Origin of the sequence: Streptomyces rubellus, from assembly GCF_036323805.1 — a bacterium.
Taxonomy (GTDB): domain Bacteria; phylum Actinomycetota; class Actinomycetes; order Streptomycetales; family Streptomycetaceae; genus Streptomyces.
The window spans coordinates 1-115,343 of the sequence record NZ_JAZDCX010000012.1 but is presented as its reverse complement, the minus strand read 5'-3'; the positions used below and the strand labels follow the sequence as shown (position 1 = coordinate 115,343).

The window sequence follows — 115,343 nt, the reverse complement described above, 5'->3', positions numbered from 1 at the left end:
GGGCACGGTGACGATCACCGGCGGCTCGCCGAGCTTGCGGCGCAGGGTCATCACGGTGACCCGCACCACGTTGGTGAAGGGATCGGCGTTCTCGTCCCAGGCCTTCTCCAGCAGCTGCTCGGCCGAGACCACCCGCCCCTCACTGCGCATCAGCACCTCCAGCACCGCGAACTCCTTGGGTGCCAGCTGAACCTGCCGGCCGTCCCGGAACACCTCCCGGCGCCCCGGGTCCAGCCTGATCCCGGCCCGCTCCAGCACCGGCGGCAGGGCGGCGGTGCTGCGGCGGCCGAGCGCCCGCACCCGGGCGATCAGTTCGCGGAAGGCGAACGGCTTGGGCAGGTAGTCGTCCGCGCCCAGTTCCAGGCCCTCCACCCGGTCGCTGACGTCACCGGACGCGGTGAGCATCAGCACCCGGGTGGGCAGGCCCAGCTCGACGATCCGGCGGCAGACGTCGTCGCCGTGGACCAGGGGCAGGTCGCGGTCGAGGACCACCACGTCGTAGTCGTTGACCTCGACGCGCTCCAGGGCCGCGGCGCCGTCGTACACCACGTCCACCGCCAGGGCCTCCCGGCGCAGGCCGGTGGCCACGGCGTCGGCGAGCAGCTGCTCGTCCTCGACGACGAGTACGCGCACTGGGGGTGTCCTTCCCTTCGGGGCCCGCGGTCGTCCGGGGGCCGGGTGGTGCCGGGCTGCCTCCATCCTGCCCCCGGCCTCCGTAAACGGGTGGTAAAGCGGTCGGCGGGACGAGCCCGGCGGGGCGAGAGGGAACGGGAGGGGAACGGGGAGCGAAGCGGAGGGTGCGGCGGGGGCACGGGCAGGTCCGTCGCGGTCGTCCGCGGAAATTCCGTCCCGTCTGAGGTTTCTCTGAGGTTTCAGATGGGGAAGACGACACCACACCCGCGATCACGCCCTGTAGACGGCAGGTCACGACCCCATCCCTCGGTTCTCTCGGTTCCCCCGCCTCCCCCGAGGCTCCCCTCCGAAGCACCGAAGGGGTCGGGCGACCGTTCCGGGACCACACCGTGATCGCCCCACCCTCGGCACACCCCCGTGCCAACGACCATGACGAGGGGGCGCACCATGGACGCGTTCACCGCAGGCATTCTGCAGCGCATACGGACCACCGAGTCCGATCTGCTCCGCGCTCGCGAGTCGGGCGACGACTTCCTGGCGGACGTCGAGCAGGCCGAGCTCGAGGACCTGCGCCGTCTGGCCGCCGAGTACGGAGTGGAAGTGGAGGCGGGCGCCGCCGGCGTCTGCTCCTGATCCTGACTGATCTGTCGTTCACCCGACGGCGCCCCGGGAGGATCCCGGGGCGCCGTCGTGCGCGCCGCCCGGCCTGGGCGGCGCGCTTCAGTCGTGCCAGGCCCCCAGTTCCTCCAGCAGCGGCTGCAGGACGGTGAAGACCCCGGGCGAGGCGGCCACCGTCAGGTCGTAGTCCGGCGGGAGGCCGGGCCGGCCGCCGGTGAGCGCGCCTCCCTCACGGGCGACCAGGGCGCCCGCGGCGGCGTCCCAGGGGTGCAGTCCGCGCTCGAAGAAGCCGTCCAGCCGGCCTGCCCCGACGTCGCACAGGTCGATGGCCGCCGAGCCGGACCGGCGGATGTCGCGGACCTTCGGCAGCAGGGCGCGGGCCACCTCCGCCTGGGCGGTGCGGACCTCGGTGACGTAGTTGAAGCCGGTGCCGATCAGCGCCTGGTCCAGCGGCGGCGAGGGGCGGCAGCGCACCGGCTCCCCGTTCCGCCGGGCGCCCTCCCCCAGCACCGCGTGGTACGTCTCGCCGCGCGGCGGGATCGCCACCACGCCGACGACGGTCTCGCCCTCGTGCTCGGCGGCGATGGAGACGGACCAGCCGGGCAGCCCGTAGAGGTAGTTCACGGTGCCGTCGATCGGGTCGATGATCCAGCGCACCCCGCTGCTGCCCTCGCTGGACGCCCCCTCCTCGCCCAGGAAGCCGTCGTCGGGGCGGTGCTCGGCCAGATAGCCGGTGATCAGCTTCTCGGAGGCGACGTCCATCTCGGTGACGACGTCGATGGGGCTGCTCTTGGTGGCGGCCACCCCCAGGTCGGCGGGGCGGCCCTCCAGCAGCAGCGCCCCCGCCCGGCGGGCGGCCTCCAGTGCGAGGTCGAGCAGTTCGGTCCTGAGCCGGTCGGTCACGTCTCTCCTCGGTTCTCCCGGGTCTCTCCCGGGTCCTGCCGGACGGTGTGGGGTGTGCGTGGTCAGGCGTACGGGCTGTCGGCGCCCGCCGCGGCGGGCCGTTCGGTCCGGCCCGGGCAGCAACCCGCCGGGCACACGTCGTGGCTGGGCCCCAGCGCGCCCAGCGCGCGGCGCTCGGGGTGTCCGCCGCGCTCGGCGGCGGCGCGCTCCAGCACCAGCTCCCGCACGGCCGCGGCGAACCGAGGGTCCGCGCCGACCGTGGCGGACCGCGCCACCGGCAGGCCCAGCTCCTCCGCCTTCGCCCTCGCCTCGGTGTCCAGGTCGTAGATGACCTCCATGTGGTCCGAGACGAACCCGACGGGGACCATCACCGCCCCGGGCACCCCGCGGCCGTGCAGGTCCGCCAGGTGGTCGCAGATGTCCGGCTCCAGCCAGGGGACGTGCGGGGCGCCGCTGCGGGACTGGTAGACCAGCTCCCAGGGGCGGTCGACGCCGGTCTCCGCGCGCACCGCGTCGGCGATCACCCGCGCCACGTCCAGGTGCTGGGCCACGTACGCGCCGCCGGCGGGGCCGGAGGTCTCGGCCTGGGCGGTGGGGACGGAGTGGGTGGTGAAGACCAGGTGCGCCCCGTCGCGGACCCCGGCGGGCAGTTCGGCGAGCGCGGCCAGCACCCCGTCCGTCACGGGCCGGACGAAGCCGGGGTGGTTGAAGTAGTGCCGCAGCTTGTCCACCCGCGGCCGCGCTAGCCCCTCCCGGTCCAGGGCTGCGAGCGCGTCGGCGAGGTTCTCCCGGTACTGGCGGCAGCCGGAGTACGAGGCGTAGGCGCTGGTGGCCAGCGTCAGGACACGGCGCCGGCCGTCCTTCACCATCTGGCGCAGGGTGTCGGTCAGATACGGCGCCCAGTTGCGGTTGCCCCAGTAGACGGGCAGGTCCAGGCCGTGCGCGGCGAAGTCCTCGCGCAGGGCGGCGAGCAGCTCGCGGTTCTGGGCATTGATCGGGCTGACCCCGCCGAAGAGGTGGTAGTGCTGCCCCACCTCCGCCAGACGCTCCCGCGGGATCCCCCGGCCACGGGTGACGTTCTCCAGGAACGGGATCACGTCCTCGGGGCCCTCCGGGCCTCCGAAGGAGAGCAGCAGCAGGGCGTCGTAGGGACGGGCGTCAAGAACATCGGACATGCTCCCGATCCTGCCATCCGGATCCGGCCGTCTCCCCCGTGACCCGCTGCGCGCCGGTATCCGTCCGGCGGCGGCCGTGAGTATGATCGCCCCCCACCGGCCGGGCCGGCCGGTGGCAGCGGGTCCCCGGTCCGGTGCCGGCGGACCGCGGGGAGGTGGGATGGTGGGGACGACCGCGCGCACGGCCCGCCGGGGCCGCGGCCTCGCGCCGCCGGCCTGGTGCAACTGGGCGGGCACCGCCGAGGCCCGGCCGCTGCGGACCGTCGCTCCCGCCACCACCGGGGCGCTGGCCGAGGCGGTGCGCCGGGCCGCCGAGGACGGGCTGCGGGTCAAGGCCGCCGGGACCGGTCACTCGTTCACGGCCGCGGCCGTCACCGACGGGGTGCTGGTACGGCCCGACCGCCTCACCGGCATACGCCGGATCGACCGTGCGGCGGGGACGGTGACCGCCGCCGCCGGGACCACCCTGCGCCGCCTCAACCGGGAACTGGCCGCCGCGGGGCTGTCGCTGGCCAACATGGGCGACATCATGGAGCAGACCGTCTCCGGCGCGGTCTCCACCGGCACCCACGGCACCGGCCGCGGCTCCGGCTCGCTCGCCGCCCAGCTCCGCGCCCTGGAACTGGTCCTCGCCGACGGCTCGGTGCTGCGCTGCTCGCCGGAGGAGAACGCCGACGTGTTCGCCGCGGCCCGGATCGGGCTGGGGGCGCTGGGGGTGATCAGCGAGGTCACCCTCGCCGTGGAGCCGCTGTTCCTGCTGACCGCCCGTGAGGAGCCGATGCGCCTCGGCGCGGTGCTGGCGGACTTCGAGCACCTGGTGCGCGACAACGAGCACTTCGAGTTCTACTGGTTCCCGCACACCGACCGCTGCGCCACCAAGCGCAACAACCGCAGCCGCGGTCCGGCCGCCCCGCTGCCGCCGGTCGCAGGCTGGCTGACGGACGAGTTCCTCTCCAACGGGGCCTTCCAGGCCGCCTGTTCGCTGGGGCGGGCCGTGCCGGCGGCCGTCCCGGGCATCGCCCGGATCGCCGGGCGGGCGCTGGGGGCCCGTACGTACACCGACATCCCCTACAAGGTGTTCACCTCCCCGCGCCGGGTGCGCTTCGTGGAGATGGAGTACGCCCTGCCGCGCGCGGCCGCGCCGGCGGCGCTGCGCGAGCTCGCGGACCTGGTGGAGCGCTCGGGCCTGCGGGTGGGTTTCCCCGTGGAGGTACGGGTCACGCCCGCCGACGACATCACGCTCTCCACGGCGTCGGGCCGCGAGACCGCCTACATCGCGGTGCACCAGTACCGGGGCGTCCCGTACGAGGGGTACTTCACGGCGGCCGAGCGGATCATGACCGCCCACGGGGGGCGACCGCACTGGGGGAAGCTGCACAGCCGCGACGCGGAGTACCTGGCGGGCGTCTACCCCCGCTTCGGGGAGTTCACCGCGCTGCGCGACCGGCTGGATCCCACCCGGGTGTTCGGCAACGACTACCTGCGGCGCGTGCTGGGGGGCTGACGGCCCGGCACACAGGGTCCGGCCGCGCCGCCGATCCGGCCGCCGTCACCCTGCGTCCGCGTCCGTCCCCCTCCCGGGGCGGTCGTACATATCTTCCCGGCAGCCTCCCGGCGGCCCCGCCGTCCCCGCCGCGCCGTCCTCGCCGGGCACTCCGGAGGACGGGCGGCGGTTCCGTTCCGGTGGATTCCGTGCGGATCCGGGCCCGTACCGCCCGGTCCCGGAGGTCCGCGTGGTTTTCAACTCACCGCGGCTGTGAGAACTTGGGCGGCGTGCCGATCCCCCGGCATGGCCCCAATGGAGTAGTGTGACGAGCCCTGGCCCTGGTCCCGGTCGGCCAGTATCACGCAGGGTGACCGAAGTGGTCGCTCTGGGTGGGAAACAGTCAACCGTGCCACAGCGGCGGATCGGGGTGCGGGCCCGACACGCCGGGCAAGTCGGCAAGGTTGTGGCAGGCTGCACCCGGGCACGCCACACTCGTCTAGCGGGAGCAGCGACGCACGTGACGTCGGCAGGCACCACCCGGGAGGTTCCCATGCCCGAACTGCGTGTCGTGGCCGTCAGCAACGACGGCACACGGCTGGTGCTCAAGGCTGCCGACAGCACGGAGTACACACTTCCGATCGACGAGCGGCTGCGCGCCGCCGTCCGGAACGACCGTGCCCGGCTGGGGCAGATCGAGATCGAGGTCGAGAGCCATCTGCGGCCGCGGGACATCCAGGCCCGGATAAGGGCCGGCGCCTCCGCCGAGGAGGTCGCCCAGCTCGCGGGCATTCCCGTGGACCGCGTACGCCGGTTCGAGGGGCCGGTGCTGGCCGAGCGCGCCTTCATGGCCGAGCGGGCCCGCAAGACACCGGTCCGCCGCCCCGGCGAGAGCGCCGGTCCCCAGCTCGGCGAGATCGTCTCCGAGCGGCTGACGCTGCGCGGCGCCGACAAGGACACGGTGCGGTGGGACTCCTGGCGGCGGGACGACGGCACCTGGGAGGTGCTGCTCGTCTACCGGGTGGCCGGCGAACCGCACTCCGCGAGCTGGACGTACGACCCGCCGCGGCGGCTGGTGCAGGCCGTGGACGACGAGGCGCGGACGCTCATCGGGGAGAGCGACGACACCCCCGAGCCGAGCTTCCCGTTCGTGCCGCGCATCGCCCGGCTGCCGCGCGACCGCTTCGACCGCGCCGACCGGGGCGAGGCCGAGGAGGGCGCCGCGTCCGGACCGCCGGAGACCGCCGGCCAGGACGGCGAGCGGGACTCCCTGACCAGTCTGCTGGAGGCGGTGCCCAGCTTCCGGGGCGACCTCGTCGTGGCGGACCAGCCCGCCGCGGTGGACGGCGAGCCCGAGGAGGCGGCCGAGGAGGCGGAGCCGGTGGAGCCCCCCGCGCCCGCGGCGAGCGCGGGAAGCGCGTACGCCGATGTGCTGATGCCCCGGTCGGTCGCCGGTCACCGCGACCGCCTCACGGGCAACACCGACCGCCAGGCCGAGGCGGACGGCGTCCGCCCGGGGCGCCGGGCGGCGGTCCCCAGCTGGGACGAGATCGTCTTCGGTACGCGCCGCAAGAAGCAGGGCGAGTGAGCACCGCGGCGTGAGCCGCGCCGGGCCGGCCGCGCGGGGGTGTCATGCCCGCGCGGCCGGCTCCGGCACCCGTGTCCCGTGTGCCTCGTGGCGCCTCAGCCCGGCTCGGGGCCCGTGGCCACCGGGCGGGAGGGGTCGGCGCACCAGTGCGACCAGGACCCCACGTACAGCGCCGCGTCGATGCCCGCGACCGCCAGCGCGAGGATCTCGTGGGCCGCGGAGACGCCCGAACCGCAGTAGACCCCGGTCTCGGTGCCGGGTGTCACCCCCAGGGCGGCGAACCGGGCGGCCAGTTCGGCGGGCGGACGCAGGGTGCCGTCGGCGCCGGCGTTCTCGGTGGTGGGCGCCGAGACCGCGCCCGGGATGTGGCCGGCCACCGGGTCGATCGGCTCGGTCTCGCCCCGGTAGCGCTCGGCCGCGCGGGCGTCCAGCAGCACCCCGGAGCGGGCCAGGGCCGCGGCACCGTCGGCGTCGAGCACCGGGAGCGCCCCGGGCCGGGGGGTGAAGTCGCCCTCGGGCGGGTCGGGGACCTGGCGGGTCAGCGGGCCCTCCCAGGCCGCCAGACCGCCGTCCAGCACCCGTACGTCACCGTGCCCCGCCCAGCGCAGCAGCCACCAGGCACGGGCCGCGGCCCAGCCGTGGCCGCCGTCGTGGACCACCACCGGGCGGTCGTGGCGGACCCCGGCCCGGCGCATCGCCGCCCCGAAGTCCGCCGGATCGGGGAGCGGGTGACGGCCCGTCCCCTCCCCCGCCGCTCCGGCCAGTTCGGTGTCGAGGTCGACGTACACGGCGCCCGGCAGATGGCCCGCCTCGTACGCCGGGCGCCCGAGCCGGACGCCCTGCTGCCAGCGGACATCGAGCAGTACGGGCGGGGTAGACGTTCCGGTGAGTTCCCGCGCGAGTTGGGTAGGGGAGACGATGACTGCCATGGCCGTATCCTCGCGCGGTCCCGCCCTGTTGTCCTCTCCCGCCCCGGCGCGGCGAGGGAGCGGGTGAGAGCATGAGCACCGACAGTGCGGGGACGGTCACGAGTGACCGCATCGACGACGGTCCCGAGGAGAGAAGTGAAGAGATGACGCAGGCAGCGACCCGGCACGCGCCGGGGGTTCCCAGCTGGGTGAGTCTGCTGGTCCGCGACTCGGAGGCGAGCCGGGAGTTCTACCACGAGTTGTTCGGCTGGGAGTACCGGCCGGGGCCCGGGGAGGCCGGGCAGCACTTCCGCGCCGTGCTCGACGGACGCCAGGTCGCGTGCCTCACCCGCATGCGGCCCGGGGTGCACCGGCTCGCCGGCTGGCTGCCGTACCTGACGGCCGACGACGCCGACACGGCGGCCGAACTGGCCCGGATGTGCGGCGGGACGGTCGGGGTGGGACCGCTGGGCACCGAGGGGATGGGACGGGTGGCGGTCGCGGCGGACCCGGGCGGGGCCGCGTTCGGCATCTGGCAGTCGGAGGAGCGTCCCGGGGCGTACATGGACGGCGGGCCGGGCACCGTGGTGTGGCACGAGCTGATCACTCCTCGCACGTCGCTGGTGGAGAAGTTCTACGAGACGGTCTTCGGTCTGGAGGCCGATGCGGTGCGGGAGCCGCTGAGCCCCGTGGACCCCGCGGATTCCGGGGATTCCGGGGATTCCGTGAGCGATGCCGGGGGCCGGGAGGAGACCGACTACCTCACCATGTCCGCGCGCGGCAGGATCGTCGGGGGCATACACGGCGTCGGGGCGGCGCTGCCGCGCGACCGCGGCTCGCACTGGCTGATGTACGTCGAGGTCGCGGACACCGACGCGGCGGTGCGCCGGGTGACCGAGCTGGGTGGCCGGGTGCTGCGGCCGCCGCGGGACACGCCGCGCGGGCGGGTGGCGCGGGTCGCCGACCGCGAGGGCGCGCCCTTCGCGGTGATCACGGACCGGTGACGGGCGGCGGGCCGCGGGGCCCGTCGTCCGCGTACCGGCGCCCGCCCGGACGTCCTACGTCCGGGCGGGCGCCGGGGTGTCCGTGCCGCCGTCCACGGGCAGCACGTCCGGGGACAGCGCGCCCGCCCCGGCCGTCGCCGCGGTGAGCCGGCGCCGGTGGTGGCGCCGGCACAGCACCTCGTAGCCGACGTCCTCCCCCTGCGCGCCCCCGGGCCCCGCCACGTCCCCGACGACGACCTGGGCACCCTCGACGACCATCTTCCCGCCGACCGTGCGGGCGTTGTGCGTGGCCCGCGCGCCGCACCAGCACAGCGCCTCGACCTGGAGCGACTCGATCCGGTCGGCCAGCTCGATCAGCCGCCGGGAGCCGGGGAAGAGGTGGGTCCTGAAGTCCGTCATGATGCCGAAGGCGAAGACGTCGATGCCCAGGTCGTCGACGACCCGGGCGAGTTGGTCCACCTGTTCGGGCGCCAGGAACTGCGCCTCGTCCGCGATGACGTAGTCGGTGCGGCCGCCCGCCGTCAGATGCCGTACCAGATGGGCGTGGAAGTCGAAGCCCTCGCCCGCCTCGACGGCCTCGGTGACCAGGCCCAGCCGGGAGGAGAGCCGTCCCCGCCCCGCCCGGTCGTCGCGGGTGAAGATCATCCCCGACAGACCGCGCGCCGAGCGGTTGTGCTGGATCTGGAGGGCGAGGGTGGACTTCCCGCAGTCCATCGTTCCGGCGAAGAAGACCAGTTCGGGCATGGGTGGTTCGAAGACCTTTCGGCGGGCGGACGGGGGCGGGCAGGAGGACCCGGGCGGGCGCGGCGGCCGGCACCGGATCAGGTGCGGACCTCCAGCAGGGGGACGAACTGCTCGGCGGGCGTCATGGAACCGTGCATGCCGATCAGTTCGGACTCCTTCGGCTCGGTCCCGGTGGCGACGACCGCGACCGGGTCGCTCATCGCGACCACCACGTCGCCGATCCGGGCGCGCACCCGGTCGTCCACCCGCGGGCCGAACCAGCCCAGTTCGACCGCCTCGTCCCGGGCGGCCACCCAGGCCCGCTCCCCCAGGACCTCGCGCCACACGGCCAGGACGTCGCCGGCCGCGCCCGGCACGGCGTACAGGTGGCGGGCCCGGCCCTCGCCGCCGAGCCGCGCCACGCCCGCGCGCAGCTCCCAGTCCTCGTCGAAGTCGTAGCGGGCCTCCGGATCCCGGGGGATGTCCACCATGCCGTGGTCGGCGGTGACGTAGAGGACCGAGCGCGGCGGCAGTTGCTCGGCCAGCCGCCGGGCGAGCCGGTCCACGTACCTCAGCTGGTCGCGCCAGTCCTCGGAGTCCACCCCGTGGCGGTGGCCGCTGCCGTCGAGTTCGGCGTAGTACGTGTAGACCAGGGTGCGGTCGGCCGCGCCCAGCCGGTCGGCGGCGAAGTCCATTCGCTCCTCGGCCGAGAGCCTGCCGTGGAAGGTGCCGCCGGAGAGCGCGACCCGCGTGAGCGGGGTGTGCTCGAAGTGCGGCGCGGTGACCTGGCAGACGGCGATCCCGGCGGCGTCGGCGAGCTGGAAGACGGTGGGGTACGGCTGCCAGGCGTGCGGATCCGTCCACGGCTGCCAGCGCAGCTGGTTCATCAGCCCGCCGGTCGCCGGGTCGAGCACGGTGTACCCGGGCAGTCCGTGGGCGCCGGGGACCTGCCCGGTGCCGACGGAGGCCAGCGAGGTGGCGGTGGTGGACGGGAAGCCCGCGGTGACCGGCTCCCCGGTGCCGCCCCGGGAGGTGGACAGCAGCGAGTTCAGGAAGGGCGCCTCGCCGGGATGGGCGGCCAGCAGGTCCCAGCCCAGGCCGTCCACCAGGAACACACAGGCCCGGTCGGCGGGTTTCAGACCGAGCCCGGAGGTCATCCCGGGCACGCCCAGTCCGGCGGCGACGGCGGGCAGCAGGTCGGCCAGCGAGGCCTCGCCGTAGCGCGGCACGGGCGCGCCGCGCGGATCCAGCGGGGCCGCCTCGTACGGGACTTCGCCCGGGGTTCCGGATGCCGCCGGTTCCTGCGGAGCCGGGCCGTGCGGGACGGACCGGGCCATCAGCGTGCGCCGGTCGCCGTCGCGGCAGCGGCGGTGGTCGTCGCCGCGGCGGCCGCGATGGCCTCGGAGAGGGCCTGGGCGAAGGCGAGCGTCTGGCGGACGGTGTCCGGGCCGTCGCCGGTCTCGCTGACCCGCAGCGACAGGTCGTCGGCGGTGAGCGAGCCCGTGTAGCCGTGGTCCGCCTCGCAGTTGGGGTCCCCGCAGTTGGCGGGCTCCATGTCCACCCGGGAGACGGCCCCCCAGCCGATGGTCAGGACGACCTCGCGGGGCAGCGTGCCGGGCGTGTAGGACTCCGGATCGGCCACCACCCGGCTGAGGACGACCGAGGAGATCCGCTCCAGCTTCACCGACTCGGTGGAGGTCGTGGCGTACGGCGACGGGGAGGTGCCGTCGGCGGGCTGCTCGTCGGTGTGGCTGACGATGAAGCGGGTGCCGGTGAGCACCAGCACCGTGACATGGCGGCGGACCTCGTTGGAGTCGAACGTGGTCTCCTGGTGGACCACGTACGAGGACACCGGCTCACCGCCCACGGCGGACTCGACCGCCTCGGCCACCAGAGCCGGGTAGTAGCCGCTGCGCTCGATCGCCGCGCGCAGCCCCTTGGTCGTCGTACCGGTCTTCGCCATGCGGACCATCCTACGGGGACCGGGCGGTCAGTACGCGGGCAGGCGGCGGGGGCCCTGGTCGGACCAGGCGGGATAGCCGGTGCCGAGGGCGGCGGGCGCGTCGGCGACCCGGACGGCCGCGTCCAGGACGGCCAGGCCCGAGGCGGCGACGACCACCGGTTCCAGGTCGACGGAGACGATCCCGGGGTGCTCGTCCACCAGCCGGGACACCCGCAGCAGCAGCTCCTCCAGGGCGGCGGTGTCCACCGGCTGGGCCCCGCGCCAGCCGAACAGCACCGGCGCGGAGCGGATGGCGCGCACCAGTTCCGCGGCGTCCCGGTCGGTGGCGGGGACGAGCCGGTGGGCGGTGTCGCCCAGCAGTTCGGAGGGTGGTCCGGCGAGCCCGAAGGAGAGCACCGCGCCGATGGCCGGGTCCACGGTGGCCTGGACGACGGTGTCCACCCCGCGCCGGGCCATGGCCTGGACCACGGGGCGCAGTTCGGCGGGGCTGCCGAGCTGCCCGGTCAGCTCGTCCCAGGCGTGCCGCAGGCCGGTCTCGTCGGCGATGTCCAGCCGTACGCCGCCCAGGTCGGCGCGGTGGCGCAGATGCGGGGCGGTGGTCTTCAGCGCCACGGGGTAGCCGAGCCGCCGCGCGGCCGCCGCGGCGGCGTCCGCGTCGGGGGCGGGCAGGGCGGGCCGTACCGCGATGCCGTAGTGCCGCAGCAGTTCGGCCGCCTCCTCGCGGGTCAGCGGTGTGCTGCGGTGCGTCTCGCGGTCCCGCTCGGGGCGGCGGTCCAGGGCGCGGTCCAGTACGGCGGAGGCGGCCGGCTCGTCGATGTCCTCGTACTCGGGGACCCGGCCCGGCGCGGCGGCCTCGCGCCGCCACCGGGCGTAGCGGACGGCCTCCGCCAGGGCGCCCACGGCGCGTTCGGGGGCGGGGTAGGCGGGCAGGCCGTGCTCGGCCAGGGCGGCGTCCAGCCCCTCGATGGCCAGATGGACCACGGCCACCGGCTTGGCGGGGCCGCCGGGGGCGGCGCCGTCGGAGGTCTCGGGGGTCTCGGAGGCCCCGGCGGGGGCGTCGGCGGGCGAGCCGGCCTCGTGCAGTGCCGCGGCCAGCTCGGCCGCCCCCCAGTCCTCCTCGGCCCCCTCCACCCGGGGGATCGCGGCGACCACGACGGCGTCGGTGGCCGGATCGGCGAGCGCGGCGCGCAGCGCGGCGCGGAAGTCCCCGGGGGCGGCCTCGGTGGTCAGGCCGGTGGCGAGCCGCGGACGCAGCCCCCGGGCCAGACAGGCGTCGTAGGTGAGCAGGCACAGCGACTCGGCGTTGCCGAGGATGCCCACCCGCGGGCCCGCGGGCAGCGGCTGGGCGGCCAGCAGCACGCCGGTGTCGATGAGTTCGGTGACGGTGTCGACGCGGATCACCCCGGCCTGCCGCAGCAGCGAGGAGACCGTGGCGTCGGGGGTGCGTCCGGCGGGCACGGCGTGGCCGGGCGGCGGGACGCTGGCGCTGTGCCGGGCGCCCTTGACCACGACGATCGGCTTGCGGGCGGCGGTGCGCCGGGCCAGCCTGTTGAACTTCCGGGGGTTGCCGAAGGACTCCAGGTACATCAGGACGACGTCGGTGTCCGGGTCGTCGTCCCAGTACTGGAGCACGTCGTTGCCGGAGACGTCGGCGCGGTTCCCGGCGGAGACGAAGGTGGAGACGCCCACCAGCCCCCGGCCGCGGCGGTGCAGGGCGTCCAGCACGGCGATGCCGATGGCCCCGGACTGGGTGAACAGCCCGATGCGCCCGGGCTCGGGGGTCCGCGGCGACAGGGTGGTGTTGAGCCGGATCCCGGGGGCGGTGTTGATCACCCCGAAGGCGTTGGGGCCGATGATGCGCATGCCGTACGAGCGTGCCTGCCGGACCAGCTCGCGCTGCTCCTCGCGGCCGAAGTCCGCGGAGAGGACGACCAGGCCCCGCACCCCCCGCGCGCCGCACTCGGCGACGACCCCGGGCACCTCCTCGGCGGGCACCGCGACGACGGCCAGGTCGACGGGCTCGGGGATCTCGTGCACGAAGCGGTGCGCGGGCACCGAGCCGATCTCGGCCGTCTGGGGCAGGAAGGCGCGGTTGACGGCGTAGACGCGGCCGGTGAAGCCCGCCGCGCGCAGGCTCGCCAGGACGGTGCGCCCGGCACCGCGGGAGATGCGGCTGACCCCGATGACGGCGACCGAGGCGGGGGACAGCAGCCGCTGCACGGAGCGGGCCTCGGCGCGCTGCTCGCGGGCCCGCATGACCGCCAGGGACTGCTCGGTCGGCGTGATGCCGAAGGTGAGGTGGACCGTGCCGTCCTCGAAGGTGCGCTTCTGGGCGTAGCCCGCGTCCGTGAAGACCTTGACCATCTTCACGTTGGCGGGCAGCACCTCGGCGACGAAGCGGCGCACCCCGCGCTCCCGGGCGCAGGCGGCGATGTGCTCCAGGAGGGCGGAGCCCACGCCGCGGCCCTGGTGGTCGTCGCGGACCAGGAAGGCGACCTCGGCCTCGTCGGCGGGCAGCGAGGCGGGACGGCCCAGGTGGTCGATGCGGTCGTAGCGGACGGTGGCGATGAACTCGCCGCCGACGACGGCGGCCAGTCCGACCCGGTCGACGTGGTCGTGGTGGGTGAAGCGGCGTACGTCGCGGTCGGAGAGGTGGGGATAGGGGGCGAAGAAGCGGTAGTACTTCGACTGGTCGGAGACCTGCTCGTAGAACCTGACCAGACGGTCGGCGTCCTCGGGGGTGATGGGCCGGATCCGGGCCGTGCCGCCGTCGCGCAGCACCACGTCGGCCTCCCAGTGGGCGGGGTAGGCAGGCTCCTCGGTCGGCGTCCGCATGGGGCCAGCCTAGTCACTCGTGCCCCGGGCGTTCCGGTCCGCGGTGGCGGTACGGGTCCGCCGTACGGGCCGGCGGCGGCGTTGCGGCGGCGGCCGGCTGTGCGAAGCTGATCCGGACAGCTGCTCCCCACCGAAGGGCGACCACCATGGCCGAGCGCCGTGTCACCGTCGGCTGGGCCGAGGGCCTGCACGCCCGCCCCGCCGCGATCTTCGTACGCGCCGCCGCCTCCGCCGGCGTCCCCGTCACCGTGGCCAGGCCCGGCGGTGAGCCGGTCAGCGCCGTGTCGATGCTCGCGGTGCTGGGCCTGGGCGCGCGGGGCGGTGACGAGATCGTGCTGGCCTCCGGATCCGGTGACGGTGACGGTCACGACGACGGGGACGCCGAGGCGGCCCTGGACCGGCTGGCGAGACTGGTTTCCGAGGGGCTCGGGGAACTTCCCGAAACCGTCTGAGTCCGGTCCGGAGACATCGGCACGCGAAGGCGGTTGAGTTACCCACTCCACCGCCTTCCGGTACACCCGGGAGAATCGGACAGGAATTCTCCGGCCTGTTTCCCCGGCGTATACGAATCCTGTTACGAATTATCGCCGCCCGTGTTTACGGTGTGTTTCGTCTTTCTCACGGCACCTTTCTGGCGGGACCGGCGCACGGCCACCGGCCGCTGTTCGCGGCGGAGGGCGACCGAGCGCTCCACATGCGCGGCCGCCAGCGCCCGCGCCCGTTCCGCGTCGCCGCGGGCCACCGCGTCGACGACGGCGCCGTGCTCCCGCCAGACGGCGGTCGCCCGCAGCGGGGGCTCCGCGGCGTACACCCAGGCGATCTTGCGGCGGAGCTGGGTGAGCAGAGTGGCCAGGGTGGGGCTGCCGGATGCCTGGGCCAGCGTCTCGTGGTACCAGTCCCCCAGCGCCCGCAGGTCGGACAACTGCCCGCGCTCGGCCCGCTGCTGGCCCAGCCGGACCAGCCCGCGCAGCACCCTCAGCTGCGCCTCGGTGCGCCGCTGGGCCGCACGGGCGGTGCCCAGCGGCTCCAGCAGGGCGCGGAGGTCCAGCAGGTCGGCGGCCTCCTGCTCGGTGGGCTCGGCGACGCAGGCGCCCGCGTGCCGCCGGGTGGTCACGAAGCCCTCGGACTCCAGGGTGCGCAGCGCCTCGCGCACCGGGACCCGCGAGACGCCGTAGCGTCTGGCGAGCAGTTCCTCGGTGAGCCGCGCCCCGGGCGGAAAAGCACCGGAGACGATGTCGTCGCGGACCGCAGTGCACACCATGTGCGCCGAAATGCGCATGGGCCGACCTCCGCCGTCGTCTCCGCGTTCGCGATGTTCCGCAGAGTCGAACTGTATTCCACCGGAACGGAATTTCCGATGCCCGGTGGAAAACAGGCGTAAAAGATGCGGCGGGGCGGAGCGGATCAGACGCCGATGCCCTTGGAGCGCAGGTAGGCGATCGGGTCGATGTCCGAGCCGTAGTCGGCGCCGGTGCGCGCCTCGAAGTGCAGGTGCGGGCCGGTGGAGTTGCCGGTGCTGCCGGACAGGCCGATCCGGTCCCCGGCGCCGACCGACTGCCCCGGCGCGACGCCCAGCGAGGACAGGTGCGCGTACTGGGTGTAGCGGCCGTCCTTGTGGCGGATGACGACCTGGTTGCCGTACGCGCCGCCCCAGCCGGCCGTCACCACGGTGCCCGGGCCGACGGAGCGGATGGCGGTGCCGGTGGGGACGGGGAAGTCGATGCCGCTGTGGCTGCCGGAGGACCAGGCGGTGCCGGACGCCTTGTAGGGGGTGGTGGTGCGCGCGCCCTCGTACGGGGCCGTGTAGCCGCTCGCCGCGCGCCGCTGGGCGGTGCGGTCGGCACTGCGGTCCGCCGCACGCTCCTTCGCGGCGCGCTCCTTCGCGGCCGCCCGGGTGGCCGAAGCGTCCTCGGCGGACCCGGCGGCCCCGGCACGCTCGCGGGAGGCGTCGGCCGCGCGCCGCTGGGCCTCGGCCTGGGCCCTGACGTCGTCGGCGATCGTGTCGCCGACGGCCACTGCCTGGACGTAGCCCAGGGCGTAGGTCCTGGGCGTCCCGTCGGACGCGGCGGCGGCGGGGGTGGCGAGGGTGCCGACCACGCCGGTGGCGGCGAGGGCGGCGGCCCCCGCGAGGCCGGCGCCGGTGCGCACGGCGCGGGCGGAGAGCGGGGCTCCGCCGGTGAGCCTCCCGGTCAGACCGGTGATCCGCTCGGTGAGCCTGTCGGTGAACTGCCCGGTGGCACGGTTGAACGCCATGGACGGCGTGCTCCTTTCCTTCCTTGTCGCCTACCGGGTTAGCTGACGGGTTCGGAGCAGGAAGGTCTCCTACGGGCGCGTGGCCCGATTCACCCCGGTGGGGCACCTCGCACGCGGTCGGCGCGGAGGGTGGGTCCCCGGCTCCCCCTGGCGGGGGACTCGGCGAGTGCTGACCGTCGGCCGCGGTCGCGGACGCTTCTGACGGGCAGCGGAAACGACGCTAAACAGACAAGTTTGAGCGAACAAGCAAATCAGTGGCTTTGTCACGCATGACACACGCCGCTTACGCCATAAGGGGTCAAAACAGACACGCCGAGGGCCCCTTGTGTGGCAACCACACAAGGGGCCCCCGGCAGACGTCCCGAGATGTCCCGTCCGTCGCGGTGCCGCCGGTCACTGGTCCGTGACGACGGTCACCTCCCCGACCCCCAGCTCGCGCACCGGCTCGGCGATCTGTGCGGCGTCCCCCACCAGCACGGTCACCAGACGGTCCGCGGGGAAGGCGGCGACCACCGCCGCCGTGGCCTCCACGGTGCCCGTCTCGGCGAGCCGGGCGTACAGCCGCGCCTGGTAGTCGTCGGGAAGGTGCTGTTCCACCTGGTCGGCGAGGGTGCCCGCGACGGCCGCCGCCGTCTCGTAGCGCAGCGGGGCCACTCCCACCAGGTTCTGCACGGCGGTGTCCCGCTCCTCGTCGGTGAGCCCCTCCTCCGCCAGGGTGCGCAGCACCTGCCAGAGGTCGGCCAGCGCGGGCCCGGTCACATCGGTGGCCACCGAGCCGCTGACGGCCAGCAGGGAGGCGCCCGTACCGCCGGGGGCCGAGCGCAGCACCTGGGCGAAGGCCCGCACCCCGTAGGTGTAGCCCTTCTCCTCGCGCAGCACCCGGTCCAGGCGGGAGGTCAGGGTGCCGCCCAGGCAGTACGTGCCGAGCACCTGCGCGGGCCAGACGCTGTCGTGCCGGTCGGGGCCGGTCCGGCCGATGAGCAGCTGGGTCTGCACCGCGCCGGGGCGGTCCACGATCACCACCCGGCCGGTGTCGTCCGCGGTGATCGGCGGCATCGGCCGGGGCTCGGCGGCGGTGCCGGTCCAGGCGCCGAGAGTGTCGGCGAGGGCGGCGTCCAGGTCCACCCCGGTGAAGTCGCCGACCACCACGGCGGTGGCGGTCGAGGGCCGTACGTGCGCCTCGTAGAAGGCGCGCACCGCCGCGGCGTCGATGCCCTCGATGGTCTCCTGGGAGCCCTGGCGGGGCCGGGAGAGCCGGGAGTCCTCCGGGAACAGCTCCTTCGACAGGGCGATGGCCGCCCGGCGGGCGGGGTTGGCCAGCTCGTGCGGGATCTCGTCCAGCCGGTTGCGCACCAGCCGCTCGACCTCGCCGGCGGGGAAGGCGGGGGCGCGCAGCGCGTCGGCGAGCAGGCCGAGCGCCCTGGTCAGCCGGGAGGCCGGGACCTCCAGCGAGACCCGCACCCCGGGGTGGTCGGCGTGCGCGTCCAAGGTGGCCCCGCAGCGCTCCAGCTCGGCGGCGAACTCCTCGGCGCTGTGCTTGTCGGTGCCCTCGCTCAGCGCCCGGGCCATGATCGCGGCGACCCCCTCCCGGTCCCGGGGCTCGGCGTCCAGCGGGGCCGGCAGGTTGACCTCGACCGCGACGACCTTCTGGCCGGGCCGGTGGCAGCGCAGCACGGTCAGGCCGTTGGACAGCTCGCCGCGCTCGGGGGCGGGGAACGCCCAGGGCCTGGGCTGCCCGCCGGCGGGCTGGGGGTGGAAGTCCATCGACACGCCGTTCCCGGACTGCTCCGGGGAGGCGCCGGCGGACCGGGCGGACTGGGCGGTGGCGTCGCTCACTGAGCGGTCTCCTCGTCGGTGGCGGTGTCGGCGGAGGCGGTACCGGCGGCGGACGCGTCGGCGGCGGTACCGGAGACGGTGGCACCGTCGGCGACCTCCGCCGCGGTGTCGGGCGCGGTCGCCCCGACGGGCTCGTAGACCAGCACCGCGCGGTTGTCGGGACGCAGCCGGGCGGCGGCCACCTGGCGCACCTCCTCGGCGGTGACCCGCAGCACCCGCTCCACCGCGGTCAGGGCGAGCTGGGGGTCGCCGAACAGCACGGCGTACCGGCACAGCTCGTCGGCGCGGCCGCCGACCGTGGCCAGCCGGTCCAGCCATTCGCGCTCCAGCAGCGCCTGGGCCCGCTCCATCTCCTCGGGGGTGGGGCCCTCGGCGACGAACCGGGCCAGCTCCTCGTCCACGGCCCGCTCGATGTCGGCGGCCTCGGCACCGCCGGAGAACTTGACGTCCAGCCAGCCCATCGAGGGGGCGCCCGACAGCCGCAGCATGCCGAAGCCCGCGGTGACGGCGGTGCGGTCCCGGCGGACCAGCCGGTTGTGGAGGCGGGAGGACTCGCCCCCGCCGAGCACGGTCAGCGCCAGGTCGGCGGCGTCCGCCTCACGGGTGCCGTCGTGCGGCAGCCGGTAGGCGGCCATCAGCGCCGGGGCGGGCACCTCCTCGCGCACGACCTGCCGGAGCTCCTCGCCGACGACGTCCGGCAGGGTGCCGTCGCGCGGCGGCCGCTTGGCGTCGTGGGAGGGGATGGAGCCGAAGTACTTCTCGATCCAGGCGAGGGTGCGCTCCGGGTCGATGTCGCCGACGACCGCCAGTACGGCGTTGTTCGGCGCGTAGTAGGTGCGGAAGAAGTCCCGGGCGTCCGCCAGGGACGCGGCGTCCAGGTCGGCCATGGAGCCGATCGGGGTGTGGTGGTACGGGTGGCCCTCGGGGTAGACCATCGCCGTCAGCTTCTCGAAGGCCGTGCCGTAGGGCACGTTGTCGTACCGCTGGCGGCGCTCGTTCTTCACCACGTCGCGCTGGTTCTCCATGGACTCCTCGTCCAGGGCGGCCAGCAGCGAGCCCATCCGGTCGGCCTCCAGCCACAGGGCCAGCTCGAGCTGGTGGGCGGGCATCGTCTCGAAGTAGTTGGTGCGCTCGAAGCTGGTGGTGCCGTTGAGCGAGCCGCCCGCGCCCTGCACCAGCTCGAAGTGGCCGTTCCCCGTCACCTGGGCCGAGCCCTGGAACATCAGGTGCTCGAAGAGGTGCGCCAGACCGGTGCGGCCGGGCACCTCGTGGCGGGAACCGACGTCGTACCAGAGGCACACCGCGGCGACCGGCGTCTGGTGGTCCTCGGAGAGCACCACGCGCAGGCCGTTGGTCAGCCGGTGCTCGGTCGCCGTCAGACCGCCGGCGGTGGGCGGGGGCGTGGCCGTGTGACCCATGGGCAGGGAGTCCCTTCGATCGCGGACAGCGTTCTCGCAACGCGTGTGTGGTCACTGTATGCAAGCGGCCCGACAAAGCGCGAAGTTCCCGTACGGTTCGGGGCGGGGATCCGGCTGTCACAGCCGAGGTCCACAATGGTCAGCGTCCGCTCCCCGGCCGCCGGGGCACCGGCAGGTCCCCACGAGCACCGGCGAGCGCCGGCAAGCACGAACGAGCACCAGCAAGTACCGACAGGCACCGAGAAGTACCGAGAAGGAGTCGCAGCCGCGATGGCCCGCCGCAGTACGAAGACCCCGCCGCCCGGGGGAGACTTCGAGGAGCGCATCCTCGACATCGACGTCGTCGACGAGATGCAGGGCTCCTTCCTGGAGTACGCCTACTCGGTCATCTACTCGCGCGCCCTGCCCGACGCGCGGGACGGCCTGAAGCCGGTGCACCGGCGGATCCTCTACCAGATGCACGAGATGGGCCTGCGCCCCGAGCGCGGCTACGTCAAGTGCGCGCGGGTCGTCGGCGAGGTGATGGGCAAGCTGCACCCGCACGGCGACAGCGCCATCTACGACGCGCTGGTCCGCATGGCGCAGCCGTTCTCGATGCGGCTGCCGCTGGTGGACGGACACGGCAACTTCGGCTCGCTGGGCAACGACGACCCGCCCGCGGCGATGCGGTACACCGAGTGCCGGTCCGCCCCGGCCGCCGGGCTGATGGCCGAGTCGATCGACGAGGACACCGTCGACTTCGCCCCCAACTACGACGGCAGCGAGAACGAACCCGTCGTGCTGCCGTCCGCCTATCCGAACCTCCTGGTCAACGGCGCCTCGGGGATCGCGGTCGGGATGGCCACCAACATGCCGCCGCACAACCTGGGCGAGGTGGTCGCCGCCGCCCGGCACCTGATCAGGCACCCCGGCGCGGACCTGGAGACGCTGATGCGCTTCGTGCCGGGCCCGGATCTGCCCACCGGCGGCCAGATCGTCGGGCTGGGCGGCATCCGGGACGCGTACGCCAGGGGCCGCGGCACCTTCAAGATCCGCGCCACGGTCTCCGTGGAGAACGTGACCGCGCGGCGCAAGGGCCTGGTCGTCACCGAACTGCCCTTCACCGTCGGTCCGGAGAAGGTCATCGCCAAGATCAAGGACCTGGTCAACGGCAAGAAGATCCAGGGCATCGCCGACGTCAAGGACCTCACCGACCGCGAGCACGGGCTGCGGCTGGTCGTCGAGATCAAGAACGGCTTCAACCCCGAGGCCGTGCTGGAGCAGCTCTACAGGCTCACCCCGATGGAGGAGTCCTTCGGCATCAACAACGTGGCCCTGGTCGACGGCCAGCCGCTGACGCTGGGTCTGAAGGAGCTGCTGGAGGTCTACGTCGACCACCGCTTCGAGGTGGTGCGGCGGCGCAGCGAGTTCCGGCGCCGCAAGCGGCGGGACCGGCTGCACCTGGTCGAGGGCCTGCTGGTGGCGCTGCTCGACATCGACGAGGTCATCAGGCTCATCCGGTCCAGCGAGAACGCCGCGCAGGCCAAGGAGGCGCTGATCGCCCGGTTCGGCCTGTCCGAGGTCCAGACCCAGTACATCCTCGACACCCCGCTGCGCCGGCTGACCAGGTTCGACCGGCTGGAGCTGGAGGCCGAGCGCGACCGGCTGAAGACCGAGATCGAGGAGCTCACCCACATCCTGGAGTCCGACGCCGCCCTGCGGAAGCTGGTCTCCTCGGAACTGGCCGCGGTCGCCAAGAAGTACGGCACCCCGCGCCGCACCCGGCTGCTGGCCTCCGCGGAGGCTCCCGCGGCGGCCGTCCCGCTCCAGGTCGCCGATGACCCGTGCCGGGTGCTGCTGTCCTCCACCGGCCTGCTGGCCCGCACCGCGAACGGCGACACGGCCCTCGACGTCGGCGGCCGGCGCCGCAAGCACGACGTGATCGTCTCGGCCGTCCCCGCCACGGCCCGGGGCGAGGTGGGGGCGGTGACCTCGGCCGGGCGGCTGCTGCGGCTGTCGGTGATCGACCTTCCCCAGCTGCCGGAGAACTCCCCGCCGAACCTGGCGGGCGGCGCGCGCTTCACGGAGTTCCTGTCCCTGCGGGAGGGCGAGGAACTGCTGTGCCTGACCACTCTGGACGAGTCCTCCCCCGGTCTGGCGCTCGGCACCGAGCAGGGCGTGGTCAAACGGGTGGTGCCGGACTACCCCGCCAACAAGGACGAGCTGGAGGTCATCGGCCTGCGGGAGGGCGACCGCGTCGTCGGCGCGGTGGAGTTGCGCACCGGCGACGAGGACCTGGTCTTCGTCACCGACGAGGCGCAGTTGCTGCGCTTCCCCGCCGGACAGGTGCGGCCGCAGGGCCGCCCGGCGGGCGGGGTGGCGGGCGTCAAGCTGGGCCAGGGCGCGAAGGTGATCTCCTTCACCGCCGTCGACCCGGCGGCCGACGCGGTGGTGTTCACGGTGGCGAGTTCGCGCGGCGCGCTGGTCGACACGCCGACCGCCAAGCTGACGCCGTTCGACCAGTATCCGCGCAAGGGCCGGGCGACGGGCGGGGTGCGCTGCCAGCGCTTCCTCAAGGGCGAGGACCATCTGGTGTTCGCCTGGGCCGGTGCAGCCCCGGCCCGCGCGGCGGACGCCAAGGGCGCGCCGGTCGAGCTGCCGGAGCCCGACCCGCGCCGTGACGGCTCGGGCACCCCGCTGGCCAAGCCGGTCACGGTGGTCGCCGGGCCGGTGTGACGGACGCGGCCCCGGTCCCCGGTCCGGGGACGGAACCCTGAGCCGGCCCCGGGCGGGCCGGCTCAGGGCCGTACGTAGCGCAGGACGCCCCACATGCTGTCCGGGCCCGCCTGGCCGGCGGAGCCGGCCGCCGCGCAGGCCGCCAGCTCCCCGCGCACGGCTCCGGCGTCGATACCGGAGCCGATCAGCACCAGCCGTGTCGTACGCGGCTCGTCGCGCTCCCACGGCCGAGGGCTGAAGCGCAGGAAGCGGCCGACGGTGTGCACCTCGAACTTCTGCCGGTGGCCCGGTACCCCGAAGTACACGAAGCCCTTGATCCGGTACAGACCGTCCGGCCTGCCGTCGAGGAACGCCATGAACCGGCGCGGGTCCACCGGCTCCCCGGCGGTGAACTCCACGCTCTGGTAGGCGGTGTGCGGGTGCCCGGCGTGCCCGCCGTCCTCCGCCGCGCGGAGTTCGGCCCGCAGGTCCTCGAAGGACAGCTGCCGTACGGCCGTCGTCTCCGCCGGTTCCGGGCTCCGGTCGAAGAGCAGCTCCGGGTCGATCCGGCCGTGCGAGGCGCGGACCACCGGGGCGCCCCGGGCCAGCCGCCGCAGCTCCGTCTCCAGTCCGGACAGCCCGGCCTCGCCGACGCGGTCGGCCTTGTTGAGCACCACCAGGTCGGCCATGGCCACATGCCGTCCGATCTCGGGGTGCCGGGCCCGGACGGCCTCGAACTCGGCGGCGTCGACGACCTCGACGAGTCCGCCGTAGACGATGTCCTCGTTCCCGCTCGACAGGATCATCCGGATCAGTGTCTCCGGCTCGGCCAGTCCGCTGGCCTCCACCACGATCACGTCGATGCCCGCCGCGGGACGGGCCAGCCTCTCCAGCATCTCGTCCAGATCGGCGGTGTCGACGGCGCAGCACAGGCAGCCGTTGCCCAGGGAGACCATCGAGTCGACCTGTCCGGCCACCGCCATGGCGTCGATCTCGATGCTGCCGAAGTCGTTGACGATCACACCGATCCGGCTGCCTCCGCTGTGCGAGAGGAGGTGGTTGAGCAGCGTCGTCTTCCCCGACCCCAGGAAACCGGCCAGCACCACGACCGGGATCCGCTTCCTGACCAAGCTCACGCCTCCATCGTGCCGGGTGTGCGATCGGCAGCCGTACCGGGACGGCTGCCGATCGTAGCCGACGCCCCGGACCCGCCCGGGACCCGGGCCGTCCGGGACCGGAGAGCTAGGCTCGGTGGTGTGAGTACCTGCTCGGCCGCCTCCCGGGCACTGTCCGAACCGCTCGCGGCCACCGCCGCGACGGCCCGGACCTGGCTGTTCGTCGAGCAGCCCGGTCCGTGGGGTGCCAGGGCCGTCACCCAGAGCCACCTCGATCCGGCACTCGGCCGCGCCCTGGAACGGGCCGCCGCCGGCACCGGGGTGCGCGTCGCCCTGATCCGTCGCCCGGGCCGCCACCCGGACCGTCACCGCCCCGCCCGCCGCCGGGTCTACCTCGCCCACACCCTTCCCGGGCGCTCCTGGGTGCGCACCGCCGTGCTGGACGGCCCGGAGCCGCTGCGGGACCTCGACGCGGGCGCCATGACCGCCCTCGGCGCGGGGGAGCACGGCGGCCGGTGGGAGCCGTACGGTGGTGACCCGCTGGCCCTGGTGTGCACCAACGGCAGGCGCGACCGCTGCTGCGCCCTGCTGGGCCGCCCCCTGGCCACCGAACTGGCCGCCGACGGCACCGCCGAGGTGTGGGAGACCACCCACCTCGGCGGCCACCGCTTCTCCCCCACCCTGCTGGTGCTGCCCCACGGCTACGCGTACGGCCGGCTGGCGGGCCATGCCGTCAAGGGCCTCCTGGACGAGCTGCGCCGCGGCCGGGTCGTCACCGACGGCTGCCGCGGCCGCTCGGCCTGGGACCGCCCGGGGCAGGCCGCCGAGCTGGCGGTACGGGCGCTGACGGGCGAGAGGGGCGCCGACGCCCTGACGGTCACCGGTACCGAGGGCGCCGCTCCCGAGTGGCGCGTCACGGTGAGCGGGCCCGCCGGCCGGGGCTGGCGCGCCACCGTCGTCGCGGACACCGCCGTACCCCCGCTGCCCGCCAGTTGCGGGGGTGCGCCCGAGCCGCTGCCCAGGATGACGGTCGCCGCGGTCGTCCCGCGGTGAGCCGTGCCCGGGCCGCTCCCGGTACCGCCGCTCACCGTGCTCCCGCACCCGTCAGCGCCAGGACCTCCGCCCGGGCGTGTCCGGTCGCGTCCACCTGCCCCGGGGAGAGCCGGCTGCCCAGCCAGCCCGCCAGGAAACCGAGCGGGACCGAGACCGGTGCCGGGTTGCTCAGCGGGAAGAGGGCGAAGTCGCGTTCCGGGAGCAGGGCCTGCGGGCCGCCGGAGACGGCCGGGGAGAGCAGCGTCAGGAGGACGACCGACGCCAGACCGCCGTAGAGCGTCCACAGGGCGCCGCGGGCGGTGAAGCGGCGCCAGAAGAGGCTGTACAGCAGCACCGGCAGATGGGCGGAGGCGGCGACCGCGAAGGCCGTTCCGGCGAGGAGGAGGGCGTCCGGGGCGCCGGCGGGGAGCACCAGCGCGACGGCCGCCGCCACCACGGCCACCGCCGCTCTCCGGACGGCCGCGGCGTCGCTCCGGGGCGGCCGGTCCCGGTCCCGGTGCCGGACGGCGGGACCGCGCAGGTCGTGGACGGCCGACACCGCGGCGGCGAGCAGCGCTCCCGCGGCCGCCGCCGAGGCGGTGACGAGAACGGCCGCCGCGACCGCCGCCACCACCGGCCCGGACGGCAGGGTGCCTGTCCCCGGGGCCGCCCCGCCCGCACCGGCGGCGGCGCGTACCGCCTCCGGTGCGGCGGCTCCCGGCCCGAGCACGACCGCCGCCGGCACCAGGAGGCCGGTCAGTCCGGCCGCCCACACCACGGAGTGCCGCGCCGCACGGGCCGTGGGAACGGTACGGAGGCGGGCCAGGACATGCGGCAGCCCGGCGGTGCCCAGGACGAGCGCCAGGGTGAGGCCGGCCAGGTCCAGCCGGGCGGCCCAGCCCTGTCCCGCGCCGGGCACCGGGGAGCCGGGGGCCGGGCCGGAGCCGCCGGGCCCGGCCTCGGCGAGCAGGGCGGCCGGGTCGGCGCCGTGCCCCAGCAGCACCGGTGAGACGAGCGCGAGGGCGCCCGCTGTCAGCAGGACGGCCGCGGCCAGCTGGAGCCGGGTGACCGCGCGCATGCCGCCCTGCAGGACGCAGAGTGCCGCGAGCGCGCCGGCCGCGGCGACGGCGCAGCCGCGGACCACGGCCCCGTCGGCACCGGTGCCGGACGGCAGGAGCGCCGCCAGAGAGCCCGCGGCGGCCAGCTGGGCGGCCAGGTAGAGGACCGAGACGGCGACGGAGGAGATCCCCGCGGCGATCCGGACCGGTCGCCGCCGTGTGCGGACGGTGAGCACGTCGGCGAGGGTGCGGCGGCCGCGGTTGCGGACGAGCTCGGCGATCAGGAGGACGACCGGCCAGGCGGCGAGGAGGGCCGCGCAGTGGAGCATCCCGTCATGGCCGCGGAGGGCGACCGGTCCGGCCGCGCCGAGAAGGACGGCGGCGGGCAGCTGGGCACCGACGAGGGCGAGGCCGTTCCGCCCTGCCGGCAGCGGCCGGCCGCCGGTCACCGGAGCGGCCCCTCGCGGTCTCCCCGTCCGCCGGCCGCCGCGCGGGCCGGCTGCGGGGTCCGCTCCGCCGCGCGGAGCAGCTCCTCGGTCTGCCAGCGCAGCTCCAGCGCCGTCCCGTCCCGGTACAGCCGCGCGTGGCGGGCGTACGCCCCGGCCGGCACCAGGACGGCGGCGAACTGGACGAGCCAGGCCAGCACCCCCACCGTGAGCGGTCCGCCGTCCAGCGGGCGGGCCATCAGCCCGGGCGCGGTGACGGCGGTGGCCGCGTAGGCCAGGTGCAGGGGGAGGAAGGCCGCGGCGGTGGCCAGGACGGAGCGGCGGTGGCGGCGGCGCAGCTCCCGGAAGGGAGCGCCGCGGTGGACGGCGAGCCAGGCGGCGGCGTGTGCGTCCGGCCCGGTGCCGGGCCGCTCCCCGGCGGGCGGGGCGGCGGGGGGCGCGGGCTCGTACCGCTCACCCCAGCCGGAGGCGAGGGCGTCGTACCAGGGGTCGTCGATCCGCATGCCCCAGGATGGGCCGAGCGGCGGGGGCCCGCGGGAGCCGATCCGGAAGTCTTCACCCTTTCAGGGGTCGTCCGGCCCGGGAGTCTCATGGACTCCGCTCCCCCGGGGGAGCGGAGTCCATGAGGCGGGGCGCGTACCGAGCTCGCGTCCCGGAGGTGTGCGCCGTCGGCTCAGATGTCGATCCGGGAGCGGTCCATCGTCGCCGCCGAGGTGGAGATGAACTCCTTGCGCGGCGCGACCTCGTTGCCCATCAGCAGGTCGAAGGTCCGCTCGGCGGTCTCCAGGTCGCTGATGTTGATGCGCCGCAGGGTGCGGTGGCGCGGATCCATCGTCGTCTCCGCGAGCTGGTCGGCGTCCATCTCGCCCAGTCCCTTGTAGCGCTGGATGGAGTCCTTGAAGCGGACCCCCCTGCTCTGCAGGTCCAGGAGGGTCTGGCGCAGTTCGCTGTCGGAGTACGTGTAGATGTACTTCTCCTGCCCCCGCCTGGGGTTGACCAGCTCGACCCGGTGCAGCGGCGGCACCGCCGAGAAGACCCGGCCCTGTTCGACCATCGGCCGCATGTAGCGCTGGAAGAGCGTCAGCAGCAGGCAGCGGATGTGCGCGCCGTCGACGTCGGCGTCGGCCAGGAAGATCACCTTGCCGTAGCGCGCCTGGTCGATGTCGAAGGTCCGGCCGGACCCGGCCCCTATGACCTGGATGATCGCACCGCACTCGGCGTTCTTCAGCATGTCCGAGACGGAGGACTTCTGGACGTTGAGGATCTTGCCGCGGATCGGCAGCAGCGCCTGGAACTCCGAGTTGCGGGCGAGCTTGGCGGTGCCCAGGGCCGAGTCGCCCTCGACGATGAACAGCTCGCTGCGCTCCACGTCGTCGCTGCGGCAGTCGGCCAGCTTGGCCGGGAGCGCGGAGGACTCCAGCGCGGTCTTGCGGCGCTGCGCCTCCTTGTGCTGGCGGGCGGCGATACGGGTGCGGGCCGCGGCGACGGCCTTCTCCAGCACCGCGCGGGCCTGCTGCTTGGCGTCACGCCTGGTGGAGGTCAGGAACGCCTTGAGCTCCCTGGAGACCACCTGGGCGACGATCCGGGAGGCCGCCGAGGTGCCCAGCACCTCCTTGGTCTGCCCCTCGAACTGGGGCTCGGCCAGCCGTACGGTCACCACCGCCGTCAGGCCCTCCAGGGCGTCGTCCTTGACGATGTCGTCCTCGGCGACGCGCAGCAGCTTGGTGGCGCGCAGCACCTCGTTCACGGTGCGGGTGACCGCCCGTTCGAAGCCGGCGACGTGGGTGCCGCCCTTGGGGGTGGCGATGATGTTGACGAACGACCTGACCGTGCTGTCGTACCCCGTCCCCCACCGCAGCGCGACGTCCACACCCAGCTCGCGGGTGACCTCGGTGGGGATCATGTGGCCGCGGTCGTCCAGGACCGGGACGGTCTCCTTGAAGGCGCCCTGGCCGGTCAGCCGCAGCACGTCGCAGATCGGCCGGTCCTGGGCGAGGAACTCGCAGAACTCGCTGATGCCCCCGTCGTAGTGGAAGACCTCCTCCGCGGGCGGCGCGCCGTCGGTGCCGCGCTCGTCGCGGACGACGATGGTCAGGCCGGGCACCAGGAAGGCGGTCTGGCGGGCGCGGGCGTACAGGTTCTCCAGGGAGAGCCGGGCGTCCTTGAGGAAGATCTGCCGGTCGGCCCAGTACCGCACCCGGGTGCCGGTCCGGGTCCTGGGAAGCTTCTTCCCCTTGCGCAGACCGCTCGCCGGGTCGAAGGGGGCGTCGGGGCCGGACTCGGTGAAGATGCCCGGGACACCGCGCCGGAAGCTGATGGCGTGGGTGCGCCCGTCGCGGTCGACCTCGACGTCGAGGCGGGCGGACAGGGCGTTGACGACGGAGGCTCCGACACCGTGCAGACCGCCCGAGGCGGCGTACGAGCCGCCTCCGAACTTGCCGCCGGCGTGCAGCTTGGTCATCACGACCTCGACACCCGACAGCCCCGTCTTGGGCTCGACGTCGACGGGGATGCCGCGGCCGTTGTCCCGCACCTCGACCGAGCCGTCCTCGTGGAGGACCACCTCGATGTGGTCGCAGTGGCCCCCGAGTGCCTCGTCGACGGAGTTGTCGATGATCTCCCAGAGGCAGTGCATCAGACCGCGGCTGTCGGTGGAGCCGATGTACATGCCGGGCCGCTTGCGCACCGCCTCCAGCCCTTCGAGGACGAGCAGGTGCCGCGCGGTGTAGTTGGAACCGTCACGGTCCGCTCCCGTCAGCAGGGCGGTGGACGGCATGGGTGTTCCCCTGCCGGAGGCCAGGGGAGTCTCGGCGGTCACGCGGTTCGCTCCTCGCTGAATTTCGCTGGGGATGGCTCTGTCTTGCCGGTCAGAGGGTACCGAGGCCCAGGAGAGCCCAGGTGACACCACCCAGGAGACGCCCAGGAGACCCCCGGGAGAGACGTTATGCTAACTCAGTATCGACCAGGTGTTCGATGAACAGCCCTGGTGACGTGTACATCACGTTCCCTTCCGGGCATGAACCCTCTAGGCTCCGGGCACGTCCTCAGGAACAGACCGGGAGACCGGCGCCGGAGGAGACAACCGAACAGACAACATGACGGCAAAGATCAAAAAATCTCTGTAAACGGCTCATTCGCCGCCATCCCGGCAACAGTCAGCCACCTCACAGAGAGATTTTCCGAGGAAAAGCCACGAGCGGGAACGTTTTCGGCCTGGTTGGATGTTGACCCTGGTACGACAGCTCGTCGAGCTAGAGAAGAGGCGACGTGACTACTGTTCTGACCCCCGCGAGCCCGCTGACGGCCGCTGACCGCTGTGACCGCTGCGGCGCCCAGGCATACCTGCGCGTAGTGCTGCTCAGCGGTGGAGAGCTGCTGTTCTGCGCCCACCACGGCCGCAAGTTCGAGCCGGAACTGAAGAAGATCGCCGCGGAGATACAGGATGAGACGGAGCGGCTCACCGCCACTCCCGCGACCGCGGGCGAAAGCGAGCGCTGACGGCTCATCCGCCGATCCGGCGGCATCCGCGTCTTCATCCATCCGACGAGCCTCGGCCGGTCCAGGGCCGGTCGCGACGGGCGGCCACTCCAGACGGGGTGGCCGCCCGTTCCCGTCTCCGGGGGCGGGGCCGGCCACCCGCCCCGTCCAGCGTGGAGCACACGGCCGGTTTCCGCATCCGGAGGCCTCCCCGTGGGGAGCCCGTCCCGCGGCGCGCACACGACGGCGGGCGGGGTGGTGCGGGCTTGTCCGCCCGCACCACCCCGCCCGCCGTCACACGATCCCGGTCCGGGCCCCGGCTCAGTCCAGGTAGTCTCGCAGCACCTGCGAGCGGGACGGGTGGCGCAGCTTCGACATCGTCTTGGACTCGATCTGCCGGATCCGCTCCCTGGTCACGCCATAGACCTTGCCGATCTCGTCCAGGGTCTTGGGCTGGCCGTCGGTGAGACCGAAGCGCATGGAGACCACACCCGCCTCACGCTCACTGAGCGTGTCGAGCACCGAGTGGAGCTGCTCCTGCAGCAGGGTGAAGCTGACCGCGTCGGCCGGGACGACCGCCTCGGAGTCCTCGATGAGGTCACCGAACTCGCTGTCGCCGTCCTCGCCGAGCGGAGTGTGCAGGGAGATCGGCTCGCGGCCGTACTTCTGCACCTCGACGACCTTCTCCGGGGTCATGTCGAGTTCCTTGGCCAGCTCCTCCGGGGTGGGCTCGCGGCCCAGGTCCTGAAGCATCTGGCGCTGGACACGCGCGAGCTTGTTGATCACCTCGACCATGTGCACCGGGATGCGGATGGTGCGGGCCTGGTCGGCCATGGCCCGGGTGATGGCCTGGCGGATCCACCAGGTCGCGTACGTCGAGAACTTGTAACCCTTGGTGTAGTCGAACTTCTCGACGGCGCGGATCAGGCCCAGATTGCCCTCCTGGATCAGGTCCAGGAAGAGCATGCCGCGACCGGTGTAGCGCTTGGCCAGGGAGACCACCAGACGGAGGTTGGCCTCCAGCAGGTGGTTCTTGGCGCGGCGGCCGTCCTCGGCGATGATCTCCAGCTCGCGCTTGAGTTTGGGAGCGAGCTTGTCGCTGTTGGCGAGTTTGTCCTCGGCGAAGAGGCCGGCCTCGATGCGCTTGGCCAGTTCGACCTCCTGCTCGGCGTTGAGCAGGGGGACCTTGCCGATCTGCTTGAGGTAGTCCTTGACCGGGTCGGCGGTGGCACCCGCGGCGGCGACCTGCTGGGCCGGGGCGTCGTCCTCGTCCTCGTCGGACAGGACGAAGCCCTCACTCTCGCCCTTGGGCTCGACCACGGGATCGTCGGCCGCCTTGCCGCCCTTGACCAGGGGCTCCTCGAGAACCTCCTCGCCGCCCTCGACCAGCTCGTCCGCCGTCTTCTTGGCGGTGGTCTTCTTGGCCGCCGTCTTCTTGGCCGCCGTCTTCTTGGCGGCGGCCTTCTTGGCGGTGGCCTTCTTGGCCGCCGTCTTCCTGGCGGGTTTCGCCGGAGCCTCTTCCACGGGCTCCTCCGCGTCCTCCGCCGGGCTCTCCGCGGTGGCGGCGACCTTCCTGACGGTGGTCTTCTTCGCGGCAACCGTCTTGGTGGCGGTGGTGCGCTTGGCGGGGGACTTCGCCGCGACGCTCTTGCGGGTGCGCTTGGGCGCCTCGGCGGCGCTCACCATCAGCGTCACCCCCTCCTCGTCGAGGATCTGGTTGAGGCTGCGCAGGACGTTCTTCCACTGGGTCGGCGGAATCTGGTCAGCCTCGAAGGCCCGACGCACATCGTCGCCGGCGATCTGCCCCTCGGCCTTTCCCCGCTCAATGAGCGCCATCACGGACGCGGACTCGGCGATCTCCGCGGGGAGCGTACGGGATGTGCTGGCCGACACGAACAACCTCTCGGAACGATGGAAACGGCTTCGGCCCCGCCCACGAAGGATCCGGAACCTGCAAACCCCGGTGGGGATGACCGGTGGCTCGGGTGGAGCGATGGAGAAACTACAACGCCGGACACGGCGTCTTTACTCCCCCGGTGGCTGCCACCTCTAGAGTCATCGCGCTGCCACGCGAAGCGTTACGCCTGATTCGAGTGTCCCGAGTCACAGGACATATCCGACCGGTCCCCTCTTTCCCGGCATACCTCCGGGGCATGCGCCCCGGACGCCGGTGCGGCGGGGCACGGATCACGAGGCGGGTACGGGCGTCGCCGGGACCCGCCCGGTGCGGGCCCCGGCGACGCTCCGCGGTGCGGCCGGCGGCGGGGGTCAGTGCTCGCGCGGGGCCGGCACCACATGGTCGGAGGAGCCGCCCTGCTGCGGGGCCGCCGGGGTGTCGGACGGCACGGCGGAACCGGGGGCGGGGGCGGACAGTTCGGAGGAGACCGCGAGCAGCTGGCGCACCGCGCCCTCGGCGACGGCGGCCTCGCCGGACGCGACGGCGTCGGCGATCCTCCGGTGATGTGCCACCGACGCCTCGGTGGGACGCTCGCAGCCCGCCGCCGGAGCCCCGGAGACCCGGAGAGCGGCCCCGACGATGCCGGAGAGGTGTTCCAGCATCCGGTTGCCCGCCGCCTGCAGAAGCAGGGCGTGGAACTCGGCGTCCGCCCGCGAGAAGGTCAGGGCGTCCCCCTGGGCGAGTGTGTGCCCCATGATTCCGACCATGTCGGCAAGACGCTGCTGAGTCTCGTCACCGCCGCGGTCGGCCGCGAGCCGGGCGGCGAGCGGCTCGATGGCCCAGCGCAGCTCGCACAGTTCACGGCGCTGGTTCTCGCGCTGCGGGCCGAAGGCGCGCCACTCGATGATGTCGGGGTCGAGGAGGTTCCAGTCGCTGACCGGACGGACCCGCGTACCGACATTGGGACGGGCGCTGACCAGCCCCTTGGCCTCGAGGACCCGGAGGGACTCGCGGACGACGGTGCGGGAGACCTCGAAGCGCTGGCCGATCTCCTCGGGGACGAGTGGGCGGTCGGCCCCGATGTCGCCGGAGGCGATCATCTGGCCCAGCTGCTGTACGAGCTGCCCGTGCAGACCGCGCCCCCGGTTCCCGGCGGCACGGCGGCCGGCCGCCCTGGCCATGTCCGCCTCCCCGCTGTCCCAGGCGGGAACACTGGTGGCGCGGGGCGCGCCGGTCGACTCGGCGTGGGCGCGGCGGTCCGGCTCGCCCGGGCCGGCCGGGCCGGAGTCGGCGGAGCGGGCCGAGGTCATCGTGGTGTGCGCAAGGGTAGTCACGCATCCTTTGTCGGCGGTACTCCGGACGGCCTTGAGGGCTTTGCTGAAAAGCACACGAAAGGGTGATCAGCGACCTCTGCATAATTGACGCCTTATCGGAAGGAAAGAATCTCTCGCTCGGATGTGCGCCGCGTCCCCACGCGCGATGGCGGCCCGGCGGCGGGGCCACGGCGCGGGCCCGGGAGGCTCCCGCGCCCGGCCGTCCGCCCGCGCTTTCCTCCGGCGCTCCCCCTCAGATCTCCGGGCGCAGCATGGGAGGGTTGAGCAGTGTCGCCCCGCCCGCGCGGAACAGTTGTGCGGGCCGCCCGCCCTGACGTGTCGTCGTACCACCCGTCGGCACCAGGAAACCCGGGGTGCCGGTGACCTTGCGGTGGAAGTTCCGCGGATCGAGCACGACGCCCCACACCGCCTCGTAGACCCGCCGCAGCTCGCCCACCGTGAACTCCGGCGGACAGAAGGCGGTGGCGAGCGAGGAGTACTCGATCTTCGACCGGGCCCGCTCCACCCCGTCCGCGAGGATCCGGGTGTGGTCGAAGGCGAGCGGGTCGGACCGTTCACCGTCCGGGACCAGCAGGGTGTCCACCGGTGCCCAGCGGACGCTGTGCGCGTCGCCGCCCGCCGTGGGAGTGGGCAGGTCGGGGGCGAGTACCAGGTGGGCGACACTGACCACCCGCATCCGCGGATCCCGTTCCGGGGCCCCGTAGGTCGCGAGCTGTTCGAGATGGGCACCCGCGTGCGGACTGTCCGGGCCCTGGACGCGCAACCCGGTCTCCTCGGTGAGCTCCCGGGCGGCGGCGGCCTCAAGTCCCTCGTCGACGCGCACGAAACCGCCGGGCAGCGCCCACCTGCCCTGGTGCGGCGGCTCGCCCCGGCGGACCACCAGCGCGCACAACGCGTGCCTGCGCACGGTGAGCACGACCAGATCGACGGTGACGGCGAAGGGCGGGAAGGCCGACGGGTCGTAGGGCATGACGCGATCATAGTCGTCTGCCTGACGATAAACAGGGTCGTGTGCGGCTCCGTCCTCACCCGCGGACCACCGGGGCACCGAGGTCGCGTTCGGCCCGCTGCCGCCGCAGGCACTCGCGCAGTGGTTCGGGGTCGATCCCGCTGCCGCAGGCACTGTGCAGCAACCGTGCGAAGAGGTACTCCGGATCGGTTTCCAGCGCCCGGCCCAGCGCCACACGCGCTCCCGTTTGGTCGCCGCCGGACCAGGCGACCCACCCCGCCAGGGTGAGCGGGGCCGCGGCGTGCTCCGCGTAGGCGCCGACACACCGCCGGGCCAGCGCCCGCCACAGCCTGAGCGCGGGCGCCGCGTCCTCGCCCTCCATCCACTCCGCCGCCCAGTCCCGGGTGACCCTGTCCTGGAGTCCGAGGATCAGGGCGGCGGCCTCCTCGTGGGAGAGGAGACCGTCGTCCCGGGCGTCGGCACGGGCCTCCCCCACTCCCCGGCCCCCCGCGGGCACGGACCGGTAGCGGTCCAGCAGCCGGCGGGCGAGCGCGATCGTCTCGGTGCGCACGGCCCGCCGGTCCGCGTCACCGAGCAGCCGGGGCACCAGAGCGGTGCCCGCGAGGTCGAGGGCCTGCTCCTGCGGCTCCGCGACCGGCGGGCCGAGCGGTGCCAGTCTGGCCGTCAGTTCCTTCAGGGAGCCCGCCACCCGCACCCCGGCGTAGGCGGCGGCCGCGGCGATGACCGGAGTCCCGCGGGATTCCAGCGGGGTGCCCTCGTCCGGGCAGCAGCGGGAGTCGGGGCAGCAGTAGGACCAGTACCGGCCGCCGGACACGCACAACGCCTCGTACACGGGCATGTCCAGCGCCCCGCAGGCGGTCCGCAGCAGCTGGGCGAGCGGCCTGAGCCGCTCCATCACGGCCCGCCCGCCGCCGTCGACCGGATCCTGGCACAAGAAGAGGAGAACCCCGTCGGGAGTGCCGCCGCGCGCGGCGGCACTCCCGCGCAGGCAGTCGGCGAGCTGCCCGGCGGTTTCGGCCCATGCCTCCTCCCCGGCGGGGATGCCCGCCCGGAGCCTGCCCCCGAAACGTCCGCCCGGGCCGTGGAGGCCGACCAGGACGATGGAGTCGTCGGGGTGGTAACCGAGCAGGTAGGGAAGGGATTCGACCAGTTCGGCCGGGCCGCGCAGGGTGACGCGGGTGGCGGCGGACGACTGCGGGGCTGATTCGCTGTGCTGTGTCATGCCCCGACAGTGGCCCCGACGGGCAACGCTTCGCATCCCGTTTGTCCACAGGTGCTCCCTTTATTCATATTCATCATATGAGTGCTGGATCATCCACAGCCCGTTCGCCCTGTGTCGGTGCGATCGGGTTGCATGGAGGCATGAGCGAGGAGAACCTGCGCGCCGCCGCCGACACCGTCCTGTCCCGCCTCACCGGTGACACCACCGGTGAGGCACGGCTGCGCACCGATCAGTGGCGGGCCGTCGAAGCCCTGGTGGTGCGGCGCCGGCGGACCCTGGTGGTGCAGCGCACCGGTTGGGGAAAGTCGGCGGTGTACTTCGTCGCGACCGCCCTGCTGCGCGAGCGCGGCAGTGGACCGACCGTGATCGTCTCTCCCCTGCTGGCGCTGATGCGCAACCAGATCGAGGCCGCAGAGCGGGCCGGCATCCGCGCCCGCACGATCAACTCGGCGAACACCGAGGAGTGGGAGACGGTCCACGGCGAGGTGGCCGCGGGCGAGGTCGACGTACTGCTGGTGAGCCCCGAACGTCTCAACCACCCGGACTTCCGCGACCAGGTGCTGCCGGAACTGGCCGCCACGACCGGGCTGCTGGTGGTCGACGAGGCGCACTGCATCTCCGACTGGGGCCATGACTTCCGGCCCGACTACCGGCGGCTGCGCACGATGATTGCCGAACTGCCGCCGGGCGTCCCGGTGCTCGCCACCACCGCGACGGCCAACGCCCGGGTCGCGGCCGACGTGGCCGAGCAACTGGGCACCGGCGGGGAGTCGGCGGACGCCCTCGTACTGCGCGGCCCGCTGGAGCGGGACAGCCTCCGGCTGGGTGTGCTGCGCCTGCCGGACGCGGCGCACCGGCTGGCCTGGCTCGACAGCCATCTCGGAGAGCTGCCGGGCTCCGGGATCGTCTACACGCTGACGGTGTCGGCCGCCGAGGAGGTGGCGGCCTTCCTGCGGCAGCGCGGTCACACGGTCTCCTCCTACACCGGGAGGACCGAGAACGCCGACCGGGAGGCGGCCGAGGCGGATCTGCTCGCCAACCGGGTGAAGGCCCTGGTGGCCACCTCCGCGCTGGGCATGGGATTCGACAAGCCGGATCTCGGCTTCGTCGTCCACCTCGGCTCGCCCTCCTCCCCCATCGCCTACTACCAGCAGGTGGGACGGGCCGGGCGCGGTGTGGAGCACGCCGAGGTGCTGCTGCTGCCGGGCCCGGAGGACGAGGCGATCTGGCGTTACTTCGCCTCCCTGGCCTTTCCTCCCGAGGAACAGGTGCGCCGCACGCTGGAGGTGCTGGCGGCGGCCGGCCGGCCGCTGTCGCTGCCCGCTCTGGAACCGCTGGTGGAACTGCGCCGATCGCGGCTGGAGACGATGCTCAAGGTACTCGACGTGGACGGCGCGGTGCGGCGGGTGCGCGGCGGCTGGACGGCCACCGGCGTGCCGTGGTCCTACGACGCCGAGCGGTACGCCCGGGTGGCGCGGCAGCGCCAGGACGAGCAGCGGGCGATGCGGGAGTACGTCACCGTTCCCGGGTGCCGGATGGAGTTCCTGCGGCGGCTGCTGGACGACGAGGCGGCGGCACCCTGCGGTCGCTGCGACAACTGCGCGGGCCCCCGCTTCGGCACCGAGGTCGATCCGGCCTCGCTGGAGGCCGCACGGGGCACCCTGGGGCGCCCGGGGGTGGAGGTGGAGCCCCGCAGGATGTGGCCGACGGGCCTGTCCGCGGTCGGGCTGGATCTCAAGGGCCGTATTCCGCCCGGGGAACAGGCCGCGCCGGGCAGGGCACTCGGGCGGCTCTCGGACATCGGCTGGGGCAACCGGCTGCGCCCCCTGCTGAGTCCGCAGTCGGCGGACGGGCCGGTGCCGGACGACGTGGCCGACGCCGTGGTCTCGGTGCTCGCCGACTGGGCGAGGGGGCCCGGCGGCTGGGCCTCCGGCCAGGCGGAGGCCCCGGCCCGGCCGGCGGGAGTGGTCACGATCGACTCACGGACCCGGCCACGGCTGATCCACTCGCTCGGGGAGCGGATCGCGGCGATCGGCCGGATACCGCTGCTGGGCACCGTGGAGTACACCGGCGAGGAGGTGGACACCCGCGTCCCGCGCAGCAACAGCGCCCAGCGGCTCAGGGCGCTGCAGGGGGCGCTGACCGTTCCCGGGCCGCTGGCGGAGGCGGTCGCCGCCGCCAGCGGCCCGGTGCTGCTGGTGGACGACTTCACCGACACCGGCTGGACCCTGGCCGTGGCCGCTCGGCTGCTGCGGCGGGCAGGCGCGGCGGGAGTGCTGCCGCTGGTCCTCGCGGTACAGGGATGAGACGCGGAAACGGGCTTCCCGGTCGCCGGAAGCGGTGCAGCTGTGCGGGAAGTGATCCAGGAGACCGGATGTTCCATTGCCGCGGCCGTCCGCACCGGTGAGAATCGGTCGCAGACCCGGACGAGGAACGAAGGGAGAGACCATGGCCTTGACCTTCGGCTTCGCCTCACCGCACACCGACTCCCCACCCCGGCTGGGCCGCGTCCTCGAGCCCGCCGAGTGGGCCGCCGCCGGAATTCCCCTGCTGCGCAATCCCCGTGAGGTGGTCACCGGTCTGCACACCCGTCACCGGCCCGGACCGACCACCACCGTGGTCGCGGTGCTGGGGCCGGACGAACGGCTCGTCGCAAGCGCCTCGTTCACCCGGTCCGGCTCCCGGTCCGACGGCTGGGAATGCCGCAACGTCCTGCTGTCCCAGCTGCGCAGGATCATCCCGCACGACCTGCGCCGCCGCAGGCCGGTACGCACCGCCGTCCTGCTGTGTTCCCGGGAGAGCGGATCCGGCTGGACCGAGGAGGACGGCGCGTGGATGTGGGGGCTGCGTGACGCCTGCATGCTGCACGGCCTGCGGTGCGGGGCGTACATGACGCTGACCCGGGCCGGATGGCAGGTACTCGGCGAGGAGCGCTGCGGCCGGCGCCCGGCCGTCGTTCCCGCCGGGCGGAACGGACGGCCGGAAGGCGGTGCACACGGGCGGACGAGCCGGACGGCGGTCCGCTGACCCGCCGGACGCGCGGCGCCCCGGGGCGGGGAAGGGCCACTTCCCGAAGCGGGGCGCCCGGGCCGGATCAGAGCCGGGTCAGAGAAGGCTGCGCAGGCGCCGCGGATCACCACAGACGACCAGGCGCGACCCCGTCCTGGCGAGGGCGGCGGGCAGTGCCTCGGCGGCCTGTTCGTCCGTGCCTCCGTTGACGGCGAGGACGACGACCGCGCGGCGGCGGGTGCGACCGGCGGCCGACGCGCAGGCGTAGAAGACGTCCTCGCCGTCGGCATGCTGGCGCCAGTAGGCGTCCTCGCCGAAGGACATCTCGTGCTGGGCCCACGGATGCGGGTCACCGGTGGTGAACACCAGGACGTCGCCGGGGGGGCAGCCCTCGTCCAGCAGTCCGTCCACCACCCCGTCGGCCGTCTCGACCGCGGTCGTGTCCGTGGCCTCGACGAGCTGGATCTGCGGTGCCGTCCCGGCCTCCGCCGCTCGCGGTGCCTTCCTCGCGCCCGCACCGGGCTGCGGGGGGACCGCGGCGCGCACCGGCGCGGGACGGCCGGGGACGCTCCGGCCGCGGTCCGCCCGCGGTGGTGCGGGCCGGGGGCCGGGCCGGGGACCGGGGATGGAGGGGCGGGGGGGCTGGGGGGTCCGGGCGGTGCCCGCCGGGTTGCGGGGGCCGGGGACGTTCGGGTGGATCGTGGGCTCCTCGGAGCTGTGCGGCATGGGGTGTTGTCTATCAAACGCCGGTGCGGAACGATCCGGCGGGTTCGGAGAAAAGTGCGATTCAGACGGCCGTACCCCGGTTCAGAAGAGACCGATCTGCTCGGTTCGTTCCGTACGTGTCCGTTTCAGATGCCGCCAGCGCGGCAGGGCGTCCAGGTACGACCACGACAGCCGGTGGTGCGGGGTGGGTCCCAGTTCCGCCAGGGCGGCGCGGTGGACGGGCGAGGGATAGCCGGCGTTGCGGTCGAAGGCGAAGGCCGCGCACTCGTCGCCCAGCCGTGCCATGAGGGCGTCGCGGCGCACCTTGGCGATCACGGAGGCGGCCGCCACGGCGACACAGGACCGGTCACCCTTGACCACCGTGCGGACCCGCCAGGGCGGCCCCAGGTAGTCATGGCTGCCGTCGAGGATGACGGCGTCGGGGCGGACCGGCAGTGCCTCCAGCGCGCGTACGGCGGCGAGCCGGAGCGCGGCCGTCATGCCCAGTTCGTCGATCTCCCCCGGGGAGGCGTGGCCCAGGGCGTGGGCGGTGACCCAGTCGGTGAGCACCCCGGCCAGTTCGGCCCGGCGGCCGGGACTGATGAGCTTGGAGTCCGTGAGCCCCTCGGGCGGCCGCCGCAGACCGGTGACCGCCGCGCAGACGGTGACGGGCCCGGCCCAGGCCCCGCGGCCGACCTCGTCGACCCCGGCGACGACCTTGGCCCCGGTGAGGGCGCGCAGGGAACGTTCGACGCGGTGGGTGGGAGGCTCGTACGGCATGGCGCCAGCCAGGGTACGCCCCTCCTCGCGGAGCGCGCCCAGCGGGGCGGGAGCGCCCCGGACGGAGGACGCACCACCCGCCCTCAGCCGGTGCGCGGGCCGAGCAGCGGCATCATCACCCGGTCGACGATCTCGGTGATGTCCGACTCCGCGACCGGGGCACCGGTCACCTTGTGGCGGTACAGCATCAGGGCCGGCATCACGTCCGCGACGAGGCACTCGCCCTCCTCGGCGTCGGGCCGGACCTCACCGCGCGCGATGCCGCGTCGCACCACCTCGCCGATCATCCGCTTTCCCGGCTCCACCGCCCGGCCGAGGATGATCCCTATGAAGCGCTCGGCCTCCGTCCGGTCGCACTCGTCGATGAGGGCCCGCAGCGCGCAGCCGCCCGGGGAGTACATCGCCCGCAGCAGCCGTACGCCCAGTTCGATCAAGTCCTCGCGCAGACTGCCGCGGTCCGGCGGCCCCTCCGGGTCCGGCAGCGCGGCCCGCAGCGCGTCGGCCACCAGATCACCCTTGGAGGGCCAGCGGCGGTAGACGGCCGCCTTGCCGGTACGGGCCCGGGTGGCCACTCCCTCCATCGTCAGGCTCGTCCATCCGACACTGCCCAGCTGTTCGAGAGCAGCGTCGAGGATCGCGCGCTCCAGCTCGGGACCGCGGCGGCGCACACCCGGTGCGCCCGTGTCCGTGTCCGTGTTGCGCGAAGTGGCCATGTCCGTCTCTCCGTTGGTTCGCGATCACCGCTCGCCGTCCACCGGTCCGCCGACCGGCGGACGGCCGCCACACCCCCTCAGTGAACGCTTGCGTTCACTGAGGATGCCTTACTAGGGTGATACCCAGTGAACGGCCGCGTTCACTATTCATTCTTGGGGGAATCACCCGTGGCAACCTCTCAGTTGGTCACCGATCAACAAGAAAAGCAAGTATCCGGGCAGCGGAACCGGCGCGGAATCGCACTGTTCGTGATCGCCGCCTGCCAGCTCATGGTGGTCCTCGACTCCACCATCGTGAACATCGCGCTCCCGCACGTCAGGGAGGCACTCGGCTTCTCCACCACGGGTCTGTCCTGGGTGGTCACTTCCTACACCCTCACCTTCGGCGGTCTGCTGCTGCTCGGCGGCCGGGCCGGCGACATCCTCGGACGGCGCCGCGTCTTCATGACCGGCGTCCTGCTGTTCGTCCTGGCCTCCCTGCTGGGCGGGCTGGCGCAGGAGCCCTGGCAGCTGCTCGTGGCGCGCGCCCTGCAGGGGGTGGGCGGCGCGATCGCCTCACCGACCTCTCTCGCCCTCGTCGCCACCACCTTTCCGGAGGGCCCGGAGCGCAACCGCGCGTTCGGGGTGTTCGCCGCCGTCTCCGCGGGCGGCGGTGCCATCGGGCTGCTGATGGGCGGCATGCTCACCGAGTGGCTGAGCTGGCGGTGGGTGATGTTCGTCAACGTTCCCATCGGCATCCTGATCGCGGTGCTGGCGCCCGTGTACATCTCGAAGTCGCCGCGCCATCCGGGCCGCTTCGACCTCACCGGTGCGCTGACCTCCACCGGCGGCATGGCCTCCCTGGTCTACGGCTTCATCAGGGCGGCGGAGGAGGGCTGGCGCGACGAGGTCACCCTCGGCGCCTTCGGCGCGGCCTTCGTCCTGCTGGCGGCGTTCGTGCTGAACGAGTCGAAGGTCTCCGACCCGATCACCCCCCTGCGGATGTTCACCGACCGGAACCGCTCGGGGACTTATCTGATCATGCTGAGCCTCGCCGCGGCGATGTTCGGGATGTTCTTCTTCATCGTGCTGTTCGTCCAGGACGTGCTGAACTACTCCCCGATCGCCGCGGGTCTGGCCTTCCTGCCGGTCACCGTCGCCATCGTGGTGGGGGCCGGGCTGTCGCAGCGGCTGCTGCCGGTGCTCGGCCCCAAGCCGTTCGTGGTGACCGGCTCCTTCCTCGCCGGTGTCGGCATGGTGTGGCTGACGTTCACCGACCAGCACAGCAGTTACCTGGACGGCGTTCTGGTACCGATGCTGTTCTTCGGCTTCGGCATGGGACTGAACTTCGTGACCCTGACCCTCACCGCGGTCTCCGGGGTCGCCCAGCACGAGGCGGGCGCGGCCTCCGGCCTGCTCAACGCCACACAGCAGGTGGGCGGTTCGCTCGGTCTGGCCATCCTGATGACCGTCTTCGGCAGCGCGAGCCGCGACGAGGCCGAGAAGCAGATACCCGACTTCATGGCCAACGCCTCGCCGGAGCAGCAGTCGGAGTTCGCCCGCGTCCAGGAACTGCCCGGCCGGTGGGGCGACGCGGTGCTGACCCAGGGCATGTCCACCGCCTTCATGGCGGCGGCCGCACTGGTCGGGCTGGCCCTGCTCACCGCTCTGGTGGTGATACGGGTCCGCAAGAGTGATCTGGAGGCCCTCAGCGGGACGGCGGGCGCGGGGGGACCGGCTGTCTGAACGCGGAGGACCGCACGGACAGGGGAACCACGGAGCGGGAGGGGCGGTCCCGGCCGACCCCGGCACACGGCGCCGGCCCGCGCCCTCCCGCTCCGGCCGCCGGCAGAGGGACCGGGACCGCCGGCGGGAGGTTCGGAGGCCGGGCCCGGGCCTCACCGCAGCCGGCCGCCTCCGTGGTCCTCCGTCGTCCGGAAGGACGCCGGCGGCGGGACGCGAACCCCCCGGCCGGAGCCGCTCACCGGGACCGGCTCCGGTCGGGGGGCCGCTCGTAGAAGCCGGACAGTCCGCGCCCCTCCATGGACTCCCCCACGTACGGTCCTCCGTACGACTCGGGCGTGGTCCAGCGTTCGAAGGGCCGGTCCAGGTGGTAGCGCCCGTCCGGTCCCAGCAACAGCATCCGGATCTCCCCGTTGCCCGGGTTGGACAGCGACTCGAACTCCGCGACCGTCCAGTGCAGCCACCGCATGCAGAACAGCCGCATGGTCAGCCCGTGGGTCACCAGCAGCACGTTCGGCGGATGGTCGGGCAGATCGAAGCTGCGCCACAGGCTCTCCAGGAAGGCCCCGACCCGGTCGTAGACGTCCGCACCGGACTCGCCCTGCGCGAAGCGGTAGAAGAAGTGCCCGTAGGCGTCGCGTGACGCCTTCTGCCGCCGCACGTCCTCCCGGTCCTGCCAGTTCCCCCAGTCCTGCTCGCGCAGCCGGGGCTCCTCGCGCACCCGTACCCGTGTCGGATCCAGACGCAAGGCGCGGAAGGTCTGGTGGGTGCGGCGGTACGGCGAGACGTAGGCCGAGACCCGCTCGTCGCCGAAGAGCTCCCGCAGCCGCTCCCCCGCCTCCTCGGCCTGCCGGATCCCCCGTTCGGTCAGGCCCAGGGCATGGTCGGGAAGACGCTCGTAGACCGAGTCGTCGTGGTTCCCCTCCGACTCACCGTGCCGGACCAGGACGATACGCCGGGGTCGTGCCATGCCCCCACCCTAGGCGTTTCCCTCGCGAGTGGCCCAATCCGGCGGGGAACGCCCCGGCCGGACCCGCCGTCCGGCCGCCGTGCCCGTTCCCCGGGGACCGGACGGTCAGACGGTCCACGCCGGCTCCAGGTCGATCACGTCCCCGGTGACCGCCGTGACGTCGGCGCCGAGTTGGGCACGCAGCGCCAGCCGCTCGATCCGCTCGGCGCGGTACTTGCCGTGCTCCGCGGCCGAGTCCCACATCGACAGCACCATGAACTCGTCCTCGCTGTGCGCCTGGGCGAAGACTCCCCGCAGCATGCCGGGGGATCCGGCCATCGCCGGGTTCCACACCTTCTCCTGCATCAGGGTGTAGTGCTCGACGCGCTCCGGGCGCACCCGGCAGTGGGCGACGCGCAGCAGGTCGGCGTCCGTGAACCGGGGCTGGAACCCCACCTTCACGTCGAAGCGGTACTCGAAGAGGCGGACCTGGGCGTCCTTGTACGTGCCGTTCTGCGCCGCCGCCAGCCGGTCGTGGGAGCGCGCCATGAACGAGTCGTAGAAGGCGCGGCTCTCCCAGAAGCCGAAAAGATGCGCCACCGCCCCCGGCCGGGAGCGACCCCAACCGCCGCCCTGCGCGCGGAAGCCGGGCTCGCCGAGCAGCCCCGCCCACTTCCGCTGCCCCCGCTCGAAGCCGCGTCGGTCGACCACCGTGCACCGCATCCACTTGACCAACACCGCGCCATCGTACGGCCATATCGATCGCTGATCGCACGGCTTGCGGCACGGACGGCGGACCCGCCCGCCGGCGCGGACCGGCGACTTCCGCCCGGCCCGGACCACCGCGCATGGCACCATGGACAAACGGCTTGAAGGCCCTGGCAGTTGGGGCGCGGCGGTATCTCCCGCCGCGTTCCGCCGGTGGCTCGACTCCTGTCCGCGGCCGGGTGCGGGCAGGTGCCGCGGCAGCTCGGTACCAAGGAAGGGGAGCCTGGTGGGCAGTCTCAACAAGGGGGTCGAGAAGGTCGAGGTGGCGCTCAGATGGGACCCCGGTCCCTCCGGCGCGCAGCCGCACGACCTCGACATCATCGCCGGGGTCTACTCCGCGGACGCCCCGTACGGTGACCCGGTGTACCTGGTGCACTTCGACCGGCGCTCGCCCGACGGCACCATCACCCTCAACCGGGACAGCAGGACCGGCCTGGGCTTCGGCGACGACGAGGTGATGGTCCTGGAGCTCAACCGGATGGCGTCCTCCTACTCCCGGGTGGTGGTGGGCGTGGCCGTCCAGCAGAGCGGCGGGCCCCTGACGTTCGGCGAGGTGCGGAACACCCGGATCCGGATCTGCGAGGGGTACACCGAGCTGGCCGGACACGACTTCGCCGCCGTCTCCGGGGCGACGGCGGCGACCGTCGCGGAGTTCACCCGGAACGCCTCGGGCGTCTGGGACTTCCGCGAGGACGTCCGCGGGTTCGACACCGACCCGGACTCCTTCGCCCGGACGATGGGTGCCTCCTCCTGACCTGACGAGGCCCCGTCCGCCCCGGGCAAGGGGCGGACGGGGTGTGCCCGACGCACCGGAGGGTGCCGGTCCGCGGACCGGCACCCTCCTTTCGCACACCGGAGCCGTCAGCTGCAGCCGCTGGTCGAGCCGCAGCCCTCGCACAGGTAGCAGCTGCCCGCGCGGCGCATCTTGGTGCCGCAGGAGAAGCACAGCGGGGCGTCGGCGTTGAGGCCGAGCTGCATCTCCACCAGTTCGGTGGAGCTGTGGGCCTCCTTCGGGGCCGGGACCGGAGCCTGCGGCTCGGTGGCGGCGGCGCTGACCGGCTTGGGAAGGCTCGTCTGGCGCGGCGCCGACTGGGCCAGTCCCTCGACGTCCAGCTCGTCGTCGGCCTGCTCGTAGGAGCCGGTCTCCAGGTGGCGCTGGCGCTCCTCGGCGGAGTGGATGCCCAGCGCCGAGCGGGTCTCGAAGGGCAGGAAGTCCAGCGCCAGCCGGCGGAAGATGTAGTCGACGATCGACTGGGCCATCCGCACGTCCGGGTCGTCCGTCATGCCGGCCGGCTCGAAGCGCATGTTGGTGAACTTGGCGATGTACGTCTCCAGCGGCACGCCGTACTGGAGCCCCACCGAGACGGCGATGGAGAAGGCGTCCATCATGCCCGCGAGGGTCGAGCCCTGCTTGGACATCTTCAGGAAGACCTCGCCCAGGCCGTCGTCCGGGTAGGAGTTGGCGGTCATGTAGCCCTCGGCGCCACCGACGGTGAAGGAGGTGGTGATGCCGGGGCGGCCCTTGGGCAGCCGCTTGCGCACCGGGCGGTACTCGACGACCTTCTCCGCCTCGGCGCCCTGCTCCCCGGCTCCCTTGGCGGTGTCCTTGTCTCCCTTGTCTCCCTTCTTCTTGGCGGACAGCGGCTGGCCGACCTTGCAGTTGTCGCGGTAGATCGCCAGCGCCTTCAGGCCGAGCTTCCAGCCCTGGAAGTAGATCTCCTCCACTTCCTCGACGGTGGCCGACTCCGGCATGTTGACGGTCTTGGAGATGGCACCGGACAGGAACGGCTGGGCGGCCGCCATCATCCGCACATGTCCCATCGGGGAGATGGAGCGCTCGCCCATGGCGCAGTCGAAGACCTCGTAGTGCTCCGGCTTCAGCCCCGGGGCGTCCACGACGTTGCCGTGCTCGGCGATGTGCTCGACGATCGCCTCGACCTGCTCGGGCTGGTAGCCCAGGCGCTTGAGCGCCTTGGGGACGGTGTTGTTGACGATCTGCATGGAACCGCCGCCGACCAGCTTCTTGAACTTGACCAGGGCCAGGTCGGGCTCGATGCCGGTGGTGTCGCAGTCCATCATCAGACCGATGGTGCCGGTGGGGGCGAGGACGGACGCCTGGGCGTTGCGGAAGCCGTTCTTCCTGCCCAGCCGCAGCACGTCCTGCCAGGCCTCGGTGGCCGCGGTCCACACCGGGGTGTCCAGATCGTCCATACGCTTGGCGTCGGCGTTGGCGTCGGCGTGCTGGCGCATCACCCGCTGATGGGCGTCGGCGTTGCGGGCGTAGCCCTCGTACGGGCCGACGACGGCGGCCAGTTCGGCGGAGCGGCGGTAGGAGGTGCCGGTCATCAGGGAGGTGACCGCACCGGCCAGCGCGCGGCCGCCGTCGGAGTCGTAGGCGTGCCCGGTGGCCATCAGCAGGGCGCCGAGGTTGGCGTAGCCGATGCCCAGCTGGCGGAAGGCCCTGGTGGTCTCGCCGATCTTCTGAGTGGGGAAGTCGGCGAAGCAGATGGAGATGTCCATCGCCGTGATGACCAGCTCGACGACCTTGGCGAAGCGCGCGGCGTCGAAGGCCTGGTTGCCCTTGTCGTCGTCGCGCAGGAACTTCATCAGGTTCAGCGAGGCCAGGTTGCACGAGGAGTTGTCCAGGTGCATGTACTCGCTGCAGGGGTTGGAGGCGGTGATGCGGCCGCTCTCCGGCGAGGTGTGCCAGTGGTTGATGGTGTCGTCGTACTGGATGCCGGGATCGGCGCAGACCCAGGCGGCCTCGGCCATCTTCCGGAACAGCGCCCTGGCGTCGACCTCCTCGATGGTCTCACCCGTCATCCGGGCGCGCAGGCCGAACTTCTGCCCCTTCTCCACTGCCTTCATGAAGGCGTCGTTGACGCGCACGGAGTTGTTGGCGTTCTGGTACTGGACGGATGTGATGTCGTCGCCGCCCAGGTCCATGTCGAAGCCCGCGTCGCGCAGGGCGCGGATCTTCTCCTCCTCCTTGACCTTGGTCTCGATGAACGCCTCGACGTCGGGGTGGTCCACGTCCAGGACGACCATCTTGGCCGCGCGGCGGGTGGCGCCGCCGGACTTGATCGTCCCGGCGGAGGCGTCGGCGCCGCGCATGAAGGAGACCGGACCCGAGGCGTTGCCGCCGGAGGAGAGCAGTTCCTTGGAGGAGCGGATGCGCGAGAGGTTCAGACCCGCGCCGGAGCCGCCCTTGAAGATCATCCCCTCTTCCTTGTACCAGTCGAGGATCGACTCCATGGAGTCGTCGACGGAGAGGATGAAACAGGCCGAGACCTGCTGGGGCTGGGCGGTGCCGACGTTGAACCACACCGGGGAGTTGAACGAGAACACCTGGTGCAGCACGGCGTAGGCCAGCTCGTGCTCGAAGATCTCGGCGTCGGCCGGGGAGGCGAAGTAGCCGTGCTTCTCCCCGGCGGCGCGGTAGGTCTTCACCACCCGGTCGATCAGCTGCCTGAGACTGGTCTCGCGCTGGGGCGTGCCCAGGGCGCCGCGGAAGTACTTGCTGGTGACGATGTTGGCGGCGTTCACCGACCAGAAGTCGGGGAACTCCACGCCGCGCTGCTCGAAGTTGACCGAGCCGTCGCGCCAGTTGGTCATGACGACGTCACGGCGCTCCCAGACCACCTCGTCGTACGGGTGCACTCCCGCGGTGGTGTGGATGCGCTCGATCCGCAGCCCCTTGCCGGCCTTGCTCCCCCTGGACCTGGAGCCTCGCGCCGGCTCACTCGTCGTCTCTGTCATTCCCGCCTCCCTGTACACAGGCATAACGCCCTGGCGCACCCGGACCATCCCGGGTGCGGTGTTCCGTATCGATGGCCGGAGCGCGCCGGTCTCCCCGGCGGCCCGGCGGTCCGTGTGGGGCCGCTCAGTCCCTGGCGGCCGACGGGACGGGCGCGGTGGCGGGGCCTCCGTCGCCCCCGTCGCCGCTGCCGTCTCCCGAGTCCCCGGTCTCCCCGGTGTCCCGGCCGTTTCCGGTGCCACGGCCGTCCCCGGCGCAGCACGGGCCTCTCGCCGCTCCCTCCGGGGGTCCGTCCCCGCGTTCCCCGGACCTCGTCCGGCGCAGCTCGGCGATCGCGGCCTCGAAGTCCTCCAGCGAGTCGAACGCCTGGTAGACCGACGCGAAGCGCAGGTAGGCCACCAGGTCCAGCTCGCGCAGCGGTCCGAGTATGGCCAGACCGACATCGTGCGTGGACAGCTCGGCGCTCCCGGTGGCGCGCACCGCCTCCTCGACCCGCTGGCCCAGCTGGGCCAGCGCGTCCTCGGTGACCGGGCGCCCCTGGCACGCCTTGCGCACCCCGGCGATCACCTTGTCCCGGCTGAAGGGTTCGGTGACGCCGCTCCTCTTGATCACCATCAGTGACGCGTTCTCCACCGTGGTGAAGCGGCGGGAGCAGTGCTGGCACTGGCGGCGCCGGCGGATGGCGGTGCCGTCGTCGGTGGTCCGGCTGTCGACGACGCGGCTGTCGGGGTGCCGGCAGAAGGGGCAGTGCATCGTTCCCACCCTCCTTCACCCTCGCTGGCGCGTTGTGAGCACCACGAACGTCACGGCCGTCACGGACACCACAGGCGTCACGAACGGCAGACCGCCACGAACGCAGCATGGACAAGCTTTCGAGTGCCCCTCACGAGGCCCCCGAAGCGGCCACCAGCATAGGTGATGCCCCGGTCTGCCAGATCCGGTGGACCACAACTTCTGGGCGGCTGGCGCCTATCTAACCACTACATCTGGGGGCCGACCGACGGACACGCCGCACACGGCGAAATCCCCGGGGCGGCAAACGCACGAGAGGGTAGCGTAGTGATCGACGGCAGCTTCCGGCACATACACCCGCCCCATTGGTCACGTCAGCTAATCTGCGAAATTTCACTCGAACGTGTGTTTGGCGCAACCTTTCGAAAGCACCTACCGTTGTCCAGCTAGGGAGAACCGCTCGAGAGGGGCCGACGTGACCACCACCGCAGAGGGCGCCACCATCGCCGCACGGGACCGAGTCGATCATGTGCACGGAGCAAACGCGGCGCCGGGCCGGCCCGGCGCCGCGGACGACTCGGAGACGCCCAAGCCCGGCCGGGCGCTGCCCGGCCGTCCACCGGGAATCCGCGCCGACAGCTCCGGCCTGACGGAACGGCAGCGCAGGGTCATCGAGGTCATCCGCGACTCGGTGCAGCGCCGCGGCTACCCGCCGTCGATGCGGGAGATCGGGCAGGCCGTCGGCCTGTCCTCCACCTCCTCCGTCGCCCACCAGCTGATGGCGCTGGAGCGCAAGGGCTTCCTGCGGCGCGACCCGCACCGGCCGCGCGCGTACGAGGTGCGCGCCTCGGACGCGCCCACCAGCCAGACCACCGACACCACCGGCAAGCCCGCCGCCTCCTACGTCCCCCTGGTGGGCCGGATCGCGGCCGGCGGCCCGATCCTGGCCGAGGAGTCCGTCGAGGACGTCTTCCCGCTGCCCCGTCAGCTCGTCGGGGACGGCGAGCTGTTCGTGCTCAAGGTGGTCGGCGACTCGATGGTCGAGGCGGCGATCTGCGACGGCGACTGGGTGACGGTGCGCCGCCAGCCGGTCGCGGAGAACGGCGACATCGTCGCGGCCATGCTCGACGGTGAGGCGACGGTCAAGCGCTTCAAGCGCGAGGACGGGCATGTGTGGCTGCTCCCCCACAACTCCGCCTACCAGCCGATCCCCGGTGACGAGGCCACCATCCTCGGCAAGGTCGTCGCGGTGCTGCGGCGCGTCTGAGGCTGCCGGGAGGACCGGCCCCGGGACCACTGCGCCGGTCCCGGGGCCCATCTGCGTCCGCGCCGGACACCCACCGCGCCGGCTCGTCCCCGGTGGCAGCGCCGCCCTGGCCGCTCACCCCGGCGGCGCCGTCCCGTCACGCCGTCCCGGCGGCGGCGTCGATGGCGGCCAGCGAGCGGCGCACCTGGTTGCGATCGGTGGTGTACCAGAAGTCGGGCATCGAGGCCCGCAGGAAGCTTCCGTACCGGGCCCGGGCCAGCCGCGGATCCAGCACCGCCACCACCCCCCGGTCCCCCGTCGCCCGCACCAGCCGGCCCGCCCCCTGTGCCATCAGCAGCGCCGCATGGGTGGCCGCGACCGCCATGAAGCCGTTGCCGCCCGCCTCCTCCACCGCCTTCTGCCGGGCGCTCATCAGCGGGTCGTCGGGACGCGGGAACGGGATGCGGTCCATCACCACCAGCTGGCAGTTCGGCCCGGGCACGTCCACCCCCTGCCACAGCGACAGCGTCCCGAACAGACAGGTCCGGGCGTCCTCGGCGAACCGGCGGATCAGCTCGCCCAGTGTCTCCTCGCCCTGCAGCAGGATCGGCACCTCCAGCGTGCCGCGCAGTTCCTCGGCGGCGGCCTGCGCGGCCCGCATCGAGGAGAACAGCCCCAGGGTGCGCCCGCCCGCGGCCTGGACCAGCTCGCCCAGCTCCTCCAGCATGTCGCCGCGGCTGCCCTCCCGGCCGGGCGGGGCGAGGTGCTGGGCGACGTAGAGGATGCCCTGCCTGCGGTAGTCGAAGGGCGAGCCGACGTCCAGCCCCCGCCAGCGCGGGACGGTGTCGCCGGTGTCCTCGGCCCCGTCGCCGTCCCCGTTCTCCTCCCGGCCGCCCGCTCCCCCGGTCCCCCCGGCGGCGGAATCCCCGTCCGCGAGGCGACCCTCCGGGGTCAGCCCCAGAGAGGCCCCCACCCCGTCGAAGTCCCCGCCGAGCTTGAGGGTGGCGGAGGTCAGGATCACCGCCCGGTCCTCGAACAGCTTCTCCCGCAGCAGCCCGGAGACCGCCAGCGGGGCGACCCGCAGCGAGGCCCCGTAGCGGTCGTGGCGCTCGTACCAGACGACGTCGAACTCCGAGTCCGCCAGGATGCGCTCCGCGACCTGGTGGACGCTCTCCACCGACGCCAGGGCCTGCCTGCGGACCGCGTCCTCGTCCTGGACGGACCGGTCGCGAGTGTTGCCCAGTGCGGTGAGCACCGCCCGGGCCGCGTCGCGCAGTGCCGCCAGGGCGTACCCCAGGTCCTCGGGAATCTCCTCCAGGCGGCCCGGCAGGGCCAGTTCCATCAGCCGCTCGAAACCCTCCGAGGCGGTCTGGAGGCGGTCGGCGTCCTTCTCGTCGACCAGCTTGGCCGCCCGGCGCACCGCGCGGCTCACCCCGCCCGCGGTCAGCTCACCGGTGGCCACCCCCGTGACCCGGGAGACCAGTTCGTGCGCCTCGTCGACGATCAGCACCTCGTGCCCGGGGAGCACCGGCGCGCCCTCGATGGCGTCGATGGCCAGCAGCGCGTGGTTGGTGACGATCACCTCGGCGAGCTTGGCCCGCTCCCGGGCCGCCTCCGCGAAGCACTCGGCGCCGTAGGCGCACCGGGTGGCGCCCAGGCACTCCCGGGAGGAGACCGATACCTGTGACCAGGCGCGGTCGGAGACACCCGGGGCGAGGCCGTCGCGGTCGCCGGTGTCGGTCTCGTCCGCCCAGTCCCGCAGCCGCAGCAGGTCCTTGCCCAGCCGACTGGTGGGCGCGGCGGCCTCGAAGGGGTCGAACAGGCCGTCCTCGTCGTCCTGCGGCACCCCCTCGTGGAGGCGGTGCAGGCACAGGTAGTTGGAGCGGCCCTTGAGCATGGCGAACTCGGGACGGCGGCGCAGCAGCGGATGCAGCGCCTCGACCGTGCGCGGCAGATCCCGCTCGACCAGCTGCCGCTGCAGGGCGAGCGTCGCGGTCGCGATCACGGTGCGCTCGCCGTGCGCCAGGGCGGGCACCAGATAACCCAGCGACTTGCCGGTGCCGGTACCCGCCTGGACCAGCAGGTGGGTGTTGTCGTCGATGGCCTCGGCCACGGCCTCGGCCATGGCGACCTGGCCGGGGCGCTCCGTGCCGCCGACGGCGGTGACGGCGGCGTGGAGGAGGTCGGTGAGGGCGGGCTTGGTCATAGGGCTGCCACCTTACGCGGCGGCGCCGACAGCCGTGTCCCGTATCGCCCGGCGGCCGGCGATACGGAGGCGGCGGGCCGGCCCGGCGCCGGTCGCGGCACGGCGCACGGTACGGCTCACCGGGCGGTCCGCGGGACATCGCGCGGACTCCGGTCCCGGACCATCAGGGCGGCGCGCTTGCCCGGCAGTTCCACCTCCGCGGCCAGCCGGAAGCCCGCGCCGAGGAAGGCCGCGACGGACGGGACGTTGCACAGGTCGGGCTCGGCCACGACGCGCCCGCACCGCGGCCGGTGCGCCAGGACCAGGTCCGACACCGCGCGCAGCAGTACGGTGCCCAGGCCGCGCCCCCGGTCCGCCGCACCGCCGATCAGCAGATGGAGACCGGTGTCGTGCGGGCGCACCGGGCAGTACCGGGCCAGTGGGTCCAGGTCGGCGCGGTAGATCTCCCAGTAGCTCATGGGGACGCCGGAGAGCACCCCCAGACAGGGCACGCTGCGGCCGTCCCCGCCCAGTTGGGCGCGCAGATGGGCGGCGACGGCCGCGCCGGGACCGGCCAGCCCCCAGAAGGCCGCCACGGCGGGGTCGTTCATCCAGCCCGTGATCAGCCGCAGATCGCGGTCGAGCCGGACGGGGACCAGCCGGAAGACCCCGGCGGCCGTACGGGCCGGCCGCCATCCGGCGATGTCGCCCGGCGGACCCGGCCGCGCCGGGGGGAACGCCGGGGCGGCCGGCGGGACCGCGCACGGCGGCGTGCCGCGGGCGGGGCGGGCGGCGGGCACGGCGGAGCCCCTGCCCCGCATCAGGGCCTCACCAGGGGGTTGGCGACGGTCACGTAGACGGACTGGGTGTCCACCGGACCGACCAGTTCGTCCAGGCCGTGCAGCCGGGTGAGGAGGTTGGCCTTGCACCGCAGGGTCGGCGAGTCCAGCAGCAGGGCGGGCAGCGGCGACCGACGGCCGCCGTCTGCGGGGCGGTCGGCCGCGGTGAGGAAGTGGCGCAGTGCCGCGAGCAGCGTCCGCTCGTCGGCCAGGTGCTGGGAGCCGAACGCGCCGATCAGTCCCAGCACGTTGTTGACGCCCAGGTAGTAGGCGAAGCGCTCGTCCACGACCTCGTCGGCGACGAAGGTGTCACCGGCCTCCCCGACGCCCGGCAGCCGCCGCCACAGCTCCTCGCGGCGGGAGGCCCGGAAGTAGTAGCCCTGGTTGTCGCGGTAGCGCCCGCCCGCCGGCCAGCCGTCGCCGTCCAGCAGGACCACGGTGTTCTGCTGGTGGGCCTCCAGGGCCACGCCCGCCTCGGCGTCCAGCCACAGCACGGGACGTACGACGGTGTGGAGGTAGCGCAGGAACCACTCGGCGGCGATGGTGGCGACCGGCCGCCCGGTGCGGGCCGCGAGGGAGACGACGGCGTCGGCGAGACGGGAGCGCAGCGCGCCGCCCGGCGCGCCGGGCCACGGCCGGGGCGAGACGAGTCCGGCCAGGCACACCGCCTCCCCGGGGACGCCGCCGGCGGTGAACGGATTGTGGCGGATGACGACGTCCAGTCCGCCGACGGGCTCCCCCCGCTCGTCGTCCACGGCCAGCCAGGCCGGATCGCGCACGACGTCGAACCCGTACCGGCCGGGGAAGGCGGCGCGCCAGCGCTCGCCCAGGCCGGTGCGGAGCAGCCGGTGCGCCTCGACGCCCCGGTGCAGTTCCTTGCGGAGGTTCTCCCGGCGGGAGTTGGTGATCCGCAGCCCCAGCGACAGCTTCAGCATGGCTGGGGTGCCGGGCCGGTGGACGGTGCGTACGGACGAGGTCGGGTACCACCGTTCGCCGCGGGCCCCCAGCTCGTGCAGCAGTCCCGCCTCCAGCAGCGCGGCGACGGCCGGGCGGTGCCGTACCTCGCGGGCCTGCCAGGGGTGCAGCGGCAGCGGGACGGTGCCCTCCGGCCGCCGCGGGCCCCGCTCCCCGCCGGCCAGCCGGTCGGCGAGCAGTTCGGCGGGTACGGTCCGGCCGCGTTCGGTCCAGGCGGAGTCGGCCGCCAGGATCCGGCGGTCGACGGCCATCCAGTGCAGCGGGAAGGAGCCGCGCAGTTCCGGGGACCAGGCCCGCGTCTCGGCGTCGGAGAGTCCCTCGCGGCTCTTGGGCACCGGGTGCAGGGGATGGCCCAGGAGCAGGGACTGCTCGCCCGCCAGGAACGGGTCCGTGCCGGGCGGGGGCTCGGGCCGGGCCCGGCGGTCGGCGAGGAAGACGGCGGTGTGCCGCAGCGAGTCGGCGACCCGGCCGACCAGTTCCGCGGTCCCCGCCACCGCGGTGCCCGGTGCCACGGCGCCGCGGTGCGCGGCCTCCCGCGCCAGCAGGGCGGCCAGCGTCACGGCGTCCAGGGGGACCGTACGGGAGACGCCGGGGGGCATGGCCCCCTCCAGGACGGGCGCGCCGAAGCGGTGCCATCCGGTGGCGGACCAGTGCCTCACCGGCACCCGCAGCACCAGGCCGCAGGAGGCCAGGGCGATGCGCAGGACCGTCTCCCCGGAACCCCCGGGCCTCCCGGAACCGCCGGCCCAGCCGGGGCCGCCCGGCCGCGGCAGCCCGTTCTCGCGCACCCAGCAGCGCAGCAGGTTCTCGCGGGCCGCCGCGTCGGCTGCCCGCACCGGATCGGGATGCTCCAGGGGGTCGTCGGCGGCCGGACACGGCGGCACGGCCGGCCCGTCGCCGCGCTGCTGCTGCCGGGGGACGGCGGGATCGGCCCGGTGGACGGGCGGGCCGGGAACCGGGGGCCGTTCCCGTGTCTCCCCCGTCGTCCTCCCGTCCGGGCCGGGACATGCGTTCAAGGAAGTCTCCCTGGGGTGAAGGCACCGCACCGGTGCGTGGTCGTCCGGTCCCCGCGGCACGGCGCGGGGCGCCGCGGCTTTGCCCGTACCAACGACGCCGCTCCTGCCTGATCACGGTTCCGGGGGCGAGATCTCCGCGCCGCCGTGGAACCGGAACCGGGGACCCGGCGACCGCCGTCCACAGCAGCACCGGCATAGTGGGGCCCGCCCCGCTCTGCGGGCTCATGACAAATCAATACGCACAAGCGCTTTTCGGGGGGATTCGCGTCCATGTCAGCAGTGAGCAGAAGGCGGTCCGCACTGGCCGCCGCCGCGGTGGCCGCGGTCCTGGCCACCGCCGCCACCGCGTGCGGTCCGGCGGACGAGGAGGCGGGCGCCCGGCCGGGCGCCTCCGCGCCGGACGGGGGCGGCACCGAGGACCGCGGCATCGACGGACTGCGGCTGCCGGAGAGGCTGCCCGACGCCCTGAAGGACTTCGACCCCGAGAAGTGGAAGAACGGGGAGTGGCGGGACTGGGACAGGGACCGCTGGGTCCGGGAGGCCAAGGACTTCGTCAATCCGATCATCGAGGGCCTGTGGGACCCGGACCGGATGAAGGAAGCCGAGGAGAACGACCGCCGGGTCGACGACTCCGGCATCGACGGCGGCGAGGGTGACGAGGGCGTCACCGACCCGGAGCCGGAACCGGTGGCGGCCGAGCCGGTGGCGGCGCCGTACCGGGAGAACGCCCCGGCCGTGGGCAAGGTGTTCATGGACACCCCCAAGGGCCCCATGGTCTGCTCCGGCACCGTCGTGCGGGATCCCCGCAGTCCCGGGAAGTCCAACCTCGTCGCCACCGCCGGCCACTGCGTCCACGCCGGGAAGAACGGCGGCTGGTTCCGCAACATCGTCTTCGTGCCCGCGTACAACGACGGGGCGCTGGGGGCCGCCGGACTGGAGAAGGCCTCCCGGCGGGAGGTCGCGCCGCACGGCGTGTACTGGGCCAACTGGATCCAGACCACCGACCACTGGATCGCCGGCGGCGCCGAGACGGGCGGGGCGGGCGCCTCACAGGACTTCGCCGTGCTGCGGGTGGAGCCCGAGGAGGGCGGCGGCAGGTCGCTGGAGGAGACCGTCGGCACCGCCGTGCCGGTCGACTTCGAGACCCCCTCGACGGCCTCGCTCCCCGCGCTGCGGGCATACGGCTACCCCGCCGCGCCGCCCTTCGACGGGCTCACGATGCACACCTGCGAGGACCGGCCGGGACGGCTGACCACCGGTCCCGCGGAGTCCACGATGTACCGCATCGGCTGCACCATGACCGGTGGTTCCTCCGGCGGCGGCTGGTTCGCCGAGACGTCCTCCGGCGGGCCCGTGCTGGTCTCGGTCACCTCCATCGGCACCCTGGACCACACCTGGCTGGCCGGTCCGCGGCTCGGGGACGAGGCCAGGGCCGTCCACGAGGCGGTCAGCGAGAGGCCCGCGGACCGGGGCTGACGGCCGGGTCCGCGGACGGCCGCCGCGGAACGCCGCCGTACGCGCGGGGCGCGGACCCCGCGCGTACGGCCGGCGGCGGAGCCAGCCGTCAGCCCCGGTCCGCGGGAGGCCGGTCAGACCAGCGCCATCGGACTGCGGCGGGTGTCGCCGCCGGGCACCGGCTCGGACGGGTCGCCGCCCAGCTCCACGATGCGGTTGTCCGTGTCGACATGGACGACCCGGGGCCGGAAGGCCCGGGCCTCGGCGTCCTCCAGCTGCGCGTAGCTGATGAGGATGACCAGATCGCCGGGGTGGACGAGGTGCGCGGCGGCGCCGTTGATCCCTATCACCCCGGAGCCGCGCTTCCCCTCGATGACGTAGGTCTCCAGGCGGGCGCCGTTGGTGATGTCGACGATGTGCACCAGTTCCCCGGGCAGGAGGTCGGCGGCCTCCATGAGGTCCGCGTCGACCGTGACGGACCCCACGTAGTGCAGGTCCGCCTCGGTGACCGTGGCACGGTGGATCTTCGACTTGAACATGGTACGGAGCACGAGGGCCCTCCCGGATGTTGGCTCCCTGCCTGCTTTTCCGCAGGTCAAGTGCGGTTTCCACACCCTACAACGAATCGTGTGCGCGGCGGCTTCCCAAGTCCTCCCCCGGTCTTCCCGGTCTCCTCCGGTCGTCCGCCGCCCGTGCCGCCCGTGCCGCCCGGCCGGCGGTGCCCCGGCCCCGCGCGGACGGGACCAGGGTACGCACCGTTCCGGCGCGGTCCCACCGAGAGATCCATCACTCGGACCGGGCCCGGCACCCCGCGCGCACCCCGTGTCAACCCCCCTGAAGAGGGGGGTGCCCCGGCCTCCCCGCCTTCCTTGACACCCACCGGACGCCCCGCGAGCATTCACATGACCCGCACAAGGATAAACCTCACCCATTCCCGGAATTCGGCGACAACCGGAACAAACCATGCGCATTTCGGCCGCCAGAACCGCAGGGACCTGACCAGAAGCCTGTGGGCGTGCCGGATGGACCACATGAGGGGGGATCACTCCATGGGCAGTCCCACGCGTGCCGCCTGCGTCTGCGCCCTGGGAAGTCCGCGGGCTCCCGGCCACGCGCCGGACGAGTTCCCCGGCCGTCTCCAGTCGGCCGTCACCGAGCTCCCGGGGGTGACGCGCGCGCTGGGAACGGCCGCCTCCGCCGGAGGCGGCGGCATGGTCCCGGCCTCCGCGGAGCACATCGACGAGGTCTTCACCGCGCTGGCCGCGACCGCCCGCCTCGAACTGCTCGAGGTACGGCCCGAGCCGTCCCGCTCCGGCGGGACGGCCGCCCCGCGCACCGTACGGCACCGGGTGATCGTCACTCCCCGGACGGCACCCGGCACCGCCGCGCCGGCCGGACGGGACACCGAGACCCGGACCGCGGAACTGCTTCCCGTCCGTATCGCGGTCGGCGACCGGGAGACGCTGGCCGTCGCCGTCCGGCTGACGGAGGACACCGGTTTCCTGCTCACCGACCGCCGCTCCGGCGCCGCGGCGGAGGTCGCGGCCCGGTTCCTGGACGACTGGTGGCCCCGCGCCCGCCCCTGCGCCCCGGACACCGCCGCCGCCGCGAACCGGGTGATCGCCGAGTCCCCGACCGAGGCCGCCGTGCTCGCCGGGCTCGCGCAGGGGCTCACCGACGAGAGCGTCGCCCGCCGGGTCGGTGTCACCCCGCGCACCGTACGCCGCCACGTGGCGGCCGTCTCCGCGCGCTTCGGGGCCTCCTCGCGCCTGCAGCTCGGCATCCTGATCGGCCGGACCGCGGGGAGCACGGCCGCCGGCCCGGCCGGCTCCCCGGACCCGGCGCCCGGTCACGGGTAGGGCAGCGGCCGGGTGTTGAGGTCGCCGAAGCCCAGCGGCCGGTCCCGGCGGCCCGACTCGTACGGCACCCGGCCGTAGCGCGGGTTGCCCAGACCGGGCGCCTGCGGCGGGTACGGCGGGCTCAGCTCCGGCAGCACCACCTTCATCAGACTGGTGTGCCGGAACTGCGGCAGGGAGAAGTCGAAGGTGACCGGGTCCCAGCCGCGTTCGGCCAGCAGCGCCATGAGCCGCTCCCAGCGCCGGTCCGCCCCCTCGCCGGACCGGCGCCGGGGCAGCTCCGACAGCGGGACCTCCTCGCCGCCGTCGTAGAACCAGGAGACCCGGCCCCGGTTCTCCTCGTAGCCGTAGTACGGGATGACCTGGATGTAGTTGGAGAAGTCGGCCGCCTCGGCGTCCTTGCCGATGGCGAACTGCCGGCCGAACGCCTCCGTGAACTCCCAGTCCGGCGTGGCCAGTGAGATCCGCAGGCTCCGCTCCGCCTGCGCGTACTCCGTCAGCGCCGACAGCATCGCCTCCTCGGTGTCGTCCGAGACGCCGCCGCCCGCGAAGTAGCCGTACCGGCGCAGCCAGCCGTCCCGCTCGACCGCCGTGATCACCGGGTACTCGTGGAGGTCGAGGTTGTGCAGGTGGAAGGTGATCTCGCCGGGCTGCTGGCCGGCGGTCTCCAGCAGCCGCCGCAGCGCCCGGTCGCGCACCGGCCGGTCGACGACGACGCGGTCCAGGGGCACGCCCCCGTACCAGCGCAGGTTGACCGCGTCGCGTTCGAACAGCTCCAGCACCCCGTGCCACAGGGCGTCGCGGCGGCTGATGTGGCTCGCCAGCCCGCCGCTGGGGGCCAGCCCGATCATCGGTTCGTCCGGGCCGTGCAGGTAGAACAGCATGACCAGCTGCGCGGGGACGTACACCTCCTGCCCGGAGCGCAGCCGGCGGCCGGCGATCCAGCCGAGCTCGGAGTCCTCCGTCCACGCCTCGTACAGCGGGTCCCCGGCGAGCTGCTCGGGGGCGAAGACGGGAAACTCCTCGGGGTGCAGGCACGGCACCCCCCGGCCGGCGAGCTCCCGGTACGAGCCGTACAGGATCCGGTCCAGGTGCGTGAGGTAGGCCAGCGAGCCCAGCACCCGCTCCACCGCCTCCCCCACCGACGACGCCACCGTGCCGAACAGGTCGTGGCCCTTGCCGCCCCCGTAGACCTGGCCGCCGAAACCGGTGCCGATGCCGGGCAGGTCCAGCAGGCGGCCCAGCACGTGGTCGAGGTCGAAGTACTGGCCGTGGGCGACGTACATGGGCTTGCCCAGGCCGGAACGGAAGTACGTGGTGAACGTCCGCAGCGGCCCGTGCGGGTGGTAGTAGTCCAGCAGTTCCCGGATGGCGCCGAACTCGGTGTCGTTCAGGGCGGGTTTCAGCAGCCGGTCGCGGTGGTTGAGCCACTCGCTGTGCAGCGGGCGGGCGGCGGACAGGCCGGCGGACGGACCGGCGGCGGGCGGTGTGCTCATCGGTTTCCCTCCCAGGTGGACTTGGAGCGGGCGGTCAGGACGAGGGCCGCGGCGGCGGCCAGGACCAGCGCCAGCCCGGGCAGTTCGGAGACCATGGAGCGGCCCAGGTAGGCGTCGACGGACGCGTCGACGACCGGGGACATCGGGTTGAACGCGGTCAGCGTCCGGAGCCAGTCGGGGAACGAGTCGCGCGGGACCGCCGCCCCCGAGCCCAGGAACAGGACGAAGAACAGCCCCGTCCCGGTGATCTGGACGCCGCGGGCGGACAGGTCCAGGCTGCCGAGCAGCACCCCGGTGGCGAAGGTGAAGGCCAGTCCCACCAGGACGGCCAGCGCGAACGCGGCGGGCGAGGCCAGCACCACCCCGTACGCCGCGGCGACCACGGCCAGCAGCGCGCAGACCGCCAGCGCGAACATCAGCAGCCCCACGACGACCTGGGACAGCCAGAACCACCACATGGGGGCCGGCGCCAGCCGGTAGCGGCGCAGCACCCCGCTCACCCGGCACTCGGCGATGTTGACGGCCACGCCCAGGACGCCGAGGTTGATGGCGACGGTGACGACGATGTGCGCCACGTACTCGTCGATGTAGCGGACGCCGTCGCTGCTCTCCGTCCCGTACGCCACCCCGAGGAACAGCAGCATGGCCATCGGGAAGACCAGGGTGAAGAACACCGCGGCCGGTTCGCGCAGGAACAGCAGCAGTTCCGTGCGGCACAGCCGGCCCAGCCCGCGCGGGGAGCGGCGGGCGGCCGGGGTCAGCGGTGCCGGGGGCTCAGCCGTGCGCACGGCGCGGTTCGACGGGCGGCTCGCTGTGCGGCTCGATGGGCGGCTCATAGGGTGCTCCCGTCCTCGTCAGGTAGAGGTCCTCAAGGTCCGTGGGGCCGGTGGCGGCGGCGGCCAGCACCTGGCGGAGGTCCGCGGGACCGGTCCCGGCCTCCTCCCGGGACCGCAGCGCCGCCAGGGCCCGCTCGGCGAAGCCGGACCCGCCGTAGGCGTAGTGCGTACCGGCCACGATCCGGGAGGTGGTCCAGCCGGGGACGGCACCGAGCAGTTCCGGCAGCCACGGCCGGTCGGGCAGCCGGAGCCGGGTGATGAGGCCGGCTTCGCCGAGCAGGTCGCCGACCGGCCCCCCGGCCGCGATCCGTCCGCCGTCGAGCACGTACACCCGGTGGCAGCGGCTCTGGGCCTCGTGCAGGTCGTGGGTGGCGAGCAGGACGGCGGTGCGGGTGCCGGTCAGCTGCTCCAGGACCCCCCACATCTCCAGCCGGGCGTGCGGGTCGAGGCCGGTCGTCGGTTCGTCCAGCAGCAGGACGGGCGGCCTGCCCAGCAGGGCCAGGGCCAGGGTGAGACGGCGCTTCTGGCCGCCGGACAGCCGCCGGTAGAACACCTTGCGGTGCTCGGTCAGCCCGATGCGCTCCAGCAGGTCGCCGATGTCCCAGGGGTCGTCGTAGAAGGCCGCGAACAGCTCCATCGCCTCGACGACCCGCAGGCGTTCGGCCAGGCTGGACTCCTGGAGCTGGGCGCCGAAGGCCAGATGGTACGCGGCGGGGCCGGCGGACCTGGTCAGGCCGGCGATGGTGACCGTGCCCCGGTCGGGGCGGCGGATGCCCTCGACGCACTCCAGGAAGGTGGTCTTCCCGGCGCCGTTGGGCCCGACCAGCCCGATGATCTCGCCCTCGTGGACGCGGACGGACACCCCGGCGAGCGCGGTGCGGTCCCCGTAGCTCTTGTGCAGGTCCACCGCCTCGAGCACGACGGGGGCGTCCGGGCGGGCCGGCCCTCCTCCGCTCTTCCCCGTGCTCGTGCCGGTGTTCGCCTCCGTGGTCATGGCCGGGCCTCCTGGGGGCTCCTGGGCGGTGCCGGGGGTACGGACCCGGCGGGGTCCTCGGGGTCCTCGGGATTCTCCGGGTCCGCGGAGCCGGGTACGCGGTCGCGGACGGTCTCCCCCGCCCCCGCGAGCACCCGGCAGGCCGCGGGCAGCGCCCCGGGGCCGGGCAGCGTGTCCGGGTCGCCGGGCAGCGCGACCAGGCCGCTCGCCCAGGGCGTGCGGGGCGGGGCGTGCCCCGCCAGTGCGTCCAGCGCGCCGCCGGTCGCGGCGGCGAGCACCGTCCGCCGGTCCAGTCCGGCCCGCTCCCACCAGGCCAGTTCGTCGTACAGCCCGTAGCCGGGGACCAGCGACAGGCCCAGCGCGTCGCTGCCGGCCACCAGCGCCGCCCCGCCGCCGTGTGCGGTGGCCAGCGCGTCCAGCAGGAAGGCCCAGCCGTCGTCGAACTCCCGGCGGGCCGCCCCCTTCAGGTGCTCGAAGCCGAAGTGCTCCCGGGCGTACCGGCGGCCGAAGACCAGTCCGGGACCGCGCATGTCGAGCAGGTACCGGTGGAACGGCGCCACCGGCACCAGCCGCTCCAGCCGCGGCTCGGCCACCGCCTCCTCCAGCAGCGCCGACCGCCGCCAGGAGTGGAGCAGGGGCACGATGGCCGCCCCCTCACCGGTGAGGACCCGGAGCCGCTCGGCCGCCGCGCTCCGCACCGCCGGATCGGCGAACGCCCGCACCGCCGCGGCGGCCGGGCGGCCGGCGGCGGGCGGCAGCAGGCAGCGGGGCAGGTCCTGGACCAGCCGTACGCCCGCCCGGACCGCCTCGGCCGCCCCGGTCCGGCCCGGCTGGTGCAGGACCGGCATGCCGCGCTCCCGCGCCGCCGCCACGACCTCGGCGAGTGGTCCGGGGTCCAGGCCGGCACCGGTGCGCACCAGGCGGGCCCCCTCGGCCGCCACGGCCGCGACCGCCCGGCGGGCGGAGGGTCCGTCGTGGACCAGCCGGGTGGCGGTGGTGGTGACCGGCGGGCCGTCGAGGACGGGGCCGGTCCACAGCAGCAGGGGGTCACCGGGCCGGGCGAGGTGGTCCAGGGCGGCGTACGGCTCGGTGTGCCCGCCCACCCCGAGGACGACGGTCACCCCGGCCTCCGCGCACATGGCCAGGCAGGCGCGGTGCGGGGCGAGCGCGTCGCCCTCGATCATCCGGTTGAAGTAACCGGTGATCCGCGCGCAGGCGTCCACCAGTCCCGGGATCAGCGCCCCGTGCCGCTCCACCGGGCCGGCACCGGGCGGCGGCGCACCGGTGCCCCAGTCCGCCACCCGTCCGCCGGCGACCCGGACCCAGCCCTCAGCCCGCCACCGGAGGCCGTCGTACAGCAGCGGCGCCGTGTGCACGGTCATCGGTCGCACCTCCCTCTCCGTTCTCTCCGGGCTCTTCTCCGGCTTGCTCTCCGGTCCCTTCCGCGGGTTCCGCCCCGGTGTCCCGCGCCTCCGCGCGGGCGCGGGCGCGGGTGAGCCGCCGGCACACCAGGACCTGGAAGACGAGATGGGCGGCGACCGCCGGGAGCAGCGAGCCCGAGGCGGCCGCCAGCGCCCCCCACACCAGGCCGTGGACGGCCTTGGCGGGCACCGCGCGCAGTCCGAAGGAGGCGTGGTGGGCGCCGAACAGCACCGCCTGCAGCACGACGGCCGCCCACAGCGGCACCGCGCCCCGCAGTCCGGTGAGCAGATAGCCGCGGAACAGCACCTCCTCGGCGAGCCCGGTGACCAGGCCGAGGGCGAGCAGCGCGCGGGGGGCGGCGGCCCAGGCGCCGACGGAACGCGTACCGGCTGCGGGGGCCCGCGGCGGCGGGGGCGGTTCCGGTCCGGTGCGGCCGCCCGGCCCGGGGCCGGCCGCCGCCCGGTGGGCGAGCAGCAGTTCGCCCAGGTAACCGCCCGCCCCGGCCAGCACCCCGCACGCCGTGGCCGCGGCCAGCACCGCGCCGTCCGCGGCGGCGCCGGACACCAGTCCGAGCCGCCCGGGGTCGAAGCCGGCCAGGACGGCGGCGGTGAGGGCGGCGGCGGCCACGGTCCCCGCGTACAGCACGGGTGCCAGCCGCTCGACCGCGCCCCTGGCGCCGGTACCGCCGGTCCGCAGCCGTACGGACACCGCGATCACCGTGCCGAGCAGCAGGGCGAAGGCCGGGGCCACCGCCGCGACCAGCAGCAGCCGGCTCATCCGGTCACCGTCCGGCGGGCAGGCCGCAGGCGAACAGCAGCGAGACGAACTCGTCCCGCCCGTCCAGCCGCAGCAGGTCGTTGGCGGTGTCGTCGTCGAACGCGGCCACCGCGCAGCCGGCCAGTCCGAGCCCGGTGGCCACCAGGTACAGGTTCTGGGTCAGCACCCCCAGGTCCACATGGGCGTACCGGTAGGAGCGGACGCCGTACTTCCACTCCACCCGGCCCATGTTGAGGGCCAGGAACAGCACGGCGGGCGCGTGGAACAGCCAGTCGGCCGCGATGCCGGCCTCGGTGACCTTGCCCCGCATGTTGCCCGAGTCGACGACGGTCAGCTCCCGTCCGCCGGGGCGGTAGCAGTACAGCCCCCGGTCCAGCCCGGTCACGTCGTTGGCCACGACGTACACGTCGACGGGGGCGAGGCCGCCCGCCGAGGGGGCCCGGCGCACCGGGAAGTCGCGCACGTTGTAGCCGGGGCGCCGACCGCGGATGCCGGCCGCGCCCTCCAGCAGGGCGGCCAGGGCGGTCAGCGGGAGCGGTCGCGGGGCGTACGTGGTGGCGGAGGAGCGCCGCTCGACGGCGTCGGCCAGGGTGATGCCGGGCAGCGGCTCCGGCTCGGGCAGCGGTACGGCGGGCCGCCCGTCCAGTGCCGCGGGCTCCGCCTCCCGGGGGCGGGCCGACAGCAGGGCCCGGGGGTCGAGCATGTCGTCGCACACGGCGGAGCGCAGCCTGCGGTGCAGCAGATCGCGCAGACGCAGGGGAGGTCCGCCGGGCGCCGCCGCCACCTTGGCGGTGAGGTCGCGCAGCGCGGGCAGGTCGCAGACGCGCAGCCCCAGTGCCCGCGCGAGGTGCTCGTCGGTGACCTCCGCGGCCCCGGCCGGTTCCGCGGTGGTGTCCGCCTCCGGAGCCGTGGTCATGCCGCTCCCCCTTCGTCGCCGGCCGTGCCGTCGGATGCGCCGCCGGCCGTGCCGCCCGCCGCGTCGCCGCGTGTGTCGTCGGGTGCGCCGTCGGCCGCCCCGTCGGTGGGCCGGCGCAGGGCCACCACCGCCAGCGCGGACCGCTCCAGACCGTCGCAGTGCAGGAGCGTGTCCAGCTCGTCGTCGTAGAAGTCCCGCACGGGAAGGGCCTCGTAGCCCGCCTGCCGGGCCAGCCCGCACACCACGTCCAGCAGTACGCCCGCGTCCATGAGCATGTGCCGGTAGCCGCGCGGGCCCGAGCCGAGCATGCTGCGCCAGGGCACCCCGGTCAGGACGAGGGCGGCCCGCGCGCCGCGCAGCGCCTCGGCCGGCCCGGGGTCGGGCATCGCGGGGGCGAGCGCCGCGGGGCCGCCGTCCAGGCGGCGTTCCACCCACAGGGCGTCCTCGCCGGGCTGCTGGCGGCACAGGGCGTCCCCGGTGACGACCATCAGGTCGCAGCCGTAGAGGAGGCCGGTGAGCGGGCCGCTCCCGCCGAAGGGCGCGCACAGCGCGCCGAGCGGGGCGGGCAGTTCGGCGTGCGGGCGGCGCACCTCGTTGGACGGCCCGGTGAAGTCCTCGGGGCGGTGCCGGCCGCAGGTGGTGAAGAACCAGCGCCGTACGCCCTCGCGCTCGGCCGCGGTGAGCCGGTCGTCGGGCCGGTGCCGGGACAGCCGGCTGTTGAGGTGGAAGAGCTCCGCCACGTCGTCCTGGGCGGGGGCGACCCGGTTGACGAATCCCGCGCTCCCCCCGGGGGCGAGCTCGACGACGTTCGGGGAGGGGATCAGGGTCTGCTCCAGGGTGCGGCGGAGCAGGTGGCCGAGGACCGGGGTGTGCGCCGGGGCGCCGGTGTGCGATGCCATGGCGGGCCTCCTACAGGAAGGGGTGCCGGAAGGCGGGCCGCTGCTCGGTGCAGACCGGGCAGCGCGGCAGCCGCAGGACGTGTTCCCGGGTGATCTCCAGCCGCTCCAGGTCGATCCGTATCGCCCGGCCGACCAGGAAGCTGGCCCCGTCCACGAGGTACGGCGCGGTCCCGACGGCCGCCCAGGACGCGGCGATGGCGGCGTACGGCGCGAGCAGCGGCGGCAGGTCGTCCGCGGTGCGGCGGGCCAGTTCCTCGCTGTAGAGCTGGTACTCCTGGCGCAGGGCCCGGGACGACTCGTGCTGGATCTCGTGCTCGTTGTAGCAGGCGGACTCGCCCGGCACGACCAGCGGCCCGACGATCAGCTCGCTGCCGTCGGCGTAGACCGGGAGCCAGGGCCGCCCGGCCGCGACCGCGGCCCGGTTCAGCCGGTGCAGCAGCGAGGGGCGGAAGCCGTCGAGGGCCAGGACGGTCAGGTCGGCGCCGTCCAGCAGGCCGGCGAGCGCCTCGTCGCCGTCGGGCTCCGCCAGCCCGCCGGCGCCGGCCGCCAGGACCGGCACCTGCCCGACGCCCAGCTCGGTGAGCTGGGCGGCCAGCTGGGCGCCCACCGCGCCGCTCCCCACCAGGCCCACGGTGGTCTCCTCCAGCCCCCGGACGGGGCGCGCACCGAGCAGGCTCCGGTGCATCGCGAAGCCGCCCGAGTCCTCCGGCACCAGGACGCCGTCGTCGGCCAGCTGGGCGACCAGTTCCGCGAGCCGCTCCTTCGCCGCCCGGTCGGCGAAGCGCCGGACGATGTCGTCGGGCGGCTGGGGTTCGGCGAAGGCCCGCAGGAGGGGGCCGAGGACCCGGTGCCGTCCGTCGTCGCGCAGCACCCTCGAGTAGCGCGACCGCGAACCGTGCCGCAGCAGTACCTCGTCGTCGGTGCACTGCACGACGGTGAGGTACGGGTTCCGCACCAGGCGCGTGCCGGTGGCGCGGGGGGAGTCGGTGGTTTCGGCTGGATGTGTCACGAGGTCTCCTCCTCGGGCGGCGCGGGTCGCCGGCGGAACGCCGGGCCCGGCCGGCGGGCCGGGCCCGGCGGGAACTCAGAGCAGCTTCTGTGCGACCGTGCAGTGGCAGTGGCAGCACCAGCCGCCCGGCGCGACCGTGGCGTCGGCGGAGAAGTACTTCTCCTCGACCTTGTCGATGATCCGCAGCATGGAACACCTCCCTTCCCGCTCGTTTCCCTCGCCCGGAGGGAACGGGGAGACGGCCCGACGGACGGCCCCCGCCGCTTCGGCCTCCGGTGGACGGGCTCAACGTAGGGAGCGGCGGACGGACCGGACAATGCTCTCGGGGCGTCCTGAAACGGCCATGACCGGTGGCGGAACGTCAGTCCCCGGCGGGGCCGAGGCCGTCCTCGCGCACCCGCGAGGCGAGGTCGGTCTTGGTGTAGGCGGGGCGCCCCGCCTGCCGGTACTTGTCCTTGACCCGGTCGAGGTAGTACTTGGCGGTGTGCGGGCTGATGCCCGCCCGCCGGGCCGTGGCCTTGAGGGTGAGCCCGGAGGCGTAGCCGCGCAGCACCTCGAGTTCCTTCGGGGACAGCCGGGGACGGTCCGGTCCCGTGTCGTGGGCCCAGGCGAAGGCGAGTTCCGGGGAGTGGGCGGTGCCGCCCGCGGCCACCGTCTCGACGGCCTCGACGAGGGTCTCCAGGTCGTTGTCCTTGGTGAGGTAGCCGTCGGCGCCGGCCCGGACGGCGGCGACGACGCGGGGACGGTCGGCCACGGTGCTGATGATCAGTACCCGGCTGCCGGCCTCCCGCAGCCGGTGGATGTTGGCGGCGGGTTCCGAGCCGTCCTTGAGCAGCAGGTCGAGAAGGACGACGTCGGCGGGCGGCCGCGCCTTGGGCCCGTCCCGCGCCGTGAGCAGGTCGCCGACCGTGGCCGCCGTCGCCACCAGGCGCAGGCGCGGGGTGCCGGCCAGCCAGGAGCGCAGGCCCTCCAGGAGCATCCGGTCGTCGTCGACCACCGCCACGCCGATAGGCCCCGCCTCCTCCGCCGCCGTCTCCGTCATCCCGGCCGTCCGGTCATCCGGGCCAGCGCAGTTCGACGCGGGTGCCCTCGCCGGGTTCGCTGTCGACCTCGGCGGCCCCGCCGGTACCGCGCATCCGGGCGTGTATGGAACTGCGCAGTCCCAGGCCCGTCCCGCCGGTGGTCGCGGCCGGGTCGAACCCGGCACCCCGGTCCACCACGGTCACCAGCAGATGGCCGTCGTCGCCGGCCGCGGTGAGATAGGCCCGGCCGGTGCCGGAGTGCCGCAGGACGTTGTTGAGCGCCTCCCGGACGGCGTCGCCGAAGGCGGTGGCGACATCGGGCGGCACGGCGGGCAGGTCGTGGTACTGGGCGGTGACGCGCAGCCCCAGTTCTTCGGCGTCGCGCACGGCGCCCTCCAGGGCGGCGCCCACCTCGGGTCGCGGGGCCGCCGGGTCGTCGGGGCCGTGCTGGACCAGCCGGCGCAGGTAGGCGGCCTCCCGGGCGCAGCGGCGGCGCACCTCGGGGGAGTTGGCGTCGACGGTGCCGTGGGCGATGGTCGTCAGGGTGGCCAGCACCGTGTCGTGGAGGGCCCGGTAGTGGGCGATCCGCTCGGCGTACCGGGCGCGCTGCGCCTCGGCCCGTACCGCCTGTTCCGTGGCGGTGTCCAGCAGCCTGCCCTGGCGGCGGAGGTACCACCACAGGACCTGGGCGATGACCGCCGAGAACACCACCGCGTTGAGGTGGCCGCCGGTCACGGCCACCTCGGCGTCGACCATCCGGTAGCCGACCGCGTGGGTGAGGACGATGAGCAGGACCGCGCAGACAGCCGTCCGGCGGCGGAGTGCCACCGCGGCCACCGCGCTCGCCGAGCCGCCGAGCACCATGGTCCAGGCGATCGACGGGGCCTCCCGGGCGCCCGCCCAGGCGTACGCGGCGAAGGGCAGGGCGCAGCCCGTGAGGAGCACGTCGGCGGCGACCGTCCACGGGACGAACCGGCCGCGGGAGTACGCGGTGCCGTGCACGAGCACGCTGGTGGCCACCGCGGTGGCCAGCAGCGCCCACGCGGCGGGCCGGTGGTTGTGGTGCTGGGCGACGGCGGCGATGCCCACCGCGAGATGGCTGGCCCGGTAGAGCAGGGTGGCCAGCCCCAGGAACGCCTGCGCCCGCTGTAAGCCCGACCCGACGCCCCCGTGCGTGTCCCCGCCCCCCATGACTCCTCCGCTGCCTCTCCTCCGCGGACGGCCGTCCGCCCCCGAGGGGGCCGGAGGGGGATCGTATCAACGGTGCCCGGCCGGGACCGGGCTTCCGCCGGGGCGCCGGGACCGGGGCGCGCGGGACCGCCGCCCGGCGGTGTCCTTTCGCCCCTGCGGCCGGCCGGTACGGCGGAAGGCGCGCGCCCCGGACGGGACGCGCGCCTTCCGGACCGGCCGTGGGTCAGCCGCGGGCCTGGGCCGTGACGTACGCGCCGAGCTCGGCCGCCAGCTCCTCGTGGACCCGGGCCTTCAGCAGCGTGCCGCCCCCGGTGTGCTCCTCGGAGAGCACCTCGCCCTCGGCGTGCGCCCGGGAGACCAGGTCGCCGCGGGTGTAGGGCACCAGTGCCGCCAGCTCCACGCCCGGGCGCGGCAGCCTCTCGTCGATCAGCTCCAGCAGCTCGCCGATGCCCCGGCCGGTGCGGGCCGAGACCGCGACGGCGCCCTTCTCGGCGCGCAGCAGCCGGGCCAGGACCAGCGGATCGGCCGCGTCCGCCTTGTTGACCACCACGATCTCGGGCACGTCGGTCGCGCCGACGTCCCGGATCACCTCGCGCACGGCGGCCAGCTGCTCCTCCGGAGCCGGGTGCGAGCCGTCGACCACGTGGAGGATCAGGTCGGCGTCACCTACCTCCTCCATGGTGGAGCGGAACGCCTCGACGAGGTGGTGCGGCAGGTGCCGTACGAAGCCGACGGTGTCGGCCAGGGTGTACGCGCGCCCGCCGGGCGTCTCGGCGCGGCGCACGGTCGGGTCGAGGGTGGCGAACAGCGCGTTCTCCACCAGGACGCCCGCGCCCGTGAGCCGGTTGAGCAGGGAGGACTTCCCGGCGTTGGTGTATCCGGCGATGGCCACCGAGGGCACCTTGTTGCGGCGCCGCTCCTGCCGCTTGATCTCGCGGCCGGTCTTCATCTCCGCGATCTCCCGGCGCATCTTCGCCATCTTCTCGCGGATCCGCCGCCGGTCCGTCTCGATCTTGGTCTCACCGGGGCCTCGGGTGGCCATGCCGCCGCCCGAGGAACCGGAGCCGCCGCCGCCCATCTGCCGGGACAGCGACTGGCCCCAGCCGCGCAGCCTGGGCAGCATGTACTGCATCTGCGCGAGCGAGACCTGCGCCTTGCCCTCCCGGGACTTGGCGTGCTGGGCGAAGATGTCGAGGATCAGGGCGGTGCGGTCCACCACCTTGACCTTGACGACGTCCTCCAGGTGGATCAGCTGGCCGGGGCTGAGCTCACCGTCGCACACGACGGTGTCGGCCGCCGTCTCCAGCACGATGTCGCGCAGTTCCTGCGCCTTGCCGGAGCCGATGTAGGTGGCCGGGTCGGGCTTGTCGCGGCGCTGGATCACCCCGTCGAGGACGACCGCGCCCGCGGTCTCGGCCAGGGCGGCGAGCTCCGCGAGGGAGTTCTCGGCGTCCTGCGCCGTGCCGGAGGTCCACACGCCCACGAGCACCACGCGCTCCAGCCGCAGCTGCCGGTACTCGACCTCGGTGATGTCCTGGAGTTCGGTGGACAGCCCCGCGACCCGGCGCAGCGCCGCGCGTTCGGAGCGGTCGTACTGGTCGCCGTCGCGCTCGCCGTCGATCTCGGGGGTCCAGGCGACGTCCTCCTCCATCAGGGCGTCGGCTCGGCGATACGACTCGGCGGTGCGCTGGCCGTTCTGCGGAAGGGAGGAAGAGGAGGTCAATTGCGTCCTTACGGTCGTGGAAGCGGGACACCGGTGACAACGCGCGGCGCCTCCGGGACATTCCCGGCGCCCCTGGGTGAGGCCCGGCCGCCGGATCCGGAGCGATCGGCTCCGGAGCGTGTCCGGCTCCATGATGGTGACACGGCCCGGCCGGGCCGTCACCTCATTTGGACGGCGCTTCCCCGCCCCGGGACGGGCGCCGGCCGCGGGTGGCCCGTACCACGTCGTAGACGCCGGGCACCTCCCGCATGGCGCGCATCAGCCGGGGCAGGTCGCCGGCCTCGGGGAGTTCGAGGGTGTACTTGTGCCGTACCCGCTGCTCCTGCGGGGGCTCGACGGCCGCCGAGATCACGGCGGCGCCCTCCCCGGCGATGGCCTCGGTGAGGTCGGCGAGCAGATGCGGGCGGCTCAGCGACTCCGCGTACAGCGTCACCCGGCAGCCCGCGCCGGATGCCTGCCAGCGCACGGGCACGGTCGTGCGCCCGCCCGCGGTCATCCGGGCGACGGTGGGGCAGTTCTCCCGGTGCGCGGTCACCGCGCCGCCGCGTACCGCGAAACCCACCACGTCGTCGGGCGGTACGGGGGTGCAGCAGCGGGCCAGCCGTACGGGCGCCCCGGGCAGCTCGGCGACGGCCGCCGGCCGCTCGTGGGACCGCTCCCGCCGGCCGGGCGCGGCACCGTCCCCGCCCCGGCACGCCTCCCGGCCCGCCGTCCGGGCGCCGGGCACCGGGGACGGCGACCGGCCCGTCCCGTCGGCGCGGTCCGCCCGCCCGTCCCCTGGCGGCCTGGAGTCGATCCAGGTGCGGATGGCGATCCGCGCGGTGGGCGTACGGGCGTACTCCAGCCACTGCGGGGAGGGACCGGAGGTGCCCGCGGGGGCCATCAGCAGCTGGATCGCGTCGCCGTCGCGCAGCGCGGTGCCCAGCGCGGTCAGCCGGCCGTCCACCCGGGCTCCGACCAGGGCGTGTCCGGCCGCCCCGTAGCGGGCGTAGGCGGCGTCCACGCAGGTGGCCCCGGCGGGCAGATGGAGGGTGGCCACGGGGGTGGTGCTGCCCGGGTCGGTACAGAAGACGGTGATCTCGCGGTCCTGGGCGAGGTCGTCGCGCAGCTCGTCCCAGAAGGTGTCCGGGTCGGGGGCGTGGCTCTGCCACTCCAGCAGCCGCTCCAGCCAGCCGGGGCGGGTGGGATCGACGCGTTCGGCGTCCCCGGCGGCCGTCCCCGTCCCGTCCCGGTCGGCGCCGGGGGCGCGGTGCGGGTCGCCGAGCGCGATCACCCCGGCCTCGGCGACCCGGTGCATCCGGCGGGTGCGGACCAGGACCTCGGCCACCCGGCCGGCCGGGTCGGCGACGGCGGTGTGCAGCGACTGGTAGAGGTTGAACTTGGGGACCGCGATGAAGTCCTTGAACTCGGACATCAGCGGGGTGAAGCAGGTGTGCAGCTCGCCCAGGACCGCGTAGCAGTCCGCGTCCTCCGCGACCAGGATCAGCAGCCGCCCGAAGTCGCAGGGGCCCAGCCCGCCGCGCTTGGCCAGGGCCCGGTGGACGGAGAGGAAGTGCCGCGGCCGGATGTGGACCTCGGCGGCGATGCCCGCCTCGCGCAGCACGCCCCGCACGGCCTCGGCGATCCCGTCGAGCGGGTCGGGTTCCGCGTTGTGCGCGCGGATCAGCTCCCGGGTGCGGGTGTACTCCTCGGGGTGGAGGATGGCGAAGACCAGGTCCTCCAGCTCGGTCTTGAGCGCCTGCACCCCCAGCCGCTCGGCCAGCGGGATCAGCACGTCACGGGTGACCCGGGCGATGCGGGCCTGCTTCTCGGGCCGCATCACGCCGAGGGTGCGCATGTTGTGCAGCCGGTCGGCGAGCTTGATCGACATGACCCGGACGTCGCTGCCGGTGGCGACCAGCATCTTGCGGAAGGTCTCCGGCTCGGCGGCGGCGCCGTAGTCCACCTTCTCCAGTTTGGTGACGCCGTCGACGAGGTAGCTCACCTCCTCGCCGAACTCCTCGCGCACCTGCTCCAGCGTCACCTCGGTGTCCTCCACCGTGTCGTGCAGCAGGGAGGCCGTCAGGGTGGTGGTCTCGGCGCCGAGTTCGGCCAGGATCAGGGTGACGGCGAGCGGGTGGGTGATGTACGGCTCGCCGCTCTTGCGGGTCTGGCCCCGGTGCGAGGACTCCGCCAGGACGTACGCGCGGCGCAGGATGTCGAGATCGGCGCCGGGGTGGTGGGCGCGGTGGGCCTTGGCGAGGTGCTCGATGGCGTGCGGGAGGGCGTGGCGGGGCGAGGGCCCCAGGAGGGCCGCACGGCCGAGCTTGCGAAGGCTCCGTACTGCGCTCAAGGCACCTCCCACGGCGTCGGGGGGTCGATCCTACCCACCCGGCCGGGTGCCCCGTGCCGCCTCCCGTCCGCAGTGGCCGGGATCACCCGTTCGGGACATGAGCCCCCGGAGGGGCGGTGAGCAGCGCGGGATCGACGGTGCCCTCGGCGACGATCACGGCGGGGCCGGTCATCTCGATGCCGCCGTCCGCGTGCTCGGTGATCACCAGCCGTCCGCCGGGGACGTCGACGGTGTAGGTGACCGGGGTGCCGTCGGCGGCCGGGTCGGCGCCGTCGCGGCGGGCGGCGGCGACCATCACGGCACAGGCGCCCGTACCGCAGGAGCGGGTCTCGCCGGAGCCGCGCTCGTGCACCCGCAGGGCGACATGGCGCGGGCCGCGGTCGACGACGAACTCGACGTTGACGCCCTCGGGGTAGGCGGCGGCCGGGGTGACGGCCGGGGCGGCGCGCAGGTCGCCCGCGTGCGCCAGGTCCGTGACGAAGGCGACGGCGTGCGGATTGCCCATGTTGACGTTGCGGGCGGGCCAGGCGCGCTCTCCGACGGAGACGGTGACGGACGGCTCCGGCCCGGCGGGCAGCCGCGCGACGCCCATGCGCACGGTGACGTCGCCGTCCTTGGCCAGGTGCACCCGGCGTACGCCCGCCCTGGTGGCGACCGCGAGCTCCCCCGCCTCCGCCAGCCCGGCCCGCGCCAGGTGGCGGGCGAAGACCCGCACGCCGTTGCCGCACATCTCGGCGACGCTGCCGTCGGCGTTGCGGTAGTCCATGAACCACTCGGCCTCGCCGGCCATCGCCCGCGCCTCGGGGTGGGCGGCCGAGCGCACCACCCGCAGCAGCCCGTCGCCGCCGATCCCGGCGCGCCGGTCGCACAGCCGGGCCACGGCCGCGGCGGACAGGTCCAGCGCCCCGTCCGGGTCGGGGATGATCACGAAGTCGTTCTCGGTGCCGTGTCCCTTGAGGAACCGCACGGGTGCCGCACTGCTCACGGTGCCATCCTACGGCGGCTGCGGCTGCTCGGGCGCGCCGGGCCCGCACCGCCGGAACGGGGAGCGGCGCGGGGGCGGGCTCAGCGCAGCCGGGCGACTCGCCACACGGCCAGCAGCACCAGGACCGCGGCGACCAGCGCGTAGAGGGCGACCAGGCGCCAGTCGGGGCGTTCGCCGGAACCGCGCGGCGGCAGTCCGGGCCAGCCGAGCCCGGCACGGCGGGCGGCCATCATGCCCCAGCCGGCGGCGGAGCAGCTCAGCAGCAGGCCGAGCATGGCGACCACCGCTCCCCCGTCGCCGAGGCCGAAGGCGAGCGGGAAGGCGAACATCAGCGAGCCCGCGGCCCCCACGGCCACGATCGGGACGAGCTGCCACAGCTGCAGCCGCCGGGGCGGGCGGAGCTCGCCGTAGGACTCGCCGTCCGCCGCGGGGGTGTCCAGGTCCGCCAGATCCGCCAGATCCGTCACCTCTTCGAGGGCTTTCGGAGCATCGCTGTCCGGGTCGTCGGCCCGAAGCGGCTCGACGACCGGCTCGTCACTGCTACGAGGGCCGGCCTCCATCGCCACGCGCCCTCCCAACTCCGGCTCTGCGGCACGTTCGAAGGTCGATGATGGCACGTCCGGGCGGCTGTCCAGGGTCCTCGGGGCGTCCCGATGCCATCACGTGATCAGGCTGTGACCGCTCGTTCGAGCAGGGCCAGGGCGCGCTCGGGAAGGTCGTCCCGGCGGTCGGCGGCGCCGCTGAGCCAGCGCACCCGCGGGTCGCGGCGGAACCAGGAGTCCTGGCGCCGCGCGAAGCGCTTGGTGGCGCGCACCGTCGCGGCGCGCGCCTCCTCCTCGGTGCACTCCCCCGCCAGCGCGGCCAGGATCTGCTGGTAGCCCAGGGCGCGCGAGGCGGTGAGCCCCTCGCGCAGCCCGGCGCGCTCCAGTTCGCGCACCTCCTCGACCAGTCCGGCCGCCCACATCCGGTCCACCCGGCGGGTGATGCGCTCGTCCAGCTCCGGCCGCTCGACGGCCACGCCGATCTGGAGGGTGTCGTAGACGGGGTCGGGGCCGGGCAGGCTGGCGGTGAAGGGACGTCCGGTGAGCTCGACGACCTCCAGCGCCCGGACGATGCGGCGGCCGTTGCCGGGCAGGATCGCGCGGGCGGCCCCGGGGTCGACGGCGGCCAGCCTGGCGTGCAGCGCCTCCGGGCCCTGCTCGGCCAGTTCGGCCTCCAGCCGGGCCCGTACCGCCGGGTCGGTGCCCGGGAACTCCAGGGCGTCGACGGCGCCGCGCACGTACAGCCCGGAGCCGCCCACCAGCACGGGCGTACGCCCCTGGGAGAGCAGGCGGTCGATCACGGCGCGGGCCATCCGCTGGTACTCGGCGACGCTGGCGGTGACGGTGACGTCCCAGACGTCCAGCAGGTGGTGCGGGACGCCCTGCCGCTCGGCGGGCGTGAGCTTGGCGGTGCCGATGTCCATGCCGCGGTAGAGCTGCATGGAGTCGGCGTTGATCACCTCGCCGCCGAGCCGCCGGGCGAGGGCGACGCCCAGGTCGGACTTCCCGGCGGCGGTGGGGCCGACCACGGTGATGACACGGGGGACGGCGAGTGGCTGACTGCTCACGGAACAAGTCTCCCAAACGCCCGGCGGCCGCTTTGAACGGGTGGCGGAACGCCCCCGCGGCCGGGTCCGCCCTCCACCGCGGACCGCCCTCCCGGAAGGCAGGAATCACCCCATAAGGGTAGTATTCGGAAAGAGCAAGAACGTTTTCGGCTGATTCTCCGCACTGTCCGCGGCCGCCGACGCGGGGCCGTGAGGCCGGGGAGGCGAGGTGACCGCCATGGGGATCATGGGCAAGGTCAGGGACATGATGCACCGGCACGGCGGCAGGACCGGCCAGGGCACCGCGGGGACCGGCGGCACGGCCGGCACCGGGGCCGGGGGCAGGCACCGGCGCCCCACCGGGGCGGGCGGCGGCCGGGCCCGCCGGGCGGCGGAACGGATCTCCCGCGAGCGCCGGGGCAGGGGCGGTCCCGCCGCCTGACCCGGGGCCGCCGCCTGGAACAGGTCCCGGGGACGGGCCCGGTCGGGCGGCGGGACGGGGCTACGACCAGCTCGCGACCAGATAGCCGACGCCGTACGGCGCCCGGTCGTACAACAGCCGTCCCGCCAGGTCCGCGCCCTCCGCCGCCCCGGCCAGCACCTGCCAGCAGGACCGGCCGGACGCGCCCAGCTCGTAGGCCAGTTCCTCGTCCAGGGCCAGCAGACCGGCGGTGTCGGCGGCGGCCAGGGCACGGGCCGCGGCGGCGTCGAAGGCGGCGGCCCGCTCGTCGAAGTAGCCGGGCGCCTTCAGCGTCCGGCAGGTGGTGCCGTCGCCCATGACCAGCAGCGCCACCCGCTCCGGTCCGGCCGCCAGGTCCCGTCCGGCGGCCGCGCACCGCTCACGGGGCAGTGGCTCCCCCACCCCCAGCCCCTCGACGGGTGAGGCGCCCCACCCGGTGTGCTCCAGCAGCCAGGCGCCCACGGCCAGGGACGGCGGCAGCGGCCGGCCGGCGGGTTCGCCCGTCCCCAGGCGGACCTCCAGGTCCACGCCGAAGGGCCGGAAGGAGCCGGTGGCGCCCGCGGGATGCCGGCCCCGGCACGCCGGTTCGGCGGGGCCGACGACCACGAGCCGGTCGGGACGCGCGGCGGCCAGGACGGCGATCGCGTCGTAGCAGGCGGCCCGGGCGTCGTCCATCTCCTGGGCGGCACCCCCCGCGACCTCGGGCACCAGCAGCGGCGGACAGGGGCATACTGCGGCGGCGGCAAGCATGCCGCCGAGCCTATCGCCGCACCGTGGAACCGCCAGAGGGCGTGCGGGAGACGACCGGGCCGCGCCCCAGGCCCGTGGCCGAAGCTCAGCCGGCGTGGCAGCCGTCGGGCGCGGCGGGCAGCGGCTCCGGGACGCCGACGGCCGGCAGACCGAGCAGCACGCTCTTCCCCCCGGAGGCGCCCCCCGAGGGCGCGGCGGTGCGCCGCTCCCAGGCGTCGCCGGCGCGGGTGCGCCGCACCCCGAGCACCGGGCCCTCGGCGAGGAGGTGGTGCGGGGCGGCGTAGGTGATCTCCACCGTGGCCATGTCCCCCGGGCGCGGTACGTCCCGCTCGGGACGGGTGAAGTGCACCAGCCGGTTGTCGGGGGCGCGGCCGGACAGCCGCCGGGTGGCACCGTCCTTGCGGCCCTCGCCCTCGGCGACCATGACCTCCAGGGTCCGCCCGGTCTGCTTCCTGTTCTCCGCCCAGGAGATCTCCTCCTGGAGGGCGACCAGGCGCTCGTACCGCGCCTGTACGACCTCCTTGGGGATCTGGCCCGCCATCTCGGCGGCCGGGGTGCCGGGGCGCTTGGAGTACTGGAAGGTGAACGCCTGCGCGAAGCGCGCCTCGCGGACCACGTGCAGGGTCTGCTCGAAGTCCTCCTCGGTCTCGCCGGGGAAGCCCACGATGATGTCGGTGGAGATCGCCGCGTCGGGGATCGCGGCCCGGACCTTCCGGATGATCCCCAGGTAGCGCTCCTGCCGGTAGGAGCGGCGCATCGTCCTCAGCACCCGGTCGGAGCCGGACTGCAGCGGCATGTGCAGCTGCGGCATCACGTTCTCCGTCTCGGCCATGGCGGCGATGACGTCGTCGGTGAAGTCGCGCGGGTGCGGGGAGGTGAAGCGGACCCGCTCCAGGCCGTCCACCGTCCCGCAGGCGCGCAGCAGCTTGGAGAACGCCTCGCGGTCGCCGATGTCGGACCCGTAGGCGTTGACGTTCTGCCCCAGCAGCGTGATCTCGGTGACGCCCTCGGCGACCAGTGCCTCGACCTCGGCGAGGATGTCACCGGGCCGGCGGTCCTTCTCCTTGCCGCGCAGCGCCGGGACGATGCAGAAGGTGCAGGTGTTGTTGCAGCCGACCGAGATGGAGACCCAGGCCGCGTACGCGCTCTCCCGCCGGGCCGGCAGCGTGGAGGGGAACGCCTCCAGCGACTCGGCGATCTCGACCTGCGCCTCCCGCTGGACACGGGCCCGCTCCAGCAGCACCGGCAGACTGCCGATGTTGTGGGTGCCGAAGACCACGTCGACCCAGGGTGCGCGCCGCACGATGGTGTCGCGGTCCTTCTGCGCCAGGCAGCCGCCGACCGCGATCTGCATGCCCGGCCGGGAGGCCTTCTGCGGCGCGAGCCGTCCGAGGTTGCCGTAGAGCTTGTTGTCGGCGTTCTCCCGCACCGCGCAGGTGTTGAAGACGACCACGTCGGCGGCCTCGGCGTCCTTGGGCGCCCGGACATAGCCCGCGTCCTCCAGCAGGCCCGACAGGCGCTCGGAGTCGTGGACGTTCATCTGGCACCCGTAGGTGCGCACCTGGTAAGTCTTCGCACTCATCTCAGTCGACAGGGTACGTGTTCGCGCCCCGCCCCCGCCTCTCCCTTCCGTGTGCTCCCCGCCGCTGTTCCCGCCGGGTGCGGCTCCTGGCAGGATCGGTGCCATGGTCTCGCCGTCCCTGCGCCGCCCGGGAAGACGCCGGCTGCTGACGGCCGCCGCCGCGGCGGCGGCCGCACTGGCCCTGCTGCTGTGGTGGCTGCCGCCCGGCGGCGGACCGGAGCCCGGCGGGCCGGTGGCCTTCACCACGGGCTCCCGGGGCGGGGTGTACGAGCGCTACGGGCAGATGCTCAAGGAGCAGCTGGAACGCGACCTGCCCGAGGTGGAGGTGACGCTCCAGACCAGCGCGGGCTCCGTGGAGAACCTCGACCGGCTGGTCTCCGGCAAGGCGTCGTTCACCATCGCCGCGGCCGACGCGGTGGCGGCCCACCTGGAGTCGGGAAAGCCCGGCGCCGACCGGCTGCGGGCCTGCGCGCGGCTGCACGACGACTACATCCAGCTCGTCGTCCCGGCCGACTCGCCGGTGCGCTCCGCCGAGGACCTGGCGGGGCTGCGGGTGGGCATGGGGCAGCCGCGCTCGGGGGTCAGCCTGATCGCCGGGCGGCTGCTGCGGGCCGCCGGACTGGATCCGGCGAAGGACGTCGTGGCGGTGCCGGAGGGCATCGGCCGGCTGCCGGACCTGCTGACCCGCGGTGAGCTGGACGCCTTCTTCTGGTCGGGCGGGCTGCCGACCGGCGCGGTCGAGGAACTCGCCGAGGAGACCGAGATCCGGCTCGTACCCCTCGGCGACCTGGTGCCGGCGCTGCACGCCCAGGAACCCCGGACCCGCTACTACCGGGCCGCGCTGATGCCCGCCGACGCCTATCCGTCCATCCAGGACGGCAGCGCGGTCGAGACCATCGCGGTGGCGAACCTGCTGGTCGCCACGGAGGGCACGGACGACACGCTGACCGAGGAGGTCACCCGCTCGGTGATCAACAGCCGGGACCGCATCGGCCGCGAGGTGCACGCCGCCCAGAAGGTCGACCTGCGCACCGCCATCCACACCCATCCGCTCCCCCTGCACCGGGGCGCCGAGCGCTACTACCGGTCCGTCAAGTCCTGAGCCGGGCCGGCCGCGGACGCGCGGGGTGGCGGTGCCGGGCCGCGGCGGCCGCGGCTCCTCACCCTTGGCCCCCTTGACCACTCCTCGTCGCTGTTCATCACTCTTCGTCCGGCGCGTTCCGCGGCAGGCTGATCACCACTCGCAGCCCGTGCGGCTCGTTGGGGGCGAAGGAGATCCCCGCCCCGCCCGCGGCGAGCAGCGCCCGGCAGATGGACAGCCCGAGCCCGGAGCCGGAGACGTTCTGGTGGCGGCCGCTGCGCCAGAAGCGGTCCCCTATCCGGCCGAGCTCGTCCTCGGTGAGTCCGGGACCGCGGTCGGCGACCTCGATGGTCGCCCGGTCACCGCCGGAGGCGACCGCCACGGTGACCGACTCCCCCTCCGGGGTGAACTTCAGCGCGTTGTCCACGACCGCGTCCAGCGCGCTGGACAGCGCGACCGGATCGGCCCATCCCGTCACCGCGCCGTTGCCCGCCACGCGCAGCGACACGCCCTCGCGGTCGGCGACCGGACGCCAGGCGGCGACGCGCTCGGCGGCGAGGCCGGCCACGTCGGTCAGCCGCGGATCGGCACGGGCGTGCTCGGCCAGCGCCAGGCCCAGCAGGTCGTCGAGCACCCTGGCCAGGTGCTTGCCCTCGGCCCGCACCGAGGCGATCTCCTCGTTTCCCTCCGGGAGTTCCAGGGCCAGCAGATCGATGCGCAGCAGCAGGGCGGCGAGCGGGTTGCGCAGCTGGTGCGAGGCGTCGGCGACGAAGGCGCGCTGCTGCTCCAGGGCGTTCTCGACGTGGTCGGCCATCTCGTTGAAGGACCGCGCCAGGCGGCGCAGCTCCGGCGGCCCGCTCGAGGCCGCCACCCGGGACGCCATCCGCCCGGTGGCGATGTCGTGCGCGGCCCGGTCCAGCACCCGTACCGGCGCGAGCACCCAGCCGGTCAGCCGGACGGCCACGGCGACCGCCACCAGCATGGCGGCCGCCTCCCCGGCGGCCAGCGGCAGCCAGTCCCGCAGGATGCGGGAGCGCATCGGACCGGTGGGCGAGTCGGTCAGCACGACGGCGACGACATCACCGTCGCGGACGACCGGCGAGGCGATCGCCAGCCGGCCCCGCTCCCAGGGCCACACCTGGGCCGGGTCGTGGCTGCGGCGCCCGACCAGCGCCTCGGCGAAGGCCCCGGCCCCCTCCCCGTCCGCGGGGACCCGCCAGTGGCCCGGTGCCGCGGCCATCGCGGTGCCGTCGCGGTAGAAGACCCCGGCGCGGATGCCGTACAGCTCGTGGTAGCGCTCCAGCTCGTCGCGGAGCATGGCCAGCCGCTCGTTCTGCTGGCGGGCCTCGGCGGTGGTGGGGCTGCTCGCCGGGGGGCGGATGGTGACGTACTGGGCCAGGGACGCGAAGCGGGCGGTGTCGTCGATGCGGTCCACCACGACACGCTGCTGCTCGGCGGCGGCCATGCTCGCGGCGAGCGGGAAACCGAGGGCGAGCAGCACACCGGCCATCAGCACGATGAGGATGGCGAGCAGACGGGTACGCACGGGAGCGGTCCGAACCTTCCGGGCCTGCCGGTCTCAGCCGGCCGGGGCGATGAGCCGGTAGCCGACGCCGCGCACCGTCTCGATGAGGGCGGGCAGCCTCAGCTTGGCGCGCAGCGAGGCGATGTGCACCTCCAGGGTGCGGCCGGTGCCCTCCCAGCTGGTGCGCCAGACCTCGCTGATGATCTGCTCACGGCGGAAGACGACGCCCGGGCGCTGGGCGAGCAGCGCGAGCAGGTCGAACTCCTTGCGGGTGAGGGTGACCACCTCCCCGTTCACCGTCACCCGGCGGGTGGCGGTCTGGATGGTCAGCGGCCCCAGGCACAGCTCCCGCGCGCCGTCCGGGCCGGCCGTCCCGTCCTGGCCGGTGCCGTCGGCCACCGCGGCGGTGGCGGTGGCGGTGGCGGTGGCGGTGCGGCGGCTGACGGCGTGGATGCGGGCGAGCAGTTCGGCGGTGTCGTACGGCTTGACCACGTAGTCGTCGGCGCCCAGGTTGAGGCCGTGGACGCGGGAGCGCACATCGGCCCGCGCCGTGACCATGATCACGGGGGTGCTGGTCAGCCGCCGGATGCGTCCGCACACCTCGAAGCCGTCGGTGTCGGGCAGGCCGAGGTCGAGCAGCACCACCTCGAAGGGCGCCGCCACGCCGTCGGGCAGCAGGCGCCTGAGGGCCTCCTCGCCGCCGCGGGCGTGCACCACGTCGAAGCCGTGCCGGGTGAGGACCGCGGACAGCGCCGCGGCCACCCGGTCGTCGTCCTCGACGAGCAGCAGTCTCATGGGCTCCCCCTCCGCCGGTCCTCCCCGGCCGCTCCGGGCCCTCCCCGGCGCCACAGGCATCCACGCCGATCCGGCACGGCACGTCAAGGCCCCCTCCGCTCGCTCCACGTTATGCGGTGGATAAACCATGCGGTACGGCATTCGAGTGATACGTCCGGTTGCCACCCGATCGTTATGCTCAATTTCAGCTCAGATGTGCTGACGCTGCTCAGCGGCGGTCACTAAGGTCCCCTCAACCGACGAGGACGGAGCGAATGACGCCGATGAGCAACGTATCGGTGACCGAGGACACCGCGCTGGCGGAGGATCTGGTCGTCCTGAAGAACGTCGACAAGCACTTCGGTGCCCTGCATGTCCTCCAGGACATCAACCTCACCATCGGACGCGGTGAGGTCGTCGTCGTCATCGGGCCCTCGGGATCCGGCAAGTCAACGCTGTGCCGCACCATCAACCGCCTGGAGACGATCGACTCCGGGACCATCCTCATCGACGGCAAGCCCCTGCCCGCCGAGGGAAGGGAGCTCGCCCGGCTGCGCGCCGACGTCGGCATGGTGTTCCAGTCCTTCAACCTCTTCGCGCACAAGACGGTGCTGGAGAACGTGATGCTGGGCCAGCTCAAGGTCCGCCGCGCCGACAGGAGGGCGGCGGAGGAGAAGGCCCGCGGTCTGCTGGACCGCGTCGGGGTGGCCAACCAGGCCGACAAGTACCCCGCCCAGCTCTCCGGCGGCCAGCAGCAGCGCGTGGCCATCGCCCGCGCGCTGGCGATGGACCCGAAGGTGATGCTCTTCGACGAGCCGACCTCCGCGCTCGACCCCGAGATGATCAACGAGGTCCTGGAGGTCATGCAGCAGCTGGCGCAGGGCGGCATGACGATGGTCGTGGTCACCCACGAGATGGGCTTCGCCCGCTCCGCCGCGAACCGGGTCGTCTTCATGGCCGACGGGCGGATCGTCGAGGAGGCCACTCCCGACCAGTTCTTCAGCAACCCGCGCAGCGACCGCGCCAAGGACTTCCTGTCGAAGATCCTTCACCACTGAGCTCGGCTCAGCGGAACCACGTACGACTCGAGATTCCAGGGATGTTCACCATGACTCTCCGCAAAGCCGGCCTCGCGGCCGCCACGGCACTCGCCCTCTCCCTGACCGCCACGGCCTGCGGCGGCGACAGCGGTTCGGGCGGCGACAAGGTCACCGTCGGCATCAAGTTCGACCAGCCGGGCCTGGGCCTGAAGACCCAGGACGGCGACTACACCGGTTTCGACGTGGACGTGGCCAAGTACGTCGCCAAGGAGCTCGGTCACGAGGAGGGGGACATCGAGTGGAAGCAGGCCCCCAGCAACGAGCGCGAGAACATGATCGTCAACGGTGACGTGGACTTCATCGTCGCCACCTACACGATCAACGACGAGCGCAAGGAGCGGGTCAGCTTCGCCGGCCCGTACTTCGTCGCCCACCAGGACCTGCTGCTGCGGGCCGACGACACCTCCATCACCAGCGAGACGGATCTGAACAGCAGCGACCTGAAGCTCTGCTCGGTCGTCGGTTCCACCTCCGCGCAGAACGTCAAGAACAAGTTCGCGCCGAAGGCGGACCTGCAGGAGTACGGCGGCTACTCGGAGTGCCTGACCGGTCTGGAGAACGAGGCCGTCGACGCCCTGACCACCGACGACTCGATCCTGGCCGGCTACGCGGCGCAGAAGGAGCACCAGGGCAAGTTCAAGCTCGCCGGTCTCAGCCTCAGCGACGAGCCCTACGGCATCGGGCTGAAGAAGGGCGACACCGAGCTGCAGCAGAAGATCAACGATGCCCTGAAGAAGATGGTCGACGAGGGCGCCTGGGAGGAGGCCGCGAAGAAGCACTTCGGCCCGGCCAACTACGAGTACGAGGCCGCCCCGGAGATCACCGAGACGAGCTGACGGGTGTCCGCGGTGTGCCGCCCCGCGCGGGGCGGCACACCGCGTCCTCCGAAGAGAGGCCATCCGACAAGGCGAGAGCGCGGGAGAACGTGTTCGACTTTCTTGAATCCGGGCGCTACGACGTGCTCGGAGCCTTCTGGGTGACGGTGCAGCTCACCTTCTACTCGGCGATCGGCTCCCTGATCTGGGGAACGGTCCTGGCCGCCATGCGGGTCAGTCCGGTGCCCCTGATGCGCGGCTTCGGTACCGCCTACGTCAACGTCGTGCGGAACACCCCACTGACGGTCATCATCCTGGCCGCCTCTCTGGGGCTGTTCCAGACGCTGGGCGCCACACTGGCCGGCGGCGACTTCGAGGAGATCAACTTCCGGCTGGCCGTACTCGGCTTGGCCGCCTACCACGCCACCTTCGTCTGCGAGGCACTGCGCTCGGGTGTCAACACGGTGCCCGTCGGGCAGGCGGAGGCCGCCCGCGCCATGGGGCTGAGTTTCTTCCAGGTGCTCACTCTCATCGTCCTCCCACAGGCCTTCCGCTCGGTGGTGGCACCGCTGACGAACGTCCTGATCGCCCTGACCAAGAACACCACAGTGGCGGCGGCCATCGGAGTGTCGGAGGCCGCGCTGCTGATGAAGGAAATGATCGAGAACGAGAGCGATGCCATCTTCCTGGTCTCCGCGATGTTCGCCTTCGGGTTCATTGTCCTGACCCTCCCGACCGGCCTCCTGTTCGGCTGGGTGAGCAAGCGCGTGGCGGTGAAGCGATGAGCAACCTGTCCGTTCTCTACGACGCTCCGGGCCCGCGGGCGCGGATGCGCAACATCGTCTACTCCGTGGTGTTCCTCGTCCTCCTCGCTCTCGCCCTGTGGTGGGTACTGGACACCATGGCCGGCAAGGGGCAGCTCGACGGGGACAAGTGGAGCCCGTTCGTCACCGACAGCCGGGTGTGGACGACATACCTGATCCCCGGTCTGCTCAACACCCTCAAGGCGGCGGTCCTGGCCATCCTCATCGCGCTCCCGCTGGGCGCGCTGTTCGGGGTGGCCCGGCTCTCGGACCACCGGTGGGTCCGGGGGGCCGCCGGCACCGTGGTGGAGTTCTTCCGCGCCATCCCGGTGCTGCTGATGATGTTCTTCGCCAACGTGGCGTATGCGCAGTTCACCAATGTCTCCTCCGACCTGCGTCCGCTGTACGCGGTGGTGACGGGTCTGGTGCTCTACAACGCCTCGGTCATCGCCGAGATCGTCCGGGCGGGCATCCTCTCCCTGCCCTCCGGCCAGACCGACGCGGCCAAGGCCATCGGCATGCGCAAGGGCCAGCTCATGGTCTACGTACTGCTGCCGCAGGCGGTCACCGCGATGCTGCCGGCGCTGGTCAGCCAGCTCGTCGTGATCGTCAAGGACACGGCGCTGGGCGGCGCGCTCCTGAACTACAACGAGCTGCTGAGCCAGATCCGGTTGATCGCCGCCAACTACGGCGCCAACACCATCGCGGCCATCACGGTGGTCGCGCTGCTCTTCGTGGCGCTGAACTTCCTGCTCACCACCTTCGCCGGCTGGCTCGAGGGCCGGCTCCGGCGCGGCAAGCGGTCGGGCGGCGCGGTGCTCCACACCGACACGGAGATGGAGTTCGACGAGCCCCATGTCGAGCCCCCGGCCGGGAAGCGGTAGCGGCGAGCCCACCCGGTCCGCGCCTGTTTCACGTCCACTGCCTGTGCCCCCGTCGCTTGACGGGGGCACAGGCAGTGGGTTGCATACGTTGTGTGATCGTGCACCGGGCTCCATCGGCTCCACCCCTCTCCTCCGTCGAGCACCATGAGAACCGCGAGGGCCGGACACCGTGGACCCGGTGATCGTCGTCGGCGCGGGCCCGGTCGGACTCGCGCTGTCGCTGGCGCTCGCGCGCCACGGTGTCCCGTCGGTGGTGCTCGACGCGGGTGACGGCGAGGTGGAGCCGCGCGCGGCACGTACCTGTGTGCTGCGGCCCGACACCGCCGCCCAGGTCGCCCAGGTGTTCGCCCTGGGCGGCGCCCGGTGGGCGGCCTGGCGCACCGAGCGGCGCCGGCAGCCGGTGCGGCGGGTGGAGCTGGACGCCGCCACCTCCCCGGTGCATCTGCAGCAGTACGCCCTGGAGCGGAGCCTGCGGGCCGCCCTGGAACAGGAATCGCTGGCCCGGATCGTCACCGGGGCATGGCTGGACGAGCTGGAGCAGGACGAGCGGGGGGTGGCGGCGCGCACCCGGGGCCCGGACGGCACCTGGTGGCGCGGCAGTTATCTGGTGGGCTGCGACGGGGCCCGTTCCACGGTGCGCAAACTGCTCGGCATCCGCTTCCCCGGGCGCACCTCGGTAGAGCGGCACGCGGTGGCGGCGCTCCGGGTCGGGCTGCCCTGGGACGGCGAGGCGCTGCTGCACCGCGAGCTCCCCGGCCGGGGCGACGAGGCGGTGGCGCGTCCGCTGCCGAACGGGGTGTGGCGGCTGGACTGGCTGCTGCCGCCGCGCGGCGAGCTGGTCACCCCGGAGGAGCTGCTGGACCGGATACGCGGCACCCTGACCGCCTGGTGCGGCGAGGTGCCGCCGTACGAGCTGCTGGACACCGGCGTGTACACCGCGCACCAGCGGCTGGCCCGGCGCTGGCGCGCGGGACGCGCCTTCCTCGCCGGGGACGCGGCGCGGCTGCTGGGCGCGCTGGGCACCCAGCCGGTCGACGAGGGGCTGCGGGACGCCGCCAACCTCGCCTGGAAACTGGCGCTGTGCTGGCACCGCAGGGCGCCGGAGGAGCTGCTCGACAGCTACGGGGCCGAGCGCCGGGGGGCGGTCGGGGCCCGGCTGCGCGCCCTCGACCAGGCACTGCCGCTGGTTCGCGGGAGCGGCGGGCTGCGCACCCTGCTGCCCGGGGGCTCCCGGGGCCGGCTCGACCTGCTGACGGACGGGCACCTGGGGCACGGACCGCTGGGCGCGCCGCCCTGCTACGAGCACTCGCCGCTGACGCCGGACGAGGGCACGGTGCCCGGTGCGGTGGCGGTCGGAACCACGCCGGGCGCGCCGGTGGCGGACGTGGCGGTGACGGCCCTGGACGGCACCAGGGAGCGGCTGTGGCAGCGGCTGGGCCGCGGTCTGCTGGTGCTGCTGGTGGCGCCCGGCACCCGGGTGTGGGACAGCCGCCACTGGCTGTCGGCCGGGCTGATGCCACAGCTGGCCGCCGTGGTGGAGCGGCTGCCGCTGGCCGCCGAACTGCTGGTCACCGAGAGCTATCCGGGCGCGACCGCCCACACCGTTCTGGTGGTGCGGCCGGACGGGCATCTGGCGGCCGCACTGCCGGGGGCCCGGACGGACGAGCTGCGTGCCTGCGCCGAGGCGGTCCGCGGGGCTTTGGCCCGGGAGACCGGCGGGGACGGCAAGGGCAACGAGGGCGGCGAGGAACGCGGGAGCGGCCAGGACGCCGCCGGGTCCGGCGCGGGGCGGACCGGGCGCTCGGCGGACCGGCCCTGACCCGTACCGTCTCCGGCGCTCAGCCGCCCGTTCCCGGCCGGGTGGCGGCACGCCCACTTCCCCAAAGATTTTTTGCAAAAATAGTTTTGCAGAGTGCTTCCGGCGCCCTACCCTCCCTCCATGGCCGACGAGAAGACGGACCGGGCACGCACTCGCGTACTGCACCCCGAACGGGACGCGGCGGCGCTGAAGGCACTCACCCACCCACTGCGCATCCGGCTGCTCGGGCTGCTGCGGGAGGACGGGCCCGCGACCGCGACCGAGCTCGCGGAGCGGACCGGCGAGTCCTCCGCCTCCACCAGCTACCACCTGCGGGTACTGGCCAGGCACGGCTTCGTCGCCGAGGCCGGGAACCGGGACGGGCGGGAGCGCCGCTGGCGGTCGGTGCACACCGACACCGCCTGGGACAACGCGGCCATGTACGCCTCCCCCGCTGGGCGGACGTCCCTCAGCGCCGTACGCGGCCTCCAGATCGAGCATCTGGCACGCACCCTGCACCGCCATGAGGAGGACCTGGCGGCCGGACGGCTCGGGCCGCAGTGGCTGGAGCCGTCCGGCATCAGCGACCGGCTGGACCGGCTGACCCCCGAGTCGCTCACCGAACTGTGGGAGACCCTCCGCCGGAAGGCCGACGAACTGGCGGCGCGCGACGAGGGCGATCCGCGCGCCGAGAAGACCGTCCTGCTGTGGGCCGGGCTGCCCCTGGCGGCGGGCCGCCCCGGCGCCCCGGGCTCCGGCACGGAAACGGACACGGAAACGGGCACGGACGCGGACGGGGAAGCCGCCGGCGGTGACGACCGTCCCGGCGCCCACCGCCGAAACGGCACGGCATGACCGCGCCGCTGGATCCCGCGACCGCCCGGCGCCGCTTCGCCGCCGTCACCTTCCTCTTCTGGCTCCCGGTCGGGCTGTACCTGCCCGCGATGGTCCTGCTCTTCGGCGAACGCGGTATGAGCCTCGCCGCCGTGGCCGGACTGTTCGCCGTGCAGTCCCTCACCGTCACCGTGCTGGAGCTGCCCACCGGCGGACTGTCCGACGTCGTCGGCCGCCGCACCGTGCTGGCCGCCGCGGGTGTGCTCACCACTGCCGCCCTGGTCCTGCAGGCGCTGGGCACCACGTTCTGGGTCCTCGCCCTGGGCGTGGTCCTGGCGGGTACCGGCCGTGCGCTGTCCAGCGGTCCCGCCGAGGCCTGGTACGTGGACACCGTGCAGGCGCACTCCGGGCCCGGCGCGGAGCTGCGCACCGGGCTGGCCCGCGGCAACACCGCGTCCGCCACCGCGCTGGCGCTCGGCACCCTGTGCGGCGGCGGTCTGCCCTGGCTGCTGGGCCTCGGCCCGGATCCGGGCGCCCGGCTGGGCGAGGCCACCGCCGGACTGGTGCTGCCGCTGTCGGTCCCGGCGCTGCTGGGGGCGGCCGTCGGAGTGGTCTTCACGGTGTACGCCCTGACCGCGCTGCCCGAACCGCCCCGTCCGCCGGCCACTGTGCGGGGGGCGCTCCGGGGGATCCCGGCCACCGTGCTGGGCGGGCTGCGGCTGGGCGGGCGGAACGCCCTGGTGCGCCGGGTGCTGCTGAGCGCCGCCGCCGCGGGGACCGCGCTGGCCGTCATCGAACTACTCGCCCCGGGACGCTCCGCCGAACTGACCGGGGCGCCCGAGTCGGGTGCGCTGCTCTTCGCCGCCCTCGCCTGCGGCGGCTTCGTCTGCACCGCTCTCGGCAGCCACTGCGCACCGCCGGCCGCCCGTCTGACCGGCAGCGGGGAACGCGCCGTCCTGGCCGGCCTCGGGACCGGGGCGACGGGCCTGCTGCTGCTCGGGGTGACCGTGCCGTGGTCCGGACCGGTCGTTCTGGTCCTGGCCGCCACCGGCTATGCCCTGGTTTACTTCGGCCTCGGTGTGGCCGGTCCCAACGAGAACGAACTGCTGCACCGCCGGGTCGGCAGCGCCGGCCGTGCCACCGCGTTGTCCGTCCAGTCCCTGGCCCTGCAGTCGGCCGCCGCGCTCGCCACTCTGGCCGCCGGTGCCCTGCCACGCGGCCCGCTGCCCTGGCTGCTGGCCGGTGCGGTCCTGCTGACCGGCGCGCTGCTGTGGATCCGCCGGGCCGGCTCCGGGGCCACGGCAGCCCCTGCCGTACCGGCGCCGCCCACCGGGGACGCCGTGCTGCCGCCCGCCGGGGACACCTCCCGGGTGGGGTGATCCGGGATACCCATGGGCGATTCGGCTGGCCGGAGCGCCGCCCGGCCGGCTCCGCTCAGCCCATCCCCTACAGGCCGTACTCCGGCTCCGCCAGCTCCTCGCCCTCCGCCTCCAGCGCCTCCCGGACGACACGCAGGGCGAGCCCTTCCGAATACCCCTTGCGGGCGAGCATCCCGGCGAGGCGGCGCAGCCGCCTGTCCCGGTCGAGCCCTCTGGTGGCGCGCAGCTTGCGGGCCACCAGAGCTCGGGCGGTCTCCTCCTCCCGCTCCGGGTCGAGCCGTCCGACGGCTTCGTCGACCAGGCCGGGATCCACCCCCTTGTGCCGCAGTTCCCTGGCGAGGGCACGGCGGGCCAGGCCCCGGCCGTGGTGCCGGGACTCCACCCATGCCTCGGCGAACGCCGCGTCGTCGATCAGGCCGACGTCCTCGAACCTGGAGAGCACCGATTCGGCCACGTCCTCGGGGATCTCCCGCTTGCGCAGCGCCTCCGCGAGCTGGCCGCGGGTGCGCGGGGTGCCGGTGAGCAGGCGCAGGCAGATCGCCCGCGCCCGCTCCTCCGGATCACCGGCCGGAAGGCCCTCCTGGCGCCCCGCCACGACTCAGCTCTTGGCCGCGGCGCTCTTGGCCGCCTTGGCCCGGGTGGCCGGTGCGGGCACCGCCTTCGCCGTGGCGGCGGCGGCCGCCGCCGGGACCGCGTCGGCCACCGGGGCGTCCGCACCCGGCTCGGTCTCGGGAGTCTCCTTCTTCGGGCCGATGCCCAGCTTCTCCTTGATCTTCCTCTCGATCTCGTTGGCGAGGTCGGGGTTGTCTCGGAGGAAGTTGCGGGCGTTCTCCTTGCCCTGGCCGAGCTGGTCGCCCTCGTAGGTGTACCAGGCTCCGGACTTGCGGATGAAGCCGTGCTCGACGCCCATGTCGATCAGGCCGCCCTCACGGCTGATGCCGACGCCGTAGAGGATGTCGAACTCGGCCTGCTTGAAGGGCGGTGCGACCTTGTTCTTGACGACCTTGACCCGGGTGCGGTTGCCGACCGCGTCGGTGCCGTCCTTGAGGGTCTCGATACGGCGGATGTCGAGCCGCACCGAGGCGTAGAACTTCAGCGCCCGGCCACCGGTGGTGGTCTCCGGGGAGCCGAACATCACGCCGACCTTCTCGCGGAGCTGGTTGATGAAGATCGCGGTGGTCTTGGACTGGTGGAGCGCACCGGTGATCTTCCGCAGCGCCTGGCTCATCAGCCGGGCCTGGAGGCCGACGTGGGAGTCGCCCATCTCGCCCTCGATCTCCGCGCGCGGCACCAGGGCGGCCACGGAGTCGATCACGATCAGGTCGAGGGCGCCGGAGCGGATCAGCATGTCGGTGATCTCCAGCGCCTGCTCGCCGTTGTCCGGCTGGGACAGGATGAGGGAGTCCACGTCCACACCCAGCCGCTTGGCGTACTCCGGGTCCAGCGCGTGCTCGGCGTCCACGAAGGCGACGGTGCCGCCCATCCGCTGGGCGTTGGCCACCGCGTGGAGGGTCAGGGTCGTCTTGCCGGAGGACTCCGGGCCGTAGACCTCGACCACCCGGCCGCGCGGCAGACCGCCCACCCCGAGGGCCACGTCGAGAGCGGTCGACCCGGTGGGGATGACCTCGATGGGCTCGTTCGGCCGTTCGCCGAGACGCATCACGGCGCCCTTGCCGAACTGCCGTTCAATCTGTGCGAGCGCGGCGTCGAGCGCCTTCTCGCGGTCGGTTCCTGCCATGGGTGCCACCCGGTTTGCTTGAGTCGATCGCTTCACGTCAAACGACGCTAGCGCCTGCCACTGACAACGGGTCCGGACACCGCCCGGTCCGCCCAGCCACTCTATGAGAATAGTTGTTCGATTTTTGTGTCAAGCTGCCCCGAAGTCCTGTGGAAAAGCGGAAAACCCCAGGCCGGAGAGGGGGCAACAGCACAACACGCCCGACCGCCGGGGGCTCACCTCAGCTCGGCGGGGACGTCCACGGCCCGGCAGACCGCGCGCCAGACGTCCTTCGCCTCCCACCCCGCCTCCAGCGCCTGGTGCACCGTCCGCCCGCCGAGCTCGGACATCACATGATCACGTGCGAAGGAGTCGGCGTACGCCGCACCGAAGTGGGCCGCCATCCGCTCCCAGAAGACCGTCAACCGCATGCCCCCAGTATCAGCGGTGCGGTCCCGGGCACGGGCACGGACGGGCCCGCCGTCCTCTCACCCCAGGGCCCGCACTCCCGCGGTGACCAGGACGGCGGCGGCCACCACCACCAGGAAGGGAGCGCGCAGCACCAGGGCGACCGCCGCCGCGGCGACACCCGCCGCCCGGGCGTCGACCACCAGCGCGCCGCCGTCCCCTCCGAAGGTCTGCTGCGCGGTGAGCGCCGCCAGCAGCGCGACCGGCAGCAGGGCCGCCAGCCGCCGGACCAGCGGGCGCTCCAGAGCCCCCGCGGGCACCGACAGTCCCACCAGCTTGACGAGGTAGCAGCCGACCGCCGTCGCCGCCACCGCGATCCAGACGCTCACCGGGCACCTTCCTCTCCCGGGCCCTCGTCCGGCCCTTCGCGCCTCTTCTCCCGCCGGCCGTGCACCAGCAGCACCAGCGGGGCGGCCAGCGCCGCCACCAGTACCGGAACCCCGGCCGGAAGCACCGGCAGGAACGCCAGGCCCAGCAGTACCGCCAGCCCGGCCGTGGCCCGTTCCACCGCCGTCCGCAACATGGGGGCGAGCAGCGCCAGGAAGACGGCCGGGCCGGCCGCGTCCAGCCCCCAGGCGCCGGTGTCGCCGAGCGCGGCGGCGCCCAGCGCGCCGAGCAGCGTGGTGAGGTTCCACAGCAGGTACAGGCTGGCTCCGGTGACGGCGAAGCCGAGCCGGGCCGTGCGCGTGTCGCGCTGGGCGAGGGCGACGAGGGAGGTCTCGTCGATGACCCACTGGGCGGCCAGCGGCCGCACCGCGCGCGGCAGCCGCAGCAGGGTGGACAGCCGCAGCCCGTAGAAGGCGTTGCGGACCCCGAGGAAGAAGGCCCCGGCCGCCGCGGTGAGCGGGTTTCCGCCGGCGGCGAGCGCGCCGACGAGGGCGAACTGCGAGGCGCCGGTGAACACCAGCAGGCTCAGCGCGCAGGTCTGCGCGAGGCTCAGGCCCGCCCCCGCGGAGGTCACCCCGAAGGCGAAGCCCGAGAGGCCGACGGCGACGCCGACCCCCAGCGCGTCCCGGACGACGGCGCGGTCCCCGCCACCGGGCGGGTCCGTCACCTGCTCCGTCACCTGCTCCTGCACCGGCTGTACGGCACCGCCCGCGGCTCCCGTGGCGGGACCCGGCGCGTCCGGTGTCTTCTGGATCATCTCGTTCCGCTCCGGCACGAAGTGATGGTACGTGCGCCGTTCCCGCACGTTCCTGGGGGTTCCCGCCGGTGGACACCGGCGGGTACGTCGGCGACCGGCGGAGGCACCGACCGGAGTGCGGCCGGCCGGGGGCGCGGCGGTGTCAGAGGGCGGGTGCAGGATGGACCCCATGGACCGGGCACCGGCTCTCGACATGTTCTCCCCCGCGACCCGGGCGTGGTTCGCGGGGGCGTTCCACGCGCCCACCGCCGCGCAGGAGGGCGCCTGGCGGGCGATCGCCGAGGAGCGGGACGTGCTGGCCGTCGCACCGACCGGCTCCGGCAAGACGCTGGCCGCCTTCCTGGCCGCCCTGGACCGGCTGGCCGCCGCGCCCCCGCCCGCCGACCCGCTCCGGCGCTGCCGGGTGCTGTACGTCTCACCCCTGAAGGCGCTGGCGGTGGACGTGGAGCGCAATCTGCGCAGCCCGCTGACCGGCATCCGGCAGGAGTCGGTGCGGCTGGGGCTGCCCGAGCCCGACATCCGGGTCGGCATCCGCTCCGGCGACACCCCGGCCGCCGAGCGCCGCGCGCTGGCCCGGCGCCCCCCGGACATCCTGATCACCACACCCGAGTCGCTGTTCCTGATGCTCACCTCCGCCGCCCGCGACGCCCTGCGCGGGATCGAGACGGTGATCCTGGACGAGGTGCACGCCGTGGCCGGGACGAAGCGCGGCGCCCATCTGGCGCTCTCCCTGGAGCGGCTGGACGAGCTGCTGGACCGCCCGGCCCGGCGGATCGGCCTGTCGGCGACGGTCCGGCCGGTGGACGAGGTGGCGCGCTTCCTCTCGCCCCGGCGCGGGGCGCGGATCGTGCAGCCGGCCGCGCAGAAGGAGTTCGACCTGTCGGTGGTGGTGCCCGTGCCGGACATGGGCGAGCTGGGCGGCTCCCCGGCGCGGGAGGCCGGCGGCGAGGGCCCCGGCGGGCAGGGCGACCGGCCGTCGATCTGGCCGTCGGTCGAGGAGCGCATCGCCGACCTGGTCCAGGCCCACCGCTCGACGATCGTGTTCGTCAACTCCCGGCGGCTGGCCGAGCGGCTGTGCAACCGGCTGAACGAGATCGCGTACGAGCGGGCCACCGGCGAGCCGCTCCCCGAGGACCACTCCCCGGCGGAGCTGGCAGGAGGCTCGGGCACGGCCGGGGGCGCGCCGCCGGTGCTGGCCCGCGCCCACCACGGCTCGGTCTCCAAGGAGCAGCGGGCCCAGGTGGAGGAGGACCTCAAGGCGGGCCGGCTGCCCGCCGTGGTGGCCACCTCCAGCCTGGAGCTGGGCATCGACATGGGCGCGGTGGACCTGGTGGTCCAGGTGGAGTCCCCGCCCTCGGTCGCCTCCGGGCTGCAGCGGGTGGGCCGCGCCGGGCACCAGGTGGGCGCGGTCTCCTCCGGGGTGGTCCTCCCCAAGTACCGGGGCGATCTGGTGCAGGCGGCGGTGGTCACCGAGCGGATGCGCGAGGGCGCCATCGAGTCCCTGCGGGTGCCCGCCAATCCGCTGGACGTCCTGGCCCAGCAGCTGGTCGCCATGACCGCCCTGGACACCTGGGACGTGGACGAGCTGCTGGCGGTGGTGCGGCGCGCCGCACCCTTCGCCTCGCTGCCGGAGTCGGCGTACACCGCCGTGCTGGACATGCTCGCCGGGCGGTATCCGTCCGACGCCTTCGCCGAGCTGCGCCCGCGTCTGGTGTGGGACCGGGTCGCACACACCGTCGCCGGGCGCCCCGGTGCCCAGCGGCTGGCGGTCACCTCGGGCGGGACGATCCCCGACCGCGGGCTGTTCGGCGTCTTCCTCGCCGGTGCCGACCCGAAGAAGGGCGGCGGCCGGGTCGGGGAACTGGACGAGGAGATGGTCTACGAGTCCCGGGTGGGCGACGTGTTCACCCTGGGCACCACGAGCTGGCGCATCGAGGACATCACCCGCGACCGCGTCCTGGTCACCCCGGCGCCCGGAGTTCCGGGCCGGCTGCCGTTCTGGAAGGGCGACCAGCTCGGCCGCCCGCTGGAGCTGGGCCGGGCGCTGGGCGCGTTCCTGCGCGAGATCGGCGGCCTGCCCGCCGGGGCCGCCCGCGAGCGGCTGGCCGCGGCCGGGCTGGACGAGTGGGCCGCCGACAACGTCCTGTCCTACCTCGGCGAGCAGCGCGAGGCCTGCGGGCACGTCCCCGACGACCGCACCGTCGTCGTGGAGCGCTTCCGCGACGAGCTGGGCGACTGGCGGATCGTCGTCCACTCCCCCTTCGGCGCCCAGGTGCACGCCCCCTGGGCGCTGGCGCTGGGAGCGCGGCTGACCGAGCGGTTCGGCCTGGACGCCCAGGTGATGCACGCCGACGACGGCCTGGTGCTGCGCCTGCCCGACGCCGACCTGGCGGGCTTCGGCCTCGACGACGCGTTCGGCGAAGGGTTCGGCGGCACTCCCGGTGACGGGCCGGGCGACGGCTTCGGCGCCGCGCCCGGAGCCGGCCCCGGTGCGGGCCGGGGCCCCGCCGACCCCGACCAGCCGCCGGTCGGCGCCGCCGACGTCGTGTTCGACCGGGAGGAGGTGGAGCGGATCGTCACCGACCGGGTCGGCGGCTCCGCCCTGTTCGCCGCGCGTTTCCGCGAGTGCGCCGCCCGCGCCCTGCTGCTCCCCCGGCGCGATCCCGGCAGGCGCACCCCGCTGTGGCAGCAACGGCAGCGCGCCGCCCAGCTGCTGGAGGTGACCAGCGAGTTCGGCTCCTTCCCCATCGTCCTGGAGGCCGTGCGCGAGTGCCTGCAGGACGTCTTCGACGTCCCCGGGCTCACCGAGCTGATGGGGGACGTCGAGACGCGCCGGGTGCGTCTGGTGGAGGTCACCACGCCCGAGCCGTCCCCGTTCGCCCGCTCCCTGCTGTTCGGCTATGTCGCGCAGTACCTCTACGAGGGCGACTCCCCGCTCGCCGAGCGCCGGGCCGCCGCGCTGTCGCTGGACTCCCGGCTGCTGGCCGAGCTGCTGGGCCGGGCCGAGCTGCGCGAGCTGCTGGATCCGGAGGTGCTGGCCGAGCTGGAGCGCGAGCTGCAGTGGCTCCCCGCGGCGGGAGAGGCGGAGACGGACGGCGGGGTCCGCCGGATCAAGGACGCCGAGGGCGTCGCCGACGCGCTGCGCGTCCTGGGTCCGCTCACCGACGCCGAACTGGCCGAGCGGGGTGCCGGGCCGGAGTGGGCGCGGGAGCTGGCCCGGGCCCGCCGCGCCATCGAGGTCCGCATCGCGGGCCGGGAGCACTGGGCGGCGATCGAGGACGCCGGACGGCTGCGGGACGCCCTCGGCGCGGCACTGCCCGTCGGTGTGCCCGAGGCGTTCACCGAGCCCGTCCCCGATCCGCTGGGCGATCTGCTGGCCCGCTACGCCCGTACCCGCGGCCCGTTCACCACGGCCCGGGCCGCCGGGCGCTTCGGGCTGGGCAGCGCCGTCGCCGACGGCGCGCTGCACCGGCTGGCGGCCGCCGGCCGGCTGGTCCAGGGCGAGTTCCACCCCTCCGGCACCGAACAGGAGTGGTGCGACGCCGGTGTGCTGCGCCGGCTGCGCCGCCGGTCCCTGGCCGCGCTGCGCCAGGAGCTGGAGCCGGTGCCGCCCGCGGCGCTCGCCGCCTTCCTCCCCCAGTGGCAGCAGTTGGGCGAACAGCCGGGCACGGGCGGGCTGCGCGGCGTGGACGGGCTGCTGCGCGCCGTCGAACAGCTCCAGGGCGCGCCCGTGCCCGCCTCCGCCCTGGAGAAGCTGGTCCTGCCCTCCCGGGTCACCGGCTACCACCCGGCGATGCTGGACGAACTGACCGCCACCGGGGAGGTGGTCTGGGCGGGCGCGGGCGCGCTGCCCGGCAAGGACGGCTGGGTCCGCCTCCTGCTCGCCGACGCCGCTCCCCTGCTGCTGCCGCCCCCGCACCCGCTGGAGGCGGGCGAGCTCCACCGGGCCGTGCTGGACGCGCTCTCGGGCGGGTACGGGCTGTTCTTCCGGCAGATCGCCGAACGGGTCCGCGCCGCCGGTCTCCAGGTGGCCGACCCGGAGCTGGCCGAAGCCCTCTGGGAGCTGGCCTGGTCCGGACACCTCACCAACGACACCCTCGCCCCGCTGCGCGCCCTGCTCGGTTCCGGCCGCACCGCCGGGGCAACGGCGCACCGCGCCAGGCGGAGCATCCCCCGCGGCCGGTACGGCGCCCTGACGGCGCTGTCCTCCCCGGCGTCGTCGGCCTCCCTCTCCGCCCGTCGTCCCGCCGCCTCCCGGAGCGGTCCGCCGACCGTGGCGGGCCGCTGGTCGCTGCTGTCCGAGCGGGAGGACGACCCCACTCTCCGCGCCCACGCCCTGGCCCGCACCCTGCTGGACCGGCACGGCGTGGTCACCCGGGGGGCGGTCGCCGCCGAGGGGGTGGAGGGCGGCTTCTCGGCCGCGTACCGCGTGCTGTCGGTCTTCGAGGAGAGCGGCCAGGCCCGGCGCGGCTACGTGGTGGAGGGCCTGGGCGCCGCGCAGTTCGCCGTGGACGGCGCGGTGGACCGGCTGCGCGCGATCGCCGCGGCCCGCGAGAAGCCGACGGGTGCCCGGCCGCGTGCCGCCGTGCTCGCCGCCGCCGACCCGGCCAACGCCTACGGTGCCGCGCTGCCCTGGCCGGAGCCGCCGCCCGCCGGAGGTGCGGCGGACGGCCGGAGCACTGCCCGCAGAGCGGCCCACAAACCGGGCCGGAAGGCGGGTTCCCTGGTGGTCCTGGTCGACGGCGAGCTGGTCCTCTACCTGGAGCGGGGCGGCAGGACGCTGCTGGCCTGGCGGGACGGGGGCCCGCCGCTGGACGCCGCGGTCGAGGCGCTGGCCGGCGCCGCCCGCCGGGGAGTGCTGGGCACCGTCACCGTGGAGCGCGCCAACGGCTCCCCCGTGCTGGGCTCACCGCTCGGCCGCGCCCTGGAGGCGGCGGGCTTCCACGCCACCCCGCGCGGGCTGCGGCTGCGCGCCTGACATCAGCCGGCGGGCCGGGGCGGCAGGCGGCGTGCCACAGTGGGAGCGGCGGACGTGCGCCACGGCCGCCGTACGTCCGGCCCGGCGGTCCGCGGACGAGGAGGGAGAGCGCTTCCCATGCCCGAGGGGGACACGGTCTGGCGCACGGCCCGGCAGCTGCACCGCGCGCTGTCGGGAGCCCCCCTGGTCCGCTGCGACCTGCGGGTGCCCAGGCTGGCCACCACCGATCTGACCGGCCGCGAGGTGCTGGAGACCCTCCCGCGCGGCAAGCACCTCCTGACCCGCTTCGAGGGCGGGCTGACCCTCCACTCCCATCTGCGGATGGACGGCGCCTGGCGCACCTACGCCGCCGGTGAGCGGTGGCGCGGCGGGCCGGGGCACCAGATCCGCGCCGTCCTGGCCACCGCGGCCCGGACCGCCGTGGGCTACCGCCTCCCCGTCCTGGAACTGCTGCGCACCACCGAGGAGGACCGGGTGGTGGGCCATCTCGGCCCGGACCTCCTCGGCCCCGACTGGGATCCGGCCGAGGCGCTGCGGCGGCTGCTCTCCGACCCCGGCCGGCCGCTCGCCGAGGCCCTGCTCGACCAGCGCAACCTGGCCGGCATCGGGAACGTCTTCGCGGCGGAGCTGTGCTTCCTGGTACGGGCCAGCCCCTGGCTTCCGGTCGGCGAGCTCCCCTCCCCCGAACGCCTGCCCGCCCTGGCCAGGAAGCTGCTGGAGGTCAACAAGGACCGGCCCCGACGCGTCACCACCGGTGGTGTCCCCGGCCGGAGCAGTGGTCTGTGGGTGTACGGCCGTGCGGGGAGTCCGTGTCTGCGCTGCGGCACCACCGTTCGCAGCCGGCTGCCCGGCCCGTCCGACGGACAGCGCCTGGCGTACTGGTGCCCGGGCTGCCAGACGGGGCCCTCCCCGGCTCCGGCCTCCCGCTGACCGCCCCGGGACGGCGCGCCGGGGCAGCCCGCCGTGCCGTTCCGCGCGTGCCGCCGTGGGCCGAGCGGAACGGCACCTGTCCGTACCCCTCGCCGAACCTGTGCCCGCGTGCCGCCCGCCGGATCCGGCACACGGAGGGGCCGGGCCGCCACGGGCCCGGCCCGGTCTTCTCGACCGGGCCGGGCCCGTGGCGGTTTGTTCCGGCGTGTACTCGGTGCGCGCCGGTCAGGCGGCGACGACGTCGACGGCTTCCGTGGGCGCCTTGATGGTCACCCGCTCCTCCGGACGGCCCGTGACCGACGTCACGGACACCGGGTTGAGAACGGGACGGCGCATCGGCGCGGGCACCGTGTCGCTCGCCGCGGACTGCGCCAGCTCCGCGAGCGCCAGTTCGTCACTGACCTCCCGCATCAGCTCGGACATCCGCACGTCCAACGCCTCGCAGATCGACGCGAGCAGTTCGGAGGAAGCCTCCTTCTGCCCCCGCTCGACCTCCGAGAGGTAGCCGAGCGAAACCCGGGCGGATGAGGAGACTTCGCGCAGGGTACGGCCCTGGCGCTGGCGCTGCCGACGCAGCACGTCACCCAGCAGGCGACGGAGCAGAATCATCGGTGGCTCCCTCCTAGGACCGCTGACCCGGATCCTTCATGCCCCACCGTACCGCCTACAACCGCGGCCGTGCGGGGAGCGATGCTGTGTTCACTCAGGGCTGCAAACATCCATTCCCCCCACTGTGTTCCGTATCCTTTGTCGCCGCATTTTCCACAAGTTCGCTCAAGAACAGCCGGATCACCGCGCATACGCTCTCGGCCCGGATCTCCGCCCGGTCCCCGTCCAGGTCCAGGGAGAGGGCCACGGGTCCGGTGTCCGGACCGGCGACCGCCACATGGACCCTGCCGACCGGCTGCCCGTCCTGCGGCTCGGGGCCCGCGACCCCGGTCGTCGCCAGGCCCCAGTCCGTGCCCAGCACCCGCCGTACGCCGGCCGCCATCTGGCGGGCCACCTCGGGGTCGACCGCGCCCCGCTCCGCCAGCAGGTCCGCGTCCACGCCCAGCACCCGGTGCTTGACCTCGGTGGCGTAGGCGGTCACCGAGCCGCGGACGGTCACCGAGGCGCCGGGGGCCGCCGTCAGCTCGGCGGCGACCAGTCCGCCGGTGAGCGACTCGGCGGCGGCGACGGTCTGGCCGCGGTCGGCCAGCAGTTTCAGGGCCTGCGCGGTCTCCCCGGTGTCCCCGACGGTCTCGGGGGCCTCGGGTACCTCGGAGGCCTCAGGAGCCTCGGGCGCCTCGGGCGCCTCGACGATTCCGGCGCTCTCGTCACTCATGGCCCTTCCTCTCCGCCGCCCCAGCCCGCCGCAGGACCACGGCCTGCCGCACGTAGTCCAGACCGGTGCCCACCGTCAGGACCACGGCCAGGGCCATCACCCACCAGCGCAGGGTGGCCAGCGGCCCGGTCAGCGCCAGGATGTACATGCCCACCGCGATCCCCTGGGCGAGGGTCTTCAGCTTTCCGCCGCGGCTGGCCGGGATGACACCGTGCCGGATCACCCAGAAGCGCATCAGGGTGATGCCGAGCTCCCGGAAGAGGATCACTCCCGTCACCCACCAGGGCAGGTCGGAGAGCGCCGAGAGGCAGATCAGCGCGGCGCCCATGATCGCCTTGTCCGCGATCGGGTCTGCGATCTTGCCGAAGTCGGTGACCAGGTTGTACCGCCTGGCCAGCTCCCCGTCGAAGAGATCGGTGATCATCGCGATGGTGAAGGCCGCCCAGGCGAAGGAGCGCCAGACCGGGTCGTGTCCGCCGTCGGCGAGCATCAGGAACACGAAGCCCGGCACCAGCAGCAGCCGGATCATCGTGAGGATGTTGGCGATGTTCCACAGACCCGCCTTGCGGGCGGCCGTTCTCTCCTGTTCCGCCACTGTTCCGCCCCTCGCCGCGGAAGCCGGGATGTCCGTCATGTACCCGCCTCCTCATTCCGGGGGCGCCCCCGGACGACGTCCGGGAACGGCTCGGCAACGAGATCCACACCCTCGCTCGCCACCACCTTCGCCTCGACCAGCTGTCCCACGGAGAACCCCGAGGAGCCGCCCGGGCCGGTGAGGAACACCTGCCCGTCGGTCTCGGGTGCCTGGTGCTCCCCTCGCCCGACCGGCCCGTCCTCCTCGTCCACCGACTCGACCAGCACCCGTACGGTCTCGCCGACGCGCTCCTCCGCGCGCTGCGCGGTCAGCTCATCGGCGAGCCGGGAGACGCGGTCCAGCCGCTCGGCCACCGTCTCCGGGTCGGTCTTGTCCTCGTAGGTCGCCGCTTCGGTACCTTCCTCGTCCGAGTACCCGAAGACACCGATCGCATCCAGCCTCGCCTCGGTCAGAAAACGCTCCAGCTCGGCCAGGTCCGCCTCGGTCTCACCGGGGAAGCCCACGATGAAGTTCGACCGGACGCCCGCCTGCGGCGCCCCGGCGCGAATGGTCCGGAGCAGTTCCAGGAAGCGCTCGGTGTCGCCGAAGCGGCGCATGGCGCGCAGTACGCCCGGGGCCGAGTGCTGGAAGGACAGGTCGAAGTAGGGGGCGACCTTCTCCGTCCCGGTCAGGACGTCGATCAGGCCGGGGCGCAGCTCGGCGGGCTGCAGATAGCTGACCCGGATCCGCTCGACGCCGTCCACGGCGGCGAGCTCGGGCAGCAGCGTCTCCAGCAGCCGGATGTCACCCAGGTCCTTGCCGTAGGAGGTGTTGTTCTCGGAGACCAGCATGATCTCCTTCACCCCCTGCCCGGCCAGCCACCTGGTCTCGGCCAGTACGTCGGAGGGGCGGCGGGAGACGAAGGACCCGCGGAAGGAGGGGATGGCGCAGAACGAGCACCGCCGGTCGCAGCCCGAGGCCAGCTTCACCGAGGCGACCGGGCTGCTGCCCAGCCTGCGCCGCAGCGGAGCCCGCGGCCCGGAGGCCGGGGCCAGCCCGTCGGGCAGGTCGGCGGGCGGATCGGCGGAGGGTGCGGACACCGCGCCGTGCCCGGGCAGCGCGACATCGGCGCCCTGCCGCTCGGCCGGGCTGATCGGCAGCAGTCTGCGCCGGTCGCGGGGAGTGTGCGGGATGTGCGAACCCCCGGCGAGAATGGTCTGCAGGCGCTCGGAGATGTCGGCGTAGTCGTCGAAGCCGAGCACTCCGTCGGCCTCGGGCAGCGCTTCGGCGAGCTCCTTGCCGTAGCGCTCCGCCATGCAGCCGACGGCGACCACGGCCCTGGTGCGGCCGCCCGCCCCGGAGGCGGCCGTCTTGAGGTCGTTCGCCTCCAGCAGGGCGTCGACGGAGTCCTTCTTGGCGGCCTCGACGAAACCGCAGGTGTTGACGACGGCGACGTCCGCGTCGGCGGCGTCCTCGACGAGCTCCCAGCCGTCCGCCGCCAGACGGCCCGCGAGCTCCTCCGAGTCCACCTCGTTACGGGCGCAGCCAAGGGTGACCAGTGCGACGGTACGGCGTTCGGGCATGGCCTCAGCCTACTTCGTTCCGGTCGCGCCCCCCGCCCTCAGGGTTCCTCCGTCCCGCTGCTCAGCCCTGCTCGGGATCGCCCTTGGTGTAGCTGACCCGCTGCACCTGGCCGTTCTCGCCGGCCTTGCCGACCTCCTTGCCGTTGACGTAGAGGGTGACCGCGCCCGCGTTGCCGAGGACCAGGTTGATCTGCTCGTCGTCGGTGAAGGTCCGCGACTCGCCGTCCTTGAGGACGTTCTCCTCCAGCAGCCGCCCGTCGTGGCCCTCGGCGGAGAACCAGCTCTGCCCGTCCTCGGCCACCAGCTTGACCGTGACCTTGTCCGCCGGGACGGCGGCGATGGCGCTGTCGGACTCGGTCGGGGCCGGACCGGGCTTGCGGTCGGCGGGCTTGGCCGGGTCGGTGGTCCCGGTGGGCTCGGGGACCTCCTGCCGGGCGGTCGGGGGGTGCTCCGCGTCGTCCCCACCGGTGAACAGGGTGAAGCCGACGAAGCCGACCACCGCCACGATCGCCGCGACCATGGCCGCGGTCCAGTTGGGGCGGGACGGCTCGGGGCGGATGCGTTCCGCCTCGAAGAGGGTGGCAGCCGGGGTCGGCGCCGGGCGCCCGCCGTGTTCGGAGTCGTACCGCGCCAGCAGTTCCTCCGGATCGAGACCGACGACCTTGGCCAGGGTGCGGAGATGCCCCCGGGCGTAGACGTCGCCCCCGCACCGGGAGAAGTCGTCCTGCTCGATGGCGTGCACGATCGGGACGCGGATACGGGTGGCGGTACTGACTTCGTCGACCGTCAGCCGTGCGTCGATACGGGCCTGCTGGATCGCCTGACCGACGGAAGGCCGGTCTTCCGGGGAGGGGTTGCCGATGGACACGAGGGCGCCTTTCGAGCGTGAGCCACCTGCTGGGTACTCAGTCTAGAGGGGGTGCTGAAGGGTCGGGCAAGCGGGCGGGGGGAGTCTGTCCGCCATAGGGATGGGCTTGCCCGCCCATCGGCGTCCACATGCCCCGATCTTCCCTCCGATTGACGCCTTGCCAGGGGAAATGGTTGCCCTGCTCACCCCTGCGAGTGATCCTCTCCCCGGATCATCGCCAGCACCCCGTCCAGTTCGTCGGGCTTGACCAGTACGTCCCTGGCCTTCGACCCCTCGCTCGGACCCACCACTCCGCGCGACTCCATCAGATCCATCAGCCGGCCCGCCTTGGCGAACCCGACCCGCAGCTTCCGCTGGAGCATCGAGGTGGAGCCGAACTGCGTGTTGACCACCAGTTCGGCCGCCTGGCACAGCAGGTCGAGGTCGTCGCCGATCTCCTCGTCGATCTCCTTCTTCCGGCCCTGCCCGACGACCACGTCCTCGCGGAAGACCGGGGCCATCTGCTTCTTGCAGTGCGCGACGACGCCCGCGACCTCCTCCTCGGTGACATAGGCGCCCTGCATACGGGTGGGTTTGCCCGCTCCCATCGGCAGGAACAGGCCGTCGCCCTTGCCGATCAGCTTCTCGGCGCCCGCCTGGTCGAGGATGACCCGGCTGTCGGCGAGCGAGGAGGTGGCGAAGGCGAGCCGGGAGGGCACGTTCGCCTTGATCAGACCGGTGACGACATCGACGGAGGGACGCTGGGTGGCCAGCACCAGATGGATGCCCGCGGCACGGGCGAGCTGGGTGATCCGCACGATCGCGTCCTCGACGTCGCGCGGCGCGACCATCATCAGGTCGGCCAGCTCGTCCACGATCACCAGCAGGTACGGGTAGGGGGCGAGCTCCCGCTCGCTGCCCTCGGCCGCCGTCACCTTGCCGGAGCGCACCGCCGCGTTGAAGTCGTCGATGTGCCGGAAGCCGTAGGCGGCCAGGTCGTCGTAGCGCAGGTCCATCTCGCGCACGACCCACTGCAGGGCCTCGGCGGCCTTCTTCGGATTGGTGATGATCGGGGTGATCAGGTGCGGGATGCCCTCGTACGCGGTCAGCTCGACCCGCTTGGGGTCCACCAGCACCATCCGGACGTCCTCGGGGGTGGCGCGCACCATCACCGAGGTGATCAGGCAGTTGATGCAGGACGACTTTCCGGACCCGGTGGCGCCCGCGACCAGGATGTGCGGCATCGTCGCCAGGTTGGCGGTGACATAGCCGCCCTCGACGTCCTTGCCGAGCCCGACCAGCAACGGGTGCTCGTCGCCGGCGGCCTCGGCCAGCCGCAGCACGTCACCGAGCTTGACCATCTCGCGGTCGGTGTTGGGGATCTCGATACCGACCGCCGACTTCCCCGGGATGGGGCTGATGATGCGCACATCCGGGCTGGCGACGGCGTAGGCGATGTTCTTGGCCAGCGCGGTGATCTTCTCGACCTTGACCGCCGGGCCGAGTTCGATCTCGTAGCGGGTGACCGTCGGCCCACGGGTGAAGCCGGTGACGGCGGCGTCCACCTTGAACTCCGCGAACACCGTGCTCAGTGACGCGACGACCGCGTCGTTCGCGGCACTTCGGGTGCGTCCCGGGCCACCGCGCTCCAGCAGGTCCAGCGACGGCAGCGCGTAGGTGACGTCCCCCGCCAGCCGGAGCTGCTCGGCGCGCGGCGGCAGGGAGTCGGCGGGCTCGGGGGGCGGGGTCCTGGTCAGGTCCGGTACGGCGCCGCCCGCCGCCGAGTGCTCCCGGCCCCCGGCCGCCGGAGCGGCCGGTGCCTGCGGAGCGGCCGGCGCGGTGCCGGTGTGCTCGTGCTCGTCCCGCTCGGTCCGGACCCCGCTGCTGAGGTCGGCGACCAGCGGTGAGGGCTGCACCCCGTGCAGGACCGCGCCCTCCAGCTGGGCGGCCGCGGCGGCGGCCACGTCCACGGCACCCCGGGAGTCCCGGGAACCGTCCGGGGCGGCGGTACGGCGGGAGCGGCGGCCGTCCAGCGCCCGCTTCTCGGCCTGGAAGGCGTCGTCGCCGTCCTTGCGGAGGCTCGCCCGCCGCGGCCGGACGGGCCGGGGCCCGTCGTCGGGGAACCCCTCGTGGCCGCCGTCCACCGGATCGTCCGCCGCCACCAGGCCCAGACGTACGCCCAGCTGCCTCAGCCGCTGCGGAATGGCGTTGACGGGGGTCGCGGTGACGACGAGCAGCCCGAAGACGGTGAGCAGCAGCAGCAGGGGCACCGCCAGCACCTCGCTGACGGTGAGGACCAGCGGCTTGGAGGCGGCCCAGCCGATCAGGCCGCCCGCGTCACGGACCGCACCGGCGTCCCCGCCGCGCCCGGGTGAACCGCAGGCGATGTGCACCAGGCCCAGGAGACCGACGGTCAGTGCCGAGAGCCCGATCACGATGCGCCCGTTGGCCTCGGGCTTCTCGGGATGCCGCATCAGCCGTACGGCGACGGCGCCCAGCAGTATCGGGACCACCAGGTCGAGACGGCCGAAGGCACCGGTGACCAGCATCTCGACCAGCTCGCCGACCGGGCCCCGCAGATTGGACCAGGTGCCGGCCGCGACCACCAGGGCGACACCGAGCAGCAGCAGGGCGAGCCCGTCCTTGCGGTGCGCGGGGTCCAGTCCCCTGGCACCGCGGCCTATGCCCCGCAGCAGGGCGCCGACGGCATGCGCGAGACCGAGCCACAGGGCCCTGACCAGACGGTAGACGCCGTTCGTCGGGGACGGCGCGGGCTTCGGGGGCGCCTTGGGCGCCGCCTTCTTCGCCGCTCGTCTCGCCGGGGGCTTCCCGGGCGCGGCGGACCTCGATGCCGGGGCCTTCCTGGCAGCGGCCTTCTTCGCGGGCGCCTTCTTGGCGGCCTTGCCGGACGTACGTGAGGCCATGGTGCCGAGGTTACCCGTGACAGCCCGCCAAGACACGGACCGAAGTGGCGGATGATACGAATGCGGTCCGGCGCGGCGCGCCCGACACCCCGTCAGGTCACGGCCACCGGCGGGAAGCCGCCGGCCGGGCGGCGGTCAGTTCTGCGAGGGAAGCGAAGCCGCACTGCCCGGCTCCAGGGCGTCAAGTGCCCGCCGCAGGCCGGAGAGTTTGCGCTCCAGATGGGCGGCCGTGGCGACCGCCGCGGCGTCCGTGGAGTTGTCCAGGTGCTTGGAGAGCGCCTCCGCCTGCTCTTCCACGGCCGCCAGCCGCGCGGAGAGTTCGGCCAGCACGCCCGAGGACGATCCCCCGCCGCCGTCTCCGTCCGCGCCCCGGCCCTCCGTCTGCAGCCGCAGCAGCTCGGCCTGCTCGCGCAGTTGGACGTTCTTCATGTACAGCTCGACGAACACCGAGACCTTCGCCCGCAGCACCCACGGGTCGAACGGCTTGGAGATGTAGTCGACGGCACCGGCCGCGTAGCCGCGGAAGGTGTGGTGCGGACCGTGGTTGATCGCGGTCAGGAAGATGATCGGGATGTCCCGGGTACGCTCACGCCGCTTGATGTGGGCCGCGGTCTCGAAACCGTCCATGCCCGGCATCTGCACGTCCAGCAGGATGACCGCGAAGTCGTCCGTGAGCAGCGCCTTCAGCGCCTCCTCCCCTGACGATGCCCGCACCAGCGTCTGGTCCAGCGCGGAGAGGATCGCCTCCAGCGCCAGCAGATTCTCCGGCCGGTCATCGACCAGGAGGATCTTGGCCTTCTGCACCATGGCCCGTCCTCCTCGCCCGGGCGGCGTCCTCGACGCCGCCACCGGGAACGACTCTTTTACGCCGCCCGCCCTTGTGCCGGTCATGGTAGCCCCACCTCGCGGCCCACCACACCCTGTCACCGAGATGTCACTGTGCACGTAGCCAGAACGCCACGGGCGGTCCGAAGGTTCCCCGATTGCAGCACTTCACACGTAATGCTCCCCGGCCCGCCGCACGTCCGGTGTCCCCGGAACCATCGCACATCACTCCGTCCTCATCCACTGCGCCATGACCGACAGCAGGTGATCGGTGTCCACCGGCTTGGTGACGTAGTCCGACGCCCCGGCCTGGATGCTCTTCTCCCGGTCCCCCTTCATCGCCTTCGCGGTCAGGGCGATGATCGGCAGGCCGGCGAACTGCGGCATCCGCCGGATCGCCGTGGTCGTGGCGTACCCGTCCATCTCCGGCATCATGATGTCCATCAGGACGACCGCCACGTCGTCGTGCTGCTCCAGCATCTCGATGCCCTCGCGCCCGTTCTCTGCGTAGAGCACCTGCAGGCCGTTCTGTTCCAGCACGCTGGTGAGCGCGAAGACGTTGCGGATGTCGTCGTCGACGATGAGCACCTTCTCGCCGCCGAAGGCGCGGCGCGGACGCTCCCGGGCCGGCTGCCGTCCGTTGTTCCGCTGCCAGGAGGGCTCGGCACCGGACTCCCCGGGCTCGTCGCGCTCCGCCTCCCGCCGTGCCGGCTGCTTCTCCGGCAGCGGCAGGGGGAGCGTACGGCGGCGGGAGGCCAGTGCCGCCGCGGCGCGTTCCGCGGCGGGTACGTCCAGGGCGTGGTCCGTCTCCCGGCCCGTGCCCTCCTCGGCATCGGCACCGGGCGTCCGGTCGGTCTCCGCGGCACCGGACTGCGAGTGGCCGCCGGAGGACTGGTCGACCTGGGGCAGGGGGAGGTAGAGGGTGAAGGTCGAGCCCCGGCCCGGCTCGCTGACCGCGTGGATCTCGCCACCGAGCAGCCGCGCGATCTCCCGGCTGATGGACAGCCCCAGCCCCGTACCGCCGTACTTGCGGCTGGTCGTGCCGTCCGCCTGCTTGAACGCCTCGAAGATCACCCGCATCTTGCTCTGCGCGATCCCGATGCCGGTGTCGGTCACCGAGAAGGCGATCAGCTCGGAGTCGGGGTCGCGCAGCGAGCCGTGTTCCAGCATCTGGTCGCGGATCGCCTCCGGCACGTCCGACCCGGCCGAGCGGATCACCAGCTCCACGGCCCCGCTGTCGGTGAACTTCACCGCGTTCGACAGGAGGTTGCGCAGCACCTGGAGCAGCCGCTGCTCGTCGGTGTGGAGGGTCGGGGGCAGCTCCGGCGAGACCCGCACCGAGAAGTCGAGCCCCTTCTCCGCGGTGAGCGGCCGGAAGGTCGCCTCGACGTAGTCCACGAGCTGGACCAGCGCGATACGGGTCGGGCTGACGTCCATCTTGCCCGCCTCGACCTTCGACAGGTCCAGGATGTCGTTGATCAGCTGGAGCAGGTCGGATCCCGCGCCGTGGATCGTCTCGGCGAACTCCACCTGCTTGGGCGTCAGATTGCCCTCCGCGTTGTCGGCCAGCAGCTTGGCCAGGATGAGCAGCGAGTTCAGCGGAGTGCGCAGCTCGTGCGACATGTTCGCCAGGAACTCGGACTTGTAGCGCATCGAGACCGCGAGCTGCTCGGCGCGCTCCTCCAGGACCTGCCGGGCGTCCTCGATCTCGGAGTTCTTGATCTCGATGTCGCGGTTGGTCTTGGCCAGCAGCGCCGCCTTCTCCTCCAGCTCCTGGTTGGAGTCCTCGAGCGCCTTCTGCCGGCTCTCCAGTTCCACGGAACGCTCCTGGAGCTGCTCGGCCAGCTCCTGCGACTGCCGCAGCAGCACCTCCGTCTTGGTGTTGACGCTGATGGTGTTGACGCTGGTGGCGATCATCTCCGCGATCTGGTTCAGGAAGTCCTTCTGGATCTGGTTGAAGGGCTGGAAGGAGGCCAGTTCGATGACGCCGAGCACACTGCCCTCGAAAAGCAGCGGCAGCACGACCACGTTGGCGGGCGGTGCCTCGCCCAGCCCGGAGGAGATCTTGAGATAGCCGGGCGGAGCCTGCTCGACCAGGATCGTGCGCTTCTCCTCCGCCGCGGTTCCCACCAGGGACTCGCCCGGCCGGAACATGGTGGGCATGGTGCTCTGCGAGTAGCCGTAGCTGCCGATCATCCGCAGCTCGTACGTGCCGTCCTCGCCCGCTCCGACCCCGACCTCCTGGTTCGCGCCGGTGGGCGCGGCCACGAAGAAGGCGCCGTGCTGGGCGGAGACCACCGGGGTCAGCTCGCTCATGATCAGCCGCGCCACGTCCGCCAGGTCACGGCGGCCCTGCATCAGACCGGAGATACGGGCGAGGTTGCCCTTGAGCCAGTCCTGCTCCTGGTTGGCGAGCGTGGTCTCGCGCAGGGTGGCGATCATGGTGTTGATGTTGTCCTGGAGCGCCAGGATCTCGCCCGCGGCGTCCACGTCGATCTTCACGTTGTGGTCGCCCCGGGTCACCGCGGCGGCCACCCCGGCGATGCTGCGGACCTGGGCGGTGAGGTTGCCCGCCATCTCGTTCACCGACTCGGTGAGGTCCTTCCAGGTGCCGGAGACGCCGTCGACCCGCGCCTGACCGCCCAGCCGCCCCTCGGTACCCACCTCGCGCGCCACCCGGGTCACCTGCTCCGCGAACGACGACAGCTGGTCCACCATCGTGTTGATGGTGGTCTTCAGCTCCAGGATCTCGCCGCGCGCGTCGATGTCGATCTTCTTTGTGAGATCACCCCGGGCGATCGCGGTGGTGACCTGGGCGATGTTGCGGACCTGGCCGGTGAGGTTGGAGGCCATCGAGTTGACGGACTCCGTCAGGTCCTTCCAGGTGCCCGACACCCCGGGCACATGCGCCTGGCCCCCGAGGATGCCCTCGGTGCCCACCTCACGCGCCACCCGCGTCACCTGCTCCGCGAACGACGACAGCGTCTTCACCATGGTGTTGACGGCGTCGGCGAGCTGGGCCACCTCGCCACTCGCCTCGACGGTCACCTTCTTGGTCAGGTCGCCGTTGGCGACCGCCGTCGCGACCTGGGAGATGTTGCGCACCTGGTTCGTCAGGTTCGACGCCATCAGGTTGACGTTCTCGCTCAGGTCCTTCCAGATGCCCGTGACGCCCGGCACATGCGCCTGGCCGCCCAGCATGCCCTCGGTGCCCACCTCACGCGCCACCCGCGTCACCTGCTCCGCGAACGACGACAGCTGGTCCACCATCGTGTTCACGGTCGTCACCAGGGCGAGGATCTCGCCCTTGGCGTCGACGGTGATCTTCTTCGACAGATCGCCCCGGGCGACCGCGGTGGTGACCTCGGCGATGTTGCGCACCTGGGAGGTGAGGTTGTTCGCCATGCCGTTGACGGACTGGGTGAGGTCCTTCCAGGTGCCGGAGACCCCCTCCACCTCGGCCTGGCCGCCGAGGATGCCCTCGGTGCCCACCTCGCGCGCCACCCTGGTGACCTGCTCCGCGAACGAGGAGAGCTGGTCCACCATCGTGTTCAGGGTGTTCTTCAGCTCCAGGATCTCGCCCCGGGCGTCGACCTCGATCTTCTGCGACAGGTCTCCGCGCGCCACGGCGGTGGCGACCTGGGCGATGTTGCGGACCTGCCCCGTGAGGTTCCCGGCCATGCCGTTGACCGAGTCGGTCAGGTCACGCCACACCCCCGCCACCCCGGGCACCTGCGCCTGGCCCCCGAGCCGCCCCTCGGTGCCCACCTCGCGCGCCACCCTGGTGACCTGCTCCGCGAACGAGGAGAGCTGGTCCACCATCGTGTTCAGGGTGTTCTTCAGCTCCAGGATCTCGCCCCGGGCGTCGACCTCGATCTTCTGCGACAGATCACCGCGCGCCACCGCCGTCGTCACCTGCGCGATGCTGCGGACCTGCGCGGTGAGATTGCCCGCCATGGAGTTGACGGAGTCCGTCAGGTCCTTCCAGGTGCCGGAGACACCGTCGACCCGCGCCTGACCGCCCAGCCGCCCCTCGGTGCCCACGTCCCGGGCCACCCGGGTCACCTGCTCGGCGAAGGCGGAGAGCTGGTCGACCATCCGGTTGACGGTGTTCTTCAGCTGGAGCATCTCGCCGGAGACGTCCACGGTGACCTTCTGCGACAGGTCACCGTTCGCCACCGCCGTCGTCACCTGCGCGATGTTGCGGACCTGGCCGGTGAGGTTGCGGAACGCGGTGTTCACCGAGTCCGTCAGGTCCTTCCAGGTGCCCGCCGCGCCCGGCACCTGCGCCTGGCCGCCCAGCTCACCCTCCACACCGATCTCCCGGGCCACCCGGGTGACCTCGGAGCCGAAGGCGGAGAGCTGGTCCACCATGGTGTTGACGGTGTTCTTCAGCTCCAGCATCTCGCCGGAGACGTCCACGGTGACCTTCTGCGACAGGTCTCCGCGCGCCACCGCCGTCGTCACCTGCGCGATGTCCCGCACCTGCGCCGTGAGGTTGCGGAACGCGGTGTTCACCGAGTCCGTCAGGTCCTTCCAGGTGCCCGACGCGCCCGGCACCTGCGCCTGGCCGCCCAGGACGCCCTCGGTGCCCACCTCGCTGGCCGCCCGCGTCACCTCGTCCGCGAACGTCCGCAGCGTCTCGGTCATCGTGTTGATGGTCTCGGCGAGCTGCGCCACCTCGCCGCGCGCGTTGACCGTGACCTTCTGCGACAGGTCGCCGTTCGCCACGGCGGTCGTCACCCGGGCGATCTCACGCACCTGGGAGGTGAGATTGCCCGCCATCGTGTTGACGGAGTCCGTCAGGTCCTTCCACACGCCCCCGGCGCCCGGCACCCGCGCCTGGCCGCCCAGCTCACCCTCGGTGCCCACCTCGCGCGCCACCCGCGTCACCTCGGACTGGAAGGCCGAGAGCTGGTCCACCATCGTGTTGACGGTGTTCTTCAGCTCCAGCATCTCCCCGGCCACGTGCACCGTGACCTTGCGCGACAGGTCGCCCTTGGCGACCGCGGTCGTCACCAGCGCGATGTCGCGGACCTGGGCGGTCAGCCGGGAGGCCATGGTGTTGACGGAGTCGGTCAGGTCCTTCCAGGACCCGGACATGCCGCGCACCCGCGCCTGGCCGCCCAGCTTCCCCTCGGTACCGACCTCGCTGGCGACCCGTGTCACCTCGTCGGTGAACGTCGAGAGCTGGTCGACCAGCCCGTTGACCGTACGCCCGACCTTCAGGAACTCGCCCCGCAGCGGCTGTGTCGTCCCGTTCGGACTCTGGACCCGCAGGTCCATCCGCTGCTCCAGATCGCCCTCGGCCACCGCCGACAGCACCCGGCCGACCTCGGAGACCGGTCGCACCAGATCGTCCACCAGCGCGTTCGACGCGTCGATGGCCGCTTCCCAGGCTCCCTCGCAGGCACCGGTCTCCAGCCGCTCGGTCAGCTTGCCGTCCCGGCCGACCACCCGGCGCACCCTGGCCAGCTCACTGGTCAGATGCAGGTTCCGCTCCGCGACCTCGTTGAACACGGCCGCGATCTCGGCCATCGGGCCGCTGCCGGCGACGGTGAGGCGTTTGCGGAAGTTCCCGTCCCGCATCGCCTCGAGCGCGGTCAGCAGCCGCCGGACCGAGGCCGCGTCCACCTCGACCGTCCCGTCGGCCCGGGATCGCCCGCCTTTCGTGCGCGTGCTGGCACCTCGCACCGCTCCGCCAGACTGCACCGTGTTCCTCCCGCTGGGTCGAACGTTCCGCCCGGGCATTTCACATCGAGCGCTCCCAGTGTTTCACCATGGTGGAACCAGGCGATAACAGTTCGGCAGCATCGCACACCGCCGGCCAACCGCCTCAGGGGGGAAACACCCGCATCCGGGGCCCGCTCGCACTGCGAACGTAAGTAACCTGGCATCCGGCTGTCCATCCGTCCCGGTCCACCGGGGCCAGGACCGTGACGGTTATGTGATCACGACGGGTATTCGGAGGGGCGCTGCGGTGGACGAGGCGAGTGCCGGGCAGGGGCTGGCCGCGGCGGCGGTGGGCGCCCAGCGGGCACCTGTGACACCGGCGCGCACGGGCGGCGGCAACGGCGACAACGGCGGCGGAACAGCCATGGGGAGAACAGTGATCACGGCGCGAGCTGCGGCTACCTTCGAGCCGGTCGGACGCTCGGTGGCGGCTGCCCGCGCCTTCGTACGCGACACCCTCCAGGGTTGGGGGCTGGCCGACATCGTCGACGACGCCGTCGTCCTCACCAGCGAACTGGTCACCAACGCCGTCGTCCACGCCGGGACCGCCGCCGACGTCCGCTGCCTGCGCGACGGGGACAGCGGCGTGCGTGTCGAGGTCGTCGACCGCTACCCCGACCGGGGACTGCCCGTCCAGGATCTCGGCCACCACTACGGCGACCCCGATCGCGAGGGAGGCCGCGGCCTGCTGCTGTGCGCCTCGCTCGCCGACCGCTGGGGAGTGGACTACACCGCCACCGACAAGCGCGTCTGGTTCCGGCTCGACCTCCCCGAACGCCCGGTCGGCACCCGCAGCGCCGGGCCGGTGCTCCCCGACAGCGTCCTGCCCGTCACCGACACCCGGGTCCGCGTCGCCGTGGTACAGGTGGACCGGAGCGGCACCGTCTCCTCCTGGAACGACGACGCCCGTGAGCTGTTCGGCTATCCCGCGGGGCAGGTCACCGGCAAACCGCTGACCGACCTGGCCGCCTGGCCCCACACCCCCGGCACCGGCACCGGCGTCGCCGAGGCCCTGACCATGTCCCGCTGGGAGGGCTCGTACGGCATCCGCTGCGCCGACGGCCGCACCATCCCGGTCTACGCCTCCCATCTGCGCGTCCGCGACGCCGACGGCGAGCCCTCCACGGTCTGCCTGCTGGTGCGCGACCACGAGCGCGCGGTGCTGCAGTCCCCGTCGCGCGGCGCGGCCTCCGACGGCGCCGGTGCCGCCGAGCGCCGGGAGCGCGGCGGCACCGACGCCTTCGACGTCTTCATCGGCTCCCCGCCGCCGGACGACCTCGACGGTCTCCTCCAGCGCACCGTCGAACGCGCCCGCGACACGCTCGACGGCGACGCCGCCTTCCTCCTGCTGGCCACCGACGACGAGACCGAACTGGAGGTACGCGCCACCACCGGTCTGCCCGCGGCCCGCCAGCGCTTCGCCCGCGTCCCCGTCGAGGCGGGCAGCGGGCGCTACGGCTCGGCCCGGATGCCCTCGGTCCACGAGGACCTCACCGCCGTGCCCGATGCGGTCCCGCTGCTGGAGGGTACGGGCATGCGCTCGGTCGTCACCGTCCCGCTGAAGGTCGAGGGGCGGCTGACCGGCTCGCTCGGCGTCTCCGCGGAGGCGCCCGGCCGGTACACCAACGAGGAGGCCCTGCGACTGCAGTTCGCCGCGGACCGGATCGCGCTCGCCGTGGAGTCCGCGCGGCTGACCGAGCTGGAGCGGCTGCGCCGCGGCTCGCTGTCCTTCCTCGTCGAGGCCTCCGACCTGCTCGCCGGCACTCTCGACCGGGACCAGACGCTCGCCCTGATGGCCCAGATGACGGTCCCCACCCTCGCCTCCTGGTGCGCCGTCTACACCATCGCCGAGCAGCAGACCGAGCCCGAGCTGTCGTACGTCCTGCACGAGGACGAGGAACGCATCGACGGCCTCAAGGCGCTGCTGGCCAAGGTCCCCCCGCCCGACCCGGTGCCCACCCCGGGTGCCCGGCTGTGGAGCGCCCCCGGCGACGCGGCGCACTCCACCGCGCTGCGCACCTCCCTGCGCAGCCTGGGCCTGGACCACACCGGCCTGTCCGGCAGCCACTCCACCGGCGGTGGTGCCGGCACCACCCTCGCCACCGCCTCCGCGGTCGGCGGGGAGACGGTGGTCCTGCCGCTGGTGGCCCGCAACCGCGTCATCGGCCTGCTGACGCTGGGCAAGCCCTCCGACGAGCGCTTCCGCCAGGAGATCCTGGAGCTCGCCGAGGACCTCTCCCGCCGGGCCGCCCTCGCCCTGGACAACGCCCGCCTCTACAGCGAGCGGACCGCCATCAGCCAGTCCCTCCAGCGCAGTCTGCTGCCGCCCGAGCTCCCCGAGGTGCCCGGTGTCGAGGTCGAGGTCATCTACCGTGCCGCGGGTGAGGGCAACGAGGTCGGCGGCGACTTCTACGACCTGTTCCCCATCCGCGACGGCGCGTACGGCTTCGCCATCGGTGACGTCTGCGGCACCGGTCCCGAGGCCGCGGCGGTCACCGGCCTCGCCCGCCATGCGCTGCGGCTGCTGGCTCGCGAGGGGCTCGGCGGCCCGGCCGTGCTGGAACGGCTCAACACCGCGATCCTCGACGAGGGAGCCCGCAGCCGCTTCCTGACCCTGCTCTACGGTGAGCTGTGGCCGAACCCGGAGGGCGGGGCCACCCTCAAGGTCGTCTGCGCGGGACACCCGCTGCCGTTGCGGCTCCGGCAGAACGGCACCGTCGAGTCGGCTGCCGAGCCGCAGCCGCTGCTCGGCGTGCTGGAGGACCTCGAACTCTACGAGGAGACAGTCAGCCTCGACCCGGGCGATGTCCTGCTGTGTGTCACCGACGGGGTGACCGAGCGCCGCGAGGGCGACCGGATGCTGGGAGACGACGGCCTCGCGGAAGTCCTCACCACCTGCACGGGCCTGACGGCGGGGGCCGTCGCCGCGCGCATCATGCGCGCCGTGGAACGCTTCGCGGCGGACGCGCCCTCCGACGACATGGCGATCCTCGCGATGCGTGTCCCGGAGTGACACGGAGGACGGGAGCGGAAACGCCGAAGGCCCCCGCCGTGTGGCGGGGGCCTTCCGATTGTCCGAGCCCCAATACGGAATCGAACCGTAGACCTTCTCCTTACCATGGAGACGCTCTGCCGACTGAGCTATTGGGGCGAGCAGCGGGATAGATCATACCCGACCGGCGGGGTACTTCCGACCACGTGTTCGTCCCACTCCGTGCGTCCCGCCCACGGATCGGAATCCCACTACAGAGCTCCGAGGCGCCCGCCTCAGCAGGCGGGCTCCACCAGCAGGCCACCCAGCGCGTTGCAGGCCGAGACGATCCGCTGCAGCTCACGACGGGACATGGCGGCGTCCAGCGGCAGCGCCAGGCACTCCCCCGCCGCCCGCTCGGCCTCGGGCAGCCACACGTCCGTCCGGAACTCCGGCAGCCGGTGCAGCGGCGTCCGCACCGGCACCCGGCACTCCACCCCGCGTGCCCGCAGCGCCTGTTTGAAGGCGTCCCGGTCGGGCCGCCCGTTGCCCGGCACCCGTACCACGTACTGCTCGTACACGTGCCGTACGCCGGCCGCCACGAACGGCACGACCACGCCGGTCAGCCGGGAGCTCAGGAACTCGGCATGCTGTCGACGGCGTGCGACCTCCACCGAGGACACGGCCGCTCCGGAGTCCGGCTCGATCACCTTCAGCCCGTGCTGCTGCGCCAGTGCGCGCAGGCAGACCATGTCCGCGGGGTGACCGAAGAGGTGCACGGGAACCATGGCCGCGGTCCGCTCACTCAGGACGATGGCGACGGAGGCCGGATCGAGGCAGAGACTCGCCGGTTCGATGTCCGCGAAGACCGGCAGCGCTCCGGCATCCCGTACCGCGGCCGCGATCTCACCGTCGCAGTAGGCCGGCACGACGACCTCGTCTCCGACGCCTATGTGCTGCTCCGCAAGTCTCGACCGGAGCGTGTCGGCCGGTGTCCTCGTCCCCATCGCCATGGCCACGATGCTGAGGGCCCTGCGTGAACTGCCGGTGACGGGAAC

General features: G+C 73.7%; 91 protein-coding genes, 1 tRNA gene and 1 riboswitch (1 of these 93 running past the window's edge). Of the genes, 27 read left to right on the top strand and 65 right to left on the bottom strand.

The window, feature by feature from the left end; all coding sequences use genetic code 11:
• On the bottom strand, positions 1–633 hold the 5' portion of the coding sequence (locus tag V1L54_RS16230; RefSeq protein ID WP_330118719.1) for a response regulator transcription factor. The gene continues 21 nt to the left of window position 1, outside the view; 633 of the gene's 654 nt are visible here — the first part of the coding sequence; the start codon lies at positions 631–633; the stop codon falls past the left edge of the window.
• 447 nt (positions 634–1,080) lie between these two features.
• Here V1L54_RS16230 and V1L54_RS16225 point away from each other — a divergent pair, with 447 nt between their 5' ends.
• On the top strand, positions 1,081–1,266 hold the full coding sequence (locus V1L54_RS16225) for a hypothetical protein (RefSeq protein WP_100200013.1): 186 nt from the start codon (positions 1,081–1,083) through the stop codon (positions 1,264–1,266).
• 87 nt (positions 1,267–1,353) lie between these two features.
• Here V1L54_RS16225 and V1L54_RS16220 read toward each other — a convergent pair whose 3' ends face one another.
• Positions 1,354–2,154, bottom strand: a complete 801-nt coding sequence (locus tag V1L54_RS16220) for an inositol monophosphatase family protein (RefSeq protein ID WP_330118718.1) — start codon at positions 2,152–2,154, stop codon at positions 1,354–1,356.
• Positions 2,155–2,216: 62 nt separating this feature from the next.
• Positions 2,217–3,329 (bottom strand): ferrochelatase, encoded by a 1,113-nt coding sequence (locus tag V1L54_RS16215; RefSeq protein WP_330118717.1) that lies wholly within the window; start codon positions 3,327–3,329, stop codon positions 2,217–2,219.
• A 160-nt stretch (positions 3,330–3,489) separates the two neighbouring features.
• Between V1L54_RS16215 and V1L54_RS16210 the strand changes: the two genes are divergently transcribed.
• Together V1L54_RS16210 and sepH are read left to right on the top strand one after the other, a co-directional pair.
• Entirely contained in the window at positions 3,490–4,833 is a 1,344-nt protein-coding gene (locus V1L54_RS16210) for a D-arabinono-1,4-lactone oxidase (RefSeq protein ID WP_330118716.1), read from the top strand.
• 499 nt (positions 4,834–5,332) lie between these two features.
• Complete coding sequence (gene sepH, locus V1L54_RS16205) at positions 5,333–6,400, top strand: septation protein SepH (protein ID WP_330118715.1); 1,068 nt, start codon at positions 5,333–5,335, stop codon at positions 6,398–6,400.
• 95 nt (positions 6,401–6,495) lie between these two features.
• Here the strand turns inward: sepH and V1L54_RS16200 are convergent, their stop codons facing one another.
• Positions 6,496–7,329 (bottom strand): sulfurtransferase, encoded by an 834-nt coding sequence (locus V1L54_RS16200; RefSeq protein WP_330118714.1) that lies wholly within the window; start codon positions 7,327–7,329, stop codon positions 6,496–6,498.
• 71 nt (positions 7,330–7,400) lie between these two features.
• Here V1L54_RS16200 and V1L54_RS16195 point away from each other — a divergent pair, with 71 nt between their 5' ends.
• Positions 7,401–8,312 carry a VOC family protein gene (locus V1L54_RS16195; RefSeq protein ID WP_443076651.1) on the top strand — a complete coding sequence of 304 codons (912 nt, stop codon included), beginning with the start codon at positions 7,401–7,403 and terminating at the stop codon, positions 8,310–8,312.
• 54 nt (positions 8,313–8,366) lie between these two features.
• On the opposite strand, the gene V1L54_RS16190 is transcribed toward V1L54_RS16195, so the two are convergent.
• From V1L54_RS16190 to V1L54_RS16175, 4 genes are all read right to left on the bottom strand, one after another.
• Positions 8,367–9,056, bottom strand: a complete 690-nt coding sequence (locus V1L54_RS16190; RefSeq protein ID WP_330118713.1) for a thymidine kinase — start codon at positions 9,054–9,056, stop codon at positions 8,367–8,369.
• 77 nt (positions 9,057–9,133) lie between these two features.
• Complete coding sequence (locus V1L54_RS16185) at positions 9,134–10,372, bottom strand: alkaline phosphatase family protein (RefSeq protein WP_330118712.1); 1,239 nt, start codon at positions 10,370–10,372, stop codon at positions 9,134–9,136.
• Positions 10,372–10,998, bottom strand: coding sequence for a DUF5998 family protein (locus tag V1L54_RS16180; protein WP_330118711.1), 627 nt, complete (start codon positions 10,996–10,998; stop codon positions 10,372–10,374). Before V1L54_RS16180 ends, V1L54_RS16185 begins: the two co-directional genes overlap by 1 nt.
• 27 nt (positions 10,999–11,025) lie before the next feature.
• Positions 11,026–13,833 carry a bifunctional acetate--CoA ligase family protein/GNAT family N-acetyltransferase gene (locus V1L54_RS16175; RefSeq protein ID WP_330118710.1) on the bottom strand — a complete coding sequence of 936 codons (2,808 nt, stop codon included), beginning with the start codon at positions 13,831–13,833 and terminating at the stop codon, positions 11,026–11,028.
• A 146-nt stretch (positions 13,834–13,979) separates the two neighbouring features.
• On the opposite strand from V1L54_RS16175, the gene V1L54_RS16170 reads away from it, so the two are divergent.
• On the top strand, positions 13,980–14,285 hold the full coding sequence (locus V1L54_RS16170) for an HPr family phosphocarrier protein (RefSeq protein WP_330118709.1): 306 nt from the start codon (positions 13,980–13,982) through the stop codon (positions 14,283–14,285).
• A gap of 122 nt (positions 14,286–14,407) precedes the next feature.
• Here V1L54_RS16170 and V1L54_RS16165 read toward each other — a convergent pair whose 3' ends face one another.
• From V1L54_RS16165 to V1L54_RS16150, 4 genes are all read right to left on the bottom strand, one after another.
• Positions 14,408–15,112 carry a GntR family transcriptional regulator gene (locus V1L54_RS16165; protein WP_330118708.1) on the bottom strand — a complete coding sequence of 235 codons (705 nt, stop codon included), beginning with the start codon at positions 15,110–15,112 and terminating at the stop codon, positions 14,408–14,410.
• 125 nt (positions 15,113–15,237) lie between these two features.
• A complete protein-coding gene (locus tag V1L54_RS16160) occupies positions 15,238–16,086 on the bottom strand; it encodes a M23 family metallopeptidase (protein WP_330118707.1) in 849 nt (282 codons plus the stop codon).
• Between the two features lie 12 nt (positions 16,087–16,098).
• Positions 16,099–16,261, bottom strand: a riboswitch (cyclic di-AMP (ydaO/yuaA leader).
• Positions 16,262–16,479: 218 nt separating this feature from the next.
• Positions 16,480–17,850, bottom strand: a complete 1,371-nt coding sequence (locus V1L54_RS16155; protein ID WP_330118797.1) for a M16 family metallopeptidase — start codon at positions 17,848–17,850, stop codon at positions 16,480–16,482.
• Between the two features lie 68 nt (positions 17,851–17,918).
• Positions 17,919–19,340 (bottom strand): M16 family metallopeptidase, encoded by a 1,422-nt coding sequence (locus V1L54_RS16150; RefSeq protein WP_330118706.1) that lies wholly within the window; start codon positions 19,338–19,340, stop codon positions 17,919–17,921.
• A 270-nt stretch (positions 19,341–19,610) separates the two neighbouring features.
• Between V1L54_RS16150 and V1L54_RS16145 the strand changes: the two genes are divergently transcribed.
• A complete protein-coding gene (locus V1L54_RS16145) occupies positions 19,611–22,055 on the top strand; it encodes a DNA gyrase/topoisomerase IV subunit A (RefSeq protein ID WP_330118705.1) in 2,445 nt (814 codons plus the stop codon).
• Positions 22,056–22,117: 62 nt separating this feature from the next.
• Here V1L54_RS16145 and V1L54_RS16140 read toward each other — a convergent pair whose 3' ends face one another.
• Entirely contained in the window at positions 22,118–23,164 is a 1,047-nt protein-coding gene (locus tag V1L54_RS16140) for a CobW family GTP-binding protein (protein WP_330118796.1), read from the bottom strand.
• A gap of 126 nt (positions 23,165–23,290) precedes the next feature.
• Between V1L54_RS16140 and V1L54_RS16135 the strand changes: the two genes are divergently transcribed.
• Positions 23,291–24,202: a ferredoxin family protein gene (locus V1L54_RS16135; protein ID WP_330118704.1), complete on the top strand. Its 912-nt coding sequence runs from the start codon at positions 23,291–23,293 to the stop codon at positions 24,200–24,202.
• A 31-nt stretch (positions 24,203–24,233) separates the two neighbouring features.
• Here V1L54_RS16135 and V1L54_RS16130 read toward each other — a convergent pair whose 3' ends face one another.
• The 3 genes from V1L54_RS16130 to V1L54_RS16120 all read right to left on the bottom strand — a co-directional run bounded on the left by V1L54_RS16130 (position 24,234) and on the right by V1L54_RS16120 (position 28,461).
• A complete protein-coding gene (locus tag V1L54_RS16130; RefSeq protein WP_330118703.1) occupies positions 24,234–25,688 on the bottom strand; it encodes a sodium:solute symporter family transporter in 1,455 nt (484 codons plus the stop codon).
• A complete protein-coding gene (locus V1L54_RS16125; protein WP_330118702.1) occupies positions 25,685–26,188 on the bottom strand; it encodes a DUF485 domain-containing protein in 504 nt (167 codons plus the stop codon). The genes V1L54_RS16130 and V1L54_RS16125 overlap by 4 nt, the downstream gene beginning before the upstream one ends.
• Before the next feature lie 170 nt (positions 26,189–26,358).
• Positions 26,359–28,461, bottom strand: coding sequence for a DNA gyrase/topoisomerase IV subunit B (locus V1L54_RS16120; RefSeq protein WP_330118795.1), 2,103 nt, complete (start codon positions 28,459–28,461; stop codon positions 26,359–26,361).
• Between the two features lie 491 nt (positions 28,462–28,952).
• Between V1L54_RS16120 and V1L54_RS16115 the strand changes: the two genes are divergently transcribed.
• Positions 28,953–29,183, top strand: coding sequence for a DUF7455 domain-containing protein (locus V1L54_RS16115; RefSeq protein WP_330118701.1), 231 nt, complete (start codon positions 28,953–28,955; stop codon positions 29,181–29,183).
• Between the two features lie 300 nt (positions 29,184–29,483).
• Here the strand turns inward: V1L54_RS16115 and V1L54_RS16110 are convergent, their stop codons facing one another.
• The 4 genes from V1L54_RS16110 to V1L54_RS16095 form a co-directional block, all read right to left on the bottom strand.
• Complete coding sequence (locus V1L54_RS16110) at positions 29,484–31,055, bottom strand: RNA polymerase sigma factor (RefSeq protein WP_330118700.1); 1,572 nt, start codon at positions 31,053–31,055, stop codon at positions 29,484–29,486.
• A gap of 375 nt (positions 31,056–31,430) precedes the next feature.
• Positions 31,431–32,447, bottom strand: coding sequence for a FadR/GntR family transcriptional regulator (locus V1L54_RS16105; RefSeq protein ID WP_330118699.1), 1,017 nt, complete (start codon positions 32,445–32,447; stop codon positions 31,431–31,433).
• A gap of 178 nt (positions 32,448–32,625) precedes the next feature.
• Positions 32,626–33,363 carry an NUDIX hydrolase gene (locus V1L54_RS16100; protein ID WP_330118698.1) on the bottom strand — a complete coding sequence of 246 codons (738 nt, stop codon included), beginning with the start codon at positions 33,361–33,363 and terminating at the stop codon, positions 32,626–32,628.
• A 55-nt stretch (positions 33,364–33,418) separates the two neighbouring features.
• Positions 33,419–34,585 (bottom strand): DUF4192 domain-containing protein, encoded by a 1,167-nt coding sequence (locus V1L54_RS16095; protein ID WP_330118697.1) that lies wholly within the window; start codon positions 34,583–34,585, stop codon positions 33,419–33,421.
• Positions 34,586–34,725: 140 nt separating this feature from the next.
• Here V1L54_RS16095 and V1L54_RS16090 point away from each other — a divergent pair, with 140 nt between their 5' ends.
• Both V1L54_RS16090 and V1L54_RS16085 read left to right on the top strand, forming a co-directional pair.
• A complete protein-coding gene (locus V1L54_RS16090; RefSeq protein WP_330118696.1) occupies positions 34,726–36,891 on the top strand; it encodes a RecQ family ATP-dependent DNA helicase in 2,166 nt (721 codons plus the stop codon).
• 148 nt (positions 36,892–37,039) lie between these two features.
• Complete coding sequence (locus V1L54_RS16085; RefSeq protein ID WP_443076657.1) at positions 37,040–37,612, top strand: hypothetical protein; 573 nt, start codon at positions 37,040–37,042, stop codon at positions 37,610–37,612.
• 78 nt (positions 37,613–37,690) lie between these two features.
• On the opposite strand, the gene V1L54_RS16080 is transcribed toward V1L54_RS16085, so the two are convergent.
• The 3 genes from V1L54_RS16080 to V1L54_RS16070 all read right to left on the bottom strand — a co-directional run bounded on the left by V1L54_RS16080 (position 37,691) and on the right by V1L54_RS16070 (position 39,792).
• Entirely contained in the window at positions 37,691–38,320 is a 630-nt protein-coding gene (locus tag V1L54_RS16080) for a hypothetical protein (protein WP_330118694.1), read from the bottom strand.
• 81 nt (positions 38,321–38,401) lie between these two features.
• A complete protein-coding gene (rnhB, locus tag V1L54_RS16075; RefSeq protein ID WP_330118693.1) occupies positions 38,402–39,079 on the bottom strand; it encodes a ribonuclease HII in 678 nt (225 codons plus the stop codon).
• Positions 39,080–39,162: 83 nt separating this feature from the next.
• Entirely contained in the window at positions 39,163–39,792 is a 630-nt protein-coding gene (locus tag V1L54_RS16070) for a TetR/AcrR family transcriptional regulator (protein ID WP_330118692.1), read from the bottom strand.
• Between the two features lie 168 nt (positions 39,793–39,960).
• On the opposite strand from V1L54_RS16070, the gene V1L54_RS16065 reads away from it, so the two are divergent.
• Positions 39,961–41,517, top strand: a complete 1,557-nt coding sequence (locus V1L54_RS16065) for an MFS transporter (RefSeq protein ID WP_330118691.1) — start codon at positions 39,961–39,963, stop codon at positions 41,515–41,517.
• A 235-nt stretch (positions 41,518–41,752) separates the two neighbouring features.
• On the opposite strand, the gene V1L54_RS16060 is transcribed toward V1L54_RS16065, so the two are convergent.
• Together V1L54_RS16060 and V1L54_RS16055 are read right to left on the bottom strand one after the other, a co-directional pair.
• Positions 41,753–42,484: a histidine phosphatase family protein gene (locus V1L54_RS16060; RefSeq protein WP_330118690.1), complete on the bottom strand. Its 732-nt coding sequence runs from the start codon at positions 42,482–42,484 to the stop codon at positions 41,753–41,755.
• A gap of 105 nt (positions 42,485–42,589) precedes the next feature.
• A complete protein-coding gene (locus tag V1L54_RS16055; RefSeq protein ID WP_330118689.1) occupies positions 42,590–43,201 on the bottom strand; it encodes a YdbC family protein in 612 nt (203 codons plus the stop codon).
• A gap of 256 nt (positions 43,202–43,457) precedes the next feature.
• Between V1L54_RS16055 and V1L54_RS16050 the strand changes: the two genes are divergently transcribed.
• The gene (locus V1L54_RS16050) at positions 43,458–43,985 is read left to right on the top strand and encodes a TerD family protein (RefSeq protein WP_330118688.1); all 528 of its coding nucleotides are present in this window, start codon (positions 43,458–43,460) and stop codon (positions 43,983–43,985) included.
• Positions 43,986–44,092: 107 nt separating this feature from the next.
• Here the strand turns inward: V1L54_RS16050 and V1L54_RS16045 are convergent, their stop codons facing one another.
• Positions 44,093–46,990 carry a vitamin B12-dependent ribonucleotide reductase gene (locus V1L54_RS16045; RefSeq protein WP_330118687.1) on the bottom strand — a complete coding sequence of 966 codons (2,898 nt, stop codon included), beginning with the start codon at positions 46,988–46,990 and terminating at the stop codon, positions 44,093–44,095.
• Positions 46,991–47,114: 124 nt separating this feature from the next.
• Complete coding sequence (gene nrdR, locus V1L54_RS16040) at positions 47,115–47,741, bottom strand: transcriptional regulator NrdR (protein ID WP_330118686.1); 627 nt, start codon at positions 47,739–47,741, stop codon at positions 47,115–47,117.
• Between the two features lie 508 nt (positions 47,742–48,249).
• Here nrdR and lexA point away from each other — a divergent pair.
• Positions 48,250–48,987: a transcriptional repressor LexA gene (lexA, locus tag V1L54_RS16035; RefSeq protein WP_408646690.1), complete on the top strand. Its 738-nt coding sequence runs from the start codon at positions 48,250–48,252 to the stop codon at positions 48,985–48,987.
• Positions 48,988–49,123: 136 nt separating this feature from the next.
• On the opposite strand, the gene V1L54_RS16030 is transcribed toward lexA, so the two are convergent.
• From V1L54_RS16030 to V1L54_RS16020, 3 genes are all read right to left on the bottom strand, one after another.
• Positions 49,124–51,172, bottom strand: a complete 2,049-nt coding sequence (locus tag V1L54_RS16030) for an ATP-dependent DNA helicase (RefSeq protein ID WP_330118684.1) — start codon at positions 51,170–51,172, stop codon at positions 49,124–49,126.
• A 116-nt stretch (positions 51,173–51,288) separates the two neighbouring features.
• Positions 51,289–51,972, bottom strand: a complete 684-nt coding sequence (locus tag V1L54_RS16025; RefSeq protein WP_330118683.1) for a GNAT family N-acetyltransferase — start codon at positions 51,970–51,972, stop codon at positions 51,289–51,291.
• Entirely contained in the window at positions 51,972–53,981 is a 2,010-nt protein-coding gene (locus V1L54_RS16020) for an IucA/IucC family protein (protein ID WP_330118682.1), read from the bottom strand. The genes V1L54_RS16025 and V1L54_RS16020 overlap by 1 nt, the downstream gene beginning before the upstream one ends.
• A gap of 270 nt (positions 53,982–54,251) precedes the next feature.
• On the opposite strand from V1L54_RS16020, the gene V1L54_RS16015 reads away from it, so the two are divergent.
• The gene (locus V1L54_RS16015; protein ID WP_330118681.1) at positions 54,252–55,457 is read left to right on the top strand and encodes a trypsin-like serine peptidase; all 1,206 of its coding nucleotides are present in this window, start codon (positions 54,252–54,254) and stop codon (positions 55,455–55,457) included.
• 113 nt (positions 55,458–55,570) lie between these two features.
• Here V1L54_RS16015 and panD read toward each other — a convergent pair whose 3' ends face one another.
• A complete protein-coding gene (gene panD, locus V1L54_RS16010) occupies positions 55,571–55,987 on the bottom strand; it encodes an aspartate 1-decarboxylase (protein ID WP_330118680.1) in 417 nt (138 codons plus the stop codon).
• Positions 55,988–56,485: 498 nt separating this feature from the next.
• Between panD and V1L54_RS16005 the strand changes: the two genes are divergently transcribed.
• The gene (locus V1L54_RS16005) at positions 56,486–57,295 is read left to right on the top strand and encodes a helix-turn-helix transcriptional regulator (RefSeq protein WP_330118679.1); all 810 of its coding nucleotides are present in this window, start codon (positions 56,486–56,488) and stop codon (positions 57,293–57,295) included.
• Here V1L54_RS16005 and V1L54_RS16000 read toward each other — a convergent pair.
• From V1L54_RS16000 to miaA, 15 genes are all read right to left on the bottom strand, one after another.
• Positions 57,286–58,788: a YcaO-like family protein gene (locus V1L54_RS16000; protein ID WP_330118678.1), complete on the bottom strand. Its 1,503-nt coding sequence runs from the start codon at positions 58,786–58,788 to the stop codon at positions 57,286–57,288. The genes V1L54_RS16005 and V1L54_RS16000 overlap by 10 nt on opposite strands.
• On the bottom strand, positions 58,785–59,576 hold the full coding sequence (locus tag V1L54_RS15995; RefSeq protein WP_330118677.1) for an ABC transporter permease: 792 nt from the start codon (positions 59,574–59,576) through the stop codon (positions 58,785–58,787). The genes V1L54_RS16000 and V1L54_RS15995 overlap by 4 nt, the downstream gene beginning before the upstream one ends.
• Positions 59,563–60,618, bottom strand: a complete 1,056-nt coding sequence (locus tag V1L54_RS15990; RefSeq protein WP_330118676.1) for an ABC transporter ATP-binding protein — start codon at positions 60,616–60,618, stop codon at positions 59,563–59,565. The genes V1L54_RS15995 and V1L54_RS15990 overlap by 14 nt, the downstream gene beginning before the upstream one ends.
• Positions 60,615–62,000: a hypothetical protein gene (locus V1L54_RS15985; RefSeq protein ID WP_330118675.1), complete on the bottom strand. Its 1,386-nt coding sequence runs from the start codon at positions 61,998–62,000 to the stop codon at positions 60,615–60,617. The genes V1L54_RS15990 and V1L54_RS15985 overlap by 4 nt, the downstream gene beginning before the upstream one ends.
• Positions 61,948–62,817: a CPBP family intramembrane glutamic endopeptidase gene (locus V1L54_RS15980; RefSeq protein ID WP_330118674.1), complete on the bottom strand. Its 870-nt coding sequence runs from the start codon at positions 62,815–62,817 to the stop codon at positions 61,948–61,950. The genes V1L54_RS15985 and V1L54_RS15980 overlap by 53 nt, the downstream gene beginning before the upstream one ends.
• Before the next feature lie 4 nt (positions 62,818–62,821).
• Positions 62,822–63,733 carry a SagB/ThcOx family dehydrogenase gene (locus tag V1L54_RS15975; protein WP_330118673.1) on the bottom strand — a complete coding sequence of 304 codons (912 nt, stop codon included), beginning with the start codon at positions 63,731–63,733 and terminating at the stop codon, positions 62,822–62,824.
• Positions 63,730–64,632 (bottom strand): nitroreductase family protein, encoded by a 903-nt coding sequence (locus V1L54_RS15970; RefSeq protein ID WP_330118672.1) that lies wholly within the window; start codon positions 64,630–64,632, stop codon positions 63,730–63,732. Before V1L54_RS15970 ends, V1L54_RS15975 begins: the two co-directional genes overlap by 4 nt.
• Positions 64,633–64,642: 10 nt before the next feature.
• A complete protein-coding gene (locus V1L54_RS15965) occupies positions 64,643–65,641 on the bottom strand; it encodes a TOMM precursor leader peptide-binding protein (RefSeq protein ID WP_330118671.1) in 999 nt (332 codons plus the stop codon).
• A gap of 361 nt (positions 65,642–66,002) precedes the next feature.
• Positions 66,003–66,683, bottom strand: coding sequence for a response regulator (locus V1L54_RS15960; protein WP_330118670.1), 681 nt, complete (start codon positions 66,681–66,683; stop codon positions 66,003–66,005).
• A 13-nt stretch (positions 66,684–66,696) separates the two neighbouring features.
• Complete coding sequence (locus V1L54_RS15955) at positions 66,697–67,854, bottom strand: sensor histidine kinase (RefSeq protein ID WP_330118669.1); 1,158 nt, start codon at positions 67,852–67,854, stop codon at positions 66,697–66,699.
• Positions 67,855–68,077: 223 nt separating this feature from the next.
• Entirely contained in the window at positions 68,078–69,577 is a 1,500-nt protein-coding gene (gene hflX / locus V1L54_RS15950; RefSeq protein WP_330118668.1) for a GTPase HflX, read from the bottom strand.
• Between the two features lie 163 nt (positions 69,578–69,740).
• A complete protein-coding gene (locus V1L54_RS15945; protein ID WP_330118667.1) occupies positions 69,741–71,909 on the bottom strand; it encodes a RelA/SpoT family protein in 2,169 nt (722 codons plus the stop codon).
• 82 nt (positions 71,910–71,991) lie between these two features.
• Positions 71,992–72,894 carry a diaminopimelate epimerase gene (gene dapF, locus V1L54_RS15940; protein WP_330118666.1) on the bottom strand — a complete coding sequence of 301 codons (903 nt, stop codon included), beginning with the start codon at positions 72,892–72,894 and terminating at the stop codon, positions 71,992–71,994.
• An 80-nt stretch (positions 72,895–72,974) separates the two neighbouring features.
• Positions 72,975–73,454: a hypothetical protein gene (locus tag V1L54_RS15935; protein ID WP_330118794.1), complete on the bottom strand. Its 480-nt coding sequence runs from the start codon at positions 73,452–73,454 to the stop codon at positions 72,975–72,977.
• Between the two features lie 107 nt (positions 73,455–73,561).
• The gene (gene miaA, locus V1L54_RS15930) at positions 73,562–74,503 is read right to left on the bottom strand and encodes a tRNA (adenosine(37)-N6)-dimethylallyltransferase MiaA (RefSeq protein WP_330118665.1); all 942 of its coding nucleotides are present in this window, start codon (positions 74,501–74,503) and stop codon (positions 73,562–73,564) included.
• A gap of 208 nt (positions 74,504–74,711) precedes the next feature.
• Between miaA and V1L54_RS15925 the strand changes: the two genes are divergently transcribed.
• The gene (locus V1L54_RS15925; RefSeq protein ID WP_330118664.1) at positions 74,712–74,924 is read left to right on the top strand and encodes a hypothetical protein; all 213 of its coding nucleotides are present in this window, start codon (positions 74,712–74,714) and stop codon (positions 74,922–74,924) included.
• A 60-nt stretch (positions 74,925–74,984) separates the two neighbouring features.
• Here the strand turns inward: V1L54_RS15925 and V1L54_RS15920 are convergent, their stop codons facing one another.
• Positions 74,985–75,692, bottom strand: a complete 708-nt coding sequence (locus V1L54_RS15920) for a class III extradiol dioxygenase subunit B-like domain-containing protein (RefSeq protein ID WP_330118663.1) — start codon at positions 75,690–75,692, stop codon at positions 74,985–74,987.
• Between the two features lie 85 nt (positions 75,693–75,777).
• Entirely contained in the window at positions 75,778–77,274 is a 1,497-nt protein-coding gene (miaB, locus tag V1L54_RS15915) for a tRNA (N6-isopentenyl adenosine(37)-C2)-methylthiotransferase MiaB (RefSeq protein WP_330118662.1), read from the bottom strand.
• 103 nt (positions 77,275–77,377) lie between these two features.
• Here miaB and V1L54_RS15910 point away from each other — a divergent pair, with 103 nt between their 5' ends.
• On the top strand, positions 77,378–78,376 hold the full coding sequence (locus V1L54_RS15910) for a TAXI family TRAP transporter solute-binding subunit (protein WP_330118661.1): 999 nt from the start codon (positions 77,378–77,380) through the stop codon (positions 78,374–78,376).
• Between the two features lie 97 nt (positions 78,377–78,473).
• Here the strand turns inward: V1L54_RS15910 and V1L54_RS15905 are convergent, their stop codons facing one another.
• Positions 78,474–79,901: a sensor histidine kinase gene (locus V1L54_RS15905; RefSeq protein WP_330118660.1), complete on the bottom strand. Its 1,428-nt coding sequence runs from the start codon at positions 79,899–79,901 to the stop codon at positions 78,474–78,476.
• 33 nt (positions 79,902–79,934) lie between these two features.
• Positions 79,935–80,675 carry a response regulator transcription factor gene (locus V1L54_RS15900; RefSeq protein WP_330118659.1) on the bottom strand — a complete coding sequence of 247 codons (741 nt, stop codon included), beginning with the start codon at positions 80,673–80,675 and terminating at the stop codon, positions 79,935–79,937.
• Between the two features lie 263 nt (positions 80,676–80,938).
• On the opposite strand from V1L54_RS15900, the gene V1L54_RS15895 reads away from it, so the two are divergent.
• From V1L54_RS15895 to V1L54_RS15865, 7 genes are all read left to right on the top strand, one after another.
• A complete protein-coding gene (locus V1L54_RS15895) occupies positions 80,939–81,712 on the top strand; it encodes an amino acid ABC transporter ATP-binding protein (protein WP_330118658.1) in 774 nt (257 codons plus the stop codon).
• 50 nt (positions 81,713–81,762) lie between these two features.
• Complete coding sequence (locus tag V1L54_RS15890; RefSeq protein WP_330118657.1) at positions 81,763–82,590, top strand: glutamate ABC transporter substrate-binding protein; 828 nt, start codon at positions 81,763–81,765, stop codon at positions 82,588–82,590.
• A gap of 89 nt (positions 82,591–82,679) precedes the next feature.
• Positions 82,680–83,354 (top strand): amino acid ABC transporter permease, encoded by a 675-nt coding sequence (locus V1L54_RS15885; RefSeq protein ID WP_330118656.1) that lies wholly within the window; start codon positions 82,680–82,682, stop codon positions 83,352–83,354.
• Positions 83,351–84,256, top strand: a complete 906-nt coding sequence (locus tag V1L54_RS15880; RefSeq protein ID WP_330118655.1) for an amino acid ABC transporter permease — start codon at positions 83,351–83,353, stop codon at positions 84,254–84,256. The genes V1L54_RS15885 and V1L54_RS15880 overlap by 4 nt, the downstream gene beginning before the upstream one ends.
• Before the next feature lie 169 nt (positions 84,257–84,425).
• Positions 84,426–86,075, top strand: a complete 1,650-nt coding sequence (locus tag V1L54_RS15875) for an FAD-dependent monooxygenase (protein WP_330118654.1) — start codon at positions 84,426–84,428, stop codon at positions 86,073–86,075.
• A gap of 120 nt (positions 86,076–86,195) precedes the next feature.
• On the top strand, positions 86,196–86,909 hold the full coding sequence (locus V1L54_RS15870; protein WP_330118653.1) for a helix-turn-helix domain-containing protein: 714 nt from the start codon (positions 86,196–86,198) through the stop codon (positions 86,907–86,909).
• Positions 86,906–88,267: an MFS transporter gene (locus V1L54_RS15865; protein ID WP_330118652.1), complete on the top strand. Its 1,362-nt coding sequence runs from the start codon at positions 86,906–86,908 to the stop codon at positions 88,265–88,267. The genes V1L54_RS15870 and V1L54_RS15865 overlap by 4 nt, the downstream gene beginning before the upstream one ends.
• 67 nt (positions 88,268–88,334) lie before the next feature.
• Here V1L54_RS15865 and recX read toward each other — a convergent pair whose 3' ends face one another.
• From recX to V1L54_RS15840, 5 genes are all read right to left on the bottom strand, one after another.
• Entirely contained in the window at positions 88,335–88,862 is a 528-nt protein-coding gene (gene recX / locus V1L54_RS15860) for a recombination regulator RecX (RefSeq protein ID WP_330118651.1), read from the bottom strand.
• A 3-nt stretch (positions 88,863–88,865) separates the two neighbouring features.
• Positions 88,866–90,005: a recombinase RecA gene (recA, locus tag V1L54_RS15855; RefSeq protein ID WP_330118650.1), complete on the bottom strand. Its 1,140-nt coding sequence runs from the start codon at positions 90,003–90,005 to the stop codon at positions 88,866–88,868.
• Between the two features lie 215 nt (positions 90,006–90,220).
• On the bottom strand, positions 90,221–90,415 hold the full coding sequence (locus V1L54_RS15850) for a DUF3046 domain-containing protein (RefSeq protein WP_100200073.1): 195 nt from the start codon (positions 90,413–90,415) through the stop codon (positions 90,221–90,223).
• Positions 90,416–90,472: 57 nt separating this feature from the next.
• Entirely contained in the window at positions 90,473–90,781 is a 309-nt protein-coding gene (locus V1L54_RS15845) for an AzlD domain-containing protein (RefSeq protein WP_330118649.1), read from the bottom strand.
• The gene (locus V1L54_RS15840; protein ID WP_330118793.1) at positions 90,778–91,596 is read right to left on the bottom strand and encodes an AzlC family ABC transporter permease; all 819 of its coding nucleotides are present in this window, start codon (positions 91,594–91,596) and stop codon (positions 90,778–90,780) included. Before V1L54_RS15840 ends, V1L54_RS15845 begins: the two co-directional genes overlap by 4 nt.
• 169 nt (positions 91,597–91,765) lie before the next feature.
• Here V1L54_RS15840 and V1L54_RS15835 point away from each other — a divergent pair, with 169 nt between their 5' ends.
• Together V1L54_RS15835 and V1L54_RS15830 are read left to right on the top strand one after the other, a co-directional pair.
• Positions 91,766–96,574: an Lhr family ATP-dependent helicase gene (locus V1L54_RS15835; RefSeq protein WP_330118648.1), complete on the top strand. Its 4,809-nt coding sequence runs from the start codon at positions 91,766–91,768 to the stop codon at positions 96,572–96,574.
• A gap of 117 nt (positions 96,575–96,691) precedes the next feature.
• Positions 96,692–97,504 (top strand): Fpg/Nei family DNA glycosylase, encoded by an 813-nt coding sequence (locus V1L54_RS15830; RefSeq protein WP_330118647.1) that lies wholly within the window; start codon positions 96,692–96,694, stop codon positions 97,502–97,504.
• Between the two features lie 225 nt (positions 97,505–97,729).
• Here V1L54_RS15830 and V1L54_RS15825 read toward each other — a convergent pair whose 3' ends face one another.
• From V1L54_RS15825 to V1L54_RS15790, 8 genes are all read right to left on the bottom strand, one after another.
• The gene (locus tag V1L54_RS15825) at positions 97,730–98,113 is read right to left on the bottom strand and encodes a helix-turn-helix domain-containing protein (RefSeq protein ID WP_100200078.1); all 384 of its coding nucleotides are present in this window, start codon (positions 98,111–98,113) and stop codon (positions 97,730–97,732) included.
• A 94-nt stretch (positions 98,114–98,207) separates the two neighbouring features.
• Positions 98,208–98,828 (bottom strand): CinA family protein, encoded by a 621-nt coding sequence (locus V1L54_RS15820; protein WP_330118646.1) that lies wholly within the window; start codon positions 98,826–98,828, stop codon positions 98,208–98,210.
• A complete protein-coding gene (gene pgsA, locus V1L54_RS15815) occupies positions 98,821–99,462 on the bottom strand; it encodes a CDP-diacylglycerol--glycerol-3-phosphate 3-phosphatidyltransferase (protein WP_330118645.1) in 642 nt (213 codons plus the stop codon). Before pgsA ends, V1L54_RS15820 begins: the two co-directional genes overlap by 8 nt.
• Positions 99,459–100,985 carry a 30S ribosomal protein S12 methylthiotransferase RimO gene (gene rimO, locus V1L54_RS15810; protein WP_330118644.1) on the bottom strand — a complete coding sequence of 509 codons (1,527 nt, stop codon included), beginning with the start codon at positions 100,983–100,985 and terminating at the stop codon, positions 99,459–99,461. The genes pgsA and rimO overlap by 4 nt, the downstream gene beginning before the upstream one ends.
• Positions 100,986–101,046: 61 nt before the next feature.
• Positions 101,047–101,853 carry a helix-turn-helix domain-containing protein gene (locus V1L54_RS15805; RefSeq protein WP_330118643.1) on the bottom strand — a complete coding sequence of 269 codons (807 nt, stop codon included), beginning with the start codon at positions 101,851–101,853 and terminating at the stop codon, positions 101,047–101,049.
• 182 nt (positions 101,854–102,035) lie between these two features.
• Positions 102,036–104,756: a DNA translocase FtsK gene (locus tag V1L54_RS15800; protein WP_330118642.1), complete on the bottom strand. Its 2,721-nt coding sequence runs from the start codon at positions 104,754–104,756 to the stop codon at positions 102,036–102,038.
• A 135-nt stretch (positions 104,757–104,891) separates the two neighbouring features.
• Positions 104,892–105,563: a response regulator gene (locus V1L54_RS15795; RefSeq protein ID WP_330118641.1), complete on the bottom strand. Its 672-nt coding sequence runs from the start codon at positions 105,561–105,563 to the stop codon at positions 104,892–104,894.
• A 243-nt stretch (positions 105,564–105,806) separates the two neighbouring features.
• A complete protein-coding gene (locus V1L54_RS15790) occupies positions 105,807–111,293 on the bottom strand; it encodes a HAMP domain-containing protein (RefSeq protein WP_330118640.1) in 5,487 nt (1,828 codons plus the stop codon).
• 385 nt (positions 111,294–111,678) lie between these two features.
• Here V1L54_RS15790 and V1L54_RS15785 point away from each other — a divergent pair, with 385 nt between their 5' ends.
• The gene (locus V1L54_RS15785; RefSeq protein WP_330118792.1) at positions 111,679–114,327 is read left to right on the top strand and encodes a SpoIIE family protein phosphatase; all 2,649 of its coding nucleotides are present in this window, start codon (positions 111,679–111,681) and stop codon (positions 114,325–114,327) included.
• 65 nt (positions 114,328–114,392) lie between these two features.
• On the opposite strand, the gene V1L54_RS15780 is transcribed toward V1L54_RS15785, so the two are convergent.
• A tRNA-Thr gene (locus V1L54_RS15780) sits at positions 114,393–114,465 on the bottom strand.
• A gap of 116 nt (positions 114,466–114,581) precedes the next feature.
• Entirely contained in the window at positions 114,582–115,292 is a 711-nt protein-coding gene (locus V1L54_RS15775) for a DegT/DnrJ/EryC1/StrS family aminotransferase (RefSeq protein ID WP_443076656.1), read from the bottom strand.
• Between the last annotated feature and the right edge of the window lie 51 nt (positions 115,293–115,343).

What these genes read in the sequence shown, in the direction of transcription:
- V1L54_RS15820 (WP_330118646.1), bottom strand. Translation starts at nt 98,828, where the DNA reads ATGAGTGACGAGAGCGCCGGAATCGTCGAGGCGCCCGAGGCGCCCGAG.
- V1L54_RS15975 (WP_330118673.1), bottom strand. Translation starts at nt 63,733, where the DNA reads ATGACCACGGCTCCGGAGGCGGACACCACCGCGGAACCGGCCGGGGCC.
- V1L54_RS15795 (WP_330118641.1), bottom strand. Translation starts at nt 105,563, where the DNA reads ATGGTGCAGAAGGCCAAGATCCTCCTGGTCGATGACCGGCCGGAGAAT.
- V1L54_RS15935 (WP_330118794.1), bottom strand. Translation starts at nt 73,454, where the DNA reads ATGGAGGCCGGCCCTCGTAGCAGTGACGAGCCGGTCGTCGAGCCGCTT.
- V1L54_RS15785 (WP_330118792.1), top strand. Translation starts at nt 111,679, where the DNA reads ATGGGGAGAACAGTGATCACGGCGCGAGCTGCGGCTACCTTCGAGCCG.
- V1L54_RS15825 (WP_100200078.1), bottom strand. Translation starts at nt 98,113, where the DNA reads ATGATTCTGCTCCGTCGCCTGCTGGGTGACGTGCTGCGTCGGCAGCGC.
- V1L54_RS15830 (WP_330118647.1), top strand. Translation starts at nt 96,692, where the DNA reads ATGCCCGAGGGGGACACGGTCTGGCGCACGGCCCGGCAGCTGCACCGC.
- V1L54_RS15960 (WP_330118670.1), bottom strand. Translation starts at nt 66,683, where the DNA reads ATGACGGAGACGGCGGCGGAGGAGGCGGGGCCTATCGGCGTGGCGGTG.
- V1L54_RS16080 (WP_330118694.1), bottom strand. Translation starts at nt 38,320, where the DNA reads ATGCCGCACAGCTCCGAGGAGCCCACGATCCACCCGAACGTCCCCGGC.
- V1L54_RS15880 (WP_330118655.1), top strand. Translation starts at nt 83,351, where the DNA reads ATGAGCAACCTGTCCGTTCTCTACGACGCTCCGGGCCCGCGGGCGCGG.
- V1L54_RS16195 (WP_443076651.1), top strand. Translation starts at nt 7,401, where the DNA reads ATGAGCACCGACAGTGCGGGGACGGTCACGAGTGACCGCATCGACGAC.
- nrdR (WP_330118686.1), bottom strand. Translation starts at nt 47,741, where the DNA reads ATGCACTGCCCCTTCTGCCGGCACCCCGACAGCCGCGTCGTCGACAGC.
- V1L54_RS16100 (WP_330118698.1), bottom strand. Translation starts at nt 33,363, where the DNA reads ATGCCCTACGACCCGTCGGCCTTCCCGCCCTTCGCCGTCACCGTCGAT.
- V1L54_RS16150 (WP_330118706.1), bottom strand. Translation starts at nt 19,340, where the DNA reads ATGGGTCACACGGCCACGCCCCCGCCCACCGCCGGCGGTCTGACGGCG.
- V1L54_RS15980 (WP_330118674.1), bottom strand. Translation starts at nt 62,817, where the DNA reads ATGAGCCGGCTGCTGCTGGTCGCGGCGGTGGCCCCGGCCTTCGCCCTG.
- V1L54_RS15775 (WP_443076656.1), bottom strand. Translation starts at nt 115,292, where the DNA reads ATGGGGACGAGGACACCGGCCGACACGCTCCGGTCGAGACTTGCGGAG.
- V1L54_RS16030 (WP_330118684.1), bottom strand. Translation starts at nt 51,172, where the DNA reads ATGACCAAGCCCGCCCTCACCGACCTCCTCCACGCCGCCGTCACCGCC.
- V1L54_RS16005 (WP_330118679.1), top strand. Translation starts at nt 56,486, where the DNA reads ATGGGCAGTCCCACGCGTGCCGCCTGCGTCTGCGCCCTGGGAAGTCCG.
- V1L54_RS16175 (WP_330118710.1), bottom strand. Translation starts at nt 13,833, where the DNA reads ATGCGGACGCCGACCGAGGAGCCTGCCTACCCCGCCCACTGGGAGGCC.
- V1L54_RS16000 (WP_330118678.1), bottom strand. Translation starts at nt 58,788, where the DNA reads ATGAGCACACCGCCCGCCGCCGGTCCGTCCGCCGGCCTGTCCGCCGCC.
- V1L54_RS16210 (WP_330118716.1), top strand. Translation starts at nt 3,490, where the DNA reads ATGGTGGGGACGACCGCGCGCACGGCCCGCCGGGGCCGCGGCCTCGCG.
- V1L54_RS15970 (WP_330118672.1), bottom strand. Translation starts at nt 64,632, where the DNA reads ATGGCATCGCACACCGGCGCCCCGGCGCACACCCCGGTCCTCGGCCAC.
- V1L54_RS16120 (WP_330118795.1), bottom strand. Translation starts at nt 28,461, where the DNA reads ATGCCGTCCACCGCCCTGCTGACGGGAGCGGACCGTGACGGTTCCAAC.
- V1L54_RS16215 (WP_330118717.1), bottom strand. Translation starts at nt 3,329, where the DNA reads ATGTCCGATGTTCTTGACGCCCGTCCCTACGACGCCCTGCTGCTGCTC.
- rnhB (WP_330118693.1), bottom strand. Translation starts at nt 39,079, where the DNA reads ATGCCGTACGAGCCTCCCACCCACCGCGTCGAACGTTCCCTGCGCGCC.
- V1L54_RS16045 (WP_330118687.1), bottom strand. Translation starts at nt 46,990, where the DNA reads ATGACAGAGACGACGAGTGAGCCGGCGCGAGGCTCCAGGTCCAGGGGG.
- V1L54_RS16160 (WP_330118707.1), bottom strand. Translation starts at nt 16,086, where the DNA reads ATGGCGTTCAACCGTGCCACCGGGCAGTTCACCGACAGGCTCACCGAG.
- V1L54_RS15990 (WP_330118676.1), bottom strand. Translation starts at nt 60,618, where the DNA reads ATGACCACGGAGGCGAACACCGGCACGAGCACGGGGAAGAGCGGAGGA.
- V1L54_RS16200 (WP_330118714.1), bottom strand. Translation starts at nt 7,329, where the DNA reads ATGGCAGTCATCGTCTCCCCTACCCAACTCGCGCGGGAACTCACCGGA.
- rimO (WP_330118644.1), bottom strand. Translation starts at nt 100,985, where the DNA reads ATGCCCGAACGCCGTACCGTCGCACTGGTCACCCTTGGCTGCGCCCGT.
- V1L54_RS16190 (WP_330118713.1), bottom strand. Translation starts at nt 9,056, where the DNA reads ATGCCCGAACTGGTCTTCTTCGCCGGAACGATGGACTGCGGGAAGTCC.
- V1L54_RS16165 (WP_330118708.1), bottom strand. Translation starts at nt 15,112, where the DNA reads ATGCGCATTTCGGCGCACATGGTGTGCACTGCGGTCCGCGACGACATC.
- recA (WP_330118650.1), bottom strand. Translation starts at nt 90,005, where the DNA reads ATGGCAGGAACCGACCGCGAGAAGGCGCTCGACGCCGCGCTCGCACAG.
- V1L54_RS15900 (WP_330118659.1), bottom strand. Translation starts at nt 80,675, where the DNA reads ATGAGACTGCTGCTCGTCGAGGACGACGACCGGGTGGCCGCGGCGCTG.
- V1L54_RS15835 (WP_330118648.1), top strand. Translation starts at nt 91,766, where the DNA reads ATGGACCGGGCACCGGCTCTCGACATGTTCTCCCCCGCGACCCGGGCG.
- V1L54_RS15955 (WP_330118669.1), bottom strand. Translation starts at nt 67,854, where the DNA reads ATGGGGGGCGGGGACACGCACGGGGGCGTCGGGTCGGGCTTACAGCGG.
- V1L54_RS16170 (WP_330118709.1), top strand. Translation starts at nt 13,980, where the DNA reads ATGGCCGAGCGCCGTGTCACCGTCGGCTGGGCCGAGGGCCTGCACGCC.
- V1L54_RS15870 (WP_330118653.1), top strand. Translation starts at nt 86,196, where the DNA reads ATGGCCGACGAGAAGACGGACCGGGCACGCACTCGCGTACTGCACCCC.
- V1L54_RS16180 (WP_330118711.1), bottom strand. Translation starts at nt 10,998, where the DNA reads ATGGCGAAGACCGGTACGACGACCAAGGGGCTGCGCGCGGCGATCGAG.
- pgsA (WP_330118645.1), bottom strand. Translation starts at nt 99,462, where the DNA reads ATGACGGACATCCCGGCTTCCGCGGCGAGGGGCGGAACAGTGGCGGAA.
- V1L54_RS15895 (WP_330118658.1), top strand. Translation starts at nt 80,939, where the DNA reads ATGAGCAACGTATCGGTGACCGAGGACACCGCGCTGGCGGAGGATCTG.
- V1L54_RS15800 (WP_330118642.1), bottom strand. Translation starts at nt 104,756, where the DNA reads ATGGCCTCACGTACGTCCGGCAAGGCCGCCAAGAAGGCGCCCGCGAAG.
- V1L54_RS15985 (WP_330118675.1), bottom strand. Translation starts at nt 62,000, where the DNA reads ATGACCGTGCACACGGCGCCGCTGCTGTACGACGGCCTCCGGTGGCGG.
- V1L54_RS16155 (WP_330118797.1), bottom strand. Translation starts at nt 17,850, where the DNA reads ATGGACTTCCACCCCCAGCCCGCCGGCGGGCAGCCCAGGCCCTGGGCG.
- V1L54_RS16070 (WP_330118692.1), bottom strand. Translation starts at nt 39,792, where the DNA reads ATGGCCACTTCGCGCAACACGGACACGGACACGGGCGCACCGGGTGTG.
- miaB (WP_330118662.1), bottom strand. Translation starts at nt 77,274, where the DNA reads ATGAGTGCGAAGACTTACCAGGTGCGCACCTACGGGTGCCAGATGAAC.
- V1L54_RS15865 (WP_330118652.1), top strand. Translation starts at nt 86,906, where the DNA reads ATGACCGCGCCGCTGGATCCCGCGACCGCCCGGCGCCGCTTCGCCGCC.
- V1L54_RS16090 (WP_330118696.1), top strand. Translation starts at nt 34,726, where the DNA reads ATGAGCGAGGAGAACCTGCGCGCCGCCGCCGACACCGTCCTGTCCCGC.
- V1L54_RS15840 (WP_330118793.1), bottom strand. Translation starts at nt 91,596, where the DNA reads ATGATCCAGAAGACACCGGACGCGCCGGGTCCCGCCACGGGAGCCGCG.
- V1L54_RS16015 (WP_330118681.1), top strand. Translation starts at nt 54,252, where the DNA reads ATGTCAGCAGTGAGCAGAAGGCGGTCCGCACTGGCCGCCGCCGCGGTG.
- V1L54_RS16185 (WP_330118712.1), bottom strand. Translation starts at nt 10,372, where the DNA reads ATGGCCCGGTCCGTCCCGCACGGCCCGGCTCCGCAGGAACCGGCGGCA.
- V1L54_RS15920 (WP_330118663.1), bottom strand. Translation starts at nt 75,692, where the DNA reads ATGCTTGCCGCCGCCGCAGTATGCCCCTGTCCGCCGCTGCTGGTGCCC.
- V1L54_RS15910 (WP_330118661.1), top strand. Translation starts at nt 77,378, where the DNA reads ATGGTCTCGCCGTCCCTGCGCCGCCCGGGAAGACGCCGGCTGCTGACG.
- V1L54_RS16125 (WP_330118702.1), bottom strand. Translation starts at nt 26,188, where the DNA reads ATGCGGATCGACGACCCCTGGTACGACGCCCTCGCCTCCGGCTGGGGT.
- V1L54_RS16145 (WP_330118705.1), top strand. Translation starts at nt 19,611, where the DNA reads ATGGCCCGCCGCAGTACGAAGACCCCGCCGCCCGGGGGAGACTTCGAG.
- V1L54_RS16025 (WP_330118683.1), bottom strand. Translation starts at nt 51,972, where the DNA reads ATGCGGGGCAGGGGCTCCGCCGTGCCCGCCGCCCGCCCCGCCCGCGGC.
- V1L54_RS15850 (WP_100200073.1), bottom strand. Translation starts at nt 90,415, where the DNA reads ATGCGGTTGACGGTCTTCTGGGAGCGGATGGCGGCCCACTTCGGTGCG.
- V1L54_RS16060 (WP_330118690.1), bottom strand. Translation starts at nt 42,484, where the DNA reads ATGGCACGACCCCGGCGTATCGTCCTGGTCCGGCACGGTGAGTCGGAG.
- V1L54_RS16095 (WP_330118697.1), bottom strand. Translation starts at nt 34,585, where the DNA reads ATGACACAGCACAGCGAATCAGCCCCGCAGTCGTCCGCCGCCACCCGC.
- V1L54_RS16225 (WP_100200013.1), top strand. Translation starts at nt 1,081, where the DNA reads ATGGACGCGTTCACCGCAGGCATTCTGCAGCGCATACGGACCACCGAG.
- V1L54_RS15890 (WP_330118657.1), top strand. Translation starts at nt 81,763, where the DNA reads ATGACTCTCCGCAAAGCCGGCCTCGCGGCCGCCACGGCACTCGCCCTC.